The organism is Streptosporangium sp. NPDC049644, from assembly GCF_040675205.1.
In the GTDB taxonomy this organism is placed as follows: Bacteria; Actinomycetota; Actinomycetes; order Streptosporangiales; family Streptosporangiaceae; genus Streptosporangium; species Streptosporangium fukuiense.
In genome coordinates this window covers 56271-168158 of record NZ_JBFAOJ010000001.1, presented here as the reverse complement: position 1 = coordinate 168158, position 111888 = coordinate 56271, and the positions used below count along the sequence as shown (strand labels likewise).

The window sequence follows — 111888 nt, the reverse complement described above, 5'->3', positions numbered from 1 at the left end:
CCGCCCGTCGGGCAGTTTGAGCACGGTGAGCCGCAGTTCGGCGCCCGGGCAGAAGGCGGTCAGCGCCGCGTGCTCCTCGTCCTGGCGCTCGGTCCCGCCGCCGGAGAGCACCAGGGCGTCCACCCGGATGCCGGGACGCGCGGCGCAGAGGGTCAGCAGGCTGCCGCCCGCCCCGATGGCGAGGTCGTCGCAGTGCGCGGCGAGCAGCGCGATCCGGCCCGCCTGGGCCGGTCTGAAGCGGATCACGTGGTCGGCACCGCCAGGTGCTCGCGCTCCCAGAGCGCCCAGGGCCGGTCACCGCGCGAGTACGCCTCGTCGAGGGCGACCCGCTCCTTGACCGTGTCCGTCGGCCGCCAGTAGCCGCGGTGCGGGTAGGCCAGCAGCCTGCCGCGCTTGGCCAGCTCGGCACAGCCGTCCGCGACCAGGTCACCACCGGCCGGGATGTGGTCGAAGATCTCCTGGCGGAGCACGAAGTATCCGCCGTTGACCCAGAGCGGCATCTCGCTGACCGGGGTGATCCCGCCGACCGTGCCGCGCTCGCCCAGCTCGATGCAGTGGAAGGTGTCCGAGGGCGGCACCACCATCATCGACGCGCCCGCGCCCGAGAGGGTGAAGCGCTCGACGATCTCCGGCAGCGGCGCGTCGGTGAGCACGTCCGCGTAGTTGGCCAGGAACATCTCCTCGCCGTCCAGGTGGTCGCGGACCCGGCGCAGCCGCTCACCGATCGGGGAGGTGATCCCGGTCTGCACGAACGAGATCGACCAGTCGGAGATGTCGGTGGACAGCAACTCGACCCTGCCGCCGCGCAGCACGAAGTCGTTGGAGGTCGTCTCCTGGTAGTTCAGGAAGAAGTCCTTGATGTGGTGCGCGCCGTAGCCGAGGCAGAGGATGAACTCGGTGTGCCCGAAGTGCGCGTAGTAGCGCATCACATGCCAGATGAGCGGCCGAGGCCCCACGAGCTGCATGGGCTTGGGCGCGTCGCCGGGGGTGCCGGTGCGCATCCTGGTGCCGTATCCGCCGCAGAAGAGGACGACCTTCACGGGTTCACCTCGACGATCTCCAGGTTGGGGATGGGGAAGACCAGCCGGCCTCCCCAGGCGTGTACGAAGGACAGCTGCTCGACGAGTTCCTCGCGGAGGTTCCACGGCAGGACCAGCACGTAGTCGGGCCGCTCCTCGGCGAGCCGCTCGGGCGGCAGGATCGGTACGCGGGTGCCGGGGGTGAACCTGCCGTGCTTGTACGGATTGCGGTCGACGGTGAAGGGGAGCAGGTCGGGCCGGATCCCGCAGTGGTTGAGCAGGGTGTTGCCCTTGCCCGGCGCCCCGTAGCCGGCGACGGTCCGGCCCTGGCGGGCGGCGTCGAGGAGGAAGGTCAGCAGGTCCCTGCGCACCCGCGCCACCCGCTCGCCGAACTCGGTGTACCCCGACAGCTCGTGCAGGCCCGCGGCCTTCTCCGCGGCGAGCAGCGCGGCCACCCGCTCGCCCGGCTCGCCCGCGATCTCCGCCGGCCGGGCCCACAGGCGGATCGAGCCGCCGTGTGTGGGCAGCGACTCGACGTCCACCAGGCGGAGGCCGCCGCTCGCCAGGGCGCTCCGCGCGGAGGCGACCGTGTAGTACTGGAAGTGCTCGTGATAGATCGTGTCGTACTGGTTGTGCTCCATCAGGGTGAGCAGGTGCTGGACCTCGATGGAGACCCAGCCGTCGTCGGCCACCAGGGCGCGCAGTCCCCGGGTGAACCCGATGACGTCCGGGATGTGGGCGTAGACGTTGTTGGCCACCACCAGGTCGGCCGGCCCGTGCTCCGCGCGCACCGAGGCGCCGGTCCGCTCGTCGAGGAAGGCCGTGTGCGTCGGCACCCCGGCGTCCCTGGCCGCCCGGCCGACGTTCTCGGAAGGCTCGACGCCCAGGCACCGGATGCCCCGCTCGACGACGTGCCGCAGCAGGTACCCGTCGTTGCTGGCCACCTCGACCACGAACGAGTCACCTCCCAGCCCGAGCCGGTCGACCGCCCCGCTCACGAACTCCCGCGCGTGCTCCACCCACGACGTCGAGTACGAGGAGAAGTAGGCGTACTCGGTGAAGGTCTCCTCGGGCGTGATCATCGGCGGGATCTGCGCCAGCCAGCAGCCGGTGCAGACCCGCAGGTGCAGCGGGTAGGTGACCTCCGGCTCCGCCAGCTGCCGTTCGGTGAGGAATCGTTCGCAGGGCGGGGTCGCCCCGAGGTCGACGACGCTGGCGAGGCTCGTCGAGCCGCACAACCTGCAGGTTGTCATGAGCTGATCTGCACCTTGCTGTGATCGCCCAGCACGAGGCGGTGGGCTCTGGGGGTGTTGGGGGCGGGGGTGACCTCGACGTCGTGGCCGATGAGGGACGCCTCGATCCGCGAGACCCCGGCGATCGAGGACCTGGGCAGGACGATCGAGTACTCGATCTCGCTGCCGCTGATCGCGCAGCCTGTCGCGATCGAGGTGAAGGGGCCGATGTAGCTGTCGCGGATCCGGGTTCCGGAGCCGATGATCGCCGGCCCGACGATGCGGGACCTCTCGATCTCGGCGCCGGCCTCGACGACCACCCGGCCGATCAGCTGGCTGGCGCCGTCGACCAGGCCGTCCACCCGGGGCTCCAGGGACTCCAGCACCAGCCGGTTGACCTCCAGCATGTCCGTGACGTTCCCGGTGTCCTTCCAGTAGCCGGAGATGACCGTGGAGGCGACCGACCGGCCGTCGGCGATCAGCCAGTGGATGGCGTCGGTGATCTCCAGTTCGCCTCGCCCGGAGGGTTTGAGCTCGGCCACCGCCTCGTGGATCGCGGCGCTGAACAGGTAGACGCCGACCAGCGCGAGGTCGCTCTTGGGCACCGGCGGCTTCTCCTCGAGCCCGATCACCCGGCCCGCCTCGTCGAGCTCGGCGACCCCGAACTGCCTGGGGTCGCCGACCCGGGTGAGCATGATGTGGGCGGCGGGCCGCTCGCGGGCGAAACCCTCGACGACCCCGTTAATGCCGCCGACGATGAAGTTGTCGCCGAGGTACATGACGAAGTCGTCGTCACCGAGGTAGTCGCGGGCGATGAGCACCGCGTGGGCCAGGCCCAGCGGCGCCCGCTGGCGGATGTAGGTCACCTCCAGGCCGAGCTCGCGGCCGTCGCCGACGGCCGCCTCGATCTCGGCGTGCGTGTCGCCCACCACGATCCCGATCTCGCGGATGCCCGCCGCGGCGATGGCCTCAAGACCGTAGAAGAGCACGGGCTTGTTGGCGACCGGCACGAGCTGTTTGGCCGAAGTGTGGGTGATCGGCCGCAGCCGGGTGCCCGCCCCTCCGGCGAGCACGAGTGCTTTCACTAGTAGGCCCCTTCTCCGCCGACCACGGCGCTCCAGGTCTTCCAGAGGATCTGCAGGTCCAGGAAGAGCGACCAGTTCTCCACGTAGCGGAGGTCCAGCCGGACCGACTCCTCCCAGGTCAGATCCGAGCGCCCGCTGACCTGCCACAGGCCGGTCATGCCGGGGTGGACGACCAGGCGGCGGCGCACGTCGGCGCCGTACTGCCTGACCTCGTCGGGCAACGGCGGCCGTGGGCCGACGAGGGACATCTCGCCGCGCAGCACGTTGAGCAGCTGTGGCAGCTCGTCGATGGAGTACCGGCGCAGGAAGGCGCCCACCCGGGTGATCCTTGGATCGTTCCTAATTTTGAACAAGACACCGTCGAACTCGTTCTCGCACGCCAAGTCGATCTTGAGTCGCTCCGCGTCGACGACCATCGTGCGGAACTTCACCACCTGGAACTCCACACCGCCCTTGCCCACCCTGACCTGACGGAAGAGCGCCGGCCCCGGACTCGTCGCGCGGATCAGCGCGGCGATCACCAGCATGGGCACGCCCAGCGCCAGGAGGGCCAGCCCCGCCCCCAATCGGTCGAACAGGCTCTTCGCCAGCCTTCTGGCACCGCGGAAGTCGGGGTGTTCGACATGCAGGAGCGGCATGCCCGCGACCGGGCTGATGCTGATGCGCGGGCCGGCCACGTCCATCAGCGCGGGTGCCACGAACAGGTCGGTACGGGCGTCCTCCAGGCCCCAGGCGAGCCTGCGCAGCGCCGCGCCGTCCAACTCCGGGCAGGCCAGCACGGCGACGGCGTCGGCGTTGACCTCGGCCACCACCGCGGCGACGTCGGAGAAGCCGCCGAGGACCGGGATCCCGTCGACCTCGACCATGTCGGGGCCCGCGGGCAGGCACGCGGCGACGACGAGCATGCCGTGGTGCGGCTGCCCGCGCAGCTGTATCACCAGGTCGAGCACCGACTCCCGGTGGCCGACGGCGACCACCTGGCGCATGTGGTCACCGCGGGCGCGCCTGCGGTGGAGCCGCTTGCGCATCCGGTGGCGGAAGACGGCGTTGAGGATGAAGGCCAGCGGGAACATCGCCATGACGAAGCTGCGGGCGATCGGCGTCTGGGTGACGTAGGCCCCGATCGCGACGGTGGCCGTCAGCCCCGCGGCACCGTTGAAAACCGTCCGGAACTCATCCGTTCCCTCGCCGTAGGTGCGCTTGCGGTAGGCGCCCCCCGTGGCCAGGGCCAGCGGCCACACCAGGGCGAGCCCCAGTCCGAGCAGCGCCTCCGTCCCGGGGATGAAAGCACCAAACCAGATTCGGATTCCGAGAACGGCCCCGCAGGCGATTATCGAACACGCGACATCTCCGGCTAGGAGAATACGGACATAAGGGCGTGTCCAAATACTCGGAGAAGTGCGCGCTGGACTCTTAAGGAGCCCGATGACGAGCTCCTCAGTTTCCACTCTCATACCACCCCACCCAAGATGCCCCGACTCGTCCGGATAAGGTGCCACGCATCTCATTTCAATAGTTGACAGCATTCCCTAATGCATCAGGAGCGTGGATACCCATGGAAATCCTAGTGATCACCATTGGGCAGGGGAATACCGGCTACTGTCCACTATTGGCCGAAGTACAAGGAGATGACATCTTGACGGAGCGGATCAAACATGTTCCTTTGACCGCTTATATTTGTCAATAATATGAAATTAGTCGTATTCAAAATCCGGAAGAGCAGAAGGTGGTTCTGGACTGCGCCATACGACGACGTAATCGTCGCGCGCGGCCTCCACCGCCGCACCGAGCCGATCGAGATCGAAATCCGGGAGATACCGGAGACGGGCGAGGAAGGTCGCGTCGGTCGCCGAGCTGGGCACCACGCACCCCTGGCCCTCTCGATCAAGAAGGATGTACAGGATGTCCGAGTCCGTATCGCCCACTACCCGCACCTCGACGACGTCCTCCCACGCGAGGGCGTCAACGCTGCCGTCCTCGTAGTGACGGGTCACGCCTTCTTCGGTGACATATACGTAGGAGTCCGGCACTGAGTTGCCGTGCATGGGCGCGATTGTGACCACTCCGGGGCTCCGCGTGCAATAGAGCCGTGCAAGTCAGTGCCTAATGACCGCCCCAGCCATGATCGAGATGCGCGGCGACCGCCTCCCTGGCGGCCTCCGCGGGACCGCCGGCGATCGCGTCGAGCAGGTTCCGGTGCTCGGCGACCAGCACGTGCCGGTCGGAGTAGACGGCGCGCAGCCGCACCAGGCCGAGCCTGGTCTCGACGGCCAGCATGCCGTAGAGCCGCTCCAGCCGGGGGCTGCCCACCGCGACGACCAGCGCCTGGTGCAGCGCCATGTGCTCGGCCACCATGTCCGCCCAGGGGGCGTCCGCGGGCAGCGCGGCCATCCGCGCCAGTGCCGCGTCCGCCTCCCCGACCCGCCGACCGGCCAGCGCGGTGGCCGTCAGTTCCTCAAGCGGACGCCGGACGAACATCAGGTCGTCCAGGTCGGCCACGGTCACCTCGGCCACCTGGGCGCTGCGGTGCCGCTCGCGCCTGAGCAGCCCCTCGTGCACGAGCACGGCGAGCGCCTCGCGGACCGTCGGGCGGGCCACCCCGTACAGGGCCGAGAGCTCCTGTTCGGGCAGCGTGGTGCCCGGGTCGATCTCGCCGGACAGCACCCGCCGGCGCAGGGCGTCGGCGAGCGCGCCGACGGCGGAGACGGGATGGAGCGGGAGGGTCACGCCGACGACCCTATTGCCCTTCCGCTCCGGCCGGCGGGCGAGACGCGCTCGGGCAGGGAGACCGCGACCAGGCTGGCGCCGAGCAGCAGCAGGCCGGCGACCGAGGCGGGCCCGAGCCGCTCGCCGAGCACGACGACACCGAGCAGCGTCGCCACCGCGGGCTCGGCCAGCGCGAGGGTGGCGGCGGTCGCGACCGGGGTGGTGCGCAGCCCCCTTCCGTACAGCAGGTAGGCCAGCGCGGTGGTGGCACAGCCCAGGTAGAGGGCGGTGAGCAGGCCGCGCGGCTCGGTGAGCCAGCCGGTGCCGGTCCACAGCAGGACGGGCACCATGACGACCGCCGCCCCACCGAACATCAGCCCCATCACCGCGTCGGAGGGCGCCCCCGCGCCGATCGCCCGCGCGGCGGTGACCGCGTAGAAGGCGTACAGCAGGCCGCCGAGCAGCGCGAACAGGACCCCATCGGCCCGCACCTCGCCTCCCCCTCCGGTGAGTACGGCGCAACCGGCGATCGCCGCCGCGGTCGCCACCGCCCAGCGGCGGCTGGGCCGCACGCGGTCGAGCAGCCAGGACAGCAGCCCGGTGAAGACGGGGCCGCTGCCGATCGCGACCACCGTGCCGACGGCCACTCCGGTCCTGCTGACCGCGGCGAAGAAGCACAGCTGGTACGCCGCCACGGCCACCGCGGCGGCCGCGAGCGGGCCGAAGCGTGCCGGAAGGCGGCGCCCACCCGCCGGGAGCGGGCCTCGGGGGAGGCCCAGGAGCCGCACGGGGCCGGTGACGGCCGCGAGGACCAGGCCACCGATCACCAGGCGGGCGGCGGCCATGGAGACGGGATCGACCCCGGCGACGAGCAGGCCCGCGGTTCCCGCGGTCCCCCAGAGCACGGCGGCTCCGATCACGGCGAGTTTCACGGGACGATTGTAAGCATATTGTCTGACAACCATACAATGCCGCCTCGGCGGGCGGCCGGGAGGACACGCCGCCGTCCCGTTTTTCAGAGGGCGCGCGCGGGTAGTTCGGCGAGGTGAGATGTCCGATAAGCAGTACGAAACAGCAGCTCAGGGCGCGGTCGACGGTGAGTCGTCACACGCCCTCCGCCGACCACGGACGGAGATGATCGCGTTGTCCAGGGGAACGTTCCGCCAGGGGTCGGCGGAGGAGGTCGAGTCCATGCTCGGCACCGCGACGCCGCATCCGCTGAACGGCGTGAAGATCACCACTTCGGCCGAGGCGATGGACGCGATCGCCGAGGCTCTCGACCTGCCCGACCGTTTCGGGCACACCCTCGACTCGCTTTACGACGTGCTGACCGACCTGTCGTGGCTGCCGCCGGGCGAGCACCTGCTGCTCTGGTCGGAGCCGTCGACGCTGCGGAGCGAGGACCGCCAGACCTATGACGCCATCCGGACCGTCCTCACCGAGGCGGTCGCCGATGACACGCCCGGAGAGTCCTTCCTGTCCGTTCTCGTGCTGACCGACTGAGCCGTCGCCACGCAGTGCGCGCAGAAGGCACCGCCACGGCCCTCGGGACAGCTGCAGCGCCAGTCCAGCGTCTCGCCGACGATCCGGAACTCGACGCACGCGGCGCCCTCGTCGACCTCGGCCGTCACCAACCGCGGGCCGAAACGGACCAGCTGCACCGCCAGCGTGCCGCCGTGGGCCCGCGCCGACCGTCCCGCCCGCTCGGCCTCGGCTTTGACGAGCTCCGCAATCGTTTGCATCGAAGGTCCCCTCCTACCTAAAGAGACGCACCTGAGGTATGGAAGGTTCCAAACCGATACAGCACGATAAATCATCGCAACGTAACCCACATGCACGTCTAGCACCAAGTGACCCTCATTGCTATGTTTGGCGACTGTTAACCACGCATCTCAGTAGTGCGAGGTATTATGGCTGGCCGAAAACACTCAATCAGGGTGAAAATTTTTACCTTACTTTTGGTACCAATTGCATCCCTTGTAGTCATTTGGGCGTTTGCTGCCAGCCTGACGTTCCAGAGCGGCCAGGAACTCCTCAAGATCCGCGACGGCTACGCGTACGCGGTCCAGCCCGCCAGAAAAGTGACCACCGCGCTCCAGCACGAACGGCTGCTGTCGCTGTCCGTCCTGGGAGACGTCGACGTCTCGCGTGCGGAACTGGACGCGCAGCGCGTCCGCACGAACGACGCGCGAGCCGAGCTGGAGCGGCTGATCACCGCGGCCCGTTCCGACCTCGTCCCGGGCACCTGGGAGCGGCTGAACCGGCTCCTTCGCGCCATGGACCGGCTCACCGAGATCCGCAGCGGCGTCGACACCCGCACCGACACCCGGCTGCAGACGCTCGACGCCTACACCGGGATCATCGAGGCCGCCTTCGACGTCTACGAGAAGGTGCGGATATCCACCGACATCGAGTTGACCGACCAGGCACGGGCCGTCGTCATGGTCGGGCGGAGCCGTGAGATCCTCAGCCGGCAGGCCGCCCTGATAGCCGGAGCCGTGGTCGAGGGGGCCATGAGCCCCTCGGAACGTGCCAGGTTCAGCGAACTGGTCACCGGCCGCAGGCTCCTCTACTCCCTGGGCTTCGACCAGTTCGACGCCGAGTTCCAGGCCCTCTACACCGCCCTGCACGACTCCCCCGACTACTCCTCGTTCGAGAGGATCGAGAACGCCGTCGCCACGTCGGCGGTTCCGGACCCCGCCTGGGCCGAGGTCGCCACCCGGCTCTCCGACGACTTCGACAGCCGCGCCGGAAAGGTCAGCGAACGCATCAGCGAGCGGTCCATACCGCTCGCCAGGGGCATCCTGATCCAGATCGGCCTCGCCGGTGGGCTGGGCCTGGCCGCGGTCGGGCTGTCCGTCTTCATCTCGGTACGGTTCGGCCGGCGGCTGGGCGGCGAGCTCATCGACCTCCAGCGGGCGGCCCTCGACCTGGCCGACAGGCGGCTGCCCGACGTGGTCCGGCGGCTCCGCCGGGGCGAGGACGTCTGCTCGGAGGCACCCGAGATCAACGTCGGCAGCACCACCGAGGTCGCCAGGGTCGGCGAGGCGTTCTCCACCGTGCAACGGACCGCCGTCGAGGCCGCCGTCGGTCAGGCCGAGATGCGCAAGGGCGTCAACAAGGTCTTCGTGAACCTGGCCAGGCGCAGCCAGTCCCTGCTGCACCGGCAGCTGGCCATGCTGGAGACCATGGAAGGCCGGGCCCGCGACCCGGAGACCCTTGAGGATCTGTTCAGCCTGGACCACCTGACCACCCGGATGCGCCGCCACTCCGAGGGCCTGATCATCCTGTCCGGTGCTGTCCCCGGACGGGGATGGCGGACACCGGTCACGATCTACGACGTGGTCCGCGCCGCGGTCGAGGAGGTCGAGGACTATCCGCGCGTGACGATCAGCGTTCCGCACGGCCCGTCCGTGATCGGCGCGGTCGTCACCGACGTGATCCACCTGGTCGCCGAACTGGTCGAGAACGCCGCCATGTTCTCTCCCCCGCACACCTCGGTACGCGTGCACGGCGAGACGGTCGCCAGGGGCTACGCCATTGAAGTCGAGGACCGGGGGCTCGGCATCCCCGCCGAGGAGATGGCCCGGCTCAACGCGCGGCTGGCCGACCCGCCGGAGTTCGACCTGGCCGACAGCGACCGGCTCGGCCTGTTCGTCGTCGCGCAGCTCGCCATCCGGCACGGCATCCGCGTCTCCCTGCGCCCCTCCCCCTTCGGCGGCACCACGGCGATCGTGCTGCTCCCGAGCGAGCTGGTGGTCGAACCGCTCGATCCCCGGTTCACCTACTCGGTCGAGGTCGAAAGGCTTCCCTCCGGCAACGGCCTCCCCAAACGGGTGCGCCAGACCGTACCCGCCGAACGGGCCGCCTCCGGCGCCCCTGTCACGGAGACCGTCCCGGAGAGCAGGGGAGCCGTCCCGAGCGGCGTGCTCGCCGCGTTCCGCGACGAACGGCAGCGCACCGGGCCGGAGGGCGGGCCCTGATGACCGAGCGCTGGCTCGACCGGGAGGCCGGTCCGATCGTCCGTCCCTACACGATGACCCGCGGCAGGACCAGGGCCGCGGGCGCTCATTTCGACCTGATGGCCGTGGTGGTGGCGGTCCGGGCCCCACGCCGGGACCTGCCGCCCGAGCACATGTCGATCCTGAACGCCTGCCGCGCGCCGATCTCCGTCGCCGAACTGGCCGGGGAGACCGGCATGGCCGTCGGAGTGCTCCGGGTGCTCCTCGGCGACCTGCGCGACCACGACCTGATCACCGTACGGCTCCCCGCGGCGCCCTCGGCGATCCCCCGCGAGAACCTGCTCCGCGACCTCCTCGCCGGGCTCAAGGCCCTCTGAGCCCGGCGAGCGTTTCGCCCGTAGGCGAGACCGCGCCGCTCAGTCCGTGGCCAGGCGGGCGTGCCGCTCCACGTCGTGGCGGACGCCCGCGTAACTCAGCTTGGCCCGCTCGATTCCCTCGGAGCGGAATCCGGCCCTGGTGGCCACCGTGCAGGAGGCCACGTTGCTGACCCGGTGCGCCAGCTCCAGGCGGAACAGTCCCCGTTCCCTGAACGCCCACTCGGCCATCTTGCCGGCGGCGGCCACGGCCACGCCCCGTCCCCTGGCACGCGGGATCGTCCAGTAGGACACCCAGCCGGTCTCGTGCGCGTCGATGTTGCTCACGGCGACGTTCCCCACGACCTCGCCGTTGGACACCACGGCGAACGCCCGCGCGTCGTCACGGAAGCCCCAGATCCCCATCCACTCCAGCGCCGCCTGGGCTGTGTCGATGGGCCGGGCCGCCTGCTCGGCCATGTCCGGGGAGCTGAACGCGTCGAGCACGACCCACATGTCGTCGGGTCGCCATCCACGCAACTCCACTTCAATCATGCCGTGCAGGGTAGCCCCGCGACCGTCCCGCGTGACGCGCCGGCACCCGCGGAACCGGACGGCGCCACCCACCGCTCTGACGTCCGGAAATCGTCCACATCGGAGCGCGGGTCCCAGATAGATCCGAGACCTGCTGGGCACTCAGCAGCTATGAGTGACGATTTGGAGAGCCGCGACCTCACCGGGAAGGGCTTCGGCGACGGCCGGCCCAGGACAATGGGAGAGATAGCCGTGAGTCTGGCGGTCAGCGAATCACTCGCCAATCACGGCCACCACGCCCTGGTCAACGCGCACGAGTCGGCTGCCCGCGGTCACCAGCTCATGGCCGACGCGGGCGTGGGCGACGTCGAGCAGCACCTCGATCTGGCACGCTGGCACCACTGGTGCGCCATCGTGGAGTACCAACTGGCCGACGAGGCGGACCAACGGACTCCCGCCAGACGGAACCCGAACGGCTGAACACGGCGGGCGAGCCCGCACCGGTACGGTCAGGGCGGACCGCTCCGCCGGCAGGCGCGGTCACGGCGAGGATGACCGCCCCCCGGCCGATACGTGGGCTCCGGCCGGCGGGATCAGCTTTCGCGGATCTCCCTGGCCAGCGCGGCACTGCGGTGTTCCAGGTGCCGCAGCCCGAGGCGGTGGTGGGTCTCCCGCGCTCGCTCGGCGTGCGCCAGGGCCTCCTCGACGCGACCGATCCGGTGGAGCAGCTGGGCGACCACACCGTGGATCGTCCCCCAGGAGATGCATCCCGTTCCCAACGTCACCAGCTGTTCGGCGATGGGTTCCAGCTCCTCCAGCAGCCCGTACGGATCGGGGCGGCCGATCCTGGCCGCGACGAGACCCCACTGCCAGGTGACGAACTGCCACGCCCAGTCACGCTCGACGGCGACGCCCCACCGGTCGATCAGACGGTGGGCGAGCGCCTCGTCCCCCGCCTCGATCACGGCCAGTACGGCGGCGGGGCGCAGCAGGCTGTTGGAGTCGTCCTCGGCGGCCTCGAGCAGTTCCGGCACAAGCACCCCGTGTCGGCCCTGTGCCCAGGACGAGAAGAAGGCGCAGAGCAGATGGATGTACTCCGGGCCCCAGAGGCTGATACGCCGGTAACTCTCGGCGCCGGTCGCGGCAAGCCTCTCCACCTCCTCCCAGCGGCCGTCGAGCATCGCCCGCCCGGTCGCGGCGTAGGTCACCTGCGTCTCGAGCTCCGGCATCCGCACCTCGCCGGTCAGGCGCAGGCAGCGGGCCAGCTCGGCGTCGTAGTCGGCCAGCCTTCCCTCACGCAGGAAGGTCGGCATCCGGTGCAGGCGGGCGATGATCTCGGCGGCCCGGGGCAGGTCGGGGAGGGACAGGATCTCCTCCGCCGCCCGGTACCGCTCCTCCTCGTACTCCGGGGTCCAGGAGGCGATGACGAAGTTGTTGAGCGTGCGCGCGAGCAGGCGGTGGTCACCGGCCCGCCGGGCGAGCGCGACCGCCTCGGCCGCGAGCCGCGCGCCCTCCCACCGCCGTTCGCTGTAGTAGAGCTCCACTCCGAGGGTTCCCAGCAGCTCGGCCCTGACCGCCTCCCGCCCGGCCGGCAGCCGGTTCAGCTGGTCCTCCAGCACGTCGATCATGCGCTTGTCCACCACGCCGTAGGCGCGCCAGTTCCACAGCGTCACCCCGCCGAAGACCGTCGCCGCCTCGATCACCGCCGCGTCGTCGCCCTTACGGGTGGCGAGGGTCACGGCCTCGTCCAGGGCGGTGTGCGCCGTGATCACGTCGCCGGCCACCCTGCGCGCCCGTCCCAGCTCGATGAGCAGGGCACCACGGCTGAGCGCCGGATCCGCGGACTGCGGGTCGAGTGCCGCGAGCGCCTGCTCCCAGAACATGACCGCCTCGTCGTAGGCGAGGCGGGCCGCCGCCTGTACCGCCGCCCTGACGGCGTACGACGTCGCCTTGGCCGAGTGACCGATCCTGGCCGCCATGCCGAAGTGGTGGGCGAGCACGGGCAGTCGCGGCTCCCGGTTTCCCGGGTGAAGATTCTCGACCGCCTCACCCACCCGCCCGTGGAGCTGCGCCCGCTGCAGTCGGCTCAGCCCCGTGTAGAGAGCCTCGCGGACGAGCGCGTGCGAGAAGCGATAGTCCCAGCCCCCGGCCACCTCGGTGAGCAGGCCGGTCGCCACCGCGGGTTCGAGCAGCATCATCATCCGGGCGCCGCCGATCCCGGTGGCGGCTTCCAGCACGTCCGCGTCGACGTCCCTGCCGATCACCGCGGCGGCCCGCAGGAGCGTCTGGGAGTCCTCGGGCAGCCGCGAGACCCGGCGGGTGATGACGTCGCGCACCCCTTCGGGGACGGAGAGGGAGGTGACGTCCGCGGCGGCGACCTGGTCCAGCGGCGAGACGCTGTCCAGCAGGCGGAGCACCTCGCCGAGGAAGAAGGGGTTACCGCCGGTACGGTCGTGCAGCGCGCTGACCAGGGCCGGGTCGGGGCCGATGTCCGCACGACCTACCCGGCCCAGATCGTCAGGGCCCGCGTCGTCCAGGTAGTCGGCGACCTGCTCCCGCGTGAACGCGGTGACGCTCATCCGCTCGGTACCGCGCTGCCGGGTCAGATCGCCGAGCGCGTCCGTCAGCGCCGGCCACGCCTCGGCGGTCTCGGCGGCCTCGGGGCGCAGGGTCGCCAGCACGAGCAACGGCACCCGGTGCAGGTCGCCGCCGAGGAAGGTCAGCAGCTTCAGGGACGCGGCGTCCGCCCAGTGGACGTCCTCCATGAGGATGAGCACCGGTGCCACGCCCGCCCGTCGTGACAGCGCCCTGGCCACCGCGTCGTACAGCAGGAAGCGCGCGGTGTCGGGATCGTCCGCGCCCGAGGCCCCGTCCGCGCCCGTCAACCGGCGGATCACGTTCTCGACCCCCTCCGCCTCCCGGGTCACGGCCCCAAGCCCTCCGGCACCGGCCTCCGCCTCTTCTTCGAGGGCGGTCAGCACCTGGATCCACGGCCAGAACGCGGGCGCGCCACGCCCTTCGACGCACCGGCTCCACACCGGGGTGACGCCCAGTTCCCCGGCGATCTCGGCCGCGGCCTCCGCGAGACGGGTCTTGCCGACGCCGGACTCGCCGCTGACCAGCAGCACACCTCCCGCGCCGCGGGCCGTGTCCCGCACCCGCTCCCGGATCCGGCGCAGGTGAGGCTCCCTGCCCACGAGCCTGCGCCCGCGCGGGGCGGAGGCCCGCCACTCCCCTGCCGTCCGGGGAGCCACGACGTCTTCCCCGTGGGACGATCCGTCCCCGCGCGCGGGCGAGCTCTCCTCCCCTCGCGCGATCGACGGCCAGGAGCCTTCGAGAGACTCGTCCTGGTCGAGGATGGCCTGTTCGAGACGGCGCAGTTCGAGGCTGGGATCGAGCCCGAGTTCGTCACCGAGGAGGGTACGGCAGCGCTGGTAGGCGGCCAGTGCCTCGGCCTGCCTGCGGTCGCGGTACAGGGCGCGCATGAGCAGCGCCCAGGACCCCTCCCGGTAGGGGTCGAGATCGAGCAGATGCCCGGCCTCGACGGCCGCCTCACTGGACCTGCCGAGCAGCAGCCACGCCTCGGCCCGCGTGGACAGTGCCGACAGGCGCACCTCGGTGAGGCGGGCCACGACAGGCCCCACGAAGGAGCGGTCGGAGAAGTCGGCGAGCGGCTCGCCCCGCCAGGTGCCGAGTGCCGCGTCCAGGGACCGCTCGGCCTCCCACGCCCGCCCGTCGGCCAGAGCGGCCTGTGCCTCCTCGACGGCCCGGCTGAAGCGGTTGGCATCCACCTGATCGGGCGAGATGTCCAGTAGGTACCCAGGCTCCCGGGTCCGCAGGACGCGAGCGGGGGACCGAGGGCTGCGCAGCGGTTCGAGGATCCTGCGGAGCTGGGAGATGTACGCCTGGAGCGTTCCTGTCGCGCTGGACGGCGGCTCGTCGGCCCAGAGCCGGTCGATCATCTGGTCGAGGGGGGCGACATGGGGCGCGTTGAGCACCAGGAGCGTCAGCACGGCCCGCTGTTTGCGGGATCCCAGGTCGAGGAGCGCACCGGTGCCGTCGGCCACCTCCACCGGTCCGAGGATGCGGAAATCCAGACACGCCGCGGCCTGGGCGGTATCCGGTACCTCGCCACCATTCGCGAGCATCACAACTCCCGCACGAGCCACGCGACCGCCAATGCCTCGATCGCGGGTCCATCGTATCGGCAGGTCGCGATGGGGGTTCTGTCGGCGGCGACGAAACCGGAGGAGCCGAGGAGTGAGAACGTTCCCGGATCCGCCGCCGCCACCCGGTAGCGCACCAGTTGGACGCCGTCCGCGCGCATCTCCGTCAGCAGGTCACCGAGCAGCCGCCGGCCGAGACCCCGTCCCCGGTGTGGCAGGGCGACGACCAGGGCCCGCAGGCGGGCGTCACGGTCGGGCTGTCCCACCTCGACGAGGGCACCGGCCACCGGCGGATCGCCCACCGGCCGCGCCAGATCGACCAGCACGTACACCCGGCAGCGAGCGGCCGACACCTCTGACAGGGCCTCCTCCAGGGCCTCGTCGAGCAGATCGGGACCCGTCGCACCCGCGTATGCCAGGACCTCCCGCAACAGCAGGGTGCTGGAGGGCTGGGACTCCAGTGACGACGACATGCGCACAGTGTTCCGCCGCCGTCTAGGAAACGACTAGGAGACCTCTAGGTCCTCGGCCGCGCCCGGCGGCACCACTCCGGTCGCGGTGGCCGCCGGGCCCCCAGTAACAACCCAGTCGTCTCCAAGTGCCGGCTGCGACAACTGGAGGACCGGGCCGGTCGAGGCCCCGCGACCTCGCCCCACGCCGCGAGTCGTCTCACACCATCGGGAGAACCCTCATGAGCACCGCCTTTTCCACGGCCGAGCATCTCGGCGGAGAGCTGGAAGTCCTGCGAGGCCAGGTCGCCGGCCCTGTCCTCTCTCCTGGTCAGGACGGCTACGAGGAGGAGACCGCGGGTTTCAACACCGCGGTCCGGCACCACCCGGCCGTCGTGGTGGGCGCCACCCGCACCGCGGACGTCATGGCTGCGGTCCGCTTCGCTGTCCACCACTCCCTTCCCGTCGCCGTGCAGGCCACCGGGCACGGCGCCGTCCAGGCCTCCGACGGGGCGCTGCTGATCAACACCTCCAGGATGCGCGAGGTCACCGTCGACCCCTCCGGCCGCACCGCGCGGGTCAGCGCGGGCTGCCGCTGGGCGGACGTCATCGCGCAGACGACCCCGTACGGCCTGGCCCCCCTGAGCGGCTCGTCCACGGGCGTCGGGGCGGTGGGCTACACGCTGGGCGGTGGCATCGGCCCGATCTCGCGGACCTTCGGCTTCGCCGCCGACCACGTACGGGAGATCACCGTGGTGACCGCGGACGGCCTGGTCCGGGTGACGGACCCGGACACCGAGCCCGACCTGTTCTGGGGACTGCGCGGCGGCAAGGGCAGCTTCGGCGTGGTCACCTCCATGGTCATCGACCTGTTCCCGGTGTCGACCCTGTACGGGGGCGGCCTCTACTTCAGCGCCGAGGACACCCCCGCCGTCCTGCACGCCTACCGGACCTGGGTCGACACGCTGCCGGAGGCCACGACCACCTCGGTGGCGATGCTGCGCCTGCCCCCGGTGCCCGAGCTCCCCCCGCAGCTGCGTGGCCGCTTCGTGACCCACCTGCGCTTCGCCCATCTCGGCGACGCCCACAAGGCGGAGGCACTCCTCTCCCCGATGCGGGCCGTCGCCGAGCCGATCTTCGGCGAGATCGCGCAGATGCCGTTCGGCGCGATCGACTCCGTGCACCAGGACCCGGTGCATCCCATGCCGAGCTGGGAGCGCGGCGCCCTGCTGCGCGAGCTCGGCGCGGAGACCGTGGAGGCGCTCCTGGCGGCGGCCGGCCCGACGGTCGACGTGCCGCTGGCCATCGTGGAGCTGCGCCAGCTGGGCGGGGCGCTGGGCCGCGAGCCGCGCCGGCCGAACGCCGTGGGCGGGCGGGACGCCGCCTTCGGCGTGATGGTGATCGGCGCCCCCGTTCCCGAACTGCTCGACACGGTCGTCCCGGCCGTGGGCGGTGCCGTGCTCGGCTCCCTGACTCCCTGGCTGACCGGCGGGACGCAGCTCAACTTCCACGGGGCGATGCTCGCCCCCGAAGACCTGGCCCGCGCCTGGCCGGAGCCGACACTGCGCAGGCTCATCGCTCTCAAGGACCACTACGACCCGGCCCGGGTGTTCCGCTTCGGCCACGTCGTGCCCCGCGTCTGAGCCCCCAGATCCACCGGCAGGCCGGGGGGGCCTGCCGGTGTCTCGCCGCGGGGCGGAGCTCGTCCGTGGCACGGCGACCTATTGACCCCATGTTTCCGACGAATTAAATTAAGTGTAGAAATAAGGCGTTGATTTACGGGTGCCGTAGTCGCGCCTCATCTGCTGTCGGACCTTCCACCCCCCGGATCCACTGTGGAGACAAGCATGAGAGGTCTGTTCCGTCCTGCCGCCTTATGGACTGCCACGGCAGTCGTGGCGGCTCTGCTCGCAGTACCGTCGAGCCCGGCATTCGCCGACACGTTGTTGTCGCAGGGCAAGACCGCGACGGCCTCCTCGACCGAGAACGGCGGCACCCCGCCGGCCGCCGCGGTCGACGGTGACACCGGCACCCGCTGGTCCAGCGCGGCCGGCGACTCCCAGTGGCTCCAGGTCGACCTGGGCGCCTCGTTCGGCATCAGCAGGGTCGTGCTGAACTGGGAGGCCGCGTACGGCAGCGGATACAAGATCCAGTCATCCGAGAACGGGAGCACGTGGACGGACCTGAAGACCGTCACCGGCGGTGACGGCGGAATCGACACCTGGGACGTCACCGGCAGCGGCCGGTACGTCCGGATGCAGGGCGTCACACGAGCCACCGGCTACGGATACTCACTGTGGGAGTTCCAGGTCTTCGGCGGGGACTCGGGCCCCGCGGGCCAGTGCGGGACCGGCAACGCCGCGTTGAACAAGCCCTCGACCGCGTCGTCCACCGAGAACGGCGGAACCCCCGCGAGCGCCGCCTTCGACGGCGACAACGGGACCCGCTGGTCCAGCGCGGCCGGCGACCCGCAGTGGATCCAGGTGGACCTGGGCTCGACCCGGACCATCTGCAGGATCGACCTGAGGTGGGAGGCCGCGTACGCGAGCGCTTTCAAGCTCCAGGGGTCGACCAACGGCACCACCTGGACCGACCTGAAGTCCGTCACGGGTGCCACCGGCGGCGTTCAGTCGCACGAGGTGAGCGGCTCCGCCCGGTACGTCCGGATGCACGGCACCACCCGAGCCACCGGCTACGGATACTCACTGTGGGAGTTCGCCGTGCGCACCACGTCCGACGGTCCGGTGATCCCCGGCGGCGGGGACCTGGGACCGAACGTTCACGTCTTCGACCCGTCCATGTCCGGTGCCGACATCCAGAGCCGGCTCGACACCGTCTTCCAGCAGCAGGAGTCGGCCCAGTTCGGCACCGGGCGCCACGCCTTCCTGTTCAAGCCGGGCACCTACCACGTGAACGCCAAGGTCGGCTTCTACACCTCGATCATGGGTCTGGGGCAGTCCCCCGACGACGTCACCGTCAACGGCGTGACCGTCGACGCGGGCTGGTTCGGCGGCAACGCGACCCAGAACTTCTGGCGCTCGACGGAGAACCTGTCGGTCCAGCCGCCCGGCGGCACCAACCAGTGGGCCGTCTCCCAGGCCGCGCCGTTCCGTCGCATGCACATCAAGGGCGCGCTCAACCTGGCCCCCACCGGCTACGGCTGGGCCAGCGGCGGCTACATCGCCGACAGCAAGATCGACGGCGCCGTCGGCCCGTACTCGCAGCAGCAGTGGTACACCCGGGACAGTTCCGTCGGCGGCTGGGTCAACGGCGTGTGGAACATGGTCTTCTCCGGGGTGCAGGGCGCTCCCGCCACCGCCTTCACCGACAAGTCCTACACCACGCTGGACAACACCCCGATCAGCCGTGAGAAGCCGTACCTCTACCTCTCCGGCAACGAGTACCGGGTGTTCGTCCCGGCCAAGCGGACCGGCGCGCGCGGTGTGAGCTGGGCGAACGGCGCCACCCCGGGAAGCTCGATCCCGCTCGCCCAGTTCTACGTCGCCAAGCCCGGCGACACGGCCGCGACCATCAACGCCGCGCTCAGCCAGGGCCTGCACCTGCTGCTCACCCCCGGCATCTACCACATCGACCAGCCGATCAACGTGACCAGGGCGAACACCGTGGTCCTGGGTCTCGGCCTGGCCACGATCATCCCCGGCGGCGGCGCCACCGCGGTCAAGGTCGCCGACGTGGACGGCGTGCGGCTCGCCGGTTTCCTGGTCGACGCGGGCCCACAGAAGTCCGACGTGCTCATCGAGGTCGGCCCGCAGGGGTCGAGCGCCGACCACGCCGCCAACCCGACCACGCTGCAGGACGTGTTCGTCCGGATCGGCGGCGCCTTCGCCGGCAACGCCACCACCAGCGTGGTCGTCAACAGCGACGACGTGATCATCGACCACACCTGGCTGTGGCGCGGTGACCACGGCGACGGCATCGGCTGGAACGTCAACACCGCCGAGACCGGCCTGATCGTCAACGGCGACGACGTCCTGGCGACCGGCCTGTTCGTCGAGCACTACCGCAAGTACGACGTCGAGTGGTACGGCGAGCGCGGCCGGACGATCTTCTTCCAGAACGAGAAGGCGTACGACCCGCCGAACCAGGCGGCCTACATGAACGGCGGCACCAAGGGCTGGGCGGCCTACAAGGTCGGCCCCGCGGTCGACACCCACGAGGGCTGGGGGCTCGGCAGCTACGTCTACTTCAACGTCGACCCGACGATCCAGGTGGAGAACGCGTTCGAGACCCCGGTGAAGCCGGGAGTCAAGTTCCACAGCCTGCTCACCGTCTCCCTCGGCGGCAACGGGCGGATCAACCATGTGATCAACGGCACCGGCGGCCCGGCCTTCGGCACGGACACGATCCCCTCCAAGCTCGTCTCCTACCCCTGAGGCACCCCTGGGCACTCTGAGCCCGCCTGATCAGCGGTGGTCAACGCGCTCTCCTCGCTGATCAGGCGCTTCACCCCCACGCCGTGGGTCTCCGCTGTCGCGGGGAGGCCCACGGCCTCGTGTCGTACGGTCCCCGGCCGCCGATCGGGATCCGCCGTTCTCCGGGCACGGACGCACGCCCCGCATCCCCGGGCCGACGAGACCGCATCCCGCCGACCCCACGGAAAATCATGACCCTATATAAGCAAATGTCCGAATAGAGAGTATTAATCGACGAATATATTGACTCACGGTTGATTAGAATGGAAATGCGCGGTTCGAGAGTGACTGTCTGTTCTTAGCCGTAGGCGTGGTGCTACGGTGTGTGCCTGTTCGCGCTCTGCCGTGAAGCGGCACCACCCGGTTGACCGATATCGCAGGGGGAACAGCAGGTTCAACGCGGCCTTGTCACGCCTTGCCGCCACCCCCCAAGGACGCCGATGTCAGTAGATGTACCGCACCGCACCCGGAGCAGGCTTTCACCGAGGGAACTGGCGGTCATCGCCTCTCTCGGCACCATGATCATTATGGCCTGCATGTGGTTGTGGGCGGTGTCCGCCGCCCCCTACGAGGCCAGAGAGCTGATGGCGCTCGTCGGCGGGATCTCGGCCGTACTGCTGTCCGGCGCCGCCGCGGCCATCGTCCACTACGCCGGCACCGGTCGCCGGCTGCGTGAGCAGGCCGAGTGGGCCGGCGCGCGGTTCACCTGGCTGGAGCGGGAAGTGCTGCGAATGGCCGAGGAGTCGCTGCCCTCGCTGGGACGCCAGGTGCGCGGCGGCGTCTCCGCCGCCGACGCGCTCTCCCAGGTGCCGCAGCCCCCGGACGGCCCGCTGCGCCTGCTGCTCGACGCGGCCGGGCACGAGCTCGAGCTGATCGAACGCGAGCTCGCCACCGCCCGGGCGTACCGCGAGGCGACCGAGGACGAGATCTCCCGGCTGACCGACGACACGCTGCCGGATCTGGTCCGGCGGATCCAGACGAACCGGATGTCGGTGAGCGCCGCACTGGCCGAGACACAGCAGCCGGGGCACGGCCCGCTGCGCGACCTGCTGGGCGAGACGGCGCGGCAGCTCTCCGAGAGCGAGCGCAGGGGCACCGCCGTGATGGCGGCGTGCGCCGGGGCCGCGGCCCGGGTGCAGGCACAGGCCACCAGCCTGCTCGCCCGGCTGCGCGAGCTGGAGGAGCAGTACGGCGAGCACGAGGAGATCTTCGCCGACCTGCTGGACCTGGACCACCGCATCTCCCAGCTGAGCCGGCTGGCGGACAACGTCGCACTGCTGAGCGGCGGCCGTTCCGGGCGGCGATGGACCCGGCCGATCGTCATGGAGAGCGTGCTGCGCGGCGCGATGGGCCGCATCGGCGCCTACCGGCGCATCCGGCTGCACTCCAGCAGCACCGTCGCCGTCGCGGGGTACGCGGCCGAGGGCGTGATGCACGCGCTGGCCGAGGTGATGGACAATGCCGCCACGTTCTCGGCGCACGGCACCGAGGTCCACGTGTACGTGGACGAGGAGGACGCCGGTGTCGTGATCACGATCGAGGACAGCGGTCTGGGGATGCGCCCGCGCGAGCGGCAGCACGCCACCAGGCTCGTATCCGAACCGCTCGACCTGCGGACGCTGTCCGGTACCCGGCTGGGCCTGGCGGTCGTGGGGCGCCTGGTCGACAAGTACGGCCTGACGGTCAGCTTCCGGCCGTCCGCCCGTGGCGGCATGGGGGTCGTGATGCTGATCCCGCGCCTGCTGATCACGCAGCCCCTGTCGGCCACCGTGCCGCCCGTCGTCGAGTCGTCGGTCCGCCGCCCCGTGCAGGCCGCCGTACCGGCACCGGCCGTACCCGCGCAGGAGGGGCCGGCCGACGAGTCCGAGGATCTGCTGCCCAGGCGGCGCCGGGGGCAGACGCTGGCCGAGGCGACCAGGGCGCGGCAGACATCGCCGGCCAAGCCCGCGCGCGAGGGGCGTGACTCGGCGGCGAGGTTCGCCGCGTTCCGCCAGGCCGGCGTCCGTGGTCGTTCCCCCTCCCCGGCCCCGGGCGACTCCTGACACGCGTCCGCCGACCACCGGACATCTTTGGATTCACAGATGAGGAGGCAGGGGCCGTCCCTCCCGCGCCCGCGCCGAAGGGGCACCCCGTCGTTTATGAGCACAACCGACGCTTCGCACACCACCGATCGTGACTTCGACTGGCTACTGGAGAACCTCAAGGAGAAGACCCCGGGGATCAGGCATGTGCTGGTGCTGACCAGGGACGGCCTGAAGATGTGCTTCACCGCCGGCCTCGGCCGGGACGGGGCCGACCAGCTCTCCGCCCTGGCCGCCGGGATCCAGAGCCTCTCGCTGAGCGCCTCCGCCGAGTTCGGGGACGGCATCGGAGCGGGGCAGGCGATGGTGGAGTTCGCCGGCGGACTGCTGCTCATCGTGCCGGCCGGGGACGGCGCCCACCTGGCCGTGGTGGCCGAGGAGGACGGCGAGGTGGGGCTCATCGCGCACAACATGAACGAACTGGTGGAGCAGATCGGGGTCTACCTCACCGCGGCACCGCGGCAAACGGAGAACAGCGACGACCGCGGATGACACGGCGAGCCATCGACCGAGAAGACCCGGACCGGCTCTACACGGTCACCGGGGGGCGCACCAGCGCCGACGAGAAGACCTTCGACTCCGTCTCCCTCATCGTCAGCGAGTGCGCCCCCACCCCCGGTATGCAGTCCGAGCACATCAGGATCCTGCGGATGGCCCAGCGGCCGACGGCGGTGGTGGAGATCTCGGCGGAGCTGCGACTGCCGGTCAGCGTGGTGAAGATCCTGCTGCGCGACCTGCTGGACACCGGTCGTATCACCGTCCGTCATCCGTCGATCGCCGCACAGGCCGAACGACCGGATCCCGAAATCCTGAGGCAGGTGCTCGTTGCACTCCACAACCTCTGACCAGATGGCGGCCACCGTGCGAACGCCGCTGCGCACGACCGCCGCGGACGCCCTGAAAATCGTGATCGTCGGCGGATTCGGGGCGGGAAAGACCACCATGGTCGGCTCGGTGAGCGAGATCCGCCCGCTGAGCACCGAGGAGGTCATGACCCAGGCGAGCGTGGGCATCGACGACGCCAGTCAGGTACGGACCAAGTCGACCACCACGGTGGCCTTCGACTTCGGCCGGATCACGCTGAACGCGAGCAAGGTGCTCTACCTGTTCGGCGCGCCCGGTCAGCAGCGGTTCTGGTTCGTGTGGGACCAGTTGTTCGCCGGCAGTCTGGGCGCGGTCGTGCTGGTGGACGCCCGCCGCCTGGAGGACTCCTGGTACTCCATCGACCGGCTGGAGCACCACCGGACCCCGTTCGTCGTCGCGGTCAACCGCTTCACCGACGGGCCCACCCTGGATTCGGTACGCGAGGCGCTGGCACTGTCGCCCGAGGTCCCGCTCATCGACTGCGACGCGAGAGAGCGGTCCTCGTCCAAGCACGTGCTGATCACGCTCATCGAGCACCTCACCCGCACCTACGACCAGTCGCCCGCCCGAGAGAGCATGCCGTGACGAACTCCCCTCCCCTGCCCGACTCCACAGACCCGTCGGCCGCCTCGCCCACATCGCAGCATCCCGGGCGGGGACGGGAGCCGCTGGAGGGATACCCCGACCACGCCGATGCCGTACGACTGCACGCGTCACTGATCGGCGACGACCCGACCGCGCTGTTCCAGGAGATGCGCCGCGAGCACGGACCCGTCGTCCCCGTTCTCCTCGACGGCATGCCCGTCTGGTACGTGATCGGTTATCGCGAGCTGCACCATGTCACCAGCCAGCCGCAGTTGTTCAGCCGCGACCCCAGGCGCTGGAACCTGCAGGACCACCTCCCCCCTGACTGGCCGACGCGCCCGTACGTGACATGGCAGCCGTCCGTGATGTACGCCGAGGGGGCCGAGCACCAGCGGCGGATCGGCCCCATCAGCGACGCGCTGGACAGCGTCGACCGCACCGAGCTGGCCCTGATCTGCGAGCAGGTCGCCGACCGCGCGATCGACGAGTTCTCCGGGGACGGCCAGACCGACCTGATCTCCCAGTACGCCGACCGGATTCCGGCTCAGGTCATCACCCGGCTGTTCGGGCTGGCGGAGACCGACCTGCCGGAGCTGGTCGAGGACGTCAACCACGTGCTGAGCGGGAGCGAGGAGGCCCCCACGGCGCTTCCCCGGATTCTGGACAAGGTGAGCCGGCTCATCGCCGACAAGCGCGCCCTGCCGGGCCACGACCTCACCTCGCACATGCTGGCACACTCCGCGCGGCTCGCCGACGAGGAGATCGTCCTGGATCTGATCATGGTGTTGATCTCCTCCCATGACAACTGCTCCAACTGGATCGGCAGCACCCTGCGGCTGATGCTGGTGGACGACCACTTCTCGATGAGCCTGCAGGGCGGCCGCAGCAGCGTCGGCGAGGCACTGAACGATGTGCTGTGGAAGGACCCGCCCGCGCCGAACATGCCCTCCCGCTGGGCCGTGCAGGACTGCGAGCTGGCCGGGCGGCGCATCCGCCGGGGCGACATGCTGGTGCTCGGTGTCGCCGCGGCCAACGCCGATCCGCAGGTGCAACCGGCCGCCCATGCCGGCTCCGGCGCCAACCGGGCGCATCTGTCCTTCGGCCACGGCGAGTACGGTTGTCCCTTCCCCGCGCCCGAGCTCGGCGAGATCATCGCCAAGACGGCCGTGGAGGTCCTCCTCGACCGGTTGCCCGACGTCTATCTCACCGTGAAACCGGACGCGCTACGGTGGCGCCCTTCGCTGTGGGTTCGCAGCCTGGAGGCCCTGCCCGTACGGTTCAGCCCGGCCGTGCCGACCGGCCAGCGCCCGTCGAACACCTGGGACGCCCCCAGGTAGGCCCCTCCCTGCCCCGAAGACTCGATCGTCCGCGCACGGACGCCCCCGGTCAGGCCGGAGCGGAGCCCGGCGACCGGTCCGCGGCGAAGCCTGCGGCGGACAGGGAGAGCAGACGCTCGATCAGGTCGTGGCCGGTCGACTGCTCGCTCGCCCAGGCGATGCCCGCCACCAGGGCGAGGAGTTCGCCGATGACGAGGTCGGCGCGGACCGCACCGGACTCCTGGGCCCGCGCGAGAAGCCGGCCCCCGGAGGCGCGCATCGCGTGACAGGAGGCGTGCAGTTCGGAACCCTCCTCCCGCAGCGCGGCCATGACCGACGCCGGAAGACCCTGGTAGGTGGTCGAGCCGACGGCCAGCTCGCGCAGCCAGACGAGCAGCGCGTCACGGGGCGAGGACGCGGCCAGCAACTCTTCCGCCCTGCTCCGGAGGGCGTCGAAGCCACTGCTCATGAGGGCTTCGAGCAGGGCCTCCCGAGTGGGGAAGTGCCGGTAGAGGGTGCCGATGCCGACGCCCGCCCGGCGGGCGACGTCCCGTAGCGAGGCGTCGGTCCCGTGCTCGGCGAAGGCCTCCCTGGCAACGGCCAGCAACTGCTCGTAATTGCGGCGCGCGTCGGCGCGCATCACCTCGGCCATGCGATGTGCTCTCCAGGCATTGACAAAAGGAGCACCGCTCCGCTTAATATCGGAGCAGTGCTCCACATTCTAGCCATGGGAGAGACATGCCCCATTCAGAGAAGGTCGTCCTGGTCACCGGAGCCACCGGCAAGCAAGGCGGTGCCACGGCGAGACGACTGCTGGCCGACGGCTGGCAGGTCAGGGCCCTGGTCAGGGACCCGTCGGCCGAGGCCGCGCAGGCACTCGCCGGGGCGGGTGCCGAGCTCGTCAAGGGCGACATGCGCGACCGGGCATCGCTGGACGCGGCGGCCGAGGGCGTCCACGGCGTCTTCAGCGTCCAACCGGCGGCCGCGCCTCCGCACTTCGGCGACGACGAGGTGCGGTGCGGGGTGAACGTGGCCGAGGCGGCACTCGCGGCCGGGGTCGAACACCTCGTCTACACCTCGGTCGGCGGCGTGGACCAGGACACCGGCATCAGCCACTGGGACACCAAATGGGAGATCGAGCAGCACATCCGCGCGCTCGGCCTGCCGTACACGATCCTGCGTCCGGTGATGTTCATGGAGAACCACACCTCGGGACCGTTCGGGGTGTTCGGCGAGACCCCGCTGATCAGGATCATTCCGCCGCACTCCACGATCCAGCTCATCGCCGTGACCGACATCGGGGCCTTCGCCGGACTGGCCTTCGCCGACCCCGGCGGCTACCTGGGCAAGGCCATCGAGCTCGCCGGTGACGAGCTGACCCGGCCGCAGCTGGTCACCGCCATCGAGGAGGCCGTCGGGCGCCCGCTCTCCACCGAGCCCGTCTCCCCCGAGAGGCTCAGGGAAACCGGCGTGAACGTCGACGACGTGACCCGGGCCGAGTCCTTCGGCGGCTGGCGGGCCGACATCCCCGCCCTGCGCGCGCTGCATCCCGACCTCATGGACTTCGCCACCTGGCTGGAGCGGGAGGGCAGGAGCAGGTTCGAGGTCCCGGACCGCCCCTGACGTCGTTCGCTCACCCCCGGGCGGCGGCCGCCCGGGTCAGGAAGAGGGTCCGCTCGCGCTCGTTGCGGGTGAGTTCGGCGGCCCTTTCGAACTCCTCGCGCGCCTCGTCGAGGCGGCCCAGTCTCGCGAGCAGATCACCCCGTACGGCGGGCAGTTGCGGATAGCCCCTCAGCGCGCGCTCCGCCGCCAGCCCGTCCACGATCTCCAGACCCCGCGCCGGGCCGTACGCCCTGCTCACCGCGACCGCACGGTTCAACTCCACCACGGGTGAGGGGGTGAGGTGGGCGAGCACCCGGTAGAGGGCGGCCATCCGTTCCCAGTCGGTGTCGTCGGTGGACCGCGCGCGGGCGTGGCAGGCGGCGATCGCGGCCTGCAGGCCGTAGGGACCGAGCGTGCCGAGCGCCTCGGCACGTTCGAGCGCCTCCAGTCCCCGGCGGATCAGCAGCCGGTCCCACAGCCTCCGGTCCTGGTCGGGAAGCAGGACCGGCTCGCCGTCCGGCCCCGTCCTGGCCCGGAGGCGCGACGCCTGGATCTCCATCAGGGCGACCAGGCCGTGCGCCTCGGCCTCCCGCGGCATCAGACCCGCCAGGATCCGGCCCAGGCGCAGCGCCTCCTCGCAGAGTGAGGGACGCGTCCAGTCGTCACCGGCGGTCGCCGAGTAGCCCTCGTTGAAGATGAGATAGACGACCTCCAGCACCGACGCGAGGCGCTCGCCCAGCTCGGCCGGGGCCGGCATCTCGATGCGCACCCGCTTCTCGGCGAGGGTGCGCTTGGCCCGGAAGATCCGCTGCCCGACCGTCGGTTCCGGCACCAGGAAGGCCCGCGCGATCTCCTCGGTGGTCAGGCCGCCGAGCAGGCGCAGGGTGAGCGCCAGACGCCCCTCGGTGGACAGCACCGGATGGCAGGCGGTGAAGAGCAGGCGCAGCACGTCGTCACCGATGTGGTCGTCGAGGGCGTCGTCCAACTCGGCCTCGGCCGCCTCCTGACGGATCTCCACGTCCCGGCCGACCTCTTCGAGCTTGTGCTCGTAGCGGGTCCTGCGGCGGAGCAGGTCGATCGCCCGGTGCTTGGCGGTCAGCATGAGCCAGGCTCCGGGATTATCCGGTACGCCGGATTTCGGCCACTGCTCAAGCGCGAGGACCAGCGCGTCCTGCGCGAGTTCCTCGGCCAGGCCGACATCGCGCACCATCCGGGCAAGCCCCGCGATCACCCGTGTGGACTCGATCCGCCAGACCGCCTCGACCACCCGATGAGACTCACCGACCACCATGTCTCCCGATCCAACCATCTCGCCCGCACCCGCGACACCTCTCGATCCCGTCGCCCGAGACCCCGGACACGGCGCGGACACGGCGCGGACACAGCGCGGACACGGCGCGGGCGCGCACGGACCGCGAACCGGACGGGACAGCCGTCCTTACCGGGCCCGGCATGCTTGCTCGCGTTACTCGTATAACGTATTTTTTACTCATGCAAGTAAAAAAGAGCGGGGAAACATCCGCCGAGCGCTCCTTCACCGGCGCGGCCAGGCGCGCCCAGATCATCGCGGCGACCATCGAAACGATCGCCGAACTCGGCTACGGCCAGACGTCCTTCGCCCGGATCGCCGAACGGGCGGGCCTGAGCAGCACCCGCCTGATCTCGTACCACTTCGCCGGCAAGGACGAGCTGATGAGCGCGGCCGTCGCCGAGTTCCACGAGCACATCGGACGGTTCATGGCCGGGCGGATGGCCGGCGTGACCTGTGCCCGTGACGCGCTGCGCACCTACATCACCGCGCTGGTCGCCTACATCGCGGACAACCGCGCACGGATGCGGGCGATGATGGAGATCTTCCTCAACTTCCGCGACGAGGGCGGAGCGAGCCGTTCCTACGACGAGGGCGACGAGAACGAGGTCCTCGGCCACCTCCAGCGCATCCTGCGCGACGGGCAGCGCGGCGGCGAGTTCCGCGACTTCGACACCTTCGTCATGGCGGCGACCGTGCAACGCGCCCTGGACGGCCTGCCGTTCCTGCTGGAGGCCAGACCCGATCTCGACCTCGCCGCCTGCGCCGAGGAGTTGGCGACGCTGTTCGACCTGGCGACCAGGAGCGGGCCGTGAGCGTCCCGAGCAGGCGGCGCACGCTGCTGCGCCTGCTGGTCGACCTGCTCGTACCGGCCGCCCTGTACTACGTGCTGCGCTCGGCCGGGATGAGCGTCTACCTGTCCCTGCTCGTCACGAGCGTGGCGCCCGCGGCCATGGGCGTCCACACGCTGGTCAGGGAACGCCGGGTCGACGGGCTCTCCGTCTTCATGACGGCCATGATGGTGCTGGGCGTGGGGGCCTCGCTGATCAGCGGTAGCGAGCGGTTCCTGCTCGCCAGGGAAGGGTGGCTGACGGCCGTCGTCGGACTCTGGTTCCTGGCCAGCCTGCGGGTCGGGATGCCGCTCACCTTCCTGTTCAGCCGGCCGCTGCTGGAGCACAGGTTCCCCGTCCGCGGCACCGGCGAGCCATGGGACGCGCTGTGGGAACGGCTCCCCCGCTTCCGCAGGGCCTGGCGGGTCACGACCGTCCTGTGGGGCGCCGGCACCCTCCTCGACTCCGCGGCGCGCGTGGTCATGGCCTACACGTTGCCGGTCGACGCCGTCCCCGCGCTCGGCACCGCGCTGTACGCCGGCACGTCGATCACACTCATGGTGATCGCCAACGTCTACTTCGTCACGGTGGGACTCTTCGACAGGCGGAGCGCGATGTACGCGCCGCTCGACCACGAGGACGCCCCGGCACCCTCCGCCTGCCCCGCGCCGGGTCAGCGGCGCACCATCGACGGGTAGTCCTTGAGGGTTATGTCGGTCGCGAACCTGTCGGTCAGCCACAGCATCGGCTTCAGCAGGAATCCGTAGCGAAAAACCCGGTTGCGCATCCGGATCCGGCCCGGGGTGCCGGGGGCGAGGAAGGGGCCGGCGTTGCCGTTCCTGGCGATTCTGGCGTAGCCGCGGAACCCCTCCTCATAGCGCCGGAAGGCGACCCGATGGTCCCCGTCCGCCGCCGCGAGCTCTCCGGCCAGCACGTACGCGCCGACCATGGCCAGGCCGGTGCCGAAACCGCCCAGCGTGTTGCCGTAGGCGGCGTCACCGAGCAGCACGACGCGCCCCTTGGCGTAGCGCTCCATCCGGACCTGGCTGATCGAGTCGAGGTAGAAGCCGTCCGCCTGCCGTACCGCGTCGAGGATCGCGGGGGTCTGCCAGCCCATCCCGGCGTAGGCGTCGATCACGATCCGCTTCATCGCCTCGGCGTCGTAGCGGTCGTAGTCCAGCCGCGGCGAGGCGAAGGCGAAGAAAACATCGGCTCCGGGTCCCCCGACGGCGACCATCCTGCCGGGCTCGTTGTACATTTTCGCGGTCTTCCCGAAGCGCCGCGGAAGGTCGGCCAGGGCGTAGTAGTGGCCCAGGAAGCGGACATGGTCGGACTCGGGGCCGAAGGCCAGCCGGCGAACGCCCGAGTGGATGCCGTCCGCGCCCACCACCAGGTCGAAGGTCCGCGGAGCGCCGTGCTCGAACGTGACGTGGACGCCGCCCTCGGTCTCGGCGAGCGAGGTGATGGAGTCGCCGAAGACGTACCGGCACCCGGCGGCGAGCGTCCTGTCGTACAGCAGCCGGGACAACTCCCCGCGCGGGATCTCCAGTTCGCCACCGCTGAACTCGCCGGGCATCACCGCCAGCCTGCGGCCGTTCGCGTCGACGATCTCCTGGTCGGTCCCGCCGGTCTGCGACCGCCGCACGTCTTCCAGGATGCCCATCCGCTCCAGCACCGACAGGTGGGTCTCGCCCTTGAAGTCGACCGCCTGGCCTCCGAGGCGCAGGGCGGGGGCCTTCTCGACCACGGTCACGGTGTGGCCGTAGCGGTTGAGCCAGTAGGCGAGAGCGGGACCGCCGATACCGGCACCGGAGATCAGGACGTTGCTGTTTCTCATGTCTCCGAGCCTCGCCGGGAGCGCTGACAGACCGGTGACAGCCGGCTGACGGTCAGGAGATGGCCGTCAGCGCGTCGTCCCGGCTCAGCGCGGCGCCCCTGGCGAACTCCGCAGCGAAGGCCTCCGCGCCGATGAGCTCGGTGGCGCCCGCGGCGACCCGCGCGACGTCAGGGTCGCCGGTGACGGCCGCACCGCGCAACGCCACCCCCACCCCGAGCAGGAACGCGGCCCGCTCCGCCGCGCCTTCGAACAGGGCAAGCCCCGCGTATCCCTCGGTGACCTGGGCGAGATCCGTCGTCACCGCCGGTGATGTGCGCGCCAGCGCGAGCGCCTCGCCGTGCCGGCGTCCGGCCTCCGCGCGGTCGCCTTCCGCCTCGGCCAGCCGTCCCAGCGCGGTGAGCACCAGCGGCGCGACGCTCTCGGTGGCGTAGCCGCCCGGGCCGGCGGCCTTTAGCGCCGCCGTGTAGTGCTCGCGCGCCCGTGTGTGATCGTGGCACCGCCGGGCGAGTTCGCCCCAGCCCAGCTCGATCGGCGACGATCGGTGCGACGCGCCCGTCCGGCGCGCCAGCTCGGTGGCGCGCCGCAGGTCGGCGCGAGCCGCGAGCACATCGCCCTCGCGCAGCAGCCCGTCGGCCCTCCGGCAGAGCACGTCCACCATCTCGTCCACAGCGCCGAGCTGTTCGTGCAGGTCCAGGGCCTCCCCCCACAGCCGCCTGGCCCGCGCCCAGTCCCCCCGCCAGCCGGCGATCACTCCCAGCCAGTCGAGCCCCTGCGCCATCCCCCAGCGCTCGCCCACGGAACGGAAGCTCGCCAGCGTCGACTCCAGCTCTCCCTCGGCCTCGGCCACGTGGCCGTCGAGCAGGTGCACCAGGGACGCCCCGAGCATGGCCACGGCTCGGTTCCACGGGTCGGAGCCGAGCAGCCGTTCCCGCATCAGGCCGGATCCGGGAGCCGGTGGCCCCGCGACCATGCCCCACAGCACGGACGTGAAGGGGTGGCGCAGCTCCCGGTCCAGTGATCGCATGATCTCCTCGGCCCGCGCCCACTGCGCCGGCAGGACATGCGGTACGGCCTGCAACACGCACAGGACGTACTCCTCCTCCAGCCCTTCGGGCGGCTCGGTGCCGAACCGTTCGAGCAGCCGGAGCGCCGGCGAGACCGCCTGCTCCCGCCGCCCGCTCAGCCACTGGTACGCCGCCAGGGCCGCGATCAGCCGCAGCGCCGTCTCAGGATCGTCCGATACGGCACGGCCCAGCGCGGCCCGCAGGTTGCTCTGCTCCGCGGAGAGCAGGGCCAGCCATTCGAGCTGCTCGGCCCGGCGCAACCACGGGTCGGCGCGCTGTGCCAGCTCCAGGAAGTGGGCGGCGTGCTCGGCACGCACCCGCTCCCACTCCCCCGCCTCGACCAGCCGCTCCGCACAGAACAGACGGATCGTGTCGAGCATCCGGTAACGGCCGTCGTCTGCCTCGATGAGTGACTTGTCCACCAGGTCGGCCAGCACCTCGCCGGATCCGCAGACCCGTTCGACGGCCTCCAGGGACGAGCCGCCGGAGAACACCGAGAACCGCGCGGCCAATACCTGCTCCTCGGGGCTGAGCAGGCTCCAACTCCAGTCCACCACCGCGTGCAGCGTCCGGTGCCGTGCCGCCGCGGTGCGATCACCGCGTGACAGCAGCGTGAACCGGCCGTACTCCTTCAGGCGCGCGACGATCTCCTCGATGGTGAACGACCTCAGCCTCGCCGCCGCCAGCTCGATGGCCAGCGGCAGCCCGTCCAGCATGCCGCAGATCTCGGCGACCTCGGCCCTCACGACGGAGCCGGGACGTACCGCGGCGGCTCGCTCCATGAACAGCCGCACCGAGGGATAGCCGAGTGCGTCGTCCAGGTCCGTGCCGGGGGGCGGTACGGCCAGCGGCGAGAGCGGGACGAGCACCTCACCGGTGAGCCCGAGCGGCTCGCGGCTGGTGGCCAGCACGGCCAGCCCCGGGCAGGCGTCGAGCAGCCGCCGGACGAGCGCCGCGGCCGGGGCGATCACGTGTTCGCAGTTGTCCAGGACGAGCAGGAGCTCCTGGTCTGCCAGGGCCGCCACGAGCCTGCCCGCGGGGTCGAACCGGCCCGGCATCGGCGGCCGCAGACCCGCCTCGCGCAGACCGAGCGCGCCGAGCACCGCCAGGGGGATCTGACCTCCGTCGTCGAGCGGGGACAGGTCGACGAAGCACACGTCCCGCGTCCGGCGGCGGGCCGCCTCGATGGCCAGCCTCGTCTTGCCGGTGCCGCCGGTACCGGTCAGGGTGATCAGGCGGGAGTCCCGTAGCGAGTCGATCCGGTCCAGTTCGGCCTCGCGGCCCACGAAACCGGTGAGCTGCGCGGGCAGCCGGTGCCGTACCGTCTGCCCGGGCCGCTCCGCGCCGCGCAGGATCGCCAGGTGAAGCGCCGCCAGTTCCGGCGACGGGTCGGCACCGAGCTCGTCCGCCAGCAGCCGCCTGACCTCGTCGAAGACGGCCAGCGCCGCGGCCTGCTGCCCGGAGGCGTGCAGCGCCCGCATGAGCTGGCCCCACAGCCGCTCGCGCAACGGGTTCTCGGCCGCCAGCTGCCGCAACTCGGCTATCGAGGTGCCCTCCGGGAGCGCCAGCTCGGCCTCGACCAGTTCCTCCCGCGCCGCCAGCCGTAGCTCTTCCAGCCGGGCCGCCTGCGGCGTGCCGGCCGGCGCGGGCCCTCGCCACAGTGCCAGTCCTTCTTTGAGCACCTTCGCGGCATGCTCATGCCGGCCCGCTGTCAGCAGCCTGTGCCCCTCGCGCGCGAGCCGCTCGAACCGGTACGCGTCGACGTCCTCGGGGTCGATCGCGAGCCGGTATCCGGCCTGGTGAAAGGTGATCAGGCCGGGCGGCAGACCGCGGCGGAGCCGGGACACCTGGGCCTGGATCGCGTTGGCCGCACCGGCCGGAGGATCGCCACCGTACTGCCCGTCTATCAACCGGTCCACGCTGACCGGCCGGCCCGCGTCAAGCAGGAGCAGCACCAGCAGCGCACGCGACCGGGGGCCGCCGACGGAGACGGGTTCCCCCTCCTCCGTCCGCACCTCCAACGGCCCCAGGATTCCGAACTGCACGAGACCGATTGTGGTCCATGCGTCCTACTTCCCGAGGATCGGCCCGAATCCGGCTCAGCACGCGTCGCGGTACTCGGTGGCCGCGACCCTGATCCGGGCCACCTGCGCCTCCAGCTCCCGGACATCGAACGGCACGGCCGAGGACTCGAACTCCCTGCCCAGCGCGTGCAGCATGTCCAGACCGTCCCAGATCGCGGCGAACTCGTCGTCGATCGGCCGCACCAGGTCACCGAGTGCGTCCTCGACCCGGTGACGCAGGACGAGCATCCGCCACTTCCCAAGGAACCAGCGAAACTCCGTGAGCCGCTCGCCCGCCTCGGCGATCTCGGCGACGATCTCGCGCAGTGTCCGGTTCACCTGCTGTGCCCTGGCCGACATCTCCAGCACGCTCTCCTGCACGGCGTCGCAGAGCTGGGGCACCTCGCTCAGCGACGTGGGCGGCGCGAGACCGTCCGCGACCTCGGCCGCGAACGCGGCGACCATGTCGTTGTGCAGGCTCGCCAGCACGATCCGGAAGCGCAGGTCCGTGACGTACGAGCGCAGCGCGGCGAGCCTGGGCACCAGCCGCTCCAGGGTGACCGTCGCGGTGCCCGTCGGCGTGGCCATCACCCGGGCGACGTTGCTCAGCACCGGTACGGTGTCGGCGACCGTCTCGGAGGCGACCTGGGCTCTGGCGACCACCTCGTCGAGCCGGCGGGCGACGTCGAGCACCTGGTTGGACGACCGGATGAGCCGGTCGCTGAACACCCGGTAGCCCTCCAGCCGCTCCACCAGGCCGGTCAGTAGCGTCTCCAGCGTTCCGACCCCGGCCAGCACCTCCGCGATCGGTCCCTGTGCCCAGGGCCGGGCATAGGTCGCGGAGGCCAACCGGCCGCGCGCCGCCACCTCCGCGGTCAGCGCCTCGGTGAGGAAGTCGTCGTGCGAGCCGAACCCGAGTTCTCCCAGCAGCCGCTCGATCTGCTCCCTGCCGGCCAGCGCCACGTCACGCCGGTTCATCCGGTCGTGCTCGGCCGCTTCGAGTTCGACGTCGGCGACATACTTGTATATGCGCTTGACCTCCTCGAACAGTCCGGCCCGCGGTGCCATTCGAACCGACAGGAAACCCTCTGCCGAGGGCGTCATGGTGGCGAAAACCCAGTAGTGACTGCCGTCCTTGGCCAGGTTCCGCACGTAGGCCCCCGCCGGGCGCCCGGCGAGCATGCGGTCCCACAGCAACTGGAAGATTCCGGCCGGCATGTCGGGGTGGCGCACGATGCTGTGCGACGCTCCGGTGAGTTCGTCCAGGGAGAACCGGGAGGTCCGGACAAAGACGGAGTTCCCGCTGCGGATCAACCCGCGCCGGTCCGTCGTGGAGAAGAAGAGCTCCTCCGGACCGATGACCTGCTCCAGGCCGCTGGGCACGGTCAACTCACCAAAACTCATCGTCCGCCTCTCCGATCCTGGGAGACGGTATCAGCCGGATCCCACGGCCCCGAGTGGAGGTCACGGCCGCGCGCTCCTTTCCGGGGGACGCCTGACCTCGCCCGCCGCCGGTACCGGCGATCCCGCGAACGACTCCCGGTGTACGCGTCCAGCCCGTGAGTGCGTGTCCGGACGCGCGAACCCCCGGCCGGGGTTTCCGGCCGGGGGTTCGCGCACGGTGGTGAGATCAGGCGGGGGCGGCGAAGTCCTCGGGGCCGAAGACGCGCAGCACGTCGGCCTCACCCTCCCAACCCGCCCAGTGATCGCGGTGGACCTTCAGGAAGCGGGAGGTCCACTCGACGGCCTCCTCCTTCGAGCGGACCTGGTAGAGCGCGTAGCTGATCAGTTCCTTCGCCTCGGCGAACGGGCCGTCGGTGACGCTCAGCCTGTCCCCGGTGATCGCGACCCGCGCGCCCTGCGCGCTCGGGGCCAACCCGGCGGTGTCGAGCAACGCCCCGGCCGCGGTGGCCTCCCCGCCGAGCTTGGCGATGGCCTCCATCAACTCCACCGGCGGCGGGGTGGTGGGCTGGCTGGTGACCTTGAGAATGATCATGTATCGCATCGGACGTCTCCTTCGATCTTGTTTTCTTGACGGTGTGGTGCGGGGGGTTTGGTGTGTTCAGGCGTGCCGGGGGGCGGTGTGCCGGTACAGGTGCAGGGACAGGGCCGAGAGCCAGGCCCAGATGATCACGATCCCGGAGACGAAGACCAGGTTGGCCCACGGAGCACCCGCACTGGTCGCGATGGCGGCGAAGGCCGCGAGGAACAACCCGCCGGTGAGCCGGGAGTAAAGCGCCCACCCGGTACGGCCCGCGGCGGCGAACCTGCGGCCGATGACGAAACAGGTCACGATCACGCACAGGAAACCTACTGCGCCGCAGGCGAAGTGGAGCATCCCGGACAGGCTCACCTCCCCGGGCCCCTCCGGCGTCCCCACCGGGAAGCCCATCGCCGGATCCGCCCGGAAGATTCCCGCGCCGATCAGGCTCACCCCGTACGTTCCGACGAGCCGGGGAGCCCAGGTCGCGCCGCGTCCACCGGCCAGGGCCCGGCCCAGGCCGACCGCGCAGGCGATGACCATCAGCCCGGTAACGACGAAGTCGGTGATCTGGATCCAGCCGAGGTCGCCGTTGGCCAGCAGGCTCCATGCGTGGCGGGAGAGGTCGAACCCCTCCCGGGTCAGCGCCTGGGCCAGGGACACCCCGACGTACAGCGGCCCGGCGATGATCCCGTAGCCCAGCAGCGACCTGGTGACACCGGTACGCGGGTCGCAGGTCACCGGGTGCGCGGCCCTCGTCGTCTGCTGGGTCATGGCCGTTCTCCTCACGAGTCACGGGCCGGCTCTCGGGTGTTCCTCCCGGCCCTCTGACTACGCTTCGAACGGGACCGTCCCGATTCGACAGCCCGCTCAAATCTTTTTCAAGATCTTTAGCGCCGCTGTGCGGCGCGCGGTACGGCCGCGCCGCCACACGCGCTCCCACCTGTCGGGGCCACGCGACGGTGAAATGCGCCTCTTGTACTTTGGGCCGCCCCGAGCAGCGTGGACTTTCGTACCATGTTCAGGTGCTCGCCCTTCTTCGCTCCGTATGGGACGAGCCCCGACCTCCCAACCCGCCGCCGCGGGCTTGGCGGGACTGGGCGCTCGTAGGAGTACTCATGGCGGCCGCGGTGCTCGAAGGAGTCCTGCGGCCCGATCTTCCGTGGCGGGCCGTCTCGGTGACCGTCACCGTCGGGCTGACGCCCACGCTGTTGTGGCGCCGGACCAACCCGCTGCTGATGGTCGTGATCGCCTTCGCCGTCACGAGCCTGGCCCCGCTGCTGACGAACGGCGACCCCCTGGATGCGTACACGATGGTGTACGTGCTGGTCTTGCTGTACTCGTTGTTCCGGTGGGGTTCGGGACGCGAGGCCGCGATCGGTTTGGCGATCATGATAGTCGTGGTCTCCCTCTCGCTGCTCTCCGGCCGCCTCACCCTCGGCGACGCGGGCGGCGCGTTCGCCGTCACGTTCTCGGCCATCGCCCTGGGCGGGGCGCTCCGCTACCGTGCCGGGGCGAGAATGCGCGAGCTCGACCAGATCAAGCTGCTCGAACGCGAACGGCTGGCCCGCGACCTGCACGACACCGTCGCCCATCACATCTCGGCGATGGCGATCCGGGCACAGGCGGGCATCGCCACCTCGGCGTCGCGGCCGAACTCCGCGACCGAGGCGCTCCACGTGATCGAGGCCGAGGCGGCACAGGCCCTCGACGAGATGCGCGCCATGGTCCGCCTGCTGCGCCGGGACCAGCCCGCGGAGTCGGCTCCCGTCCGTCGCATCACCGACCTCGGACAGCTCGCGAGCCCGGGCCGTTCCGGCCCGTCCGTCGAGGTGGAGATCTCCGACGACATCGGTGAGCTTCCCCTGCCGATCGAGGCTGCGATCTACCGCATCGCCCAGGAGTCGGTCACCAACGCTCGGCGGCACGCCCGTCACGCCACCCGCATCGAGGTTCGCGTCGCCGCCGACGACACATCGGTGCGCCTGCGGGTGAGCGACGACGGCGACGGCGGCCTCGTACGCTCGGCCGGGTCACCGGGATACGGGCTCATCGGCATGATCGAACGCGCCGACCTGCTGGGCGGCACCTGCGAAGCCGGCCCCGCCCCGGATCGGGGCTGGACCGTGACCGCCGTACTGCCCCGAACCGGAGCGGTGACGTGAGCATCCGGGTGCTCGTCGCCGACGACCAGGAGATCGTCCGCACCGGGCTCACCATGATCCTCGACGCCCAGCCGGACATCGAGGTCGTCGGCGAAGCCGCCGACGGGTGGCGGGCCGTCCAGCTCGCGCGGCGCCTACGCCCTGACGTGTGCCTGTTCGACATCCGCATGCCCGGCCTCGACGGCATCGAAGCCACCCGCTCCCTCGCCGGGCCGGGCATCAAGGACCCCCTCGCCGTCGTCGTCATCACCACTTTCGACCTCGACGAGTACGTCTACGCCGCGCTGCGAGCCGGTGCCCGGGGTTTTCTGCTCAAGAACGCCGGAGCCGACCTGCTCTCCCAGGCCGTCCACGCCGCCGCGAACGGCGACGCGCTCATCGCCCCGAGCGTCACCGCACGACTGCTGGGAACCTTCGCCCGCACCGTGCCCGCCACGCCGCCGGTGCGCCCCATCGAGGCGCTCACGGCCCGGGAGGAACAGATCCTGGCCACCGTGGCACGCGGACGGACCAACAGCGAGATCGCCGACGAGCTGCACATCTCCCTCAGCACGGTGAAGTCCCACATCGCCAGCCTGCTGGCCAAGCTGGGCGCCCGCAACCGGGTCGAGATCGCCATGTGGGCCTACGAGACCAACCGGATCAGGAACTGATCGGCGAGATCCGGGTCTCCCGCGCCGTGACCGGCGACGGTGGCGGATCGGGGCCCGCCTGCCGTCTCCACCGAGTCCCCCGTCACCGGCCCGCGAAACCGCTCGCGGAAGTGCGGGGCGAACTGAGCGGCCGCCTGCGGATGAACCATTCGGCCACCGCGAGGTTGATCACCCACCCGGCGCCCACCAGTAGGGCCCGGGGAAGCTCTCCGGGGGTGCCGGCGATCAGGAACCACGGCAGATGGGTCAGCGCCTGCGTGCCCGCCCCCTGCCCGATCGCGTAACCGCGGATCATCCATTCGCGGTGCCGGGCGATGTCCCGCCGTCGGATCGCGGCGAGGCCGAGGAGAATGGCCATGATCATGGCCGTGCCGAACACGAGCCGGAAGCCGGCGAGGAGATCGCCGTCGCCGACGGGGCGGGGATAGAACAGGGTCATCCACAGGCCGGTGGCCGCTGCGACGAGTCCGCACGGGATCAGGAGCCGCCCGGCGGCGCGGTGCCAGCCGGGCCTCCGCCGGCGAAAACCCGGGGCGAACTGGAAGGCCCCCAGAACGCTGTACAGGCTGACGCACACGATATGCGCCACCACGGGAAGGGGGGCCGCGAAGAACCGCGCGTTCTCCGGCGTGATCGCCGCACCACCTGCCAGCTCGTCGAGGCGCACGGCGCCCGCGGCCATGGGAACGGCGCTGAGCAGGATCAGCGCGGTGGGCAGGAGCCATCCCGCCCTCGTGGCGGAGGCTGCGGGGGAGGTCCCCGCGCCGTTCCGGCCGTCTGCCGGGCGGCCGCTTCGCGGCGTCCCCGGGAGCGGGAGATGTCTCGTCGTGCGCTCGTCGGTCATGCCCCGATCATGACGACCGAGGCGACACGGCTCATCGCCAGAACGGCCCGATTCGAACCAGCCGATCTTCCCCCAAACAGGCGTACTTTCGGCCGATGAGCCCTTCCCGCAGGACTTCTACATTGCTCCTCAACGAGAGGAGAAACGATGAAGGCGTTCGTTCTGCGGGCATACGGCTCACCTGACGTCCTGGACCTCACCGACGTCGACAAGCCCGTCCCCCGCGACGACGAGGTGCTGGTCCGGGTGCGGGCCACCTCCGTCAACCCGTACGACTGGCACAACATGAGAGGCGAGCCGTACATCGCGCGTCTGATGGGCGGCCTCGGAGCGCGCAGCCCGAAGCTCGAAATCCTGGGCGCCGACATGGCCGGGCAGGTCGAGGCGGTCGGCAAGGACGTGACGGGGTTCCGCCCTGGCGACGAGGTGTTCGCGGTGCTCGAACAGGGTGGCTTCGCCGAGTACGTGTGCGTCCGGGAATCCGAGCTGGCGCCGAAGCCGAAGAACCTGTCGTTCGAGCAGGCGGCGTCGGTACCGATGGCGGCCAACACCGCCCTGCTGGGCCTGCGCGACGACGGACGAATCCAGCCGGGGCAGAAGGTCCTCGTCAACGGGGCGTCGGGAGGGGTGGGCACGTTCGCCGTGCAGATCGCGCGAGCGTTCGGCGCGGAGGTCACCGGCGTCTGCAGCACGCGTAACGTCGACCTGGTCCGGTCGATCGGCGCGAAAGAGGTCATCGACTACACCAAGGAGGACTTCACCCGGAGTGGAGAGCACCACGACCTCCTGCTGGACATCGCGGGAAGCCGCTCGGCATGGGCGTGCCGGCGGGCGTTGACCCCCCGGGGAACCCACGTCGTCGTCGGTGGGCAGGCCGGCCGATGGCTGCAACCCCTCGGTCACGTGTTCTCGGTGCTCGCGATGTCGCCGTTCGTGTCCCAGAGGATGGCCCTCACGGACGCGACCCGATGCACGGAGAACAAGCAGAACCTGATGACGCTGACCGAGCTCATCGAGGACGAGAAGATCACCCCGGTCATCGACCGGCACTACCCGTTCGAGGAGATCCCGGCGGCCATCGGATATCTGGAGGAGGGACACGCCCCGGGAAAGGTCGTCGTCACGGTTTGAGGCACCACCGGATCCGCCAGGCGCACGACGCCCGGCCGGGCCGATGTCCCGCCCGTGGACCCCTTGACCGCCCAAGGGGTCTCCGCCTTCGGTCACGCTCCGGTGATTCTGTTCGACCGGGCCGATACGGCGGATCCGAGCGCCGGCCGGCGAAGGCTCATCGGAACCGCCACAGGCCCTCGTCCACCCGGACCTCGGGCAGGCCCGGCATCGGCGCCGTGGCCGCGTGGAGCACATACCGGTCGTCTTCCTCGTCCATCGCGGCGCGAAGGCGGGTGCCGTCCGCAAGGATCACCGTCCACAGCCCCGGTGGTTCGGTGTCGCCGTACAGCACGTACGTATCGAAGTGGGCGGCGAACCGCTCGGCGAACTCCCGGCGGCCGACCCGCTCGGCCGGCCGGCCCTCGACGCCGACGTCAAAGCCCATCGCGAAGTGGCCGAAGACCTGCCGGTACGTGCAGAACACGGAGAACACCACGTCCTGCGGGATGTCCCGCGACCGCTCGGCGATCCGGTCGTCATGGCTCACGAACAACTCAGACTCGGCGATCCCGAAACAGTCCAGCAGGAATGTCCGCAGCCCGCTCTCCGGAACCAGGCAGGACGACAGACAGTCGTAGCCCGTGGCGGCTGTTTCCGTCACGACGCCACCCTAGGCGCCCACTCGACGAAGTGCCCCGAACAGCCGCGAGACCACCCGGAGGTCGTCCTGCCCCGCCGCCTGTTCCCGCACGGTCGCGAACCTCGTCCGGCGGGCTCCCGGCTTGACGCCGTCGGCTACTTCGAAGTGCTCCGAAGGGACGCCGCAGGTGCTACTCCCGGCTGGTGACAGCCTCGTGCACGCCGCTGAGAAAGCGCTCGACGGTCGCCTGGTCGGCGGCGTCGAACCGGCTCATGACGGCGACCACCTCGTTGATGAGCGGGCCGAAAAAGCTCCAGCCGAGCGCGACCGCGCTCTCGTCCACTTTCAACAGCACACGCCGACGGTCTCGGGTGTCGCGTTCCCGGCGCACGTGACCGAGTCTTTCCAGACGGTCGATCACCGCCGTGGTACCCGCGGAGTTGAGGCCGAGATGCGCCCCCAGCACTCCCGGGGTGGCGGGCGCGCCCGTGCGAACGGCATCCAGGAGACAGATGAGCGCACGCACATCGGTCGGGTGGAGGGCGTGCCGGGCCGCGAATCTCTCCCCGACCCGGTCGAGCTCCATGGTGATGGCGCGCAGCAGGTGCACCACTCGCATCCCGGCGTCCTGCTCGTTCACGTCGTCCGCCACCTTCCTCTGTTCGTCGCCGCTGCCATATTATGGCAATATCTCGCTCAGCGAGATTCTTGTTTGGCGAGTTATCTGTTGAGGTGAGGCATGTCCGATGACGGCCACGGCGCGAACGCGGCCTTCCTCGCCGCCTACGACGCGGTCCTGGAGCGTTGGCCGGTCCAGGTCGAGCCGATCGACCTATCGTCGGCATACGGAACGACGCGGGTGAACGCGTGCGGGCCCGCGGACGGCCCGCCGCTGATCCTGTTGCACGGCGGTGGCACCACCGCGGCGATGTGGTTCGCCAACGTCGCCGAGTTCGCACGCCGGCACCGGGTGTACGCCGTGGACCGCATCGGCGAACCGGGACGGAGCGTCCGGGGCGAGCGGCCTCCTCGCAGCGTCCCCGACCTGCTCGGCTGGCTGGACGGGGTGCTCGACGGGCTCGGGGTCGGAAACGCCGCCGTGTGCGGGCACTCCTACGGCGGGTGGGTCGCCCTGACCTACGGCCTGCACGCGCCCCAGCGGGTCCGGCGGCTCGTTCTCCTCGATCCGACGCAGTGCTTCGGCGGATTCCGGGTGGGATACCTGGCACGCGCGCTGCCGTCCCTCATCCGGCCGACGGCCTCGCGGGCGCGGGCCTTCCTGGCGTGGGAGACCGACGGCGCGGAAACCGACCCCGCCTGGCCGCAGCTGTACGGCCTGGCCGCGGAGTTCCCGGACACGAAGATCGTGACCGGGAAGCAGCCCGGACCCGGACTACTGCGCACACTCACCACGCCGACCCTTGTGCTCCTCGCCGGGCGCGGCAAGGCCCATCCCCCTCACCGCATCGCGTCCGCCGCCACACGCCTCCTGCCGAACGCGGAGACCGCGGTGCTGCCGGACCTCTCCCACCACGCGATGCCGTGGCACCGGGCCTCCGACCTCAACACCCGCGTCGTCGGCTTTCTCGACAGGACGGCGACCTGAGACCGAAGGTCCGTGCGCGAGGAGCACTCCCCCTGCCGCCCGAGGCGGCGTCCACCGATCCGCCTTCCACCCGGTGACAGGCGTCAGACCATTGCCGACTCCCCACCGGGATAGGCGAACGACGACCGGGGCGAGTAGAAACCCCACACGATCTGCAGCGGCTCGGCGGGGCGGAGAGCATAGACGGAGTGGCCCGGCTCCAGAAACTCCAGTGACACGATCTCGAACGGGTCGACCGGTTCCGCCACGAACGGATAGATCCCGCTGAGCCTCTGTCCGCCGACCTCCGTGATGTAGCGCAACTGGCCACGGTTGACCGCCGTACCGGTGTCACCGACCCGCGCGGTCGTGCGGATCACCGGCACACCGTCCGACTCGGTCGTCGCGACCAGTTCCCCGCCGCTGACCTCGATCGTGGTACGGCCCGCGGTGGCGGGCACACCTCGGGCGGTCGCGTACTCGCGCACCACCACGCTGGAGTTGAAGTAATGCGTCCACCACCGGCCGGGGGTCACACCGTCGGGGGCGTAGGCGTCCTCCAGGTCCGGCCCGATGTAGGTGAGCGAGTACGCACCGAAGCCCGAAGTCTGCTCAGGCCGGTCGACGACGTACTGATTCATGAAGACCTGGCGGTTGGCCATGGGCTCCAGACCATCGGGCACCAGGGCCGCGACGGCCTCGGGGTCGGCCGGCACCCAGCCAAAGTAGATCATCCGGCTGTTGACGACGAGCTGGGGAGCCACAAGTTCGGACACGACTTCTCCCTGACCATCGACGGCATACAGCCGGAACATACGTTACGTACCCGCGGAGAACAATGACGGACATCAACTCCGGACACCTGACAACGGCGCCGGCCCGGTCGTGAGCAAGGTCCTCACGCCGTCCTCCCGCTTCATCCGGCGTGGATCGGGTGTACCGGTCAGGCATCGCCAGACGTGAGCCCGACAGGGCGGGAGACCCCGGTGCCGGCGAGCGTGTGTCCATGACCCGCCGGTCCGCCGGAAGGTCAGGGACGACTCAGCGTTCGTAGAGGTACCACCCGCTGGGGGTCTGCTCGCAGTAGTACCAGTCCCCGGAGTGCCCTTCCGCCTCGGCTTTCCCCGCCTCGAAGTAACCTTCCACGCCCTGGCAGAAGAGCCTGCCGTACTCGCTGGGCGGGAAGCTGCTGATCAGCGTGGCCGCCTGTGCGGGGGCGGCGAACAGGCCGGCGCTGGAGGCGGCGACGGCCGCGACGACGGCGATGCGCGTCCTGAGTCTCACGGTTCGGCTCCCATCGATCGAATGTCAGGCGCGGGTCCGGAGCCCACGACGAGTTGATCTCGTACCGCCGACGGTAGGGCCGGCGACGGAGCGCTCCCTGGACCTTCTGAACCTGGGTTTGGCATGCCCACCAAGAGGCTGTGGTTCTGCGCTATGGCGGCAGCCCGGGGTCGTCGGGGAGACGGCGATAATGCAAAATTCAATCATGGGCAACGAGCGGGCAGCAGCCCGGGAGCTCGGGATGTTCCTACGCTCTCGGCGCGAAAGAACGACCCCGCAGGACCTCGGACTGGAGCCCGGCCCCAGGCGGAAGGTCGAGGGACTGCGACGCGAAGAGGTCGCGACTCTGGCCGGGTTGAGCACCGACTACTACCAACGCCTGGAACAGGGCAGGAACGTGCGCCCCTCCGACGCGATGCTGAACTCCATCGCCGACGCGCTCGACCTGGACGAGGTGGAACGACGTCATCTGATGAGACTGGCGCAACTGACACGCAGGCCACGTCCGCCGGCCCTCCGTGCGGCGGACCGGGTGCCGAGGAACGCCAGGCTGCTGCTGGAGGCGATAGACCTGCCGGCGTTCGTGGCCACCCGGCACCTCGACATGCTCGCGTGGAACAGTCTGGCCGCGGCGCTGCTGGGCGATCCCCGCGAGCTTCCACCGGACCGGCGCAACGTCCTCCTCACCCTGTTCCACGAGGAGTTCCAGCCGCGATGCCCGGGCTGGGAAACCGCGGCGCTGGACTACATCGGCATACTGCGCGCCGCCGTCTCCACCGATCCCGATCATCCACGGGCGGTCGCGCTCGTGGGCGAACTGAGCATCGGCAACCCCGAGTTCCGTCGGCTGTGGGCACGACACGACGTCCGGGAAGGCGTCCACGGCACCAAGACCATCCAGCATCCGCGCGTCGGTGACATCGCCGTCGAATGGGACGCCTATCCACTGCAACCCCCGCCCGGACCACTGATGATCGTGTTCACCCCCAAGGCCGGGCACGAGGAGCGATTACGCCTCCTGAAAGTCATCACGGACGCCGGCGAGGACCGTGAACCGGAGCCTCACACCGCCCTCTCACCTGCCACGCACCCCGCCGACCGGGGCAGGCGACCGAGGCCGCGGTAGCCGCCGGACGAGACGTCGCGGACGGTCCCCTCGGCGATGGCTTGGAGTTTGTCCGGGTTGGCAATGTTGTGGATGGTGGTGATGCGACCGTCGGCATCGAAGTCGAAGGTGACAGTGGCGATGACGCGTCCCTGACCGCTGAACACCATGCCCGGCCCGCCATTGATCTCGACCAGTTCGGCGCTCATGTCGGCGGGCTCGACGCCCTGGTACGTGACCTTGCCGACGGCCGCGAACCAGGCGGCCACCGTCTGGGCGCCCACGACCGGACGCAGAGCCTGACGGACCTTGCCTCCCCCGTCGGTCCACAGCGTGATGTCCGGGGACAGCAGTTCCATGAGGGCGTTGATGTCGCCCCCGGTCGCGGCGGCGAGGAACCGCTCCGTGACGTCGCGCTGCCGCGACCGGTCGGCGGTGAAGCGCGGCCGCCGGGCCCGTACGTGCTCGCGAGCACGGTGCGCGGCCTGGCGCACCGCCGCCTCGGAACGCTCCACCGCCTGCGCGATCTCGGCATGACTGAAGTCGAAGACCTCCTTCAGCACGAACACCGCGCGCTCAAGCGGGCTCAGGGTTTCCAGCACCACCAACATCGCCGTCGACACCGACTCGGCGTTCGTGATGTCGTCGGCGGTGTCGCCGCTGGTGAGAATGGGCTCCGGCAGCCACGGCCCCACATAGGTCTCACGCTGGTACCGGGCCGAGCGCAGCCGCCGCAGAGCCAGATTCGACACGATACGCGCCAGATAGGCCTTGGGGTCGGCCACCCGCGAACGGTCGTCGGCCGACCATTTGATCCAGGCGTCCTGAACCGCGTCCTCGGCGTCGGCCACGGTGCCGAGGACGCGATAGGCCACCGAGAACAGCAGGTTGCGATGCCGGTCGAACACCTGCTGGTCGTGATCCGGGGGCGTGTGGGTCACCGCACACCCCGGACGCGGGTGAACCGGCCGCCACGAGGCCAGAACGCGCCTGAGGCCGGCAGCCTCTTCATGCGGCCGTAGGTCGGCCAGGGCGAAGCGGTCACCGTCTCCTTGTACCGTGCCGCTATGCGACCGGTCAGATACACCCGTCGGGGGCTGTCGTCGGGGTGGGTGAACTGGACGACCGCATCGTGCCGTCCCAGGCTCACCGGCGTGTGGTAGTAGCCGAAGCGGAACGGCTTGGGCCGCTTGCCGCCCAGCGCGCGGACGATCGACACCGCGGCGTGCACACCGGTCGGCATGCCGCCCTGGCAGGTGCCGTGCATGACGCCGTAGCCCTGGCGGATCGCGGCCGCGTCGCCCACGGCGTAGACGTCCGGGTGCGACACCGACCGTAGCGCCGCGTCGGTGACGATGCGGCCGCGCTCGTCGACGGTCAGGCCGGCGGCGGCCGCCAGCGGCGACACCCGCGTACCGCTCGTCCACAGGACGACATCGGCGGCGACGCTCTCCCCGCCCGCCAGTTCGATCGAGTCGGGCCGTACCCCCACCACCTCGATCCCGCTGCGCACCTGGACACCCAGGCGCGTGAGCGTGGCCCGCAGATACGCCTTCGGCCTGGGGCCCATGGCCGCGCCGGGCTCCTGCCGGCCCAGCAGCACGACGTTCAGCCCGGGGTGCCGCTCAGCGATCTCCGCGGCCGACTCGACGCCGGTCAACCCGCTGCCGCCGACCACGACCGTACCGCGGCCGAGCCGAGCCAGCCGCTCGGCCAGCACCTCGGCGTCCTGGGCACTGTCGAGGGTGTACGCGTGCTCCCCCACGCCCCGCACCGTCGTCGTGTCGGCCACGCCGCCCAGCCCGTACACCAGCGTGTCGTAGTGCAGCACCCGGTCGTCGTCGATCCGCACGATCCTCGCGTTCGCATCCATCGCCGTCACCCAGCCGCGCACGAACCGCGCCCCCGTGCCCTCCAGCAGCCTTGGGATGTTCATCTCGGCGACCCGCTGCCCGGTCGCCACGGTGTGCAGCCGCAACCGCTCGGTGAACCGCTCCTGCGGATTCACCAGGGTCACCCGCACGTCCTCGCGCCCCTTGGTCCGAGCCGCGAGCTGGATCGCCGCGGCCATGCCCGCGTACCCCGCCCCCAGGATCAGGACGCGGTGCGGGGCCGCCATGCCGGTCTCACGCCGTGTGGTCATCGTTGCGCCTTTCGCTTGGTGCGGACAACCACGGGATACGAGCCACCCACCGATCCGTGACATGCGATCGATGTGACACGCGACACAGTCACCTGGTCGGTGACACCGTGGGATCGAACACCTCCTTCAGCTTGACGTTGGTCCCGCAGTGGCCGCCGGGGTTCCCGTAGAGGTCTGCCGGTGACACCGCTTCGCGTGGAAGTGGTCGCCGACGGGGGCGATCTCGGTGGTGACGGCGCCGTAGCCCGAGCCGGTGAGGACCTTCTGGTGGTGTCAAGCGAGGTCGGAGCGGCCTTCCCCTGCCCGGACGAGTGGAAGTGGATCGCCGGGCGACACCGCGTGCCGATGTCGTCGCCCTGGGCAGGGTCGCGCGCCTCCCGGAAGACAGGTAAGGCGGGTATCGCCCAATGCGTAACCAACAGGTTACGCTTTACCGGTGGACGAGGTGGCGGGCGCGATCGCGGATCCCGTGCGGCGGGAGATCCTGCTGATGCTGCGGAACGAACGCCTCACCGCAGGAGAGATCGCCGGACGCTTCACGATCAGCAGACCCGCGGTGAGCCGGCATCTTCGTGTCCTCCGAGAGAGCGGGCTGATTCACGACGAACTTGTCGGTCGACAGCGGTTCTACGTGCTCGACGCCGAGCGGTTGAGCGAACTCGCCGAATGGCTCGCCCTGTTCACCCGCCCCTCCGGTTGGGAACGTCGCCTCGACGCACTCGAGACAGAGGTCTATCGAACCCGCCGTGAGCGCCGGGAGCGCGACACGGCAGACCCGGGAAAGAGGAACACCGCATGAGTCCCACACCTACCGGTCGACTGTTTCGCACCGGCACCGGAAGCGACCTGGTCCTCAGTCGCACGTTCCGCGCACCCGCCGAGGATGTGTGGGCCAGCATCACCGAATCCGACCGGACGGCCCTCTGGTTCGGGCCGTGGGAGGGCGAGGCGGCCCCCGGCCGGACAATCAAGGTGCAGATGGCGTTCGAAGAGCAGGCGCCGTGGTGCGAAATGCGGATCGACGCATGCGACCCACCGCGACGACTGGCCCTGTCGACGACTGATGAGTCCGGGACCTGGCGGTTGGAGCTGTCGCTGTTGGAAACGGATGGTTCGACGGAATTACGGCTCGTGCACCATCTCGTCAGCGAAGAGGGTATCGGAGAGATCGGTCCCGGCTGGGAGTACTACCTGGACATGCTCGTGGCTGCACGCGAAGGATCCCCCAGGCCCGACTTCACCGACTACCACCCTCCGATGAAAGGCTACTTCGACGAGTTGTCCACAAGCTGACATTCGACGGTGCCCGAGCATGCCGTCGAGGGCCTGGACCCGCGTGCCTCCCCACACCGAGGCGATGCGAACGGGCGGGGTTGCGATTTTCAGTCCTCACCGGGACGGATGAGTCCGCTCTGGTACGCGAAGGCGATGGCCTGTGAGCGGTCGCGCAGCCCGAGCTTGTCCAGCACCCTGCCCAGATGCGTCTTCACGGTGGTCTCCCCGAGGTAGAGCCGGGCGGCGATCTCCGAGTTCGACAACCCCCGGCCGACGAGGGCGAACACCTCGGCCTCCCGGCCGGTGAGCCGGTCCAGCGCCGGGTGCCGGGGCTGTGGCGCCGGTGCCCGCGTGTACCTGCCGATCACCGACGGGACCACCGCCGGATCGAGCAGACCGCGCCCCGCGGCCACCTCGCGCAGCGCCTCCAGCAACTGCTCGGGGGGTGACACCTTGAGCAGGAAGCCCGCGACCCCGGCGCGGAGCGCCCCGTCCACGATGGCCTCCTCGTCGAACGTGGTCAGCACCAGCACCTTGATCCCGGGATGCGCCCCGGCGATCGCGCGGGCGGCCGCGATGCCGTCGAGGCCCGGCATGCGGGCGTCCATGAGCACCACGTCGGGCCCGAGCGCGGCGGCCATCCGCACCGCCTCGTTGCCGTCGGCCGCCTCCCCGACGACGTCCATGTCCGGCTCGTCGGAGATCAGCATGCGCAGTCCGGCCCGCATGATCGCCTCATCGTCGGCCAGCAGCACCCGTATCATCGTGTCCCCTCTGCGAGCGGGAAGCGCGCGTACACCTCGAAGCCGCCCTCGGCACGCGGCCCGGCCCGCAACTCCCCACCGAACATGCCCACCCGTTCGCGCATCCCCACCAGGCCGTGCCCGCCGCCCGGCCCCGGTCCGGGCGCGGTGGTGCCCCGCCCGTCGTCCACCACCCGGACGCTGACTCCGGCCGGCTCGTACGTCACGGTCACCGTCGCGGCCGCCGCCTCCGCATGGCGCAACACGTTCGTCAACGCCTCCTGGACGATCCGGTACGCGGACATGTCGACACCCAGCGGCAACGAGATCGGCGTACCGGACACCGTGGACGTGGCCTGGAGCCCGGCCGAACGCACCTCCTTCACCAGGTCGTCGATCCTCCGCAGAGACGGAGGCGGAGCCAGCCGGTCGGCCTCGTCGGGACGCAGGAGGTCGACCACCTGGCGCAACTCGGTGACGGAACGCCGGCCGAGCTCCTCCACCTGCGACAACGCCTCATGCTCGACCGGCCGGTCGGCCAACCGGCGCCGTACCACCCCGGCCTGCATGGTCATCACGCTGACCGTGTGCGCCACCGCGTCGTGCAGCTCGCGGGAGATGCGGGCACGCTCCTCGGCCACCGCCGCCCGCGCCCGTGCCTCCCGCTCGGTGGCCAGCTCCGCGGCGAGCGCGGCCAGCTGGCGAGAGCGCGACTGCTCCCGCCGCAGCAACGTACCGAGACCCCAGGCGGCCCCCACCAGCGCGCCGAAGAAGACGAACTCCCAAACCCCCTCACCACCCCAGACGAGCGCGACCGCCGGAACCACGGCGGCGCACACCGATGCGGCGAGGGAACGACGAGGTTCGGCCCGGTAAGCCGCATGAACCACGAGCACCAGTTCGGCGATGAGCTGGGCCCCGCCCACTCCTTCCGCGCCGGTCAGCACCGCGTACGGGAACGACAGCATCGCCACGGACATCGCGGTGATCGGATAACGCGCCGCGAGCGGAAAGCAGAGCGCCAGCGCCAGGCCGAGCCCGACGACGGCGAGCCGGTCATCGGCGCCGCGCGGGTCGCCGTACACCTCGACCAACGCGAGGACGGCGAACAACACACCCGCCGCAGCGCCCGCGAGCAGCCATCTCCGGCGACTCCACGGTGTGCCCACGCCCACTCCTCTCGTCGTCGGCACACCGACGGTAACGAAAGGGACCGACCCGCGGATCAGACCTGAGAAGGACGGCAGAGGGTCGCGGGTCGTCTCCGGAGAGGACCCGGCGGCCGATGGGGTGACCCGGAATCGCATCTTGGACGGCCCGCTAGGCCGATCCGGCCGGCTGGCGCGCGCTCATAGCGTTACGGCAGCTCAAGAGACATCCGAAAGGACAAACCATGGACGCCACGTCCGCCGCCTCCGCTCCGCTGCGCCGCCTCGCCGGCGTCGCGCTCGTACTCGCCCCCGTCCTGATGTTCGGCGGCATGCTCACCTCGCCGCCGCAGGCGGACGACTCATCCGCAGGGTATCTGGCCTCGTTGGCCGCCGACCACGGGCTGTCGCTACTGTCGGCGAACCTGCTCCACTACGCCTGGGTGCTCATCGCGCTCGGCGTACCGGCGACCCTGACGCTGCTCCGCGGCCGGCGGGGCCGGAATCTGACGGCGACCGGCGTGGCACTGTCCATGTTCGGCGCCATCCAGATGTCCGGCATGCTGTTGTCCGACTGGTTCACCACCGTCATGCCGAACACGGTGCCGCTCGCCGACGCGGTGAAGGTGTTCGACACCGTCACGGCCGACCCGACCCTCGCCGTGTGGCGACTCACCGGAATCCTGTGCGGCGTCGCCATGCTCCCGCTGCTTTTGGCCGGGCTCGCCCGAGCGGGAGTGGTCGGTTGGTGGACAGTGCCGGTGATCCTGCTGCCGTTCGTGGCGGCCGCGATGCTGCCCGCGGTCGTGGGCGCTGTGGTGGCCTTGGCCTGCTACGCGCCGCTGGTGCTTGTGGGGGTGCGGCTCCTGCGCCGCTCAGCCGCGGACGTGGTCCGGGCGGAGGCGCTGGCCGCATCGGCCCCGGCCACTTGAGCGAAACGAGGAGCCGGCGCCGCTGAGACGTCGGTTTCCTCGTGTATCGCTTGCCGCAACTCGGGGCCCACAGTGTTGTTCGCGGCCATCGCCTTCCTCTCCTTCGATCTTGTACTTCGCACTCGAAGGAGCACGCGACGGCCGTCCTCGTTTCACGACACCACACCCGATACCTGGGGAAACTCGTACACCACCTCCGTGGACGCGACCCCTCGCTCAGAGCCGCCCAGGCAGAAGGACGTACAGGTTCACGGGCGCCGGTCACCGGTCGCGCAGGTACCGCCAGCCCAGTGCCCCGTACCAGATCATGATCGGCAGGTGGAGGGCGTACCCGAGCTGTTCCAGCGCCACCGTCGGCCCATCGGTCCCGGTCGTCCACGGAAGCGCGACCGCGGCCAAACCCGAGATCGCGGCGACCGCACCGGCGATGCGGAGCCCGGTCGGCATCGGGACGCCGACCGCTGCGGCGGCGGTGGCGGCGACCCACAGCAGCCCGGCCAGGTTGACCGCCCACTTGGCGGTGAGCAGCACCGCCCAGGCCACGGTGGCGACCGCCGGGGCGGCGGGGTCAGCGGCCAGCTGGGTCAGCGCCAGGTTCCCGGCGTCATGAAGCAGGCCTGCCAGCCCGGCGGCGGCCAGCAGTCCGCCGGCCAGCGTCACCAGGTGCGGTCCGGGCGCCTGGGCGGAGCGAGCGGACATCACGAGCCCGGCCGCGGTCAGTGCCAGCCAGCCCAGCACGTCGAAGGCCAGCTCGGTCAGATGCAGCCCGAACCGCTCACCCACCGCGGCCAGCACAGCATCGGGCTCGGCTGAATTCAGGGTCAACCCCGATGGCACCACGATGGCCGCACCGGCGATCATGGCCACTAACGAGGTCAACAGCAGGACACCAACAAGCCGGGTCCGAGGGTTCGAATCGGTCATGGACGGTGACGGTAGGACCTTGCCGCAGGGACAAAGTCAACATGCCGTAGAGAGGAGCCAGGGTGTGGCGGATCGGGCAACTGGCACACATGGTTGGCGTATCCGAACGGACCCTGCGCCATTACGACAGGATCGGACTGCTGCCTCCTGCCGCGGTAGACGGCTCCACCGGCTATCGCCGGTACGGCGTGGCCGAGCTGTCACGGCTGGAACGCATCCGCGGCCTGCAACGCCTCGGCCTGCCGCTGCGCCAGATCGCCGATCTGCTGGACGCTCCCGAGGCACAGCTGCGACAGGCCCTGACCGAGATCGTGGCGGGCATCAAGCGTGACATCGCCGCTTTGGCCGCCACTGCGGCTCATGCCGAGGACCACCTCACCACGCCGATGTCGATCCTGCCTCAGCAGACCGCGATGAGATCGCGCCGCCTACGCGTACGCCGACTGCGTCTCGATCATCCATCCGAGCTCGCCGCCGTGTGCCCGGCACCGCCGGCGACCCTGCTGACCTGGCTGCGCGGGCAGCCGACCGGCGGGTTCACGGCGGCGGTGACCACCGATCGCGACGGCGAGCGACTCACCCTGCCCGCTCGCGCCGTCGTGCGAGCCGTCGTTCCGCCTTCCACAGACGTGGTCCACGCCGGGCAGGACCTGTTCGGCTGGTTGCACCGCCACCACCTGGCCATCACCGGCCCTACCGTGGAAGAACACCTCCTCGACGCCGACGGTGTCCACGCCGTCGTCCTTGAAGTGTCCGTACACCCCCGACGACACCCCCCCTCGGCCTGACCGCTCCTCACACGCCTCCCGCTCGCCGAATCGGGGCCGGACACGCCCAGTCGACGGGGCACCTGACCTGACGTTGGTGTCACCGATGCCGCGGTAGTCGGTGGCCGCCCGCAGGGGTTCACTGTCGATTCACCGGAGAAGGAGGAGCGTGCCGGGCCCGGTGCCGCCGCACCGCGTCCCGGTTGGCGCAGCGCGGCGAGCAGTAGCGTTGCCGGCCGCTCCGCGAGACGTCCGCGTAAACCAGCCCGCAGCCGTCGCGCGCGCAGCGCGCCAGCCGCGACATGCCGCGCCCCGTCAGATGCAGGGCGGTGCCCACCGCGACCAGCGCGCGCAGCACGCCGCCGAGCGACAGGCCCGCGTCGCGATAGTGCAGGTGCCAGCCGGTTCCGGCGTGGTCGGTGACGCGGGGATACGCCGCCGAGGTGGCCAGCAGGTCGTTGAGCAGCGCGACCCGTGCGCGCTCGTCGCGGGTGTCGACGATCTCGCACCACTGCTCGGCCAGGTCGAGCGCGGCGGCCAGGTCCGCCTCCCCCGGGGGGCGGTCGATGACGAGGCCGGCATCCGCGCACCGTTTCACCAGGTCGTCGAGGGACGCGGGCGGGAAGTTGGTCAGGTCCGCCATCAGAAGGACCGCGTCCGCTCCGTAAGGGTTGAGATGCACAATGCCATTACAGCACGCTGGACCCATGAACGACCACGACGGACATGACTGGCACACCCGCTCCCACCACCACACCAGCGAAGGGCCGGTGCGCTACCAGACCTGCCGCTGCGGCACCTGGCGGGTGCTGTGCGGGGCCCTTGACCCGCCCGCCGCGGCGGTGGTGGCGTGGAGCGCCCGGCGGAACGCACCGTCCGGCCGGGCGCGCCGCTGACCGGCGCATTCTTTTCGACCTGGCCACGGACCCACAGCAGCAGGAGCAATGCGTGGCGGGTGCGGGCCACTTCCGGCGCTGCCGGTGTGACTCCTGACAGATGTGTCCGCGCGGGGTCTTCTTGGTGGCTTCTGTCGGCCCCACGGGGCGCGTGGGCCGTGCGTGCTCGGGCCGGCCGGAGAGCCGCGGCCGGGTACGCAGAGATGGCCCGGTCGCTGACGCGACCGCGGGCAGGAGAGGACCGTCATGAGCCCGCAGGCGCCGAGATGCGTCGCCGCAGGCCCCGGGAACTGCGGCGACGCTCCATGATCAGCCGGTGTAGGCCGGCTTGACGACGACGGCCTCCTTCGGGCCCGGCACCGGCTCCTCGACCATGGGCCGCTGCTCGGCCGGGACCGGGGAGGGCGAGGCGGACGGCTGCCTGGGATCGGCCGCGGCCGTACCCGAAAAGCCTGTGAGGCCCGCGGCCAGAGCCAGCGCCGCGCTGAAGCCGATGAGCGTGGCTTTGATCTTCATATGGACTCCCCTGTTCATTCGAGTCGGGCCTCAGCCCTTGATGACGACCGGAGTACCGGTCGCCAGGTTCTTCGCCATCCACCTGATGTCGTCGTCGCCGACCCGGACGCAGCCGTGGCTGGCCCGTGTGCCGATGGCGGACGGCTTGTTCGTCCCGTGGACCGCCAGCTGGCCCGGGCCTCCGGCGAAGCTCTTCAGCACGGGCGAGAAACCGCTCAGCCCGAAGGCGTAGGCGCCGTAGGCCCCACCGTCATCGACGGGTTTCACCAGCTCGGTGAAGAAGTAGCGGCCTGGCGGCGTCGGCGTCCCCGCTTCGCCCGTCGCGACCTTGCCCGTCCTGACGGCCCGGTCGCCGTCGTAGACCGTGAACCTGAACGCCCCGCGATCGATCTCCACCCGGTAGGAGGTCTCCGCGAGCGTCACGTCGGTGGCCTTGATCCAGCCCTTGCTGCCGTTCGGCCGGACCGGCAGCAGCACCTGGAGCCACTCACCCTCGTCACGGTCCACCAGGAAGACCCGCGTCGCGCCGTAGTCGTTGGGGCTCGTGATCGTCCGCTGGGCCACCCCCTCCCTGTTCCGGTAGACCGTGATCCGAGACCCCTTGACGCTCGCGATCTTCGATCCGACGCTGCTCGCCGGCCCCGACCGCGCGCCACCGCTCGGAGGCTCATGCCGTACGGCACTGCGCGCGCCGGCCGCACAGCCGGTCAGCAGGAAGACGAGCGTCGCCGCGGCAGCCGTACGGAGCAGGTTGGTTCTCACCCGCCGCAGCCTGGCGACAGAATGTGTGAAACCTGTTTGGTTGTCATGCAGATCCCATATGCGCCCCTGGCATGCGCATAGCCTCAGGTCATGTGCGCGTACGTACTGGTCGCCGAGGACGATCCCAAGCAGGCCGAACTGCTCAGGCGGTACCTGGAGCGGGAGGGTCACGAGGTCCTCGTCGTGCACGACGGGCGTTCCGCGATCGACGAGGCCCGGCGGGCGGATCCCGGTCTCGTGGTGCTCGACGTGATGATGCCGAAGGTCGACGGGCTGGACGTCTGCCGGGTGCTGCGTGCCGAGTCCGACCTGCCGATCCTGATGCTGACCGCCAGGTCCACCGAGGATGACCTGCTGCTGGGGCTCGACCTCGGCGCCGACGACTACGTGGCCAAGCCGTACAGCCCCCGTGAGCTGATGGCCCGCGTGCGGACGCTGCTGCGCCGTACCGGCAAGTCCCAGGACGCCGATCGGCGGCTGTTCCAGGCGGGCGATCTCGTCGTGGACTCGGTCAGGCACACCGTCACCGCAGCGGGCACGCCGGTGGAGTGTACACTCGCGGAGTTCCGGATCATCGAGACGCTGGCCGCCGAGCCGGAGCGGGTGTTCACCAGGAAGCAGCTGCTGGAGCGCGTCCACGGCTTCGACAGGTTCATCACCGAACGCACGGTCGACGTGCACGTGATGAATCTGCGCAAGAAGATCGAGCCTGATCCGCGCCGCCCGGTCCGGCTGTTGACCGTGTACGGCGTCGGCTACAAACTGACCCACGCATGAGGTCGCTGTTCGTCAGGCTGCTCACGAGTTCGGCCGTCGTGGCGGTCTGCTCGATCACCGCGACGGCGTGGCTGGCCGCCAGCAGCACCTCCGGCGCCATCCAGCGCGAGCAGGGTCAGACGCTGGCCAGCGACGCCCAGATCAACAACAACCTGCTCGGCTACGCCTCCCGCCATCCGGACTGGTCGGGCGTCGCCGTCACCGTGCGCGATCTCGCCGCCCGTCACAGCCGTCGCATCGCGCTGACCACCGAGAAGGGCACCCTCATCGCGGACTCGGCGACCGCCGGGACCCCACTGCCCTCCAGGGTGTCGGCCGTCGTCGACCCGCTGGCCGTGGACGTGACCCTGGTGCCCGGGGCGGCCAGGGACCGGATCGATCCACGCGCGGTGGGTCCTTTCCTGTTGTCCGCCTCCGATCGCGCCCGGCTGGTCAAGGCCGCCGGCACCTATGCCACCTGCGTCGGCCGTACCGGGCAGGCCGTACAGATGAGCGTCTCGAACACCGGCCGGCCCATCGTGACGACGACCGGCAAGGAAGCCGACCAGGAGCCGCGCCCGGTGCCGCGCGAGGCCCCCATGGTGATGGACACCTGCGACGCCACCATCTTCAGCACGCCGACGCGCACCGAGAAGGCCGCGTTGAAACAGCTCAACCTCCTGGTCGGCAGGTGCCTCAAGGGCAGGAGCACGGAACGGGGCTCGGTCGGCCTCGACTTCGCCTGGGTTTCCAAGAAGAAGCAGCCTCCTGGCGCGGAACCCGATCAGACGATCTCGTCCTGCATCGTCACCGCCCGCAAGGAGCAACTCGATCCCTACGTCGCCCCCGCGGCCTACCTGTACATCGGCTCCCCCGCCGAGGCCACCAGCCAGCGCATCCCGCTCCCCTCGATCGCCGGCGCCGCCCTCCTCGTGCTCGTGCTGACCGTGGGCGTGAGCGTCATGGCGGCCCGGCGCCTGGTCAGGCCTGTCAACGCGCTCACCCACGCCGCGCGACGGATGCGTGACGGGGACAGCTCCGCCCGCGTCACGGTCAGGACGACCGGCGAGATCAGCGAGCTCGCCACGGCGTTCAACGAGATGTCGGAGCACCTTCAGCGCATGGAGGAGCAGCGCAAGGCCATGGTCAGCGACGTCTCCCACGAGTTGCGGACCCCGCTGAGCAACCTCAGAGGGTGGCTGGAGGCAGCCCAGGACGGCGTCGCCGAGCTGGACCCGGCGCTGATCGCCTCGCTGGTCGAGGAGATCCTGCTGCTGCAGCACATCGTCGACGACCTTCAGGAGCTCGCCCTCGCCGACGCGGGCAAACTCCGTCTGCACGTCGAACCCGTTCACCTCGGCGACCTTCTCGACCAGGTGGCCACCGCTCACCGAGGCCGGGCCGAAGCCGCGGGGCTCACACTGACCACCGCCGTCATCGATGACCCCTCGCTGACCGCGGATCCGGTACGGCTCCGCCAGGCCGTCGGCAACCTGGTCACCAACTCCCTGCGCTACACGCCACGCGGCGGGCACATCACGCTGGACGCCCGTCAGGATGGCGACCGGGTCGTCATCGAGGTGACCGACACGGGGGTCGGGATCCGCGCCGAGCACCTCCCCCACGTCTTCGACAGGTTCTGGCGGGCCGAGAAGTCCCGCAACCGGCGGACCGGGGGCAGCGGGCTCGGGCTCGCCATCGTGCGCAACCTGGCCGAGGCGCACGGCGGCACAGCCACGGCCACCAGCGTGCCAGGCGTCCGCACGACGTTCACCCTGCGCCTTCCGTCGTAGCGAGACCCGAACCAGGCGGGTGACCACTCCTGGCCCGACTCAGCCTTACCAAAGTGGACGAGACGCAGGGTATGTGTACGCATGTCCCGCCCGTCGTCCGAAGGCGGGACCGCGACCCGGTCACCGCGCTTCGGGCTCACGCTGAGACCTCTACCGGCCCGTAGTCGCCGCTTGTGGCCTTGCGAGCCTGGGCGTAATGGGCGGGGTCGGCCTTGATCCGAGCGGTCGCCCGCCAGCCCACGATGACTTCCTGTGCGGTGACATCGACATCGAGTTCCGCGGCGTCGGAGAGCGCCTCCACCAGTTCGAGCCCAATGACGCGCCGCCGCGGTCATCCGCACCGTCGCCACCGCCCACCCGCGCTGCCTCCACGATGAGGGCAGCAGCCGCTCCCGGTCTTGTAATTTTCACACATACATGATCACAAACGGCACTCTCATTGCACCATATTCCCGTCACGAGATCGATCAGAGTGGGGCACATTGTCCCAGCTCACCCCGCAAATGGCGGCTGCAGTGTTAGCCATTTCCTTCATCATGAGGACAAGGCCGCCAGATTCTTGTGGCCAATCGGTAAATACCGCGCTATATCGATCTGCGTTAAATCGATATTGGTCGATCACACGCCCGTCCCCCACAAGGAGAAGCATGCAAAAAGTCACTTGGCTCCGCCGGCTCGGCCTCGTCTCAGCGGTGGTGGCGGTCGGCCTGGCCACCGCGCCCGTGGCCGCGCACGCCGACGGCTATGACACTCCCCGCAGCGCCGTTGCCGTGGGGGCGGGTAACACCTACGCGGCCGGGGCGGCGGCGGCCCAAGAACGGGCCCGGCAGGCCGTCCTCGCGGTCGGCCACGACTGCACCCCTGGGGTCTATCACCTCTTGCTGACCTATGCTTCTCCGGGGGGCGGAACATGGGTCTTCCAGGCCACCCACGAGGCGATGTGCGTCGACTGATCAAGGTTCAGCAGATCGGCCCCCGCCGGGGTCGCCCGCCATCGGGGAACCCAGCGCCCGCAGGCTCATGCAGAGCCGGCACGACAGGCGATCATGGCCAAACAGCAGGACGGCCCACGCCTAGGAGTCGAGCGCGAGCCGTACACCGAGATCTGCCGAAACCACTCCTCGGTCGGAACCAGGCTCGCCTGGCAGGCGGGCCACTCGGACGGGTCACCCAGCTTGACGTTGGTGCCGCCGAGCCCGCAGTAACCCAGCACCGGATAGCTCTCGCCGGGCACAGTTCCAACCCGTGAACGGCGACTACGGGCTAACGCAGCCCCGAGCGGAACTCCGCCCAGAGATCAACGGCTTCCTCCAGGCCGAGTGCCGCCACATCCTCGCGGGCCATGCCGACTGCGTAGATCAACCGATTGGCGAGCCAGTCAGGAACCGGCTCCCGTGCAGGCGCCTCGCCGATGTGAATGTGATCGGTCAGAGTTCCGAGGCGATCGATGACCTCGCCGAGGCGGACGACATCGGGACGCGAACCGCCGGCCGCCCGGACTCGCGCCTTGGCCTCGGCGTAGACCTCCGCGTCGGCCCTCTCGCCGACTGCCCAGATCTCACAGATCTCGACCGCCTTGTCATCGGTGATCCGGTAGACGACCCGCCAGGTGTTCCGGCCGACGACAAGCTTGCGGAATCCGGTGAGCTCCCCACCTAGCGGGTAACCGGCCTCGGGATTCTCCAGCAGCAGAAGGATCTTTTTCAGGACCTTGGGCACCGCGTCCGGACCGATTCTGCGGAGATCGTCAACGGCCGGATCGGTGAATACGACGTCGGACACCGCTACTCGTCGTCATCTGGAAGCGCGGCCAGCGACTCGCGGGTATGCCCGAAGGCGGAGAGGACATCGTCGATCGACGTCCGCCGACCGCTGTCGGTCGCCGCCCGCACGAGAACCAGCGCCAGATCCCGCAGATCGGCCGCGGCCTCTTCCAACTCGTTGAGACGTCGTATGCTCACGACCGCCGCGACCGGCTGATGCCGACGGGTCACCACCAGATCCGCCCCCTGCTCCGCATCGGCCACCAGACGGGCCACCCCTCGTTGCGCGGCCTCGGTGACCGTGAGCTCGGTCGCATCATGGAGAACAGTCATGCAAAAACTATATAGGAAACTATACAGATCAACAATCGCCAAGCCACGCTCCAGGCCGTCGTAGCGAAACGGCCCCGCGCCTGCACGATCGGTGAAGCCCGTGGGCAGCACGCGAAGAGCTACTCCTCAGTGGGGAGCAGGCCGGTCTGGCAGGCACCCCACTCGGACGGGTCACCTAGCTTGACGTTGGTGCCGCCGATCCTGCAGTAGCCACCAGGGGTCGGAAGGCTGCCGCGGTCCGGACAAGGGATCACCTGATCGGCTCCCCGCCTCCGGCTTCAGCCGTCGGTGTCCTTCGGATGACGGGGGGAGGCGTAAACGATCCAGACAGTGCGAGTGGCGTCATCGATGACATAGCGGACGCGTCCGCCACTGGTGACCTCGAACTCCCACTGCTCCAGGTCCCTGCCGTTGTGACGATGAGTCGCGAGGTCGCCGCGTAGGCGATGTTGACGCTCGTGATCCGCCCGTGAGCGCGGGTCAGCGCGCAGCGCCTCGAAACATCGGCGTGTGTTGCCCAGGGCGTGACGGCACAGTTCCTCCCCCCCTCTGACCGCGTCGCCGGCACCGAACCGGATGTCCCATTCGTCATCCGGAGGCGGGACCGTGACTCGGTCACCGCGCTTCGGGCTCACGCTGAAACCTCTACCGGCCCATAGTCGCCGCTTGTGGCCTTGCGAGCCTGGGTGTAACGGACAGGGTCGGCCTTGATCCGAGCGGTCGCCCGCCAGCCCGCGATGACTTCCTGTGTGGTGACATCGACATCGAGTTCCGCGGCGTCAGAGAGCGCCTCCACCAGTTCGAGGGTGAAGGCGCGCAGTTCGTCGGAGGTGAGGTGGCGTACCCAGGGGAAGACCTCGGGCATGGCGATGACCAGCGTGCGGGCGGTCGGATCGTGCTTGATGAGCGCGAGGAACAGGCGGGATGCCGTAGCCAGCGTCTGCTCGCGCTGATCCTCACGATCAGCGGCGGTCAGATAGAAGTCCGGGGCGTCGCGGTGAGTGACGCGTACTCGTCCGAGGCGCACGGCGCGTTCGGCGACGGCTCTGGGGTTTCTCGACAGGTCCGAGAAGGTGACGGCGTCGGCGTTGCTGCTGCTCACCCTGCCATCGTAAGTCAGAATACGTTCTGAAGTTGGTGAACCGGGGAAGGGGCGTCACGCGATCGCCTGTCAGTAAGCAGGCCGAACCGAGCCGCCAAACGACTCTCAGCGCGAAGAACAGCCACGAATCGTGTAGCAGCCCTTGGAAGGTCGCTCTGAATCAGTTCCCAGCTCGATGAAGGAGCAACGGCGGAGCCTCACAGACGAACACGGCTCACAACCAGGAGATCAGAGGCGAGCCACACAAGCGGGTACGGCTCACCCCCAGAAACCGGGCGCGAGCCGTACCGGTGGAGCCGGCGCTACTCCTCGGTCGGGACCAGGCCCGTCTGGCAGGCGCCCCACCCCGACGGGTCACCCAGCTTGACGTTGGTGCCGCCGATGCCGCAGTAGCCGCCGGGGTTCTTGTAGAGGTACTGCTGGCGGTAGACCTGTCGCTCAGGCGATAATTCCTGGCGGAGGTCCCCCATGACACAGGTCGGTCCGACTGTTCCCGTCGTCTCCTACGCTCGCATCTCGGCGGACATCAGGAGGGACGAACACGGAGTTCAGGACCAGCACAAGCTCAACCGCGAGACGGCTGAACGGCACGGCTGGACCGTCGTCCACGAGTTCACCGACAACGACAAGTCAGCGGCCAAGGCCGACGTGGTCCGCGACGACTTCGAGGCGATGCTCAAGGCCCTGCGTACGGGTGAGCTTCCCGGCGGTACGGCGGTGCAAGGTGTCGTGGTCGTTGCAGAGGATCGGCTCGCCCGTCGTCCCGGCGACTACGAGCGGTTCGTCGAGGCGATCACCTATCGAGACGGCCGCGTGTTCGCCGATGCTCGCGGGGCGAAGGACCTCTACAGCGAGGACGTCGAGAGCATGGGTCTCTTCGGCGCGGTCGTCTCGAAGATGGAAGTCCGGAAGATGCAGCGCCGGATGCGACGCTCCCATCGGACGCGAGCGGAGCTGGGGGTACCCGTCGGCGGGACGCGCCCCTTCGGCTGGCTGCCCGACCGCCTGACGCTCGATCCTCGGGAAGCCCCCCTCGTACGGCAGGCCATCATGGACCTGATCGCCGGGCGCTCGCTCCACTCCATCGCCACCCAGTGGCAGAAGGACGGCGTCAAGACCTCCCTCGGCAATCTCTGGACGCCGTCCTCCCTCAAGATCACGGTTACCAACCCCAGGGTCTGCGGCTGGCGCCAGATCAACGGGGAGCTGGTCAGGGACACGGATGGAAACCCTGTCGTCGGACAGTGGGAGCCGATCGTCTCCCCCGAGCAGTGGATGGCGGTCAAGAACCTGTTCGACGCCCGTAAGGGCCACTACATCCATCGAGACGGACGGATCGGCCACATCCTGGCGCGCGACTTCCGAGAGCCCAACTACTTGCTCACCGGCTTCCTCCGCTGCGGGAGGACCAAGCCCGACGGCTCACGATGCAATGCCTCCCTGCGAGTCACCCACAACAAGGACTGCGTCCAGCACATCTACATCTGCCCCACCAAGACGGTCGGCGGTTGCGGCAGCCTCGGCAGGCGAGGTGACATGGTCGATCTCTACATCTCAGAGGCGGTCCTCGCCAAGCTCGAAGAGGTTCAGATCGCCGCTTCCGCCGATCCCGCCGAGTGGACAGGACAGCTGGAGTACGAGGACGCGAAATCCCGGCTCGAAGAACTGCGAAACCAGTGGACAGCTGGAAACATCAGCAACGAACTGTTCTTCTCCATGGCCCCTGACTTGGAAAAGCGCATTGGTCGACTGCGTGCGGAGGCACAGAAGTTCATGGCTTCCGTAGAACGCCGTCTAACCCGATCCAGCACGGACGTGACCGAGATCCGGCGACGCTGGTACCTCCCCGAGGAGGAGGGCGGCCTACCGCTGTCCATCAAGCGGTCGTACATCCGTGAGGCCCTGCACGCCGTGATCATCTACCCGAGCGGCAAAGGACGCAGGGCCTTCAACCCTGACCTTCTGGAACCGATATGGCGTGAGGACTGAGCGCGGGACGTCCTGGACGTCTTCGGCCTCTTCCGAGGGCTGTCGGCCTTACCGAAAGGCGACAGCCCTCTTTCTTCTGCCGTCGATTTCCCGGTGACGGACGGACGTCTACGGACGCTGACGGACACCCACGGACGCCAACGGACGTCTACACACAACGCTCACGAAGGAACTCGAAGCTGGTCGAACTCGTCTACCCCGATGTAGAACTGATCGCGTAAGAAGCCACCGACCTCCCCACGGCACGACACAGCGAACATCTCGGCGAATCACCTCAGGCGCATATTTCATCCGGGCACAACACATCTCATGATCACCGATGATCGTCGGAGGGCCCCGGCCCGGCGGTAGGTGTCCACACAGAGCGCGCCATTCACTTCCTCGCCGCACTCCATTTCTGATCTCTCGCTGCTGCGCACCACGCGCCGACGGCTGTCTTCGGGCTGCCCCGGCGGCGGTGTGCGACGTCCTGTCCGTCAGGCGCGGCGGTGGCTCCACCCACGAGGTGAGGAGTCCACCTGAACCCTGAACCCCTGTCTGCCCGGGAGTGGGGCAGACGACAAGCCGCACGGTCCCCCCGCTGGCCCGACGAGAAGTGGCGACGCGTCGCCACCGTGTTCGGCGTCAGCGTCGCCGAGACGCAGGACGCCGGTTCCCGGCCCGATGAGGTGCGCGGGAGGGACGCCGCGTGAGCCAAACGCCCTCCCTTGCCCCTGACATGCTGGCCGCGCTGCACCGTGCGGCCATGCCCGACTTCGCCCGGTGGCAGCGCATGGTCTACGCCACGGGCGGCTGTGCCCAACCCGTCCGGCTCCACGGCGAACGGCTGACCGTGGACGTCCGGACGGGGGAGGTCCTGGACGTCTACCGGACCGCCGACGAACCCACAGGCTTCCTGCTCACCGCCTGCGGCAACCGGCGCGCCTCCCGGTGTCCGGCCTGCTCGGAGACCTACCGGGACGACACCTATCACCTGATCATCTCCGGCCTGCGGGGCGGCAAGGGCGTTCCCGAGGACGTCAGCGGCCATCCCCGCATGTTCGCCACCTTCACCGCCCCATCCTTCGGCGCGGTCCATGCTCACCGCTCGGGCAAAGATGGCAAGGCACTGCCATGTCGTCCCCGGCGCGATTTCCCGATATGCCAGCACGGGCGGCCTGAGAGCTGCGGGATACGCCACGGACAAGATGACTCCCGGATCGGGCAACCGCTCTGCCTGAGCTGCTACGACTACCGGGGCGCGGTGCTGTGGAACGCCCACGCTGGGGAGCTGTGGCGGCGCTTCACCCAGACGCTTCCGTCCGTCCTCGCCCGGCTGCTCGGCGTCCGCCGGGCCACGCTGCGCCGTACGCTGCGCCTGTCATATGCCAAGGTCGCCGAGTACCAGGCGCGCGGCCTGGTCCACTTCCACGCCGTGATCCGTCTCGACGGACCCGAGGGGCCGGCTGACCGCCCGCCGGACTGGGCGACCGTCGCACTCCTGGATCAGGCGATCCGGGAAGCGGCCGGACAGGTCGTCGTCCCGGCGTCGGACGGCCCGTCCCCGGTCCTGCTGCGGTGGGGCGATCAGCTCGACGTCCGGCCGGTCTACGTCTCCACCGAGTTGGACGGGGTCAGTGATCAGCGGGTGGCGGCCTACGTCGCCAAGTACGCGACCAAGGGGGCGGAGTCTGCGGGGACGGTGGACCGACCGATCCGCCGGGCCGAAGACATCGCCGGACTGGCCGTGACCGAGCACGCCCGGCGCATGATCCTCACCTGCTTCGCCCTGGGCCGCCTGCCGGAGTACCGGGACCTTCCCCTGCGGCAGTGGGCGCACATGCTCGGCTACCGGGGCCACTTCTCGACCAAGAGCCGCCACTACTCCATCACCCTGGGCGACCTACGGCAGGCACGCGCCGACTACCGGGCCGAACAAGCCCGCTCGATCCTCGGCCTTCCCGCCCCGGACGGGCAGGAGACGGTCACCCTGTCCCAGTGGCGCTACGCCGGAAACGGCCTGCGGCACGGGGAAGCCCTGTGGGCCGAACTCGCCCGGCAACGCATCGCCACCGCCCGCCGGATCGCCCGTGAACGCGATCCGGAGATTCCTACTGAGGGCCGATGAGTTCTCGATACGCCTCGCGTAGCTCTACGGCCCCGGGTACGCGGTGCGCTTCGACGGCGCTGATCACCTCGCGCGCCCTCCAATAGCTGGACGGCACGAGGGAGCCGCTCGTCACGGCGGTGAGAGTGACCTGTCCGGCCTCGTCGGGCTTATCGGCTGCGATAAGAGCCAGGGCCAGATCCAGGCGCGCGGATACCGCCCGTCTCGGGCGGGGCGGTCCACCGGCGGCCGTCTCCAGGCGGCCGAGCACCTGCCGGGCGTATGACTCGGCGGCCGGGTCTCCAAGCCATGACAGGGTGGTCGCGACGTAGGCGTCCCGCTTGGTGGGGTCGTAGCGGTAATGGTGCTCGGGGCTGTCGGGCATCGGCAGGGGGGAGACGAGCCGGTCGACCCGGGAGAGCGCATCCCGGGTCTCCGGCCCGGCGCCGAGACGCGCCCATACCCGGCCCTCCTGCGCGGTCGCCTGAATGTAGGCGGAGCTTCCGCGCGGTGCGAGGGCCTGCGCGCCCTGGGACAGCGTCAAAGCACGGCGATAGTCGCCGGTGGTAACCGCTTGCCATGCCTCCGTCTCCAGGCACCACGCTGCGATCTCGGGATACTGGGCGTGCTCTGCCAACTGGGAGGCCGTCTGAAGCCACGTCGTGGCGGCCCGGAACTGGCGAAGGTCGATATGGCAGGTGGAGGCGAGCAATGACAGCCAGCCTCCGGCCGTGAGCAGGCGACGATGCTCGTTGATCGTCTTCTTCGCGTCGAAAAGATGTGAGACGTAGGACAGGTGCTCGCGTACCCGGTTCAGCAGTTCGGCCGGTGGCGTCCCCGGATAGGCCATCGCGAGATCATCGACGGCTGATTCCAGCCGGTCGAGCGTCTCGCCTCCCACGTCGCTGGCGGCGACGCGACGGGCCAGTTCCAAGGCGTCGATCTCGTCCCCACCGAGGTAGGTGCTGCCGGGAAGCGCGCTGTCGGGGTCGTCGCCGAACAGCTCGGACTCGTCCATGCCGAACACCCGGCAGTAGAGCACCCGGTAGGGATCTTTGGGCTGATGCCTGCCCGCTTCCCAGTCCTTGATCATGCGGATCAGAGATTCACGCTCGGGGAACCGGGCTCGGGTGCGGCCGTCAGCGGCGTCGGCGAGTTGCTTCGCCATCTCTCGCTGCGTCCACAGCTTGCCCCGTCGCTCGGCGCGTAGCCGTACGGCCCAGGCTGGAACGTCGTCCATCGCATGCACCTCGGGGGACTCGGAGGGTCCGCCTGTCCCCCCCAGTCTCCCCTACTCACACTGCCGACGGGAGGGGACTCGGGGATGTCATGGGAGGACTGCAAAAAGCGGGACCCGCAGGCGCGGACACGCCGTACGGGTCCCTTGACCGCACGCTGGAGGTGCGATCCATGGAGCACTCTAAAGCCATGTCGCCAGAGGAGGCGACACCGGCTGACCAGGCGCAACCGGCCCCCCTTCGTAAGGCGACAGCGCGGTGAGCCGGGAGGCCGTCTACGAGGCGTTCGAAGCGATGCTCAAGCGCTGGAACGGGCTCCGGTTCCTCGACCATCGGGACTTCTACGGGGTGCCGCAGTCGGCGTCGGACGCACGTCACTGGGTTCGGAAGGTGCTGGACGCGCACGTCACGGCGTCGGCGGAGGTCTTGGAGACGGTGGAGCTGCTGGTGAGCGAGGTCGTCACCAACTCGATTCTTCACAGCGACTCGGGACACCCTGACGAGATCATTACGGTCGGCGTCGGCCTGGGTGACGGCCTGGTCCATGTCGAGGTGATCGACAAGGGTTCGGCGGTCAACGTCCCCGCGATGCGGCCCGCCGACAGTGACAGCCTCGGCGGGCGGGGCCTGGCGTGGGTGGACTTCCTGTCCAGCGCATGGGGCACCGACTACGACCCCGAGATAGGCCGCGCGGTCTGGGTGCAACTCACCTACCGCTGACCTCCCAAAGCCGGTGCGGCGGTACGGCCTTCCCCCGTAGTCGTGCCGCCGCACCCGACCGGCGATGACCGTGACCACCTGGACCCGTGTCATTCGATGGCAACCCGACCCGGAGCGCAGTGCCGCCAGGCACGAGCACCGGAAGCGGGGCGGCAGCCTTGCCCTTTCCCCGCGAATCTCGTGTACCTGCTCAATGTGCAGAGCGGAGACGGCCGGCGCAATGCCGAAGGCACCCCGAAGGGGCCGCGGAGCGGTTGGGCCGGCGGTCGCAGCGGCGGCAGCGCGTACCAGGGGCGGCGGGTGCGGTTGGGTACGGCGGGCGCTCGGTACGGCGGGCGGCGGGGTCTGCCCGCTCCCGCCGGGCGGGCGCGGGCCGGGACCGGCCCCCAAGGCCGCATGCCCGGTCCCGATGTCCGCGCGGCGGGAGCGGGCACGCCCCGCCGTGCGGCGGCGCGAAGCGCTGCCGCCTTGACCCTGTAATGAAAGTTGTCGCCGCTGTCACTCTTCGTGACGGGCGTCCTGGGCCGCATCGCTTATGATCAGGTCGGCGATCCGGAGCAGGCGCGCCACGTAGGTCCGGTCCTCGCGTCGGCGTAGACGCGGAAGGAGCGCCCGCAGATCACGAGCGCACTTCCCTACGATTCGGACTTGGTCAACCGGTAACACGCCGCGCCGACTCCCGACGTAGCTGGTCAAGCATCCTGCCATGTAGAGATCGAGCAGCATGACAGGCTGTCCATTGATCTCGAAATCACGGAGATCGTCCGGACAGAACTGTCCTGTGTGCTCGGCCCACAGGACCGAAACCTCGTCGAAGACCGCCTTGTTCACTCGCCAGCGGGCGCGATGCCCACGGGGCAGGAGACGCCCGTCCCCCCAATCCCGCAGTAGCCGTTTTTGTTGCGCCAAAGGTACTGCTGGTGGTACGGCTCGGCGTAGAAGTAGTCGCCGGCGGTGGCGATCTCGGTGGTGATGGCACCGTAGCCGGAGTCGGTGAGGACCTTCTGGTAGGCGTCACGCGAGGCCAGGGCGGCCTTCTCCTGCTCGGGCGAGTGGAAGTGGATCGCCGAGCGGTACTGCGTGCCGACATCGTTGCCCTGCCGCATGCCCTGGGTGGGGTTGTGCGACTCCCAGAAGACGCGCAGCAGTTCCTCGTAGGACACCCGGGCCGGGTCGAAGACGACGCGGACGAGCTCGGTGTGACCGGTCTGGCCGGTGCAGACCTCCTCGTAGGTCGGGTTCGGGGTGTAGCCGCCCCCGTAGCCGACCGAGGTGGAGACCACACCCGGGGTCTGCCAGAAAATGCGCTCGGCCCCCCAGAAGCAACCGAGGCCGAAGTCCGCGATCTCACTCCCCTCGGGGTACGGCGGGGCCAGCGGGGCGTCGAGAACCTCATGACGCCCTGGCACCGCCATCCCGGTGGCGCGGCCCGGGAGCGCGTTCTCCGGGGACACCATGGAAGTCTTGTCCTTGCCGAACAGCCAGCCCATTGCGAACCTCCTCCTGACACGTTCTCACCAGGAAGCAACCGAGGGCGACTCCCCCGTGTTCCCGAAAGAGTTTCTTAACTGATCGAAAAGTACAGCTAAATTGTGTTAAATCCAGTAAGGAGCAAAGATAGGGGTCATGCCTGAAACGCGCCGCGGAGTTCTCTACGGCATCGCCGCCTACGCCATGTGGGGCCTGTTCCCGCTCTACTGGCCGCTCCTGAAGCCCTCCGGCGCCCTGGAGATCCTCGCCCACCGCATCGCCTGGTCCCTGGTCGCCGTCGTCGCCATCCTGGCGGTACGGCGCCACTGGTCCTGGTTCCGCGAGCTCCTGCGCACCCCGAGAAAGATCGGCCTTCTCGTCCTGGCCGCGGTGCTCGTCACGCTCAACTGGGGCGTCTACATCTACGCCGTCAACACCGGGCACGTGGTCGAGAGCTCGTTCGGCTACTTCATCACCCCCCTGATCAGCGTGCTCTTCGGCGTCCTGCTGCTGAAGGAGCGGCTGCGGCCGTGGCAGTGGGCCGCGGTGGGGCTGGGGGCGGTGGCCGTGGTCATCCTGGCCATCGACTACGGGCGGCCGCCATGGATCGCGCTGGCGCTGGCCGCCAGTTTCGGCACCTACGGGCTGGTCAAGAAGACCGCCGGGGTGGGCGCGGCGGAGAGCATGACGGTCGAGACACTGGTGCTGCTGCTGCCCGCGCTGGGCTACCTGACCTACCTGGGGCAGCAGGGGACGAGCACGTTCGGCAACTGGGGCACGGGCCACACGCTCCTGCTGGCCGGAGCGGGTGTGGTCACCGCCGTCCCGATGCTCTGCTTCACCGCCGCCGCGATCAGGGTGCCGCTCACCACGATCGGCCTGCTGCAGTACATCGCCCCGATCCTGCAGTTCCTGTGCGGGGTGTTCATCGTGCACGAGGTCATGCCGCCCAGCCGCTGGGTGGGGTTCGTCATCATCTGGCTGGCGCTGTCGGTCTTCACCTGGGACAGCCTCAGGACGGCCACCCAGGCCCGTCGTGCGGTGTCCGAGCGGGTAGCCGTACAGAACGCCTCATAAAGCCTCAGGAGCCGCGTACGGCGAGGACCAGAGGGGTGAAGAGCGGGTCGACGCCCGCCTGCTCCAGCGCGGAGGCCAGGGAGCGCTCGTAGGTGGGCGTGGCATCGGCCAGGCGGACGCGCCCCTCTTCGGTGATCACCGAGTAGACGCCGCGACGGTCGTCCGAGCAGAGGTCGCGCCGGGTCATCCCGGCCTCTTCGAGGCGGGCGACGAGGCGGGTCACCGAGCTCTGGTTGAGCCCCACCGCCTCGGCCAGCTCCTGCATACGCATGCAGCCGCCGGAGACGGCGGCGAGCTGGATCAGTGCGCGGTACTCCGACAGCCCAAGGCCGTGACCGCGCTGGAGTGCCTTGGTCAACTCCGCCTCCACGCGTGCGTGCAAGAGGGCGAAATGGTCCCACGACATGGTGATTCCTCCTGGAGTGTGCTGTCCGGCAGGAGTCTACATGCACATACATTATTTGCTTTGCCCTGCAAATAACATCGTGGAAGAAACACGAAAAACCCGGCTCGGCGCTGTCGCCGAGCCGGGCTGGGTCCGATCCTGGACCGGCGGTCAGCCGGAGCGCTCGACGACGTAGTCGCAGAGGGCCAGGTAGGCGGCGCGGGCCGGGATGTCGGGAAGGCCCGCGAGGTCCTCGCGGGCACGGTCGGCCCAGTCGAGCAGCTCGGCGCGGGCATGTCCCATGGCGGGGTCGGCGCGGAGCAGACGCAGGGCCTCCTCGATGTCCTCCTCGGCCACCGGACCGGCCAGCAACTCGCGCAGCCGGGCGCTCTCGGGGTTGTCCGACGCCAGGACGTAGAGCACGGGCAAGGTCCGGATGCCCTCGCGCAGGTCGGTGCCCGGCGTCTTGCCCGACTCGGCCGTCTCCGAGGCGACGTCCAGCAGGTCGTCGCCGAGCTGCCAGGCGACCCCGATCGCCTCGCAGGCCCGGGTCAGCCGCTCGACCACCTCGGGTGTGGCGCCGCTGAGCATGGCGCCGAACCGGCCGGAGGTGGCGATCAGCGAACCGGTCTTGTCGGCCAGCACCCCGATGTAGTGGGCCACCGGGTCCTCGCCGGAGCGGGGGCCGATGGTCTCGCGGATCTGGCCGCGGACCAGCCGGGAGAACGTCTGCGCCTGGATCCTGATGACGTCGGAGCCGAGGTCGGCGAGGATCTCCGAGGCCTGGGCGAACAGGTAGTCGCCGGTCAGGATGGCCACGGTGTTGTCCCAGCGGGCGTTGGCCGACGGAGAGCCCCGGCGGACCGGGGCCTCGTCCATCACGTCGTCGTGGTAGAGCGTCGCCAGGTGGGTCAGCTCGATCACCACGGCCCCGGGCACCACTCCCGCCGCCGCGGGTGAGCCGAACTGGGCGGCGAGCAGGACCAGCATGGCCCGGAACCTCTTGCCGCCCGCCTCGATGAGGTGCTTGGACGCCTCCGTGACGAAGGCGTCCTCACTCTCCACCGAGGAACGGAGCAGTTTCTCGACCTCGGCCAGGCCGGTAGCGAGGTCCTGCGCCAACCGTTCGTCGACGAACGGAAGATCAACAACCGGTGGCGCAGCCATGAACCGTTACTCCTCTAGCGAATGAACAGCGCGGACGCAGCCTGATCCGCGAGATCGAGCACCGGCTGCGGGAAAACCCCCAGCACTACCGTAGCCGCTGCCGCGAGGGCGACCACAGCCGAGGTGCCCACCGTGGGCGTCGCGATGGACGGCCCGTCGACGGCGGGCTCGTTGAAGAACATCAGCACGATCACCCGGACGTAGAAGAACGCGGCGATCGCCGAGCTGACCACACCCACGATGACCAGCGGCAGAGCGTCGCCGGCGACCGCGGCCGAGAAAACGGCGTACTTGCCGAAGAAGCCGCTCGTGAGCGGGATGCCGGCGAAGGCCAGCAGGAAGAAAGCGAAAATACCCGCGAGAGCGGGGGAACGCTTGCCCAGACCTGCCCAGCGGGACAGATGCCCGGCCTCGCCTCCCGCGTCGCGGACCATGGTGACGACCGCGAAGGCGCCGACCGTGGTGAAGCCGTACGCGGCCAGGTAGAACAGGATGGCCGACAGGGCCTGCTTGTTCTGCTCGGCGGCGCCGATCGCGACGACGCCGGTGAGCAGGAAGCCCGCGTGCGCGATCGAGGAGTAGGCGAGCATCCGCTTGATCTCGGTCTGGGTGATGGCCAGGATCGCACCGACGATCATCGTCAGGATCGCGATGCCCCACATGACCGGCTTCCAGTCCCACTCCAGGCCGCCCAGGGCGACCCAGAAGACCCTCAGCACCGCGCCGAAGGCCGCCACGAGCACCGTGGAGGCCATCAGCGCGGTGACCGCGGTGGGCGCGCCCTGGTAGACGTCGGGCTTCCACGCCTGGAACGGCGCGGCTCCGACCTTGAAGAGCAGACCGACGCCGAGCAGCGCGAAGCCGAGCAGCAGCAGCGTCTCCTGGCCGCCCGCCTCGGTGAGCGCGGCACTGATGGCCTTCAGGTCCACCGATCCGGCGTAGCCGTAGACCAGGGCCGTGCCGTACAGGAAGAAGGCCGAGGAGAACGCGCCGAGCAGGAAGTACTTGACCGAGGCCTCCTGCGAGAGCAGGCGGCGGTGGCGGGCCAGGCCACAGAGCAGGTACAGCGGCAGGGACATGACTTCAAGGCCGACGAACATGGCCAGCAGGTCGTTGGCGGAGGCGAAGAGCAGCATGCCGCCGACCGAGAACAGCAGCAGCGGGTAGACCTCGGTCTGGGCGTATCCGCTGAGGATCGCCTCCTCCTCGTCCGGGCTGCCCGGTACCGCCGCCGCCTGCGCGACGAACTGGTCCTCGTCGTTGATCAGAAGCGTGCTGACCAGCGCCAGGACGAGGATGATGCCCCAGATGAACAGGGCGGGCCCGTCCACCGCGACCGCGCCCATGGCCGCCGGGGCGTCCGGCAGGCCGTTGATGCCGGACAGGACGGTCATGACGAACCCGCCGAGCAGGGCGAGCAGCGTGAGCGGCATCTGGATCGACTTGCGCAGGTAGCGGGGCGCGAACGCCTCGACCAGCACCCCGATGACCGCCGCGCCGAACACCAGCAGCATCGGCGAGAGTAGCGCGTACTCGATTGTCGGGGCTTGGATGGTGCCGTTCACTGGCCGGCCCCCTTCTTCTCTGCCACGGCGGGCGTGAACGGTTCGATGTGGACGCTGGAGATCGTCTTGTCGACCGCGGGATTGATCACGTCAAGCACCGGCTTGGGGAAGAAGCCCATGGCGATGATCACCGCGATCAGCGGGCCCATCACCCAGATCTCACGCCAGTTGAGGTCGGGCATGACGTGGGCCGACTCCTTCGAGGGGCCGGTCATCGTGCGCTGGTACATCCACAGGATGTAGACGGCCGCCAGGACGACGCCGCTCGTCGCGATGATCGCCGCGACCGGGTAGCGCTCGAAGGTGCCGATCAGGACCATGAACTCGCTGACGAAGGTGGACAGTCCCGGCAGGGAGAGCCCGGACAGGCCGGCGATCAGGAAGGTGCCGGCCAGCAGCGGGGCGACCTTCTGCACGCCTCCGTAGTCGGCGATCTGGCTGGAACCCCGGCGGTAGATCAGGAAGCCGGCGACCAGGAAGAGCGCGCCGGTCGAGAAGCCGTGGTTGACCATGTAGAGGGTGGCGCCCGCGCCCGCGTCCCTGGTCATCGCGAAGACGCCCAGCGCGATGAAGCCGAAGTGCGAGATCGAGGTGTAGGCGATCAGGCGCTTCATGTCGGTCTGGCCGATGGCCACGATCGCGCCGTAGACGATGCCCACCACCGCCAGCACGATCACCAGCGGGGTGAAGAACTTCGACGCGTCCGGGAAGAGCTCCAGGCAGAAGCGGAGCATGCCGTACGTGCCGACCTTGTCCAGCACGCCCACCAGCAGCACCGCGGCGCCGGCCGGGGCCTGCGCGGCGGCGTCGGGCAGCCAGGTGTGGAACGGCCAGAGCGGCGCCTTGACCGCGAACGCGATGAAGAAGCCCGCGAAGAGCCACTTCTGCGTGGTCGGGTCCTGGATGACGCCGATCAGCTCGGGGAACATGAAGGTGCCCTTGTCGGCGATCACGTAGAGCGCGATCACCGCGACCAGCATGAGCAGGCCGCCGAAGAGCGAGTAGAGCAGGAACTTCACGGCCGCGTAGGACCGCTGGGCCCCGCCGTACGACCCGATCATGAAGTACATCGGGATGAGCATGGCTTCGAAGAAGACGTAGAAGAGGAAGACGTCGGTCGCCGCGAAGACGCCGATCATCATCGCTTCCAGCACCAGCAGCAGCGCGAAGTAGGTCTTCACCGAGCGCTTGGGCGGGGCCGCGGCCCCGGTCCCGTCGGCGTCGTGCCAGGAGGCGAGGATCACGATCGGCACGAGCACCGCCGACAGCGCGATCAGCACCAGGGCGATGCCGTCCACGCCGACGCCGTAGTGGACGCCGAAACTCGGGATCCACTCATATTTCTCGGCGAACTGGAAGCGCGCCTCGGAGGCCGGTTCGAACAGGTACGCGAGGGCACCGGTGAGCGCCAGCACGACCAGTGAGACCGCCAGCGCCAGCTGCTTCGCGAGCTTGTCACTCTTGACAAGGGAGACACCCACCGCGCCCAGGACGGGCACGGCAATCAGGGTCGAGAGCCAGGGCATCACATGTTCCCTACGTAGAGCAGCGCGCCAACGACCACGGCGGCACCGAAGAGGATGGACAACGCGTAGGACCGCACGTAGCCGGTCTGGACGCGGCGCAGCCGCCCGGAGGTTCCGCCGATCCCCGCCGCCAGGCCGTTGACCAGGCCGTCGATGCCGCGGTTGTCGAAGAACACCGCGAACCGGGCCAGCCACTGGCCGGGGCGCATGAACAGCGCCTCGTTCAGCGCGTCGCCGTACAGGTCACGGCGGGCGAAGGTGGTGAGGAACGAGCCGCGCGGGGCGACCCGGGGCACCTCGGCGGCACCGTAGCGGAACCAGGCGTAGACGACGCCGACGGCGACCAGCGCGAGCGTGGTCAGGCCGGGGACGCTGAAGGGGTGGAATCCGGGCAGGTGCTCGGGCAGGCCGACAGCCGGGGCGAGGAACCTCATGAGCCGGTTGTCCAGGATCAGGAAGGCGCCCAGGAAGACCGAACCGATCGACAGCAGGATCAGCGGCACGGTCATCACGGAGGGCGACTCGTGCGGGTGCGCGTCGTCGGCCCAGCGCCGCTTGCCGAAGAAGGTCATGAAGACCATCCGCGACATGTAGAAACCGGTGATGCCGGCGCCGACGACCGCGAGCCAGCCGAGGATCTGGTTGTGCTCCATGGCCGTCTCGATGATGCCGTCCTTGGTGAAGTAACCGGACAGCAGCGGGAACCCGATGATCGCGAGGTAGCCGATCATGAAGGTGGCCGCGGTGACCTTCATCACCGAGAACAGGCCGCCGTACTTGCGCATGTCGACCTCGTCGTTCATGGCGTGCATGACCGAGCCCGCGCCGAGGAACATGTTGGCCTTGAAGAAGCCGTGCGCGATCAGGTGCGCGATGGCGAAGGCGTAACCCACCGGGCCGAGGCCCGCACCGAGCATCATGTAGCCGATCTGCGACATGGTCGAGCCGGCCAGGCCCTTCTTGATGTCGTCCTTGGCGCAACCGATGATCGCACCGGCGAGCAGGGTGGCCACACCGACGATCGTCACGACGAGCTGCGCGGTCGGGGCGGCCTCGAAGAACGCGCCGGAGCGGACGACCAGGTAGACGCCCGCGGTGACCATGGTCGCGGCGTGGATGAGTGCCGAGACCGGGGTCGGGCCCTCCATCGCGTCCAGCAGCCACGACTGCAGCGGCAGCTGGGCCGACTTGCCACAGGCGCCGAGGAGCAGCAGCAGGCCGACCGCGGTGATCGTGCCCTGGGAGGCGGCGCCGGAGGAGATCGCCCCACTGACGGCGCCCCCGGTGAGCTCGTTGAAGGCGACCGAGCCGAACGTCGTCCAGATCGTGAAGATCGCGATCAGCAGGCCGAAGTCGCCGACCCGGTTGACGATGAACGCCTTCTTGGCCGCGGCCGCCGCCGTGGGCTTGAACTGCCAGAAGCCGATCAGCAGGTACGAGGCGAGGCCCACACCCTCCCAGCCGACGAACAGCACGACGTAGTTGTCGGCCAGCACCAGCAGCAGCATCGCGGCGACGAACAGGTTCAGGTACGCGAAGAACCTGCGCCGGCCCGGGTCGTGCGACATGTAGCCGATCGAGTAGATGTGGATCAGCGATCCCACACCGGTGATCAGCAGGGCGAAGCTGATCGACAGCGGGTCGATCAGCAGCCCCATGTCGGCGAGGCCGGGGATGAACTCGTAGAGCCTGACCCCCTGGCGGCGCTGGGCCTCGGGCAGACCGAGCAGCTGGACGAAGGCGGCGACCGCCACCGCGAACGCGCCCAGGGACATCACGACACCGAGGAGGTGACCCCAGCGGTCGGCGCGGCGCCCGAACAGCAGCAGGATCGCGGCACCGAGCAGCGGGAGCGCGACCATGAGCCAGGAGACTCCGATCACACCCCCGGAATGCTGGATGATCTCAGCGGGTTCCACGGCCACCTCTTAGTACTTCAGCAGGTTCGCGTCGTCCACCGACGCGGACCTGCGGGTTCGGAAGATCATCACGATGATGGCGAGGCCGATGACGACCTCGGCCGCGGCCACCACCATCACGAAGAACGCGATGATCTGGCCGTCCAGGTTGCCCTGCTGCCTGGCGAAGGTGACGAACGCGAGGTTGCAGGCGTTGAGCATGAGCTCCACGCACATGAACACCACGATCGCGTTGCGCCGTACCAGCACGCCGATGGCGCCGATCGCGAACAGCAGCGCGGAGAGCACCAGGTAGTGAGTGGTCACTTGCCGTCCTCCTGCCGGGGCGCCGCGTCCTCCGCCTGGACGGGCTCGTCGCCTGAGTCGGAATCGCGGTCCTGTGCCGCGTCCCTCTCCAGGACCTGCTTGATGAGCGCCGCCTTCACCGGGTCGGTCGGCGCGAAACCGCCCTCCATCTCGTGCCTGGCGAGCACCCGGTTGATGGACTTGTCGGCGACCGTGCCGTCGGGCAGCAGGGCCGGCATGTCGATCGCGTTGTGCAGCGCGTAGGTGCCGGGTCCCGGCAGCGGCGAGGGCTGCGGGCCGCCGAACCGGGCGCGGGCCAGGTCCCGCTGGGTGGCCTTGGGCCGGATGCGCTCGCGGTGCGCCAGCACCATCGCGCCGAGCGCGGCGGTGATCAGCAGCGCCGAGGTGACCTCGAAGGCGAAGACGTACCGCGTGAAGATCAGCTGTGCCAGGGAGGGCACGTTGCCGCCCGCGGCCTTGGTGGCTTCGGTGAGGCCGGTGGGCGCGGCGAAGGTGGCGTTGCCGACCCCCAGGGCGAGCAGGAAGGCGAAGCCCAGGCCCGCGATCGCCGCCCAGACGCGCTGCCCCTTGATCGTCTCGACCAGCGAGTCGGCGGAGTCGACGCCGACCAGCATCAGGACGAACAGGAAGAGCATCATGACCGCGCCGGTGTAGACGATGATCTGCACCGCGGCGAGGAAGGGGGCGTCCTGTACCGCGTAGAGCACGGCCAGGGAGAGCATGACGACGCCCAGCATCAGAGCCGAGTAGACGGCCTTGCGGCTGAAGACGAGCCCGAGGGCGGCCGACACCGAGACGACCGCCAGGATCCAGAACGTGATGGTCTCACCCATTGTTGCGTCCCAGCCGGTAGTAGTCCTCTTCGGTCTCGCCGAGACGCATGGGGTGCGGCGGGACCTCCATGCCGGGGCCGAGCGGCGCGAGCAGCATTTCCTTGGTGTAGATCAGGCTCTCACGGCTGCTGTCGGCGAGCTCGTACTCGTTGGTCATCGTCAGCGCCCGTGTCGGGCAGGCTTCGATGCACAGGCCGCACAGGATGCACCGCAGATAGTTGATCTGGTAGGTGCGCCCGTAGCGCTCACCGGGTGAGAACCGCGCCTCGTCGGTGTTGTCGGCCCCCTCGACGAAGATCGCGTCGGCCGGGCAGGCCCAGGCGCACAGCTCACAGCCGACGCACTTCTCCAGGCCGTCGGGCCAGCGGTTGAGCTGGTGCCGGCCGTGGAAGCGCGGCGCCGTGGGCCGCTTCTCCTCGGGGTAGTTGACCGTCTCGACCTTCTTGAACATCGTGTGGAAGGTCACGCCGAATCCCTTGATGGGATTCAGCCAATCAGTTGCTCCCACTGGGAACCTCCTTGCGCTCTACCCCGTGGTAGTGCGGCAGGTCGAGCGGCGGCACAGGGAAGCCACCCGCGGTCGGCTCGGCTTGGAGTTGCTCGAACTCGGCCTCGACCAGTGCGGCCTTGGCCTCCTTGCGCTTCTGCAGCACGCTGTCGAAGCGCCACCAGATCCCGAGGCAGCCGATCATCACGACCGCGGCCAGGATGAGCACGAGCGACCGGTTGACGTTGTCGATCTGCAGGGCCCTGACGGTGGCCACGAGCAGGATCCAGGCCAGGTTGATCGGGATGAGGATCTTCCAGCCGAGGGCCATGAGCTGGTCGTACCTGACGCGCGGCAGCGAGGCGCGGCACCAGACGAAGAAGGCGAAGACCAGCACCATCTTGGCGAAGAACCAGAGCAGCGGCCACCAGCCGGTGTTCGCGCCGTCCCACATGGAGATCGGCCACGGGGCACGCCAGCCGCCCATGAACAGGGTGATGGACACCGCGGAGACCACGAAGACGTTGACGTACTCGGCGAGCATGATGACCGCGAACTTCAGCGAGTTGGAGTACTCGGTCTGGAAGCCGCCGACCAGCTCGCCCTCGCCCTCGGGCAGGTCGAAGGGGACCCGGTTGGTCTCGCCCAGCATCGTGACGATGTAGATCAGGAAGGACGGGATCAGCAGGATCATGTACCAGGACGGCATCGGGATCTCCAGGCCGCCCAGCGTGAACACCCCGCCGCCGGCCTGCGCCGCGACGATCTCCGAGGTGGAGAGCGTCCCCGCGAACAGGAACACACCCACGAACGACAGGCCCATCGCGATCTCGTACGAGACCACCTGGGCGCTGGCCCGCAGGCCGCCGAGGATCGAGTACGGGGAGCGCGAGCCCCAGCCCGCCAGCACGATGCCGTACACGCCGATCGAGGCCATCGCCAGCACCAGCAGCACCGCGACCGGGAGGTCGGTGAGCTGCAGCGGCGTCTGGACGCCGAACATCGAGACCATCGGGCCCATCGGGATGACGGAGAAGGCCAGGAAGGCCGGTACCGCCAGGACGACGGGGGCGATGAAGTAGATCACCTTGTCGACGGTCCGGGGCATCAGGTCTTCCTTGAGCCCCATCTTCAGCCCGTCGGCCACCGACTGGAGCAGCCCGAACTTGCCCGCCCGGTTGGGGCCGTACCGGTTCTGCATGCGGGAGATGAGCTTGCGCTCGAACCACACACCGAACAGCACGCCCAGCATCAGGACGATGAAGATGACGACGGCCTTGATGATGCTGATCCAGAGCGGGTCCTTGCCGAAGTCGGCAAGGGTCGGATCGACCGCTAGAAGAGTCCGGGCATTCATTACCGCTCCTCGTTGGCTTCGCCGGCGGTGCTTACCTCGCCGGCCGTGGTGCTCTCGGCGCCGTCCACCGCGCCGACCCTGACCACATCACCGGCGACGGCGTGCAGGTCACGGGTGACCGAGCGACCTTCGGAGTTGGCCGGCAGCCACACCACCCGGTCGGGCAGGTCGGCGATCCGCACCGGCAGGCTCAACGAACCGTGGCCGGTGCCGACGACCACCTCGCCGCCGTCGACCAGGCCGCATTCGGCGGCGGTGGCCTCGGACACCAGTGCCACCCCGGGGCGGGCGGTACCCGCCAGGTACGGCTCACCCGCCTGCAGGCGACCGTCGTCGAGCAGCAGGTGCCAGCTGGCCAGGACCGCCTCCCCGGCCCGCGGCCTGGCGGCGAGCGAGCCGCTCACCCGGGGGGCCGCGGCCCTGGGGCCGCGCCACGCGCCGATCGAGCCGATCTCGCGGCGGGCGGCGGCGGGGTCGGGCAGGCCGAGGTGCACGTCCATGGCGTCGGCGATCGCGGAGACGACCCGCAGGTCACTCATGACCCCCGGAACCCCGAGCGCCTCCTCGAAGGAGCGTCCGCGCCCCTCCCAGTCGACGAAGGTGCCCGACTTCTCGGCCACCGCGGCGACGGGGAGCACCACGTCGGCGCGGTCGGTGACCGCGCTGGCACGCTGCTCCAGGCTCACGATGAACGGGGTGTTCTCCAGGGCCACCAGGGCCGCCTGCGGCGCGGCCAGGTCGTAGGGGTCGACACCCGCGACGACGAGGGCGTCGAGTTGTCCGTCGAGCGCCGCCGCCAGCATGGCGGTGGTGTCGCGGCCCTCGCCCTCGGGCAGCGAGGTGACGTCCCAGGCCCTGGCCACCTCGGCGCGGGCGGTCTCGTCGGTGACCGGGCGGCCGACGGGCAGCAGGTTCGGCAGCGCCCCGGCCTCGACGGCCCCGCGCTCACCGGCGCGGCGCGGGATCCAGGCCAGGCGGGCGCCGCTCGCGTCGGCGAGCCGCAGCAGCGCCGACAGCGCACCGGGCACGGTGGCGAGGCGCTCACCGGCCAGGATGATCGCTCCCGGCTGCCTGATCGCCTCGGCGGCCGTCACGTCGACGGCGGCCAGGTCGTCCAGGACGTCGGTCTCGGTGCCCGGCACCGCCGGGATCAGGGTGCCGCCCATCTTGGCCAGCCCGGGACCGGCGAACGGCGCGACGGAGAAGACCTTCAGCCCCTTCTTGCGCCATGCCTTGCGCAGGCGCAGGAAGACGATCGGCGACTCCTCGTCGGGCTCGAAGCCCGCCAGCAGCACCGCCGGAGCCTTCTCCAGGTCGGCGTAGCGGACCTCGATGCCCTTGCCGGCGACGGCGTGCGCCAGGAAGCGCGCCTCCTCCTCGGAGTGCGGCCTGGCGCGGAAGTCGATGTCGTTCGTGCCGAGCGCGATCCGGGCGAACTTCGAGTAGGCGTACGCCTCCTCGACGGTGACGCGACCGCCGACGAGCACACCCGCGCGCCCGCGCGCCGCGGACAGGCCCTTGGCGGCGGCGGCGAGCGCCTCCGGCCAGGAGGCCGGCACCAGGCGACCCTCCTCGTCACGGACCAGGGGGGTCTTCAGCCGGTCGGGCTGGGTCGCGTAGGTGAAGGCCCAGCGACCCTTGTCGCAGTTCCACTCCTCGTTGACCTCGGGGTCGTCCCCGGCCAGGCGGCGGGTGATCCTGCCGCGCCGGTGGTCGGCGCGCAGCGAGCAGCCGCTGGCGCAGTGCTCACAGGCGCTGGGCGTGGAGACCAGGTCGAACGGGCGGGCCTGGAAGCGGTAGGCGGCACCGGTCAGCGCGCCCACCGGGCAGATCTGCACCGTGTTGCCGGAGAAGTAGGACTCGAACGGGCGGCCGTCCGCGGCTCCGACCTGCTCCTTGGCCCCGCGCTCGAAGAAGTCGATGAGCGGGTCGCCGGCGATCTCGTCGGAGAAGCGGATGCAGCGCGCGCACTGGACGCAGCGCTCGCGGTCGAGCAGCACCTCCGAGGAGAGCGCGACCGGCTTCTCGAAGGTCCGCTTCTTCTCCACGAAGCGGCTCTCGCCCTGGCCGTTGGACATGGCCTGGTTCTGCAGCGGGCACTCGCCGCCCTTGTCGCAGACCGGGCAGTCCAGCGGGTGGTTCAGGAGCAGCAGCTCCATGACGCCGCGCTGCGCCTTCTCCGCGACCGGCGAGGTGAGCTGGGTCTGGACGACCATGCCCTCGGCGACCTCGATCGCGCAGGAGGGCTGCGGCTTGGGGAACCCCCGGCCGTTGCCCGCGTCGGGAATGTCCACCAGGCACTGGCGGCAGTTGGCGGCCGGGTCCAGCAGCGGGTGGTCGCAGAACCGGGGGATCTGGATGCCGAGCAGCTCGGCCGCCCGGATGATCAGCGTGCCCTTCGGGACACTCACCTGGAAGCCGTCGATGGTGACGGTGACCAGGTTCACCGGCGCCTGCGCCGGGGTGGTGGCTTCGACGGTCATGGCGTCTCCTCCGTCGGCCTGGCGGCCGAGACGGTGCTGTGCTTGCCGGTGGCCTGCCCGCGCGCGCTCACTTCGCCCCCCACACCGTGGACGGGGCGTGATCGAACGGGCAGCCGCCGATCTCGAAGTGCTTGAGGTATTCGTCGCGGAAGTGCTTCACCGACGAGTGGATGGGGCTGGTGGCACCGTCACCCAGGGCGCAGAAGGAGCGGCCCAGGATGTTGTCGGCGATGTCGGTGATCGTGGTCAGGTCCTCTTCGGTGCCCTGGCCCTTCTCCAGCCGCTTGAGCACCTGCTTGAGCCAGTAGGTGCCCTCCCGGCAGGGAGTGCACTTGCCGCAGGACTCGTGCGCGTAGAACTCGGTCCAGCGGAGCACGGCGCGCACCACGCAGGTGGTCTCGTCGAAGATCTGCAGGGCCCGGGTGCCGAGCATCGAGCCCTTGGCGCCCACGGACTCGAAGTCCAGCGGGACGTCCAGGTGCTCGTCCGTGAAGATCGGGGTGCTCGACCCGCCCGGGGTCCAGAACTTGAGCCGGTGGCCCTCCCTGATGCCGCCGGACATCTCCAGCAGCTCGCGCAGCGTGATGCCGAGCGGGGCCTCGTACTGGCCGGGCCGGGTCACGTGGCCGCTCAGCGAGAAGATGCCGAAGCCCTTGGACTTCTCGGTGCCCATCCCGGCGAACCACTCGGCGCCGTTGGCGATGATCGAGGGAACACTCGCGACCGACTCGACGTTGTTGACCACGGTGGGCGAGGCGTAGAGACCCGCCACGGCGGGGAAGGGGGGCTTGAGCCGAGGTTGGCCGCGATGACCCTCCAGCGAGTCGAGCAGCGCCGTCTCCTCGCCACAGATGTAGGCGCCCGCCCCGCTGTGCACGACGAGCTCCAGGTCGAAGCCGGTGCCGAACAGGTCGGTGCCGAGGTAGCCCTTGGCGTACGCCTCGGCCACCGCCGCCTGCAGGCGGCGGATGACGTGCAGCACCTCGCCGCGCACGTAGATGAAGGCGTGGTTGGCCCGGATCGCGTACGCGGTGATGATGACGCCCTCGACCAGCGCGTGCGGGTTGGCCATCATCGTCGGGATGTCCTTGCACGTGCCGGGCTCGGACTCGTCGGCGTTGACCACCAGGTAGTGCGGCTTGCCGTCCCCCTGGGGGATGAAGCCCCACTTCATGCCGGTGGGGAAGCCCGCGCCGCCTCGGCCGCGCAGCCCGGAGTCCTTGACGACCTGGATGACCGCGTCGGGGTCCATGCCCAGCGCCTTCTTGGCCGCCGAGTAGTCGCCGTAGCCCTCCAGCGTGAAGGAGTTCGGCTGGTCCCAGTTCGCGGTGAGAACCGGGGTGAGAGTGGTCACTTCGTCTCCTCGCCTGGCAGCCCGTCGCTCCGTGACGAGGCCGCGTCGTACCTGCCTGCTTGCCCGTTCACGCCTCGGGAGCCTTCCATCCGTTGGCCTTAGCGATCTTCAGGCCCTCCAGGGAGGGACCCGCCGCCGAGGGGCCGTCACCGGCCAGGCCGTCGGGCAGGCCCGAGAGCACCCGCGAGGCCTCCTTGAACGTGCAGAGCTTCTTCGGGCCGCGGGTCGGCGAGGGCTCCTTGCCGTCCCTGAGGTCGTCGACGAGCTGCTTGGCCGAGTCCGGGGTCTGGTTGTCGAAGAACTCCCAGTTGACCATCATCACCGGGGCGAAGTCGCAGGCGGCGTTGCACTCCAGCCGCTCCAGCGAGATCTTCCCGTCCGGGGTCGCCTCGTCGTGACCGACGCCGACGTGCTCGGAGAGCTCGTCCCAGATCTGGTCGCCGCCCATGACCGCGCAGAGCGTGTTGATGCACACGCCCACGTGGTACTGGCCCATCGGCCTGCGCTTGTACATCGTGTAGAAGGTGGAGACGCCCACGACCTCGGCCTTGCTCAGCCCGAGCATCTCGGCGCAGAACTCGTGGCCGTCGTCGGAGACGTAGCCGTCCTCGGACTGCACCAGGTGCAGCAGGGGAAGCAGCGCCGACCGCGGCCTGGGGTAGCGGCCGATGATCTCCTTGGCGTCGCGCTCCAGGCGCTCGCGCACTTCCGGCGCGTACCCCTTGGTCATGGCCGCGCTCACCTCCTCGTTGCTCGACGGGGTGCTCTGCCCAGCCACCGGCTCACCGCCGGCAACCGCTCTCTCCACGGGCGCGCTCATCGGTCGACACCCCCCATCACCGGGTCGATCGAGGCCACCGCCGAGATGACGTCGGCGACCATGCCGCCCTCGCACGTCGCGGGCATGGCCTGCAGGTTCGTGAAGGACGGATCGCGGAAGTGTACGCGGTACGGGCGGGTGCCACCGTCGCTGACCACGTGGGCGCCGAGCTCGCCGCGGGGCGACTCGACCGAGGCGTACGCCTGCCCCGCCGGGACCCTGAAGCCCTCGGTCACCAGCTTGAAGTGGTGGATCAGCGCCTCCATGGAGCCGCTCATGATGTGCGCGATGTGGTCGGGCGAGTTGCCCAGGCCGTCGGGGCCGAGCGCGAGCTGCGCGGGCCAGCCGATCTTCTTGTCGTCGACCATCACCCGGCCGCCCTTGAGCGGCCCGGAGAGGCGGTCCAGAGCCTGCTCAATGATCTTGAGCGACTCCTCCATCTCGGCCACCCGTACCAGGTAGCGGCCGTAGACGTCGGCGCTCTTCTCGGTCGGGACGTCGAACTCGTAGGTCTCGTAGCCGCAGTAGGGCTGCGACTTGCGCAGGTCCCACGGCAGGCCCGCGGCCCGCAGCATCGGGCCGGTGACGCCCAGCGCCATGCAGCCGGTGAGGTCGAGGTAGGCGATGTCCTTGGTGCGGGCCAGGTAGACCGGGTTCGCGTCGAGCATCTTGCGCATGTCCTTGATGCGCCCCGGCATGACCTTGAGCAGCTCGCCGACCTTGTCGACGGCGCCGGCCGGCAGGTCGACGGAGACACCGCCGGGCCGGACGTAGGCCATGTTCATCCGCAGGCCGGTGATGTACTCCATCACGTCGAGCACCATCTCGCGCTCGCGGGACCCGAAGAGGAACGGCGTGGTCGCGCCCAGCTCCATGCCGAAGGTGCCGATGGCCACCATGTGCGAGGAGATCCGGGTGAGCTCCATCATCATCACGCGGATGGCCTGGGCCCGCTCGGGGACCTGGTCGGTGATGCCGAGCAGCTTCTCGACGCCCATGCAGTAGGCGGTCTCGTTGAAGATCGGCGCCAGGTAGTCCATCCGGGTGACGAACGTCGTCCCCTGGGTCCAGGTCCGGAATTCGAGGTTCTTCTCGATGCCGGTGTGCAGGTAGCCGATGACCGTGCGGGCCTCGGTGACCGTCTCGCCGTCCAGGTTCAGCACCAGGCGGAGCACGCCGTGCGTGGACGGGTGCTGGGGACCCATGTTGATGACGAGCTGCTCGTCCTGCTGGCCGGTGAGGGTCTCGAGCAGTTCCGACCAGTCGTTGCCGGAGACGGTGTAGACCGTGCCCTCGGTGGCCTCGTCGTCAAAGGTGCTCACGTGTAAGACCTCCTCTGGTCCGGCGCGGGAATCTCGGCGCCGCGGTACTCGACCGGGATGCCGCCGAGCGGGTAGTCCTTGCGCTGGGGGTGGCCGTCCCAGTCGTCGGGCATCATGATGCGGGTCAGCGCCGGGTGTCCGTCGAAGACGATGCCGAAGAAGTCCCAGGTCTCGCGCTCGTGCCAGTCGTGCGTCGGGTAGACAGAGACCGTGGAGGGAATGTGGCGGTCGTCGTCGGGGCAGGAGACCTCGACGCGCAGGCGGCGGTTGTGCGTGATCGAGCACAGGTGGATCACCGCGTGCAGTTCCTGGCCCGCCAGGTGCGGGTAGTGCACGCCGGAGACGCCGAGCGAGAGCTCGAAGCGCAGCGCGGCGTCGTCGCGCAGGGCCCTGACGACGTCGAGCAGCCGCTCGCGCCTGACGTGGAAGGTCAGCTCGCCACGGTCGACGACCACGCGCTCGACGGCGTCGGCGAAGTCGCCGCCGAGGGCGCGCTCCAGCTCGTCGGCGACGGTGTCGAAGTAACCGCCGTACGGGCGGGGGGTGGAGAGCTCGGGCTTGCGCCGCACCACGAGGCGGCCGTAGCCCGAGGTGTCTCCGGTACCCGAGGTGCCGAACATGCCCAGGTGGGCGATGGGCTCCTCCGGGACCTCCGGGAGGTTTTCAGTGCTCATGTCGGTCGCCTACCGCTCCTCGTTCGCCGCGCGGGCCGCTGTGAATCCGCTTTCACCGCTGCTCATTTGGCGGTTCCCTGGTCGATCAGCGGCAACGTCCGCAGTGCCTGCAGTTCGAGTTCGTCGATCTGCTTGGCGCGGTGCGCGCCGAACTTCGTGTTCTGGATCTTGTCGTGTAGCTTGACGATCGCGTCGATGAGCATCTCGGGCCTCGGCGGGCAACCGGGCAGGTAGATGTCGACGGGGACGACGTGGTCGACGCCCTGCACGATCGCGTAGTTGTTGAACATGCCGCCGCTGGAGGCGCAGACCCCCATGGCGATGACCCACTTGGGCTCGGCCATCTGGTCGTAGATCTGGCGCAGCACCGGGGCCATCTTCTGCGACAGCCGGCCCGCCACGATCATCAGGTCGGCCTGGCGCGGAGACGCCGAAGCGCGCTCCATGCCGAAGCGCGCCAGGTCGTGCTTGGGACCACCGGTGGACATCAGCTCGATGGCGCAACAGGCAAGACCGAAGGTGGCCGGCCAGACGGAGTTCTTACGCGCCCAGCCGGCGACCTGCTCGACCGTGCTGAGCATGAACCCGCTTGGAAGTTTCTCTTCAAGTCCCATATCTAGTCCCAGTCCAGACCCTTGCGGCGCCACACGTACGTGTAGGCCACGAGCACGGTGACGATGAACAGCACCATCTCGACCAGTCCGAACATCCCGAGCTGGTCGAACGCGACAGCCCACGGATAGAGGAAGATGATCTCGATGTCGAACACGATGAACAGCATCGCGGTGACCATGTACTTCAGCGGGAAGCGACCCCCGCCCACGGGCTGGGGCGTCGGCTCGATACCGCATTCGTAGGCGTCGAGTTTCGCGCGGTTCCAGCGCTTGGGACCGGTGAAGGGGGCGATCGTCACCGAGAAGACCGCAAATCCCGCCGCGAGAACGGCGAGCACCAGGATGGGTGCGTACAGCTCCATCGCTACGCCTCCTCTCCCATCTCCACGCGCGCCGGCGCGTAGCTCTGCATGTTGGTGTATTTCGAAAGTCTAGGCAGGGCGATCATCGCCCCGGGTTCCAGCTGTTCGGCGTTCGTTGAGCTCATGCCGGTGGCGCCACCTTCGACAGGGCGTTGATGATGCGATCCGACGCGTCACCCCGCCGGTCGGTGAGATTAGCAAGGAGCTTGAGCGCGAACCTCATCAGGCGGGGGTGCGGCAGCGCGTGACGCGTGGCGAAGTTCATCACACCGCGGTGCCCGATGAGCTCGACGAAGCCCCGGCCAAGGGTGAAGTAGCCACCATAGGCGTCCTTCAGCGTCTGAGGGTAGGCCCGCAGCACACGTTCCCGCTGGGCGGGGGTGACCCTGCCCAGCGCCTGGACGATCATCTCGGCCGCGACGTGGCCGCTCTCCATCGCGTACGCGATGCCCTCGCCGTTGAACGGGTTGATCATCCCTCCGGCGTCGCCCACCAGCACCAGACCCCGGGTGTAGTGCGGCTGGCGGTTGAAGGCCATCGGCAGCGCGGCGCCCCTGATCGGGCCCGTCATGTTCTCCTCGACGTAGCCCCACTCGGCGGGCATGCCCTTCACCCAGCGCTTGAGCAGGTCGCGGTAGTCCATGCCCTTGAAGGACTCGCTGGTGTTCAGCAGCCCGAGGCCCACGTTGGACGTGCCGTCGCCGACGCCGAAGATCCAGCCGTAACCGGGCAGCAGGGTGTCGCCGTCCCACAGCTCCAGCCAGGTCTCCAGATAGTCGTCGTCGTGGCGGGGGCTCTCGAAGTACGTCCGCACCGCGACGCCCATCGGGCGGTCCTCGCGCTTGTGCAGCCCCATGGCCAGGGAGATCCGGGTGGAGTTCCCGTCGGCGGCGACCACCAGCCGGGAACGGTAGGTGACCTCCTCGCCGTTCTGCCTGGCGAGGACGCCGACGATGTGCCCGCTGCGCTCGTCCAGGATCGGGGCCGTGACGTTGACCCCCTGCAGCAGGCGGGCGCCCGCCCTGACCGCGTTGCCGGCCAGGATCTCGTCGAAGTCCTGGCGGGTCCGGACCAGCCCGAAGTCGGGGTAACTCGCCAGCTCAGGCCAGTCGAGCTCGAAGCGCATTCCGCCGCCGACCACGCGCAGACCCTTGTTGCGGACCCAGCCTGGGGCGTCGATGTCGATCCCCATGGCGATGAGCTGCTTGACCGCTCGGGGCGTCAGCCCGTCGCCGCAGACTTTCTCGCGGGGGAAGGTGGTCTTCTCAAGCAGCAGGACGTCAAGTCCGGCCTGCGCGAGATGAAAAGCGGTTGTCGAACCGGCGGGCCCGGCGCCGACGACGATGACGTCGGCGTCAGCCTCAGCGACATTCCGCTGTATGGCGGCTGGCACGGTCACGGGACCTGTCCTGTCCTACAAGGTCTTAGGGGGCCTCGGGGTAAGGGGCCTTTCGTCCTTTGTGAAGGTCTTCACAAACTTGTCGGCCCGAAGTCTAACGCCTTTGCGGGGAAAAGTGTCAGGTGGGTACTGCTATCGCCTGCCAATCTTCTATGCGGGCTTATATCCGCGGTGGAGGGCCACGATGCCCAGCGTGAGATTGCGCCAGGCGACCCGTTCCCAGCCCGCTTCCTGAATGATCCTCGCCAGCCCCGCCTGGTCCGGCCAGGCCCTGATCGACTCCGCCAGGTACTCGTAGGAGTCGTCGTTGGAACCGAAGAGCCTGGCTGCCTGCGGCATCAGCTTCATCAGGTACTGCGAGTATACGAGGTCGAAGGACCTCGGCGTCGGGTGCGAGAACTCCAGGATCACCAGGCGCCCGCCCGGCTTGGCCACCCGGTACATCTCGCGCAGCGCCTGGCCGGTGTCCTGCACGTTGCGCAACGCCGTGGAGATCGTCACCGCGTCGAACACGCCGTCGGCGAAGGGCAGCCGCAGCGCGTCGCCCGCGATGAAGCTGACACCCCGCACTCCCCCTCCGGAGACGCCCGAGCCGCCCCTGCGCCTGACCCCGGTGCTCAGCATCCCGAGCGAGAAGTCGGAGGCGATCGCGCGGGCACCCAGCGAGGTGAACGTGTCGGTGGACGTGCCGGTGCCCGCGCCGAGGTCGAGGACCAGTTCGCCGGGGCCCGCGTCGACGGCCGCGGCGGCCGCCTTACGCCACAGCCGGACCTGGCCCAGAGAGATAACGTCGTTGACAAGGTCGTACCGCCGGGCCGTGCGATCGAACATCGCGGCGACCTCATGCGGCTGCTTGTCCAGAGAAGCGCGCGTCATGCCACCAAGCCTAGGCCCGGCCCGACAATCCACGGAAAGTAGTTAGTCGATTACCCAGAGCATGCTAAAAATTGTCGAATGTTTGCCAGAACCGCTTACCTGCCGGCCGCGGCCCTGATCCTGACGCTCCCCGGGACCGCCGCCGCCGGCACCACGGAGCACAGCAGGGTCGTCCTGACCGATCCGGTGAACACCACTCCCCATGTGCTCGACGGGATCGTCAACGCCATCGCGCTGGTGGGCGGCACGGTGGTGGTCGGAGGCTCGTTCAGCGAGGTACGCGAGGCCCGGAGCACGAGGGTGCTGTCGCGCGACAACCTCTTCGCCTACGACCTGGCCACCGGGCGGGTGCTGCCCGGCTTCGCACCACGCCTCGACCGCCCGGTCCAGGCCCTGGCGGCGGGGGTGCGCGGCACCGTCTACGCGGGCGGCCGGTTCACCACGACCGGCGGGACGCGGACGCGGGGCCTGGCCCTGCTCCGGCTGTCCGACGGATCCCCGGTCGCCCACTTCGGCGCCCAGGTCCGCGGCGGAACGGTCACCAGCCTGGCCAGGCTGGGCCGCCACCTCTACGTCGGCGGCGACTTCACCCGTCTCGGACCCGTCGCCCGCACCGCACTGGCCAGGCTGGACGCCGTCACCGGCTCGGTCGACCCGACCTTCGCGATCAGGCCGGACGAGCCCAGGGGTGGCAGGACCAGGGTCCACGCGCTCTCCCTGAGCCATGGCAGGCTGGCGGTCGGCGGCGACTTCGCCACCCTCGACGGCCTGTCGCGCCCGCAACTCGGCCTGATCGACGTCGCCACGTCACCGGCCGAGGTCGCGCCCTGGCGGACCGGCGCCTACCGGGGCAGGTGCATGGCCGATTTTCCCAGCTACGTGCGGGGCCTGGACTTCGCCCCCGACGGGAGCCATCTCGCCGTCGTCACGACCGGCGGCCCCGGGGGGCCGGACAGGATGTGCGACACCGCCGCGCGCTTCGAGACCCGCGCCCGCGGCGAGGTGCGACCGACCTGGGTGAACCACACCGGGGGCGACTCGTTGTACGCGGTGGCTGCGACGGGGGCGGCGGTCTACGTCGGCGGGCACCAGCGTTGGCTGGACAACCCGTCCGGCCACGACTCGGCGGGACCCGGAGCGGTGGCGCGTCCGGGAATCGGGGCGATCCATCCCCGCACCGGCAAGGCCCTGACATGGAACCCCACCCGCGAGCGCGGAATCGGAGTCAAGGCATTCCTGGCACACCCCGGCGGATTACTCGTTGGTAGTGACACAACCCGGCTTGGTCACGAGTACCATGCCCGAGTCGGTATGTTCCCCTCGCCGATCACTCCTGATTCTTAGTGATTCGCTCGCTTACCGCGTCCCGCTGCTTTGAGAGCAGGACGTAACTGGCCACACCACTGACCAGGAACGCGGTGACGAGCAGGATCAGGGGCTGACGCAGGCCGAGGATATAGAGCACTCCCAGGCTCACGGCGAGCAGACCGACCCGGGACGCGGTGTAAACGATGACGGGATGCACAACGTCGAGGCTACGTCACTCCGCTCATCGTCCAAGCATGACCGTGGTGGTCACGGGAGCACTCTTCGCATTGACTGCGAGCGCTGCTAGTGTTCACAACAGACCAGTTTCGTAAAGAAACACCCACGAGAGTCCCAAAGAGGCTCTATCATATAACAATCGGGCAGGCAGTAGATAACAACCCGTGATCTTTGTTGAAAACCACGGATAAATCAGGCTTCGCTCGGCACACTGGTTACCTGTCCGCCCGCTGGCAGGAAGCGGGATGCGAGGGGGAGAGATTGTGGAGAGTAGCAGCGAGCGTCTGCTGACGCCTGGAGAGGTTGCCGCCCTCTTCCGGGTCGACCCAAAGACGGTTACACGCTGGGCCGCGGCAGGCCGCATCAGCAGCATCCGTACCCCCGGAGGGCACCGGCGTTTCCGCGAGTCGGAAGTGCACGCCCTTCTGCGTGGAGAGGACGTCTTGACGGCCGAACGGCCTGCAGGCGAGTCCCCGCGCGTCTGACGACTTAGGACGTCACACCATCGGTGATCCTGCGCGCCTTACCCGGAAGCCGCAGGGTCACCGTGGAGTCGTGTGAAGTGTCACACGACCCGGACGGTGACCACACCCGTACCCGAATCGGCCTAGGTCTCCTGCTCGGCTTTGAAAGCCAGGAACTCCCGCTCCAGGTCGTCGTTCTCCGCCAACCAGCGCCGCCGCCGCTCGGCCCACTCCTCCTCGGTCAACGACTCGGCCAGCCAGCGGTCGTAGTCGGGATCCCCGGGGGACACCTCGACATAGGCGTTGCCGATCAGACGCCCGTCATCGCCGGCCAGGGTCTGCGGAACGCGCAGAGTACCGTCAGCGAGCCTGACGACGTACATCCCAGATCACCTAGATTCCGTAGCGCCGGTTGAAGAACAACATGACGTTGAGCGCCATTCGCGTGTCGCCGCCCAGCATGTCGACCAGCGCGGGGCGCTGCCGGGAGACGATCGCGGCGAAGGCGTCGGCGAAGAACTCCTTGCGGCCCAGGTCGCCCGGCTGGAGATGGAACCCCGAGGCCAGCATGGGAACGCACTGGGCGTAGAGGGCGGCGAACTCCGGGCAGTCGGAGACCCAGTCGCCGTTGGGGGCGTCCACATCGTCCAGGGCGTGCCCGACCTCGTGCATCATCACGTCGGGGGTGGGCGAGGGGCGATCTCCCACCACGATCTTGCGGTCGCCGTACGCTCCCGCGCAGACGTCCCAGGTCGCCCGGCCCGAGGGCAGCGGCGCACCGCGCAGGTACCCCATGTCGTCCAGGTCGGGCACCCCGCCCGCGCCGACGTAGATGCCGTCGAGACCGTCGGCCAGCTTGTCCTTCAGCAGGTCGGGCAGCCTGGCCAGGCTCTCCACCGCCCGCACGACCTCCGGGGGCGGGATCTCCCACCGCGAATCCCACTGACGGTGCAGAATGCGCTCCAGGCGCCCGCAGTGGCGCAGGCCGTCGCCCAGATCCGGGGTGTCCGGGGAGTTGGGCTGTGCCCTGGGACGCTCGTCGTCGAGCTCGAAGTCCTTCCAGGTGTACTGCGGGCGGTCGACCACCGGGGCCGTGACCGCCCCGACCCGGCGCTCCGCTTCGCGGGGCACCTCGCGGGAGACATCACGTGGAGCTTCTCTGACAGCACTCTCCGTACGCGCGGCCGGACCCCGCTGCCACCACCGCCGTCGATGACGGCCCTTGTCGCCCGACTGTGCCATCGCACCCCCTGGGGAAGTGTCAACGGGTTCCACGTTAACCGGGTGAGCCCTTGCCAGTCATCCGTAACGGAGGGCTGACAGCAACGGGTCTCACAATGGCTTACAGTTCGGGCATGCCCCTGCTTGTCGGTCTGGCGATATCCGCCTTCTGGCTCTACTGCCTGTTCGACGTCATCACCACGCCGGACGAGGAGTCCAGAAATCTGCCCAAGCTCCTCTGGGTGCTCATCGTGGTGCTGCTGCTGCCCGTCGGAGGGCTCTTCTGGCTGCTGCTCGGCCGGCCGTACGGCCCCAGGGCGCCCCGCTCGCTCCTGGCGGAGGACATGCCACAGCGCCCCGAGGCCCCGAAGGGTCCCGACGACGACCCCGACTTCCTCAAGGACCTCGACCGCCGCCTGCGCGACGAGGACTGACCGGACGGGCGACGACCGACCGGCCGATGCGGCCGGTCGGCGTGGGCTCGGCGCCGGACTCAGGGAACCTCGGCGTAGGAGTGCAGGCCCCCGAGGAAGATGTTCACCCCGACCAGGTTGAACAGCAGGCAGGCGCAGGCGACGAGCTGCACGATCATGGCGGCCTTGCCCTTCCAGCCCGCGGTGGCCCTGGCGTGCAGGTAGGCGGCGTAGACGATCCAGGTGATGAACGCCCAGACCTCCTTGGGGTCCCAGCCCCAGTAGCGGCCCCAGGCCTTGTCCGCCCAGAGCGCCCCGGCGATGACGGCGAAGGTCCAGATCGGGAAGCCGATCACGATGGCCCGGTGCGCGACCCGCTCCAGGTCCTGCCGGGACGGCAGGCGGACCGCCGTGTCCTTCCTGACCAGGTAGAGGATGCCCGAGACGGCGGCCACGAAGAACAGCCCGCTGGCGACGATCGCCGCCGACACGTGGATCACGAGCCAGTACGAGTTCAGCGCCGGCACCACGGGACCGGCCTGGACGTGCAGGTACCGCACGGCGAAACCGAGTCCCAGCGCGGCGGCCAGCGTGACGAACGCGCCCAGGAAACGGACCCGGTAGCGGAGCTGCATGAACAGGAACGTGCCCACCACCGCCAGGCACATCGCGACCACGAACTCGTACATGTTGCCCCACGGCCACCGGTTCACCGCCAGGCCGCGGGTGACCAGGGAGGCGAGGTTGGTGAGCCAGCCGAGCCAGCCCAGTCCGACGGCCACCCGCCCCACCCACGTCACCCAGGTCGGGAGCGCTTCGGCCGGAGCCTCATCCTTCGCGGGGGCGGATTCCGGTGTGTCCTGTGACGCGCCGGTGCCGGCCCCGACGGTGGCGAGGACGGGCTGCGCCTCGGTACGCGCCTTCACCTCCGCCGACCGGCTGAAGGCCAGGTCACAGGCATAGGCGATCATTGCGAAGACGTAGAGCAGCACCGTCGCCAAGATGAGCTGATCGCTCAGGGTGGCGAGGCCGGCATCGACCTCAACGGGCATCCTTAACTCCTGGGTTGGGGATTCCTGGGTTCAAAGCGGAGACGATCTCGGTGAACTCCTCGCCGAAATCTCCACCCTCGGTACGTGTGAGGCCGCCCACCTCGACCCGCCGGCTCTCGCCCTCGGGCTGACCGGCCTCGCCGTGGACCCGTACCCACACCCTGCGGCGGCGGACGGTCAGGGTCAGCACGAGGCCGGCCACTGCGAGGACCGAGGCGACGAACGCCGGCATCCGGCCGGGATCGTGGGTGATCTGCAGGGCGATCCACTCCCTGACTCCGGTGAACTCGATGGAGCCCATACCGTCCGGGAGCGCGAGCTTCTCGTTGACCGCCAGCGGGTCCGCCTTCATGACCAGCGGCTTCATCTTCTTCAGGCTGTCGGGGTCGAGCTCGTAGACCGACTGCGGCCGGCCGTCCTTCAGGCCCAGGTCACCGGCGAAGGCACCGTAGACCTGGGCCGTGGGGTTGGCGGCGCCTGGGAAGACCGACACCCACTCCGAGCCCACCGGGACCGTCGTCGGCAGGAAACCGATCAGGATGCCGAGCTGCTCCGGCTGCGCGTCCGGGACCTTGATCACACACTCGGAGGTGAAGTTGGCGGGCTGGACGACCAGGCAGGGCACCGGCCCGTCGAAGGCGACCTGGCCCTTGCCGTCGACGATCCTGAAGGTCGGCGCGTACCCGTGGTCGATCAGGTAGCTCTGCGTGCCGTTGACGTTCAGCGGCTCGTTGACCTTGAGGACGTAGTCGCGCACGGGGGCGCCGGGAGCGTCCTCGACCTTGAGCCTGGCCTCGAAGTCGAGGGGCTGCCCGGTCTTCTCGCCCTTCGCGATGTAGCTCGCCTGGAAGTCCTCGACCGTGAAGGAGAACGGCTCCAGCGACTCGGCGTTCACCTGCTGCCCCGGCATGTAGCGGTCGTAGGCCGCGACCGTGTTGGCGAACCCCTCGCCCTCCACGACCAGCACGTTGCCCCGGTAGCCGTAGAGCGTGCCGATCCCGACCGCGAGCAGCAGGCCGAGCAGCGCCACGTGGAACAGCAGGTTGCCGGTCTCACGCAGGTAGCCCTTCTCCGCGGCGACCCAGCCGGGTCCCGTGGTCACCCGGAACCGCTTGGCGCGCAGCCTGGCGGCGGCCTCCTCGACGGTCAGCGGAGCCTCGAAGGAGGCGTGCTGCGGCAGCCTGCCCAGGTTGCGCGGCGCCGCGGGCGGCTTCCTGCGCGCCTCGCGCAGGTGGGTCATGGTACGGGGAAGCACGCAGCCGATCAGGGACAGGAAGAGCAGAAGGTAGATCGCGGCGAACCAGGGCGCCCTGAACACGTCGAACAGCCAGAACCTGTCCAGCCACTCGGCGAGCCGGGGGCTGTCCTCGAAGTACTGGAAGACCTTGGCGTCCGAGACGCCGCGCTGCGGCCAGATCGAGCCGGGAATGGAAGCCAGGGCGAACAGGAACAACAGGATCAGCGCGGTCCGCATCGAGGTGAGCGTCCGCCAGAACCAGCGCGCCCAGCCCACGAACCCGATTCCCAGGGGCCGCCGTTCCTTGTTCTTCCCGCCTGCCTCGGGACCGCTCGCGGCCACCGTCTCCGTCTGCGCCTCCGTCTGCGTCTCCGTCTGCGTCTCCGTCTGCGTCCTCGTCTGCGGCTCGGCCACCGCTCGCTCTCCCGCCCCAGGGTCGATGTGCCCCATCAGATCACCGGCTCGAATCCGCCGACCCAGCCCTGGATCGTCGCGACGAGCTGCTCCCAGAGCCCGGTGACGAGCAGGACGCCGACGACGACCAGCATGACGCCGCCCGCCCGCGTGATCAGCTGTGAGTGGCGGCGTACCGCCTTGAAGGTCTTCAGTGCCCTGCTGTACGCCAGCCCGGCCACCACGAACGGCAGGCCGAGGCCGAGTGCGTACGCGAAGGCGAGTATCGCACCGCGACCGGCGCTGCCCTCGTTCAGGCCGAGGGTGAGCACGACCCCGAGGGTGGGGCCGATGCAGGGGGTCCAGCCCAGGCCGAACACCAGGCCGAGCAGGGGCGCCCCCGCCAGGCCCGCGGCCGGGAGCCGGTGGATGCGGAAGTCACGCTGCAGGCCGGGGATGACTCCCATGAAGGCCAGGCCGAGCACGATCGTGAGGGCGCCCAGCACCCGCGTGATGATCCCCGCGTTGCCGAACAGCATCGCGCCGAGCCCGCCGAAGAGCGCCCCTCCGGCCACGAACACGACGGCGAACCCGAGGACGAACAGCACGATGCCCGCGACCATGCGCCCCCGCCTGGGATCGGCGCTCATGCCGGTCACGTACGACAGGTAGCCGGGCACGAGCGGCAGCACGCACGGCGACAGGAACGACACCAGTCCGGCCGCGACCGCTATCGGCAGCGCCAGCGCCAGCGAACCGCTCGCGACGGTGCTCGCGAGGTCAGCGCTCATCGCGGGCCCAGCCATCGTCCGGGGCCGTCATCTCTCATTACCGATCTTGGTCACGGCGTCGAGAAGGTCGTTGTACTTGACCGCACCGAGTGCCCTGGCGGCGATCCTGCCCTGGCGGTCGATGATCAGCGTGGAGGGGATGGCCGCGGGCGGGACCGTGCCCTGGAAGGAGAGCGCGACCTTGCCCGGCTGGTCGAAGATGCTCGGGTAGCCGGACTTGTGGCTCCGCTCGAAGGCGAGCGCGTCGGCCTTACGGTCCTTGAAGTCGATGCCGAGGAACTCCACGCCGTCCGCCTTCGTCTTGGCGGAGATGTCCTTGAGCACCGGTGCCTCGGCCCGGCAGGGCGCGCACCAGGAGGCCCAGAAGTTGAGCACCACGACCTTGCCCTTGTGCGCGGCGAGCGTCGCGGTGCCCCCGTCGAGGGTCTCCCCCTCGACCGGCGGCGCGACCTTGCGGTCGGCGGCCTGGAACAGGGTGATCTTGCCATCGCCCGCGATGAAGCGGGTGTCGCCGGTCTGCGGCTGCGCCCCCTGGTTTCCGGCGCATCCGGCCACGGCGACGAGCAGCGCGACGGCGGCGAAGGATTGTGCGCGCATGGGTGACGGAGGCTCCCTGTACTACAACCGGTAGAGCAATCACTGTACCGGCGGTGTCAGGCGCCCGGCACAGTGGGGCGTTTGACGAGCGCCGCCGCGGGCTCGCTGTACCCCACGCTGATCAGCCGGTCCCCCTCGAAGGCGAAGCTGGTGAGGCTGGCCAGAGCGCACTGCCTGCGGCGCGGGTCGTGCGGCAGGCGCCTGCCCTCGGCGGCGAGCCGGATGATCCAGATCGGGAGCTGGTGGCTCACCATGATCGCCTCATGGCCGCGCGCCGCCCTGCGAGCGGCGTTGATCGCGCCGCTCATCCGGTTGACCAGGTGGCTGTAGCGCTCTCCCCAGGAGGGGCGGAGCGGGTTCCACAGGTAGCGGTAGAAACGCGGGTTGCGGAAGACGCCGTCGCCTCCGCCGACGGAGAGGCCCTCGAAGATGTTCTCGGCCTCGATCAGCCGCTCGTCGAGCGTGACGTCCAGGTGGAAGGTCGCGGCGAGCGGGGCGGCGGTCTCCTGGGCGCGCTCCAGCGGGGAGGAGAACAGCGCGACGACGTCGCGGCCGGCGACCGCCTTGGCCACCGTCTCGGCCATCTGGACGCCGTTCTCGGAGAGGTGGTAGTCGGGAAGTCTGCCGTACAGGACGTTAGCGGGATTGTGCACCTCACCGTGGCGCAGGAGGTGAACGACGGTGGTCTCAGCCATGGTTCCGCCAGCCTACCCACAGCTACGGGCCCGTAGCCGATCAGGTGGACCACTGGGAGCGCGTGGCGAAGGCGAGTAGGGTCTGGGGCGTTTGTGGCCAAGGTTCCGCGGTCCGGCGGTCCGGAAAGGTCCCCCGTGAGCCTGTTCGCCCTCGCCCTCATCCTCACCTCGGCCGTCGCCCACGCCTGCTGGAACCTGCTGAGCAAGCAGGCGGCCGACACCGACGGCGTCGTCTTCGTCTGGATGGTGGCCGCCGCGTCCGCGGCGGTCTGGACCCCGGGCGCGCTCGGCTACCTCCTCCTCGGCGGCACCGGCCTCTCCTGGGCCGACCTCGGGGTGATCACCGCGAGCACCACGCTGCACCTGGGCTATTTCATGTTCCTCCAGCGTGGCTACCGGCACGGCGACCTGTCGATGGTCTACCCGATCGCCCGAGGCACCGGACCGCTGCTGGCCAGCCTGGTCGCCGTCCTGTTCCTGGGCGAGCGACCCGGCCTGGCGGGCATCGCGGGGATCGGCCTGATCGGGGTGGGCGTCTTCCTGCTCAGCATGGCTCGCAGGCCCAGCCGCCAGGATCTGAGCGGCATCGGGTTCGGGCTGGTCACCGGAGTGTTCATCGCGGCGTACACCGTCTGGGACAAGCAGGTGGTGAGCGCCTTCGCGGTCGCGCCGATCCTGCTCAACTACTTCGGCGACCTCGGCCGCACCCTCGTACTGACCGCACCGGTGCTCGGCGGCCACCGCCGAGGCCTGGTCCTGCCCGTCTGGCGCGAGCACCGGGCACGGGTGCTGGGCGCGGCGGTGCTGATGCCGCTCTCCTACCTGCTGGCGCTGACCGCGTTCGCCTTCTCGCCGATCAGCGCGGTGGCCCCGGTACGGGAGGTCAGCGTGCTCGTCGCGGTGCTGCTCGGCGGCAGGCTGCTGGCCGAGGGCGACCTGACCAGGCGGCTGCTGGCCGCAGGCGTCATCGTCGGCGGTGTGGTGACGATCGCTCTCAGCTGAGCCCCGCGCTCCGGACGTCCATCGGATCCGCTGCCCGCCGCGGTCGCCCGGACGGCACGTCGCCGTCCTCACGAGGCGGCGGCCGTCGGCCGCGCCTCCTCACTCGACCGGGCGAACGCTCCCGGCCAGGACGGTGGACGGCGCCGATCCGGCGGACTCGGAGATGGGGATGTGGAAATCGGCGGAGACGGCCTTCAGCGCCTCGACCGCGGCGCGGATCGCCGGGCGGCGGGCGGCGTCACTGCGCCAGAGCGCGTAGAGCCTGCGGGTCGGCCGCGACCTGATCGGGACGACCCGCACCCCGGAGGGGACGAAGTCGCGGCCCAGCCGGGGAATGATCGCGCATCCCTGCCCGGCCGAGACGAGGGCCATCTGGGTGGGGTACTCATCCGCCATGCAGGTGATGTCCGGCTCCAGCTCGGCCGAGCGCAGCGTGTAGACCAGCCAGTCGTGGCAGACGGTGCCCGGCGAGGAGCTGATCCACTGCTCCCCGGACAGCTCGGCCAGCTCGATCTCGGCACGGTCCGCCAGGGGGTGGGCCGCGGGCAGGATCGCGTCGGCGATGTCGTCGAAGAGCGTCGCCCGGGACAGCCCCTCGGAGATGGCCAGTGGGCGGTTCATCCAGTCCTGGATCACCGCGAGGTCGAGTTCGCCCCTGGCCACCTCGCGGATCTGCCGCGAGGGCTCGCGTTCCATGAGCTGGAGCCGCAGGTCGGGGTGGCGGGTGCGCAGCAGGGCCAGCGCGGCCGGCATCAGTCCCCTGGCCGCCGTGGGGAAGGCGCCGATGCCCAGCCGCCCCACGACCTGCCCGCGCAGTGCCTCGAAGTCGGCCTCCGCCGTCTCGACCAGCGCGAGGATGCGTCCGGCGTGGTCGGCGAGCAGCCCGGCCGCGTCGGTCAGCCGAACCCCGCGCCCGTTGCGCTCCAGCAGGGTCGCGCCGGTCTCCCGCTCCAGCTTGGCCAGCTGCTGGGAGACCGCGGAGGGGGTGACCATGAGCGCCTCGGCCGCCGCGCCCACCGATCCGTAGACGGAGACCGCGTGCAGTGCCTTGAGCCGGTTGAGATCCAACATGTAAGCAACTCTAAATGACATAAGCCAGAAATTCTCGCTTGTGCTGAAATATCGTTGAAAACGACGATGGATGGATGCGTACCCGGCACCTCCTCCTCGCCATCGGCCTCACCGCTCTCTGGGGCTTCAACTTCGTCGTCATGGAGGTCGGGCTCCGGCACTTTCCACCGCTGTTCTACGTGGCGCTGCGCTTCATCCTGGCCGCCTTCCCCGCGCTGCTGTTCGTCGGCGGCCCCGGGGTGCCCTGGCGGAAGGTGCTCCTCGCCGGCGCCACCCTCGGCATCGGCCAGTACACCCTGCTGCTGATCGGCATGCGGGCGGGCATGCCCGCCGGGCTGACCTCGCTCGTCGTCCAGGTTCAGGCGGTCTTCACCGCCGTCCTGGCCGTCGTCCTGCTGGGGGAGCGGCTCACCGCGCGGCGGATCACCGGCATGGCCGTCGCGCTCGCCGGGCTGGTACTGATCGCCGCCGACCTGGGCACCGGCGGTCCCGTCGGCGCGTTCCTGCTGGTCGTCGGCTCGGCGTTCTTCTGGAGCGTGGGCAACATCGCGGTCAGGAGCGCCGCCCCGCCCAACTCGTTCCGCTTCATGGTCTGGATCAGCGCGGTCGCGGCCCTGCCCATGCTGGCCCTGTCCCTGCTGGTGGAGGGGGTTCCCCGGCTGGAGTTCTCGGTGGAGGGGAGCCTGTCCGTGCTCTACGTGGCGCTGATCTCCACCCTCGGCGGTTTCGGCATCTGGGGCTTCCTGCTCCAGCGCTACGACGCCTCGGTGGTCGCGCCCTCCGCCCTGCTCGTCCCGGTCTTCGGCATGTCCTCGGCCGCCCTGTTCACCGGCGAGCCCATCTCCGCCGTCAAACTCGCCGCCGCCACCCTGATCATCTCCGGCGTCCTCTACGCGAGCACCCGAACCCGTATGACCGCCGCGCGAGTCCGCCCCCGCCCTCACGACCAGAAGATGACCCCGAAGCCGACCGCGAAGACCAGGGAGAGCACCAGGATGACTGCCCCGACGGTCATGAACAGCACGCCGAGGAGCACGCCGCCGCTCACCCCGTCCAGGCGGGCGCGCTGGGGGCGCTCGGGGTCGTAGACCACCATGACCTGCTGGCCCGGACGGACCTGCGGCGGGTTGGAGCCCAGATCCGACGCGGCCTCCACCACGTAGCCCTGCACCGTCTGGAACCGCAGCGTGGGATAGTACAGGCGGTTGCCGCCTCTGGACCTGCGCAGTCCCACGACGACGCCCGGCACCCGCACCCCGTGCCGCCGCAGCCGGTGATCGACAATCATCACCCGGATGCCGGCCCCGACGGACACCGCTCCGAGCACGATTCCGAACAATGGCGCGATTCCAAACAATGGCACGATGCTCATGTCCACCGCCTCCTTCTCACCTCGTTCAAGGGCCGCTGTCGCAGTCCCGTTCGAGGGCCTGCACCGCGCCGAGTCGCTCCGGCTCAGCAGGACCGCGGATGAGGCTAGAGGCCGACAGTGGAGAACGACTTGTAGATCATTGGGACGCCGCGCCTGGACGAGGGAATGGGCAGGTCCTTGAGAACGGCGGTTCTCGGGTTCGCCACGTGGGGAACTCCCGCGATCTTCGTGATCTCCAGACTCAGGGGGCCGACCGCCTGCCGACGGAAGCCGTCCGGTGTTGCCGTACCGGCGACGCGTCGGTCGCGGGAACGGGGAACATCACCTCCACCGTGGTGCCCTCCCCAGGCTCGCCGTTGATGAGGCAGAGTCCGCCCAGCTCCGCGGTGCGCTCGCGCATGGAGGCCAGGCCGACGCCCGAGCGGCGCTCCGGCGACAGGCCCACGCCGTCGTCGGCGATCAGCAGGCGCAGCGCCTCGGGCTCGCGACGCAGCTCGACACGGGCGCGAGTGGCACGCGCGTGCCGCCGGACGTTGGTCAGCGCCTCCTGCGCGATCCGGTAGACGGCCACCTCGACGGCGGCGGGCAGGCCGGCCAGGTCACCCTCGGCGCTCACCTCCGTGGCGGGGCCTTCGGGGTCGGCCGGCCCGGCCAGTGCCTGTACGGCGGCGGCCAGCCCCAGATCGTCCAAGGCGGGCGGGCGCAGGCCGTAGACGATCTGCCGGATGTCGCCCGTGACCGCGTCCATGCCGGAGCGCAACTCGCGCAGCAGCTCGTCCGCCGCCTCCGGCGAGGTCTTCAGGCTGAGGCGGGCCATGTTGATGGTCATGGCCATCCTGCTGAGCGTCTGACCCAGACCGTCGTGCAGGTCGCGGCGCAGCCGCCGACGCTCCTCCTCCCGGGCGGTCAGGATGCGCTCCCGGGAACCCTGCAGGTCGGCCGCCATCCGCAGCGCGTGCGCCACGTCGGCCGCGTACGGGACCAACGTTTCCAGCACCCGCTCGTCGTGTGCGGCGGGGAAGCGGCGCGGGGTGGGCGGGCCGACCAGCAGCCGCCCCACCTGCTCGCCGTGCCAGACCAGTGGTACCTCGCGCGGGGAGTCGCCGACCTGCCCGCTGACCATGCTTGCCACGCTGACCTGGTCCCCCGGCTCGCCGCCGGTCACCTCCACCGCGACCCCCTGTACCGCCAGGCCCTCGCGCAGCACCCCGATCACCGACGCCAGCGCTTGCGCCGGATCTCCCCGGCGCATCTCCTGGACCAGCCGCTCGGCGAGCACGCGTGGATCGCCGACCGGACCGTAGAGCAGGCGGTCGACGGCACGTTGCAGCATCCGGCGCAACGGCTGGAAGAACGCGCCCGTGAACAGGGCGGCGGCGAGCCCGGCGATCTGGTCGTACCCGGACACCATCAGACTCGACAGCGCGGCCACACCGAAGTAGACCCCGCCGACCACGGCCAGTAGCCCCGCGGCGACGAAGGTCCGGCTGATGACGGTGTCGATGCCGTACAGCCGGTAGCGCATCACCGAGAACACCATCGCGACGGGGACGAGCATCGCCCACAGGGTCGACAGCCAGTACAGCTCCGGCACGACGATGCCCACGAGCATGAACACGATGTACCCGGCGAACGCCAACAGCGGCCAGCCGATCTGCCGCCTGCCCACCGGGTCCGCCCGGCGAAGACGCAGCAGCAGGGACAGCGCCGCCAACGGCAGCGTCACCAGGATCCCCGTCCAGGTCAGCACCCCTATCGCCGAGTGGTACGGCGCCAGAGCGGGGATCTGCAGTGGGTTGTGGATGACGACGGGGAACAGGTAGCCCTCAAGCGGCGGATCCGGCCGCACGAACTGGCGCGCGGTCTCGGCACCGATGGACGCCACCCCCAGCAGCACCACCGCTCGCCAGCGCGGCGAGGGCAACCTGCCGTCCGGGGAGTACAGCGGCAGCAGCATCTCCAGCACGAGCCCGCACACTGCCCAGCCCACCTGCGCCGGGAACCTCAGGAGCCCCGCCAGCGCGAGATCCCCGCGTGCCGCGGACGCCAGCATCATCGCCTGGCAGAAGTCGTAGACGGCACCGCCGAGCCCGCCCGCGCACATCAGCCACGCCAGCTTGAGCCGGGGCCGATGCGCGATGAGGAACGCGCTGACCACGGGAAAGGTCACCCCCGCCGCGGTCAGCGGCGTGACCGTCACCGGCGGCAGCCACTCCTCCGGGAGTCCCGCGAAGATCAGCATGGCCGCGACCACGAGCACCGGAGACAGCACAGCCAGGACGACGGCGACCGCCCGGGCTGCCCACGCCATCCCGCCCCTGCTTTCCGGCTCCCGTTCCTGCTTGACCTTAGCGTGCCTGCGAAACCGCACAAAAGATGTGATTCACCGCCATCGTGGCGAAAGGGTTACCAACTGGGAACCCGGTTGCGGGACGTCCGGGTAATGGCCATGAATCCAACGATGTCGCCCCCGACCTGCGAAGGTTCCTTGGGAAACACGATCACGAAACGGCGGGCCAAGCTCTGTCCATGCAGGTCAGACCTGTATCCGTGGGATTTTCCGCGATTGCTGCCGGAACCCCCTCCAGGCAACCCTCTCCACCCCACACATGATCAGGGACGCGTGTCGAAGTCTCCAGTCTTGACGCAGCCCAGGAAGGTGGTCCAGTCACCTAGCGAGAAGACGAGTGTGGCGCCGTTGGGATCCTTGGAGTCACGGACAAAATACTGGTTGGCTACATGAGCCACCTCGACGCAGTTGTTGCCGCTGCCGCTCAGGCTGCTCTTGCGCCACACGGTATTTGTCGGATCAGTCATGAGGTAGCTGCTCCTTCGCCTCGGCGATCAGCCCCATGGATGCATCCGGGGGCAGAGCTGCACCACAGATGCGCTCAAATGCCATTTTATAGCGATCTATCTGATCTGAGCTCTCGATATATACGTCACCGGCGGTGCCCTCCACATAGGCGACGTCGGGATCGACCTCTTCTGCGAAAGACAGGACAGTGAACGCACCCTCCAGCCCAGCGTGTGCTCCAGCACGGTAGGGAAGGACGCGGATCGTCACATTGGGACGGCGCGCCGCGATCAGCAGTGCCTGCAACTGATCACGCATTAGTTCAGGACTACCGATTGGACGGCGGATAACGCCTTCGTCTACTACCGCGTAGAGTTCCGGCGCGTCGGGCCTACTGAGCAGTGTGCGCCGCGCCATGCGAGCCATGACCCGTCGATGGATGTCCTCTGCGTCGTACGGCTCAGGTCTCCCCGCACTGATCACCGCGCGAGCGTAGTCCTCGGTTTGCAACAGGCCCGGGACGAGTTGCACCTCCCATTGGTGGATCAGGGCAGCTTCGTCCTCCAACCCGATATAGGAGCCGGTGAACACATCAGCGTAGGCGGTCCACCAGCCGCGTTGACGGACCTCCTTGGCGAGTTGAATCAAACCAGCACGAACCGACGAACCCGCACCGTAAAGGTCGCAGACACTGGCAACGTCGGAGACACTCGCGCGAGTACGCCCTGTTTCAATCCGACTCACCTTGCTTCGGCTCCATCCGAGACGGATTGCGGCACTCTCAGGGCTTAGTCCGTTTTCTTCTCGCATCTTGCGTAGTTCACGAGCCAGACGTCGGAGCCGAACAGTAGGGCTGCATGTGGGCGACATGCGCCCAGTGTGATGGAGCGACTACTCAGCCGTCTTCGATACTCAGATTAATTTCAATCTGCATTGTGCATTGACAGGCAGCACCATGCTAACGCAACATGACCGCGCAATCACTTTCCGTTGCCCTGGATTGCCAGGAGAGAGCTCCGGGGCGTCGCAAGGCAGGGTGTTCTGCGCATCACTCAAATATGAACATTCCCACCAAAAGCCATCATTACGCGAAACAAATCCGTAGATAGGAGGTCAGTGCCATGAGTGCACGTGATCCGCAAGAACAGTTCATTCATCTGGTGCGACTGAGCTGGGACCTGCGAGGGCTGGGTGTCTGTACCTCGCTGGTCCTGCCTCCGGCGGGGCAGCCGGTGCTGGAGGTCATGTCCGGAGGCGAGACCCGGGTCCGGATCGCCGTCATCCGTCGCGCCTGCGGCTGGACGTTCGTCTGGCGGCCCTGGTGGGCCAGGTTGTGGCGGCCGGGCGAAGGGGTCTGGACCGGAGCCGACAACGCCGCCGACGTCATCGTCTCGGCGGCGATCGCATGAACACGTACCGGCAGGCCGCCTGCCGCTACGAACGCCGGCGAGCGAGCACGGGACGCTGGGCCGTACTGCACCCGCTGGGCCACGCCGAGTTCGCGGGCCTGGCCTGCTCGGTCGCGACGGTCCGCGCCTGGGCACGAGACCTGCTCACCGGCAGCGTCGACGACTCCGCCCTCGACGCCGTGGTGCTGCTGCTCAGCGAGGTCGTGACAAACTCTGTCGTGCACTCCGACTCCGGACGCACCGCCGGAGGGTCGATCACGGTCTGCCTGGGCCTGGGAGGCGGCATGGTGCACGCCGAGGTCATCGATGACGGCTCGGCGACCACCCTGCCCTTCGTACGCGCGACCGGCCCAGACAGCGACGGCGGACGCGGCCTGCTCCTGGTCGAGGCCATGGCCACCGCCTGGGGCACCCACCACGACCCCGAAGCGGGCACCGCCGTCTGGTTCCACCTGCCAACCACCGAAACCACCAGAACCGACCGAGCCAACGGAGCCAACAGAACCGACAGACCTGACGAACCCGGCCCCCTCTCCAACTGACCCACCTGACCACCTGACCCACCTGACCGAAGCCCCTCGCCTGAGGCGTACCCCTCCCTCCGGTCACAGTGGTGACCCCTCCGCTCGCGGTAGCGGCCCGAGCCACGGTGTGCCCTATCAGCGGTGTGGCCCTACAGACGATCACACTCGCCCCTGAGCCAAACCGTCACCGGCAACGACAAGCCGCAGAGGCTGCGGCAAGCCGACCAATGACGACAGGCAGGTCACGATGGGCCCGATGAACTACGGTGAGCCCCCTGCGCTCCTTCCCGCACCGCTGCTTCAGCTACGGCGACGGACCCAGAACGACCCCCGTACGGATCGCTTCAGCGTCGAAGAGCCCAATGGGCGGCCCGCAAGGAAGCGACTACGGCCCGCAGACCGTACGGCGGGACAAGGAGTGCGCGGAGGTGGGTGGGTGCTCCGGGCGGCTTATAAGAATCCGCGACCAGCGCGCCCGCCGGGCCGGAGGCCCGAATCCCCGGACCCGCCACCAACGACGGCCGCCCGGAGCACCCACCCACCGGAGCGCGAACACGTCCGAACCCGCGTCGGCCTACGCACTAAACCAGCCGTTCGTACCGCTGTCGGGCAGCATGGGGCCCGCCGAACAACATCTTTGCCGAGAAAACACGCCCGCCTCGACAGGGGTGAGGTACACCCCCCTGCCTTTGACGACAGAAGCGAGAGAGAATGAATTGAGGGTAACGGAGATGATCTGAATGAACACACCACGTGATGGAGACGATGTTACGGTGACCGACGTGAGTAGCGCACTTGACTACTGGCCGTCTCCACCCCCATGGGGATGGACCGCCGACGATCTCGATCACCTCCCGGCAGAGGGGCCGAACGGCGAACCCGACTTCTTCAAGCACGTCGAACTGATCGATGGAGCTCTCGTCTTCATGTCCCCCCAGAAGCGCTTTCACCAGCGTATGATCCGCCGCCTCAGCGAAGCGCTCGACAGCCAAGCCCCGGAAAACCTGTCAGCGGTCGATCAGATGGACGTCAAGCTCGGACACCGGATGCGCCCCTGTCCTGATATCTCGATCGTCGAGACGACAGCCGCCGATGACGACGAACGTACGTTCTACACTCCCGCCGAGGTCCACCTCATCGTCGAGGTGGTTTCGCCTGAATCCGAGGACCGCGACCGCAAGACCAAGCCGTTCCGCTACGCCGAAGCCGGGATCGCACACTTCTGGCGGGTCGAGAACAACAACGGCAGTCCCGTCGTCTACGTCTACGAGCTCGACCCCGCCACCGGCGCCTACAGCCTCACCGGCATCCACCACGGCAGGTTGACGGTCCCGGTCCCCTTCTCCATCGATATCGACCTGAACAGGCTGCCTCGCTAACCGGAAACGGAAGCGGCGGCCTTGGCGGCGGCGGGAAGCGCCTCGGCGATCCGGGAGAGCGCCTCGTCGTCGTGGGCCGCGGACAGGAACCACGCCTCGTACGCCGACGGCGGCAAGTAGACACCCTGATCAAGCATCGAATGGAAGAACGCCCGATAAGCGGCGGTATTCTGCCTCTGGGCGGTGTCGAAGTCGACCACCCGCTCGTCGGTGAAGAAGACGGAGAACAGGCTCCCGGCACGCTGCAGGCGGTGCGGCACCCCGGCGGCGGCCAGCGCGTCGGCGGCGGCACGGCCGATGACCAGGGCCGCGGCGTCCACCCGGTCGTAGACGCCCTCGTCGCAGGCGCGCAGGGTGGCCAGGCCGGCGGCGCAGGCCAGCGGGTTTCCGGACAGGGTGCCCGCCTGGTAGACCGGCCCCTCGGGAGCGAGGTGGGCCATCACGTCGGCGCGACCGCCGAACGCGGCGGCGGGCAGGCCACCGCCCATGACCTTGCCGAAGGTCATCAGGTCGGCGTCGACCGGGTCGAGCCCGTACCAGCCCGCCTCCGAGACCCGGAAGCCGGTGAGCACCTCGTCGATGATCAGCAGGGCGCCGTGCGCGGTGCACAGCTCCCGCAGCCTGGCGTTGAACCCGTCCAGCGGCGGGACGACGCCCATGTTGGCCGGGCACGCCTCGGTGATCACACACGCGATCTCGGCGCCGAACGCCTGGAACGCCTCGGTGACCGCCTCGATCGAGTTGTAGGGCAGCACCACGGTGTCGGCGGCCGAGGCGCCGGTCACGCCGGGGGTGTCGGGCAGGCCGAAGGTCACCAGGCCGGAACCGGCCGAGGCGAGCAGGGCGTCGACATGGCCGTGGTAGCAACCGGCGAACTTAATGATCTTGGATCGGCCGGTGAAACCGCGCGCCAGCCGTACCGCGGACATGGTGGCCTCGGTGCCGGAGCTGACCAGACGGATCTTCTCCACCGGGTCGACCCGGGCGACGATCTCCTCGGCGAGCTCGACCTCGCCGGCCGTCGCCGTACCGAACGAGGTGCCGTCGTGCAGCGCCTCCTGGAGGGCCTCGATCACGGCGGGATGCCGGTGACCGAGGATCATCGGCCCCCACGAACAGACCAGGTCGACGTAACGGTTGCCGTCCACGTCGGTGATGTAGGGCCCCTGTCCCGAAGCCATGAAGCGCGGCGTGCCGCCGACGGCTCCGAAGGCGCGGACCGGGGAGTTGACACCTCCCGGGACGATCTCACGTGCGCGGGCGAACAGGTCCTCGGAGTTCTCAGTACGGCTCACGCCCACCAGGGTAGTCAGCGCCCGCGGCGCTCCCCGCAGAAAGGCCGCCCGCACGTCCGCCTCTCCCCTGGAGACAGGACCCATGAGACCCAGAAAATTCATTCCAGAACGGGACATCCGCCCCGGGACAACGGGACATCATGTGGGAGATCCTGCCCACATGGCAGTCACGACGCCCCCCGCACAGCCTCCCGCTGCCCGGCCATCCGGCGTCCACGCCGTGCTCAACGGCGTCCTGGTCTACGGCGCGCTGGCGCTGGTCGCCGGCGGGATCTACTCCGGCCTGACCTGGCTGACCGGCACGCTGTCCGGCGGCGAGGACCCGGTGGCCGGGCTCGTCGCGGCGCTGGCCGTGGGCGCGATCTTCCGCCCGGTACGGCTGCGCCTGCAGCGTGCCGTGGACCGGCTGCTCCGCGTCGAGCACGACCCCTACCGGGTGGCCGACCGGCTGAGCCGCACCCTGCAGGAGGCCGTCGACCCAGCCGAGGGGCTGGCCACCGCCGTGGTGCTGGTCCGCCAGGCGCTGCGCGCCGACGGCGTGGCCGTCGAGGTCCACGGGAGCACCGTCACCGACGGCGAGCTGGGAGAACGGCCGGTCGAGACCCCGCTGGTCTGGCACGGGGAACCGGTCGGACGACTGCTCAGCAGCGGTCCCGCCCCCTCCCCGGACCTGCTGAACGCGCTGACCCAGCAGCTGGCCGAGCTGGCACACGCGGTACGGCTCACCGCGGACCTCCGGCGGTCCAGGGAGCACATCCTCACCACCCGGGAGGAGGAACGGCGCAGGCTCCGCCGCGACCTGCACGACGGGCTGGGGCCGACGCTGGCCAGCCTGGCGATGACCGTGGACGAGGCCAGGATCCGGCTGGAACGGGACCCCGAGGCCGTGGAGGGGCTGCTGATCCGCGTGCGCGACCAGATGGGCACCGCGATCATCGACGTCAGGGACCTGGTGTACGGTCTGCGCCCGCCCGCGCTGAAGGACCTCGGCCTGGCCGGCTCGCTACGCTCGCTGGCCGACGCGCCGGGACCGCGGGTGGACATCGCACTGGCCGGTCCGCTGAACAACGTACCCCCGGCGGTGGAGGTGGCGGCCTACCGGATCGCCCAGGAGGCGCTCACCAACGTCCGCCGACACGCCCAGGCCACCACCACCCTGGTACGGGCCGAAGTGGTACGGGCGGACGCCGCGGCGGCGGGCGGCGAGTTGCGGCTCTCGATCGCCGACGACGGGATCGGCCTGCCGGAAAAGGTCCGCGGTGGCGTGGGCCTGCTCTCCATGCGCGAGCGGGCGGCGGAGACGGGCGGCTCGTGCACGATCGGGCCGCGTCCGGGCGGCGGCACCGAGGTCGTCGCCCGGCTACCCCTCGGAACGGAAGCACCGTGATCTCCTTCACCGGCGAAGACCGCACGACCTCATTCACGGACAACGGAGTCGGCATGACCTCCCCCGCGACCGCAGACCCCGTAACCGCAGCCCCCGTGACCGCCCCCGGGAACGGAGCCAGAACGGTCTTCCCCAGGGACGAGGACTCCATGACCTCACAGGCGGACGAAGACGCCACGGGGAACCGGCGGCGGGCGGCGTTGGCCGTTCTCGTCTGGACCGGCGCGGTGCTGGCACCGGTCTGCAACCTCCTGGCGGTCCGGCTGGTCGAGCTGAGCGCCTCGACCTGGCGCGAGGACTTCATCACCCTGGATCCGACGGTCTTCCTGTTCCCGGCCGCCGGCGCGTTCCTCATCACGCGCCGGCCCCGGCTGCTCGTCCCCTGGCTGCTCTGGACCAGCGGGGTGGTCGGCGGCGTCTACTACCTGGTCTACAGCGCCACCCACTGGTTCTACCTCACCGACCCCGGAGGGATCACCCCCTACCTCGGGTGGCTGGCGCTGTGGCTGTGGCTGTGGCACGTTCCGGTGTTCATCTCGCTGCTGCCGCTGCTCTTTCCCGACGGCCGGCTGCCCTCCCGGCGCTGGCGGCCGGTCCTGTACGCCAACCTGGTCCTCATGGTCGGGCACTCGCTGTTCCTGGGACTGGCCCCGGATCCGGAATTCGAGCTCCAGGTCCCGATCGCGAACCCCTTCGGCGTCGAGGCGCTGCGTGAGATCTCTCCGATCGTGGAGTCGTACATCGGCGCCCCGATGATGGCGCTCACCGCGCTCGGCGTGCTCTCGCTGATCTTCCGCTACCGGGCGGGCGACACCGAGCTCCGGCGCCAGATCGCCTGGTACGTCGTCGCGCTGGCGGTGCTCCTGCTCTTCTGGATCCTCCGGGTGGCGACCGGCTCCTGGTTGCTGATGGCCATGGAGACCCTCTTCATGGCCGGAGTGCCCCTGTCGATCATCGCGTCGGTGCTGCGCTACCGCCTCTACGGCATCGACGTCGTGCTCAACCGGGCGCTGGTCTACGGCTCCCTCGTCGCGGTCACCGGAGGCGTCTACTTCGGGCTGATCTGGCTGGCCGGCGCCCTGGCCAGCGACCTGGGCCAGGGCATCGGGCTGATCTCCGCGCTGGCCGTGGGCGCTCTCTTCCACCCTGCGCGGATACACCTGCAGCGGTTGGTGGACCGGGTCTTCGCCGTCGAGCGCGACCCCTACCGGGTCGTCGGCCTGCTCGGCCGTACCGGGCAGGGAGCGCAGGACCCGGCGGCGGCCCTCGGCGAGGCCGTGGCCCTGATCCGCGGGGCGGTGGGAGCCGGCGGGGTCGGCGTCGAGGTCCGCACGGGGCGGGGTGCGACGCGCGTGTTCACCGACGGTGAGCTTCGGCCGGGAGCGACGGAGACGCCGCTTTTCTGGCACGCGGACTGGGTCGGAACCCTGATGGTGTCGGGGGCCCGGCCGGGCCGTGAGCCGATGGAGGTGCTCGCCAGGCACCTCGCCGAGCTGGCGCACGCCGTACGGCTCACCGCCGACCTGCACCGCTCCCGGGAACGCATCCGGTCCACCCGCGACGAGGAGCGCCGCAGGCTGGGCAGGGAGCTGCACGACGGGCTCGGCCCGGCGCTGACCAGCGTCACGTTCGCCCTCGACGAGGCACGGAGAAGGCTCGACACCGACCCCCGGGCCGTCGAGAAGCTGCTGGTCCGGGTCCGCGAGGAGATGATCGCGACGATCGCGTCGGTCCGCGAGCTGGTGTACGGCCTGCGCCCGCCCGCGCTGGACGACCTGGGTCTGGAGGGCGCGCTGCGGGCAGCGGCCGGAGAGACCGCGGTGACCGTGGACGGCCCGCTGGACGACCTGCCCGCCGCCGTCGAGGTCGCCGCCTACCGCATCGCCCAGGAGGCGCTCACCAACGCCCGCCGCCACGCCGGCGCGACCACCGTCCTCATCCGGCTGCGCCGCCTGCCGGGCGAGCTGCGCGTGGAGATCGCCGACGACGGGATCGGCCTGCCCGAGAACCCGGTCGCGGGCGTGGGGTTGACCTCGATGCGCGAGCGGGCGGCGGAGGTGGGAGGCTCATGTGTGATCGGTCGCAGGCCGGGCGGCGGCACGGAGGTGATCGCCAGATTGCCGGTGGAGGAGGCCAAGTGATCACAGTACTGATCGTGGACGACCACCCGGTCTTCCGGCAGGGTCTTCGCGGCCTGCTGGGGGTCATGGACATCGAGGTCGTCGGGGAGGCCGCCGACGGCCAGGAGGCCGTGGCGCTGGCCGCCGAGCTCCAGCCCGACGTGGTCGTGATGGACCTGCAGATGCCCGGCGGCAACGGCATCGAGGCGACCAGGACGATCATCAGGACCAGCCCGCGGATCGGGGTGCTGGTGCTGACCATGTTCCGCGACGACGACTCGGTGTTCGCCGCGATGCGCGCCGGGGCACGCGGCTACCTGCTCAAGGAGGCCGGCGCCGAGGAGATCGCCCGCGCCGTACACGCCGTCGCCGCCGGCGAGGC

At 69.6% G+C, this 111888-nt stretch carries 112 protein-coding genes and 1 pseudogene (2 of these 113 running past the window's edge); 42 read left to right on the top strand and 71 right to left on the bottom strand.

Annotated elements, in window-relative coordinates:
- From AB0J58_RS00840 to AB0J58_RS00805, 8 genes are all read right to left on the bottom strand, one after another.
- Positions 1-246 carry the 5' portion of a PIG-L deacetylase family protein gene (locus tag AB0J58_RS00840; protein WP_364208390.1) on the bottom strand. Its footprint begins 405 nt before the window's first position, so the window shows 246 of its 651 coding nt (coding positions 1-246); its start codon is at positions 244-246; its stop codon lies off the left edge, out of view.
- Positions 243-1040, bottom strand: coding sequence for a sugar phosphate nucleotidyltransferase (locus AB0J58_RS00835; RefSeq protein ID WP_364208387.1), 798 nt, complete (start codon positions 1038-1040; stop codon positions 243-245). Before AB0J58_RS00835 ends, AB0J58_RS00840 begins: the two co-directional genes overlap by 4 nt.
- Positions 1037-2272, bottom strand: coding sequence for a class I SAM-dependent methyltransferase (locus AB0J58_RS00830; protein ID WP_343978613.1), 1236 nt, complete (start codon positions 2270-2272; stop codon positions 1037-1039). Before AB0J58_RS00830 ends, AB0J58_RS00835 begins: the two co-directional genes overlap by 4 nt.
- Complete coding sequence (locus AB0J58_RS00825) at positions 2269-3336, bottom strand: glucose-1-phosphate thymidylyltransferase (protein WP_364208384.1); 1068 nt, start codon at positions 3334-3336, stop codon at positions 2269-2271. The genes AB0J58_RS00830 and AB0J58_RS00825 overlap by 4 nt, the downstream gene beginning before the upstream one ends.
- Complete coding sequence (locus AB0J58_RS00820) at positions 3336-4790, bottom strand: sugar transferase (RefSeq protein WP_364208381.1); 1455 nt, start codon at positions 4788-4790, stop codon at positions 3336-3338. The genes AB0J58_RS00825 and AB0J58_RS00820 overlap by 1 nt, the downstream gene beginning before the upstream one ends.
- A 240-nt stretch (positions 4791-5030) precedes the next feature.
- Positions 5031-5381: a hypothetical protein gene (locus tag AB0J58_RS00815; RefSeq protein ID WP_364208378.1), complete on the bottom strand. Its 351-nt coding sequence runs from the start codon at positions 5379-5381 to the stop codon at positions 5031-5033.
- Positions 5382-5439: 58 nt separating this feature from the next.
- Positions 5440-6063: a GntR family transcriptional regulator gene (locus AB0J58_RS00810; RefSeq protein WP_343978625.1), complete on the bottom strand. Its 624-nt coding sequence runs from the start codon at positions 6061-6063 to the stop codon at positions 5440-5442.
- Entirely contained in the window at positions 6060-6974 is a 915-nt protein-coding gene (locus AB0J58_RS00805; RefSeq protein ID WP_364208375.1) for an EamA family transporter, read from the bottom strand. Before AB0J58_RS00805 ends, AB0J58_RS00810 begins: the two co-directional genes overlap by 4 nt.
- Before the next feature lie 118 nt (positions 6975-7092).
- Here AB0J58_RS00805 and AB0J58_RS00800 point away from each other — a divergent pair, with 118 nt between their 5' ends.
- The 3 genes from AB0J58_RS00800 (at position 7093) to AB0J58_RS00790 (ending at position 10381) form a co-directional block, all read left to right on the top strand.
- Positions 7093-7545 (top strand): barstar family protein, encoded by a 453-nt coding sequence (locus AB0J58_RS00800; RefSeq protein ID WP_364208372.1) that lies wholly within the window; start codon positions 7093-7095, stop codon positions 7543-7545.
- Between the two features lie 578 nt (positions 7546-8123).
- The gene (locus AB0J58_RS00795) at positions 8124-10025 is read left to right on the top strand and encodes a nitrate- and nitrite sensing domain-containing protein (RefSeq protein ID WP_364208368.1); all 1902 of its coding nucleotides are present in this window, start codon (positions 8124-8126) and stop codon (positions 10023-10025) included.
- The gene (locus AB0J58_RS00790; protein ID WP_343978637.1) at positions 10025-10381 is read left to right on the top strand and encodes a DUF742 domain-containing protein; all 357 of its coding nucleotides are present in this window, start codon (positions 10025-10027) and stop codon (positions 10379-10381) included. Before AB0J58_RS00795 ends, AB0J58_RS00790 begins: the two co-directional genes overlap by 1 nt.
- Before the next feature lie 39 nt (positions 10382-10420).
- Here AB0J58_RS00790 and AB0J58_RS00785 read toward each other — a convergent pair whose 3' ends face one another.
- Positions 10421-10912, bottom strand: coding sequence for a GNAT family protein (locus tag AB0J58_RS00785; protein WP_364208365.1), 492 nt, complete (start codon positions 10910-10912; stop codon positions 10421-10423).
- 150 nt (positions 10913-11062) lie between these two features.
- Here AB0J58_RS00785 and AB0J58_RS00780 point away from each other — a divergent pair, with 150 nt between their 5' ends.
- On the top strand, positions 11063-11371 hold the full coding sequence (locus AB0J58_RS00780) for a hypothetical protein (RefSeq protein WP_364208362.1): 309 nt from the start codon (positions 11063-11065) through the stop codon (positions 11369-11371).
- Positions 11372-11484: 113 nt separating this feature from the next.
- Here the strand turns inward: AB0J58_RS00780 and AB0J58_RS00775 are convergent, their stop codons facing one another.
- Both AB0J58_RS00775 and AB0J58_RS00770 read right to left on the bottom strand, forming a co-directional pair.
- Positions 11485-15039, bottom strand: a complete 3555-nt coding sequence (locus AB0J58_RS00775; RefSeq protein ID WP_364208359.1) for a BTAD domain-containing putative transcriptional regulator — start codon at positions 15037-15039, stop codon at positions 11485-11487.
- Positions 15039-15530, bottom strand: coding sequence for a GNAT family N-acetyltransferase (locus AB0J58_RS00770; protein WP_364208356.1), 492 nt, complete (start codon positions 15528-15530; stop codon positions 15039-15041). The genes AB0J58_RS00775 and AB0J58_RS00770 overlap by 1 nt, the downstream gene beginning before the upstream one ends.
- A 218-nt stretch (positions 15531-15748) precedes the next feature.
- On the opposite strand from AB0J58_RS00770, the gene AB0J58_RS00765 reads away from it, so the two are divergent.
- From AB0J58_RS00765 to AB0J58_RS00735, 7 genes are all read left to right on the top strand, one after another.
- Complete coding sequence (locus tag AB0J58_RS00765; protein WP_364208353.1) at positions 15749-17149, top strand: FAD-binding oxidoreductase; 1401 nt, start codon at positions 15749-15751, stop codon at positions 17147-17149.
- Positions 17150-17401: 252 nt separating this feature from the next.
- Positions 17402-19900, top strand: a complete 2499-nt coding sequence (locus AB0J58_RS00760) for a discoidin domain-containing protein (RefSeq protein ID WP_364208350.1) — start codon at positions 17402-17404, stop codon at positions 19898-19900.
- A 479-nt stretch (positions 19901-20379) separates the two neighbouring features.
- Positions 20380-21981 carry an ATP-binding protein gene (locus AB0J58_RS00755; protein ID WP_364208347.1) on the top strand — a complete coding sequence of 534 codons (1602 nt, stop codon included), beginning with the start codon at positions 20380-20382 and terminating at the stop codon, positions 21979-21981.
- A gap of 96 nt (positions 21982-22077) precedes the next feature.
- Positions 22078-22512, top strand: a complete 435-nt coding sequence (locus AB0J58_RS00750) for a roadblock/LC7 domain-containing protein (protein WP_355550082.1) — start codon at positions 22078-22080, stop codon at positions 22510-22512.
- Positions 22509-22865, top strand: coding sequence for a DUF742 domain-containing protein (locus AB0J58_RS00745; protein ID WP_343978665.1), 357 nt, complete (start codon positions 22509-22511; stop codon positions 22863-22865). Before AB0J58_RS00750 ends, AB0J58_RS00745 begins: the two co-directional genes overlap by 4 nt.
- Before the next feature lie 4 nt (positions 22866-22869).
- The gene (locus AB0J58_RS00740) at positions 22870-23469 is read left to right on the top strand and encodes an ATP/GTP-binding protein (RefSeq protein ID WP_364208343.1); all 600 of its coding nucleotides are present in this window, start codon (positions 22870-22872) and stop codon (positions 23467-23469) included.
- Positions 23466-24806, top strand: coding sequence for a cytochrome P450 (locus AB0J58_RS00735; protein ID WP_364208340.1), 1341 nt, complete (start codon positions 23466-23468; stop codon positions 24804-24806). The genes AB0J58_RS00740 and AB0J58_RS00735 overlap by 4 nt, the downstream gene beginning before the upstream one ends.
- A 49-nt stretch (positions 24807-24855) precedes the next feature.
- Here the strand turns inward: AB0J58_RS00735 and AB0J58_RS00730 are convergent, their stop codons facing one another.
- Complete coding sequence (locus AB0J58_RS00730; protein ID WP_364208337.1) at positions 24856-25437, bottom strand: helix-turn-helix domain-containing protein; 582 nt, start codon at positions 25435-25437, stop codon at positions 24856-24858.
- An 86-nt stretch (positions 25438-25523) separates the two neighbouring features.
- Here AB0J58_RS00730 and AB0J58_RS00725 point away from each other — a divergent pair, with 86 nt between their 5' ends.
- Positions 25524-26408, top strand: coding sequence for an NmrA/HSCARG family protein (locus AB0J58_RS00725; RefSeq protein WP_364208333.1), 885 nt, complete (start codon positions 25524-25526; stop codon positions 26406-26408).
- A 10-nt stretch (positions 26409-26418) separates the two neighbouring features.
- Here the strand turns inward: AB0J58_RS00725 and AB0J58_RS00720 are convergent, their stop codons facing one another.
- A complete protein-coding gene (locus AB0J58_RS00720; protein ID WP_364208543.1) occupies positions 26419-27678 on the bottom strand; it encodes an RNA polymerase sigma factor in 1260 nt (419 codons plus the stop codon).
- Positions 27679-27878: 200 nt separating this feature from the next.
- On the opposite strand from AB0J58_RS00720, the gene AB0J58_RS00715 reads away from it, so the two are divergent.
- Both AB0J58_RS00715 and AB0J58_RS00710 read left to right on the top strand, forming a co-directional pair.
- Positions 27879-28511, top strand: coding sequence for a TetR/AcrR family transcriptional regulator (locus AB0J58_RS00715; RefSeq protein WP_364208330.1), 633 nt, complete (start codon positions 27879-27881; stop codon positions 28509-28511).
- Positions 28508-29224 carry a VC0807 family protein gene (locus tag AB0J58_RS00710; protein WP_364208327.1) on the top strand — a complete coding sequence of 239 codons (717 nt, stop codon included), beginning with the start codon at positions 28508-28510 and terminating at the stop codon, positions 29222-29224. The genes AB0J58_RS00715 and AB0J58_RS00710 overlap by 4 nt, the downstream gene beginning before the upstream one ends.
- Here AB0J58_RS00710 and AB0J58_RS00705 read toward each other — a convergent pair.
- The 5 genes from AB0J58_RS00705 to AB0J58_RS00685 form a co-directional block, all read right to left on the bottom strand.
- Complete coding sequence (locus AB0J58_RS00705) at positions 29200-30363, bottom strand: FAD-dependent monooxygenase (protein WP_364208324.1); 1164 nt, start codon at positions 30361-30363, stop codon at positions 29200-29202. The two genes, AB0J58_RS00710 and AB0J58_RS00705, sit on opposite strands and share 25 nt — an antisense overlap.
- Before the next feature lie 52 nt (positions 30364-30415).
- The gene (locus tag AB0J58_RS00700) at positions 30416-33472 is read right to left on the bottom strand and encodes a BTAD domain-containing putative transcriptional regulator (protein ID WP_364208321.1); all 3057 of its coding nucleotides are present in this window, start codon (positions 33470-33472) and stop codon (positions 30416-30418) included.
- Between the two features lie 54 nt (positions 33473-33526).
- Entirely contained in the window at positions 33527-34894 is a 1368-nt protein-coding gene (locus AB0J58_RS00695) for a PAS domain-containing protein (RefSeq protein ID WP_364208318.1), read from the bottom strand.
- 226 nt (positions 34895-35120) lie between these two features.
- On the bottom strand, positions 35121-35495 hold the full coding sequence (locus AB0J58_RS00690) for a YciI family protein (RefSeq protein WP_364208315.1): 375 nt from the start codon (positions 35493-35495) through the stop codon (positions 35121-35123).
- 57 nt (positions 35496-35552) lie between these two features.
- Entirely contained in the window at positions 35553-36245 is a 693-nt protein-coding gene (locus AB0J58_RS00685; RefSeq protein WP_364208312.1) for a DUF998 domain-containing protein, read from the bottom strand.
- A 344-nt stretch (positions 36246-36589) separates the two neighbouring features.
- Between AB0J58_RS00685 and AB0J58_RS00680 the strand changes: the two genes are divergently transcribed.
- Together AB0J58_RS00680 and AB0J58_RS00675 are read left to right on the top strand one after the other, a co-directional pair.
- On the top strand, positions 36590-37636 hold the full coding sequence (locus AB0J58_RS00680) for a histidine kinase (RefSeq protein ID WP_364208309.1): 1047 nt from the start codon (positions 36590-36592) through the stop codon (positions 37634-37636).
- A complete protein-coding gene (locus AB0J58_RS00675) occupies positions 37633-38289 on the top strand; it encodes a response regulator transcription factor (protein WP_343982388.1) in 657 nt (218 codons plus the stop codon). Before AB0J58_RS00680 ends, AB0J58_RS00675 begins: the two co-directional genes overlap by 4 nt.
- 82 nt (positions 38290-38371) lie before the next feature.
- On the opposite strand, the gene AB0J58_RS00670 is transcribed toward AB0J58_RS00675, so the two are convergent.
- Positions 38372-39133, bottom strand: a complete 762-nt coding sequence (locus AB0J58_RS00670; protein ID WP_364208306.1) for a DUF2306 domain-containing protein — start codon at positions 39131-39133, stop codon at positions 38372-38374.
- 147 nt (positions 39134-39280) lie between these two features.
- On the opposite strand from AB0J58_RS00670, the gene AB0J58_RS00665 reads away from it, so the two are divergent.
- A complete protein-coding gene (locus AB0J58_RS00665) occupies positions 39281-40264 on the top strand; it encodes an NAD(P)-dependent alcohol dehydrogenase (protein ID WP_364208304.1) in 984 nt (327 codons plus the stop codon).
- A gap of 157 nt (positions 40265-40421) precedes the next feature.
- On the opposite strand, the gene AB0J58_RS00660 is transcribed toward AB0J58_RS00665, so the two are convergent.
- Positions 40422-40907, bottom strand: coding sequence for a hypothetical protein (locus tag AB0J58_RS00660; protein ID WP_364208301.1), 486 nt, complete (start codon positions 40905-40907; stop codon positions 40422-40424).
- A 169-nt stretch (positions 40908-41076) separates the two neighbouring features.
- Positions 41077-41526: a MarR family transcriptional regulator gene (locus tag AB0J58_RS00655; protein WP_364208298.1), complete on the bottom strand. Its 450-nt coding sequence runs from the start codon at positions 41524-41526 to the stop codon at positions 41077-41079.
- 99 nt (positions 41527-41625) lie between these two features.
- Here AB0J58_RS00655 and AB0J58_RS00650 point away from each other — a divergent pair, with 99 nt between their 5' ends.
- Positions 41626-42492 (top strand): alpha/beta hydrolase, encoded by an 867-nt coding sequence (locus AB0J58_RS00650; protein ID WP_364208296.1) that lies wholly within the window; start codon positions 41626-41628, stop codon positions 42490-42492.
- An 83-nt stretch (positions 42493-42575) separates the two neighbouring features.
- On the opposite strand, the gene AB0J58_RS00645 is transcribed toward AB0J58_RS00650, so the two are convergent.
- A complete protein-coding gene (locus AB0J58_RS00645) occupies positions 42576-43247 on the bottom strand; it encodes a hypothetical protein (protein ID WP_364208293.1) in 672 nt (223 codons plus the stop codon).
- A gap of 265 nt (positions 43248-43512) precedes the next feature.
- Positions 43513-43755 (bottom strand): hypothetical protein, encoded by a 243-nt coding sequence (locus AB0J58_RS00640; protein WP_364208290.1) that lies wholly within the window; start codon positions 43753-43755, stop codon positions 43513-43515.
- A 241-nt stretch (positions 43756-43996) separates the two neighbouring features.
- Between AB0J58_RS00640 and AB0J58_RS00635 the strand changes: the two genes are divergently transcribed.
- A complete protein-coding gene (locus AB0J58_RS00635) occupies positions 43997-44881 on the top strand; it encodes a helix-turn-helix transcriptional regulator (RefSeq protein ID WP_364208287.1) in 885 nt (294 codons plus the stop codon).
- Here AB0J58_RS00635 and AB0J58_RS00630 read toward each other — a convergent pair.
- Positions 44818-45801, bottom strand: coding sequence for an RNA polymerase sigma-70 factor (locus AB0J58_RS00630; protein WP_364208284.1), 984 nt, complete (start codon positions 45799-45801; stop codon positions 44818-44820). The genes AB0J58_RS00635 and AB0J58_RS00630 overlap by 64 nt on opposite strands.
- A complete protein-coding gene (locus AB0J58_RS00625; RefSeq protein ID WP_364208281.1) occupies positions 45798-47003 on the bottom strand; it encodes an FAD-dependent oxidoreductase in 1206 nt (401 codons plus the stop codon). Before AB0J58_RS00625 ends, AB0J58_RS00630 begins: the two co-directional genes overlap by 4 nt.
- Positions 47004-47439: 436 nt before the next feature.
- Here AB0J58_RS00625 and AB0J58_RS00620 point away from each other — a divergent pair, with 436 nt between their 5' ends.
- Complete coding sequence (locus tag AB0J58_RS00620) at positions 47440-47802, top strand: metalloregulator ArsR/SmtB family transcription factor (protein ID WP_364208278.1); 363 nt, start codon at positions 47440-47442, stop codon at positions 47800-47802.
- The gene (locus AB0J58_RS00615) at positions 47799-48296 is read left to right on the top strand and encodes an SRPBCC family protein (RefSeq protein WP_364208275.1); all 498 of its coding nucleotides are present in this window, start codon (positions 47799-47801) and stop codon (positions 48294-48296) included. The genes AB0J58_RS00620 and AB0J58_RS00615 overlap by 4 nt, the downstream gene beginning before the upstream one ends.
- A gap of 89 nt (positions 48297-48385) precedes the next feature.
- Here AB0J58_RS00615 and AB0J58_RS00610 read toward each other — a convergent pair whose 3' ends face one another.
- Together AB0J58_RS00610 and AB0J58_RS00605 are read right to left on the bottom strand one after the other, a co-directional pair.
- Positions 48386-49042: a response regulator transcription factor gene (locus AB0J58_RS00610; protein ID WP_364208272.1), complete on the bottom strand. Its 657-nt coding sequence runs from the start codon at positions 49040-49042 to the stop codon at positions 48386-48388.
- On the bottom strand, positions 49039-50190 hold the full coding sequence (locus AB0J58_RS00605; RefSeq protein WP_364208269.1) for a histidine kinase: 1152 nt from the start codon (positions 50188-50190) through the stop codon (positions 49039-49041). Before AB0J58_RS00605 ends, AB0J58_RS00610 begins: the two co-directional genes overlap by 4 nt.
- Before the next feature lie 224 nt (positions 50191-50414).
- On the opposite strand from AB0J58_RS00605, the gene AB0J58_RS00600 reads away from it, so the two are divergent.
- Complete coding sequence (locus AB0J58_RS00600) at positions 50415-51101, top strand: hypothetical protein (protein ID WP_364208266.1); 687 nt, start codon at positions 50415-50417, stop codon at positions 51099-51101.
- A 261-nt stretch (positions 51102-51362) separates the two neighbouring features.
- On the opposite strand, the gene AB0J58_RS00595 is transcribed toward AB0J58_RS00600, so the two are convergent.
- Entirely contained in the window at positions 51363-51980 is a 618-nt protein-coding gene (locus tag AB0J58_RS00595; protein ID WP_364208263.1) for a hypothetical protein, read from the bottom strand.
- Between the two features lie 107 nt (positions 51981-52087).
- On the opposite strand from AB0J58_RS00595, the gene AB0J58_RS00590 reads away from it, so the two are divergent.
- The gene (locus AB0J58_RS00590; RefSeq protein ID WP_364208260.1) at positions 52088-52813 is read left to right on the top strand and encodes a MerR family transcriptional regulator; all 726 of its coding nucleotides are present in this window, start codon (positions 52088-52090) and stop codon (positions 52811-52813) included.
- Positions 52814-52931: 118 nt separating this feature from the next.
- Here the strand turns inward: AB0J58_RS00590 and AB0J58_RS00585 are convergent, their stop codons facing one another.
- Positions 52932-53474, bottom strand: a complete 543-nt coding sequence (locus AB0J58_RS00585) for a CGNR zinc finger domain-containing protein (protein WP_364208257.1) — start codon at positions 53472-53474, stop codon at positions 52932-52934.
- Between the two features lie 25 nt (positions 53475-53499).
- Between AB0J58_RS00585 and AB0J58_RS00580 the strand changes: the two genes are divergently transcribed.
- On the top strand, positions 53500-53688 hold the full coding sequence (locus tag AB0J58_RS00580; protein WP_364208255.1) for a hypothetical protein: 189 nt from the start codon (positions 53500-53502) through the stop codon (positions 53686-53688).
- A 309-nt stretch (positions 53689-53997) separates the two neighbouring features.
- Here the strand turns inward: AB0J58_RS00580 and AB0J58_RS00575 are convergent, their stop codons facing one another.
- Together AB0J58_RS00575 and AB0J58_RS00570 are read right to left on the bottom strand one after the other, a co-directional pair.
- A complete protein-coding gene (locus AB0J58_RS00575; RefSeq protein WP_364208252.1) occupies positions 53998-54204 on the bottom strand; it encodes a hypothetical protein in 207 nt (68 codons plus the stop codon).
- A gap of 30 nt (positions 54205-54234) precedes the next feature.
- Positions 54235-54966: a L,D-transpeptidase family protein gene (locus tag AB0J58_RS00570; RefSeq protein WP_364208249.1), complete on the bottom strand. Its 732-nt coding sequence runs from the start codon at positions 54964-54966 to the stop codon at positions 54235-54237.
- Between the two features lie 90 nt (positions 54967-55056).
- Here AB0J58_RS00570 and AB0J58_RS00565 point away from each other — a divergent pair, with 90 nt between their 5' ends.
- Together AB0J58_RS00565 and AB0J58_RS00560 are read left to right on the top strand one after the other, a co-directional pair.
- The gene (locus AB0J58_RS00565) at positions 55057-55743 is read left to right on the top strand and encodes a response regulator transcription factor (RefSeq protein ID WP_364208247.1); all 687 of its coding nucleotides are present in this window, start codon (positions 55057-55059) and stop codon (positions 55741-55743) included.
- On the top strand, positions 55740-57515 hold the full coding sequence (locus AB0J58_RS00560; protein WP_364208244.1) for an ATP-binding protein: 1776 nt from the start codon (positions 55740-55742) through the stop codon (positions 57513-57515). The genes AB0J58_RS00565 and AB0J58_RS00560 overlap by 4 nt, the downstream gene beginning before the upstream one ends.
- 136 nt (positions 57516-57651) lie before the next feature.
- Here the strand turns inward: AB0J58_RS00560 and AB0J58_RS00555 are convergent, their stop codons facing one another.
- Positions 57652-57816, bottom strand: a complete 165-nt coding sequence (locus tag AB0J58_RS00555) for a hypothetical protein (protein WP_364208241.1) — start codon at positions 57814-57816, stop codon at positions 57652-57654.
- Positions 57817-58162: 346 nt separating this feature from the next.
- Here AB0J58_RS00555 and AB0J58_RS00550 point away from each other — a divergent pair, with 346 nt between their 5' ends.
- The gene (locus tag AB0J58_RS00550; protein WP_364208238.1) at positions 58163-58468 is read left to right on the top strand and encodes a hypothetical protein; all 306 of its coding nucleotides are present in this window, start codon (positions 58163-58165) and stop codon (positions 58466-58468) included.
- A 310-nt stretch (positions 58469-58778) separates the two neighbouring features.
- On the opposite strand, the gene AB0J58_RS00545 is transcribed toward AB0J58_RS00550, so the two are convergent.
- The 4 genes from AB0J58_RS00545 to AB0J58_RS00530 all read right to left on the bottom strand — a co-directional run bounded on the left by AB0J58_RS00545 (position 58779) and on the right by AB0J58_RS00530 (position 61183).
- Positions 58779-59297 (bottom strand): type II toxin-antitoxin system mRNA interferase toxin, RelE/StbE family, encoded by a 519-nt coding sequence (locus AB0J58_RS00545; RefSeq protein WP_364208235.1) that lies wholly within the window; start codon positions 59295-59297, stop codon positions 58779-58781.
- 2 nt (positions 59298-59299) lie between these two features.
- Entirely contained in the window at positions 59300-59722 is a 423-nt protein-coding gene (locus AB0J58_RS00540) for a hypothetical protein (protein ID WP_364208232.1), read from the bottom strand.
- A 520-nt stretch (positions 59723-60242) separates the two neighbouring features.
- Complete coding sequence (locus tag AB0J58_RS00535) at positions 60243-60713, bottom strand: hypothetical protein (protein ID WP_364208229.1); 471 nt, start codon at positions 60711-60713, stop codon at positions 60243-60245.
- Positions 60714-61015: 302 nt separating this feature from the next.
- Positions 61016-61183, bottom strand: coding sequence for a hypothetical protein (locus tag AB0J58_RS00530; RefSeq protein WP_364208226.1), 168 nt, complete (start codon positions 61181-61183; stop codon positions 61016-61018).
- Here AB0J58_RS00530 and AB0J58_RS00525 point away from each other — a divergent pair.
- Together AB0J58_RS00525 and AB0J58_RS00520 are read left to right on the top strand one after the other, a co-directional pair.
- Positions 61182-62702 (top strand): recombinase family protein, encoded by a 1521-nt coding sequence (locus AB0J58_RS00525; RefSeq protein ID WP_364208223.1) that lies wholly within the window; start codon positions 61182-61184, stop codon positions 62700-62702. The genes AB0J58_RS00530 and AB0J58_RS00525 overlap by 2 nt on opposite strands.
- A gap of 688 nt (positions 62703-63390) precedes the next feature.
- A complete protein-coding gene (locus tag AB0J58_RS00520) occupies positions 63391-64809 on the top strand; it encodes a replication initiator (protein ID WP_364208220.1) in 1419 nt (472 codons plus the stop codon).
- Here the strand turns inward: AB0J58_RS00520 and AB0J58_RS00515 are convergent.
- On the bottom strand, positions 64793-66028 hold the full coding sequence (locus AB0J58_RS00515; protein WP_364208217.1) for a helix-turn-helix transcriptional regulator: 1236 nt from the start codon (positions 66026-66028) through the stop codon (positions 64793-64795). The genes AB0J58_RS00520 and AB0J58_RS00515 overlap by 17 nt on opposite strands.
- Before the next feature lie 256 nt (positions 66029-66284).
- On the opposite strand from AB0J58_RS00515, the gene AB0J58_RS00510 reads away from it, so the two are divergent.
- Positions 66285-66746 carry an ATP-binding protein gene (locus tag AB0J58_RS00510; protein WP_364208214.1) on the top strand — a complete coding sequence of 154 codons (462 nt, stop codon included), beginning with the start codon at positions 66285-66287 and terminating at the stop codon, positions 66744-66746.
- 498 nt (positions 66747-67244) lie between these two features.
- Here the strand turns inward: AB0J58_RS00510 and AB0J58_RS00505 are convergent, their stop codons facing one another.
- Together AB0J58_RS00505 and msrA are read right to left on the bottom strand one after the other, a co-directional pair.
- Entirely contained in the window at positions 67245-67577 is a 333-nt protein-coding gene (locus AB0J58_RS00505) for a hypothetical protein (RefSeq protein WP_364208211.1), read from the bottom strand.
- Entirely contained in the window at positions 67574-68236 is a 663-nt protein-coding gene (gene msrA / locus AB0J58_RS00500; RefSeq protein ID WP_364208208.1) for a peptide-methionine (S)-S-oxide reductase MsrA, read from the bottom strand. The genes AB0J58_RS00505 and msrA overlap by 4 nt, the downstream gene beginning before the upstream one ends.
- Before the next feature lie 136 nt (positions 68237-68372).
- Between msrA and rarD the strand changes: the two genes are divergently transcribed.
- Positions 68373-69293, top strand: coding sequence for an EamA family transporter RarD (rarD, locus tag AB0J58_RS00495; protein ID WP_364208205.1), 921 nt, complete (start codon positions 68373-68375; stop codon positions 69291-69293).
- Between the two features lie 4 nt (positions 69294-69297).
- Here the strand turns inward: rarD and AB0J58_RS00490 are convergent, their stop codons facing one another.
- The 18 genes from AB0J58_RS00490 to AB0J58_RS00405 form a co-directional block, all read right to left on the bottom strand.
- Positions 69298-69699, bottom strand: a complete 402-nt coding sequence (locus AB0J58_RS00490; RefSeq protein ID WP_343981125.1) for a MarR family transcriptional regulator — start codon at positions 69697-69699, stop codon at positions 69298-69300.
- A 150-nt stretch (positions 69700-69849) separates the two neighbouring features.
- Entirely contained in the window at positions 69850-70845 is a 996-nt protein-coding gene (locus AB0J58_RS00485; protein WP_343981122.1) for a polyprenyl synthetase family protein, read from the bottom strand.
- Between the two features lie 14 nt (positions 70846-70859).
- Positions 70860-72359: an NADH-quinone oxidoreductase subunit NuoN gene (gene nuoN, locus AB0J58_RS00480; protein WP_364208540.1), complete on the bottom strand. Its 1500-nt coding sequence runs from the start codon at positions 72357-72359 to the stop codon at positions 70860-70862.
- A 47-nt stretch (positions 72360-72406) separates the two neighbouring features.
- Entirely contained in the window at positions 72407-73936 is a 1530-nt protein-coding gene (locus AB0J58_RS00475) for an NADH-quinone oxidoreductase subunit M (RefSeq protein WP_364208202.1), read from the bottom strand.
- Entirely contained in the window at positions 73936-75798 is a 1863-nt protein-coding gene (nuoL, locus tag AB0J58_RS00470; RefSeq protein ID WP_364208537.1) for an NADH-quinone oxidoreductase subunit L, read from the bottom strand. The genes AB0J58_RS00475 and nuoL overlap by 1 nt, the downstream gene beginning before the upstream one ends.
- Positions 75799-75864: 66 nt before the next feature.
- Positions 75865-76161 carry an NADH-quinone oxidoreductase subunit NuoK gene (gene nuoK, locus AB0J58_RS00465; protein ID WP_030916671.1) on the bottom strand — a complete coding sequence of 99 codons (297 nt, stop codon included), beginning with the start codon at positions 76159-76161 and terminating at the stop codon, positions 75865-75867.
- Complete coding sequence (locus tag AB0J58_RS00460; protein ID WP_364208199.1) at positions 76158-76994, bottom strand: NADH-quinone oxidoreductase subunit J; 837 nt, start codon at positions 76992-76994, stop codon at positions 76158-76160. The genes nuoK and AB0J58_RS00460 overlap by 4 nt, the downstream gene beginning before the upstream one ends.
- On the bottom strand, positions 76987-77502 hold the full coding sequence (nuoI, locus tag AB0J58_RS00455; protein WP_343981107.1) for an NADH-quinone oxidoreductase subunit NuoI: 516 nt from the start codon (positions 77500-77502) through the stop codon (positions 76987-76989). The genes AB0J58_RS00460 and nuoI overlap by 8 nt, the downstream gene beginning before the upstream one ends.
- Positions 77489-78838: an NADH-quinone oxidoreductase subunit NuoH gene (nuoH, locus tag AB0J58_RS00450; RefSeq protein ID WP_364208196.1), complete on the bottom strand. Its 1350-nt coding sequence runs from the start codon at positions 78836-78838 to the stop codon at positions 77489-77491. The genes nuoI and nuoH overlap by 14 nt, the downstream gene beginning before the upstream one ends.
- A complete protein-coding gene (locus AB0J58_RS00445) occupies positions 78838-81321 on the bottom strand; it encodes an NADH-quinone oxidoreductase subunit G (RefSeq protein WP_364208193.1) in 2484 nt (827 codons plus the stop codon). The genes nuoH and AB0J58_RS00445 overlap by 1 nt, the downstream gene beginning before the upstream one ends.
- Positions 81322-81388: 67 nt before the next feature.
- A complete protein-coding gene (gene nuoF, locus AB0J58_RS00440) occupies positions 81389-82675 on the bottom strand; it encodes an NADH-quinone oxidoreductase subunit NuoF (RefSeq protein WP_343981099.1) in 1287 nt (428 codons plus the stop codon).
- Between the two features lie 67 nt (positions 82676-82742).
- Positions 82743-83405 carry an NADH-quinone oxidoreductase subunit NuoE gene (nuoE, locus tag AB0J58_RS00435; protein ID WP_030916686.1) on the bottom strand — a complete coding sequence of 221 codons (663 nt, stop codon included), beginning with the start codon at positions 83403-83405 and terminating at the stop codon, positions 82743-82745.
- A gap of 86 nt (positions 83406-83491) precedes the next feature.
- Complete coding sequence (locus tag AB0J58_RS00430) at positions 83492-84748, bottom strand: NADH-quinone oxidoreductase subunit D (protein ID WP_364208533.1); 1257 nt, start codon at positions 84746-84748, stop codon at positions 83492-83494.
- Between the two features lie 65 nt (positions 84749-84813).
- Positions 84814-85491, bottom strand: a complete 678-nt coding sequence (locus AB0J58_RS00425; protein WP_364208190.1) for an NADH-quinone oxidoreductase subunit C — start codon at positions 85489-85491, stop codon at positions 84814-84816.
- A gap of 62 nt (positions 85492-85553) precedes the next feature.
- Entirely contained in the window at positions 85554-86105 is a 552-nt protein-coding gene (locus tag AB0J58_RS00420; RefSeq protein ID WP_030916695.1) for an NADH-quinone oxidoreductase subunit B, read from the bottom strand.
- Positions 86106-86107: 2 nt separating this feature from the next.
- Complete coding sequence (locus tag AB0J58_RS00415) at positions 86108-86467, bottom strand: NADH-quinone oxidoreductase subunit A (protein WP_343981091.1); 360 nt, start codon at positions 86465-86467, stop codon at positions 86108-86110.
- A gap of 121 nt (positions 86468-86588) precedes the next feature.
- Complete coding sequence (locus AB0J58_RS00410) at positions 86589-87866, bottom strand: geranylgeranyl reductase family protein (RefSeq protein ID WP_364208187.1); 1278 nt, start codon at positions 87864-87866, stop codon at positions 86589-86591.
- 150 nt (positions 87867-88016) lie between these two features.
- Positions 88017-88742 carry a demethylmenaquinone methyltransferase gene (locus AB0J58_RS00405; RefSeq protein ID WP_364150440.1) on the bottom strand — a complete coding sequence of 242 codons (726 nt, stop codon included), beginning with the start codon at positions 88740-88742 and terminating at the stop codon, positions 88017-88019.
- A 78-nt stretch (positions 88743-88820) separates the two neighbouring features.
- Between AB0J58_RS00405 and AB0J58_RS00400 the strand changes: the two genes are divergently transcribed.
- Positions 88821-90086, top strand: a complete 1266-nt coding sequence (locus tag AB0J58_RS00400) for a delta-60 repeat domain-containing protein (protein ID WP_364208184.1) — start codon at positions 88821-88823, stop codon at positions 90084-90086.
- On the opposite strand, the gene AB0J58_RS00395 is transcribed toward AB0J58_RS00400, so the two are convergent.
- Positions 90070-90267: a DUF4229 domain-containing protein gene (locus AB0J58_RS00395; protein ID WP_343981075.1), complete on the bottom strand. Its 198-nt coding sequence runs from the start codon at positions 90265-90267 to the stop codon at positions 90070-90072. The two genes, AB0J58_RS00400 and AB0J58_RS00395, sit on opposite strands and share 17 nt — an antisense overlap.
- 265 nt (positions 90268-90532) lie before the next feature.
- Between AB0J58_RS00395 and AB0J58_RS00390 the strand changes: the two genes are divergently transcribed.
- The gene (locus AB0J58_RS00390; RefSeq protein WP_012887349.1) at positions 90533-90772 is read left to right on the top strand and encodes a BldC family transcriptional regulator; all 240 of its coding nucleotides are present in this window, start codon (positions 90533-90535) and stop codon (positions 90770-90772) included.
- 122 nt (positions 90773-90894) lie between these two features.
- On the opposite strand, the gene AB0J58_RS00385 is transcribed toward AB0J58_RS00390, so the two are convergent.
- The gene (locus tag AB0J58_RS00385; RefSeq protein ID WP_355549988.1) at positions 90895-91134 is read right to left on the bottom strand and encodes a hypothetical protein; all 240 of its coding nucleotides are present in this window, start codon (positions 91132-91134) and stop codon (positions 90895-90897) included.
- 10 nt (positions 91135-91144) lie between these two features.
- Positions 91145-91882 carry a hypothetical protein gene (locus AB0J58_RS00380; RefSeq protein ID WP_364208180.1) on the bottom strand — a complete coding sequence of 246 codons (738 nt, stop codon included), beginning with the start codon at positions 91880-91882 and terminating at the stop codon, positions 91145-91147.
- Between the two features lie 224 nt (positions 91883-92106).
- On the opposite strand from AB0J58_RS00380, the gene AB0J58_RS00375 reads away from it, so the two are divergent.
- Complete coding sequence (locus AB0J58_RS00375; protein WP_343981059.1) at positions 92107-92406, top strand: PLDc N-terminal domain-containing protein; 300 nt, start codon at positions 92107-92109, stop codon at positions 92404-92406.
- 59 nt (positions 92407-92465) lie between these two features.
- On the opposite strand, the gene ccsA is transcribed toward AB0J58_RS00375, so the two are convergent.
- Genes ccsA through AB0J58_RS00350 form a run of 5 tightly spaced genes read right to left on the bottom strand, consistent with a single transcriptional unit; the run spans position 92466 to position 97150 of the window.
- The gene (gene ccsA / locus AB0J58_RS00370) at positions 92466-93437 is read right to left on the bottom strand and encodes a cytochrome c biogenesis protein CcsA (RefSeq protein WP_364208178.1); all 972 of its coding nucleotides are present in this window, start codon (positions 93435-93437) and stop codon (positions 92466-92468) included.
- On the bottom strand, positions 93427-95124 hold the full coding sequence (locus AB0J58_RS00365; protein ID WP_364208175.1) for a cytochrome c biogenesis protein ResB: 1698 nt from the start codon (positions 95122-95124) through the stop codon (positions 93427-93429). Before AB0J58_RS00365 ends, ccsA begins: the two co-directional genes overlap by 11 nt.
- A complete protein-coding gene (locus tag AB0J58_RS00360) occupies positions 95124-95858 on the bottom strand; it encodes a cytochrome c biogenesis protein CcdA (protein WP_364150426.1) in 735 nt (244 codons plus the stop codon). The genes AB0J58_RS00365 and AB0J58_RS00360 overlap by 1 nt, the downstream gene beginning before the upstream one ends.
- 27 nt (positions 95859-95885) lie before the next feature.
- Positions 95886-96455, bottom strand: coding sequence for a TlpA disulfide reductase family protein (locus AB0J58_RS00355; protein ID WP_343981044.1), 570 nt, complete (start codon positions 96453-96455; stop codon positions 95886-95888).
- Between the two features lie 56 nt (positions 96456-96511).
- A complete protein-coding gene (locus AB0J58_RS00350) occupies positions 96512-97150 on the bottom strand; it encodes a histidine phosphatase family protein (RefSeq protein WP_343981041.1) in 639 nt (212 codons plus the stop codon).
- A 135-nt stretch (positions 97151-97285) separates the two neighbouring features.
- On the opposite strand from AB0J58_RS00350, the gene AB0J58_RS00345 reads away from it, so the two are divergent.
- Positions 97286-98152: a DMT family transporter gene (locus AB0J58_RS00345; protein ID WP_364208171.1), complete on the top strand. Its 867-nt coding sequence runs from the start codon at positions 97286-97288 to the stop codon at positions 98150-98152.
- Positions 98153-98251: 99 nt separating this feature from the next.
- On the opposite strand, the gene AB0J58_RS00340 is transcribed toward AB0J58_RS00345, so the two are convergent.
- Positions 98252-99223 carry a LysR family transcriptional regulator gene (locus AB0J58_RS00340; protein WP_364208168.1) on the bottom strand — a complete coding sequence of 324 codons (972 nt, stop codon included), beginning with the start codon at positions 99221-99223 and terminating at the stop codon, positions 98252-98254.
- 74 nt (positions 99224-99297) lie between these two features.
- Here AB0J58_RS00340 and AB0J58_RS00335 point away from each other — a divergent pair, with 74 nt between their 5' ends.
- Positions 99298-100311, top strand: coding sequence for an EamA family transporter (locus tag AB0J58_RS00335; protein WP_364208165.1), 1014 nt, complete (start codon positions 99298-99300; stop codon positions 100309-100311).
- On the opposite strand, the pseudogene AB0J58_RS00330 reads toward AB0J58_RS00335, so the two are convergent.
- The 4 genes and pseudogenes from AB0J58_RS00330 to AB0J58_RS00315 all read right to left on the bottom strand — a co-directional run.
- Positions 100263-100511: pseudogene (locus AB0J58_RS00330) on the bottom strand (DUF3592 domain-containing protein); the annotation flags it as partial. The gene AB0J58_RS00335 and the pseudogene AB0J58_RS00330 overlap by 49 nt on opposite strands.
- 325 nt (positions 100512-100836) lie before the next feature.
- Complete coding sequence (locus AB0J58_RS00325; RefSeq protein WP_364208162.1) at positions 100837-102906, bottom strand: histidine kinase; 2070 nt, start codon at positions 102904-102906, stop codon at positions 100837-100839.
- A gap of 302 nt (positions 102907-103208) precedes the next feature.
- Positions 103209-103412 carry a DUF397 domain-containing protein gene (locus AB0J58_RS00320; protein WP_364208159.1) on the bottom strand — a complete coding sequence of 68 codons (204 nt, stop codon included), beginning with the start codon at positions 103410-103412 and terminating at the stop codon, positions 103209-103211.
- Entirely contained in the window at positions 103405-104262 is an 858-nt protein-coding gene (locus AB0J58_RS00315) for a helix-turn-helix transcriptional regulator (protein WP_364208157.1), read from the bottom strand. The genes AB0J58_RS00320 and AB0J58_RS00315 overlap by 8 nt, the downstream gene beginning before the upstream one ends.
- A gap of 251 nt (positions 104263-104513) precedes the next feature.
- Here AB0J58_RS00315 and AB0J58_RS00310 point away from each other — a divergent pair, with 251 nt between their 5' ends.
- The 3 genes from AB0J58_RS00310 (at position 104514) to AB0J58_RS00300 (ending at position 106704) form a co-directional block, all read left to right on the top strand.
- Positions 104514-104801, top strand: a complete 288-nt coding sequence (locus tag AB0J58_RS00310) for a hypothetical protein (RefSeq protein ID WP_364208154.1) — start codon at positions 104514-104516, stop codon at positions 104799-104801.
- Positions 104798-105343, top strand: a complete 546-nt coding sequence (locus AB0J58_RS00305) for an ATP-binding protein (protein WP_364208151.1) — start codon at positions 104798-104800, stop codon at positions 105341-105343. The genes AB0J58_RS00310 and AB0J58_RS00305 overlap by 4 nt, the downstream gene beginning before the upstream one ends.
- Before the next feature lie 755 nt (positions 105344-106098).
- The gene (locus AB0J58_RS00300) at positions 106099-106704 is read left to right on the top strand and encodes a Uma2 family endonuclease (protein WP_364208148.1); all 606 of its coding nucleotides are present in this window, start codon (positions 106099-106101) and stop codon (positions 106702-106704) included.
- Here AB0J58_RS00300 and hemL read toward each other — a convergent pair.
- Positions 106701-107999, bottom strand: coding sequence for a glutamate-1-semialdehyde 2,1-aminomutase (gene hemL, locus AB0J58_RS00295; RefSeq protein WP_364208145.1), 1299 nt, complete (start codon positions 107997-107999; stop codon positions 106701-106703). The two genes, AB0J58_RS00300 and hemL, sit on opposite strands and share 4 nt — an antisense overlap.
- Positions 108000-108159: 160 nt before the next feature.
- Here hemL and AB0J58_RS00290 point away from each other — a divergent pair, with 160 nt between their 5' ends.
- The 3 genes in view from AB0J58_RS00290 to AB0J58_RS00280 are tightly spaced (at most 53 nt apart) and all read left to right on the top strand, a layout consistent with a single transcriptional unit that may run on beyond the window.
- On the top strand, positions 108160-109386 hold the full coding sequence (locus AB0J58_RS00290; protein WP_364208142.1) for a sensor histidine kinase: 1227 nt from the start codon (positions 108160-108162) through the stop codon (positions 109384-109386).
- Positions 109387-109439: 53 nt separating this feature from the next.
- Positions 109440-111527: a sensor histidine kinase gene (locus tag AB0J58_RS00285; protein WP_364208139.1), complete on the top strand. Its 2088-nt coding sequence runs from the start codon at positions 109440-109442 to the stop codon at positions 111525-111527.
- A protein-coding gene (locus tag AB0J58_RS00280; protein WP_364208136.1) for a response regulator transcription factor crosses the window boundary here: on the top strand, positions 111524-111888 show its 5' portion. Its footprint extends 277 nt past the window's final position; 365 of the gene's 642 nt are visible here — the first part of the coding sequence; its start codon is at positions 111524-111526; its stop codon lies beyond the right edge, outside the window. Before AB0J58_RS00285 ends, AB0J58_RS00280 begins: the two co-directional genes overlap by 4 nt.

Coding starts and splice junctions, on each gene's coding strand:
- AB0J58_RS00830 (WP_343978613.1), bottom strand. CDS start 2,272: ATGACAACCTGCAGGTTGTGCGGCTCGACGAGCCTCGCCAGCGTCGTC.
- AB0J58_RS00820 (WP_364208381.1), bottom strand. CDS start 4,790: ATGAGAGTGGAAACTGAGGAGCTCGTCATCGGGCTCCTTAAGAGTCCA.
- AB0J58_RS00815 (WP_364208378.1), bottom strand. CDS start 5,381: ATGCACGGCAACTCAGTGCCGGACTCCTACGTATATGTCACCGAAGAA.
- AB0J58_RS00800 (WP_364208372.1), top strand. CDS start 7,093: ATGTCCGATAAGCAGTACGAAACAGCAGCTCAGGGCGCGGTCGACGGT.
- AB0J58_RS00790 (WP_343978637.1), top strand. CDS start 10,025: ATGACCGAGCGCTGGCTCGACCGGGAGGCCGGTCCGATCGTCCGTCCC.
- AB0J58_RS00785 (WP_364208365.1), bottom strand. CDS start 10,912: ATGATTGAAGTGGAGTTGCGTGGATGGCGACCCGACGACATGTGGGTC.
- AB0J58_RS00780 (WP_364208362.1), top strand. CDS start 11,063: ATGAGTGACGATTTGGAGAGCCGCGACCTCACCGGGAAGGGCTTCGGC.
- AB0J58_RS00775 (WP_364208359.1), bottom strand. CDS start 15,039: ATGCTCGCGAATGGTGGCGAGGTACCGGATACCGCCCAGGCCGCGGCG.
- AB0J58_RS00770 (WP_364208356.1), bottom strand. CDS start 15,530: ATGTCGTCGTCACTGGAGTCCCAGCCCTCCAGCACCCTGCTGTTGCGG.
- AB0J58_RS00765 (WP_364208353.1), top strand. CDS start 15,749: ATGAGCACCGCCTTTTCCACGGCCGAGCATCTCGGCGGAGAGCTGGAA.
- AB0J58_RS00755 (WP_364208347.1), top strand. CDS start 20,380: ATGTCAGTAGATGTACCGCACCGCACCCGGAGCAGGCTTTCACCGAGG.
- AB0J58_RS00750 (WP_355550082.1), top strand. CDS start 22,078: ATGAGCACAACCGACGCTTCGCACACCACCGATCGTGACTTCGACTGG.
- AB0J58_RS00745 (WP_343978665.1), top strand. CDS start 22,509: ATGACACGGCGAGCCATCGACCGAGAAGACCCGGACCGGCTCTACACG.
- AB0J58_RS00740 (WP_364208343.1), top strand. CDS start 22,870: ATGGCGGCCACCGTGCGAACGCCGCTGCGCACGACCGCCGCGGACGCC.
- AB0J58_RS00730 (WP_364208337.1), bottom strand. CDS start 25,437: ATGGCCGAGGTGATGCGCGCCGACGCGCGCCGCAATTACGAGCAGTTG.
- AB0J58_RS00725 (WP_364208333.1), top strand. CDS start 25,524: ATGCCCCATTCAGAGAAGGTCGTCCTGGTCACCGGAGCCACCGGCAAG.
- AB0J58_RS00720 (WP_364208543.1), bottom strand. CDS start 27,678: ATGGTGGTCGGTGAGTCTCATCGGGTGGTCGAGGCGGTCTGGCGGATC.
- AB0J58_RS00715 (WP_364208330.1), top strand. CDS start 27,879: ATGCAAGTAAAAAAGAGCGGGGAAACATCCGCCGAGCGCTCCTTCACC.
- AB0J58_RS00705 (WP_364208324.1), bottom strand. CDS start 30,363: ATGAGAAACAGCAACGTCCTGATCTCCGGTGCCGGTATCGGCGGTCCC.
- AB0J58_RS00695 (WP_364208318.1), bottom strand. CDS start 34,894: ATGAGTTTTGGTGAGTTGACCGTGCCCAGCGGCCTGGAGCAGGTCATC.
- AB0J58_RS00690 (WP_364208315.1), bottom strand. CDS start 35,495: ATGCGATACATGATCATTCTCAAGGTCACCAGCCAGCCCACCACCCCG.
- AB0J58_RS00685 (WP_364208312.1), bottom strand. CDS start 36,245: ATGACCCAGCAGACGACGAGGGCCGCGCACCCGGTGACCTGCGACCCG.
- AB0J58_RS00680 (WP_364208309.1), top strand. CDS start 36,590: ATGGCGGCCGCGGTGCTCGAAGGAGTCCTGCGGCCCGATCTTCCGTGG.
- AB0J58_RS00670 (WP_364208306.1), bottom strand. CDS start 39,133: ATGACCGACGAGCGCACGACGAGACATCTCCCGCTCCCGGGGACGCCG.
- AB0J58_RS00665 (WP_364208304.1), top strand. CDS start 39,281: ATGAAGGCGTTCGTTCTGCGGGCATACGGCTCACCTGACGTCCTGGAC.
- AB0J58_RS00650 (WP_364208296.1), top strand. CDS start 41,626: ATGTCCGATGACGGCCACGGCGCGAACGCGGCCTTCCTCGCCGCCTAC.
- AB0J58_RS00635 (WP_364208287.1), top strand. CDS start 43,997: ATGTTCCTACGCTCTCGGCGCGAAAGAACGACCCCGCAGGACCTCGGA.
- AB0J58_RS00625 (WP_364208281.1), bottom strand. CDS start 47,003: ATGACCACACGGCGTGAGACCGGCATGGCGGCCCCGCACCGCGTCCTG.
- AB0J58_RS00615 (WP_364208275.1), top strand. CDS start 47,799: ATGAGTCCCACACCTACCGGTCGACTGTTTCGCACCGGCACCGGAAGC.
- AB0J58_RS00610 (WP_364208272.1), bottom strand. CDS start 49,042: ATGATACGGGTGCTGCTGGCCGACGATGAGGCGATCATGCGGGCCGGA.
- AB0J58_RS00600 (WP_364208266.1), top strand. CDS start 50,415: ATGGACGCCACGTCCGCCGCCTCCGCTCCGCTGCGCCGCCTCGCCGGC.
- AB0J58_RS00580 (WP_364208255.1), top strand. CDS start 53,500: ATGAACGACCACGACGGACATGACTGGCACACCCGCTCCCACCACCAC.
- AB0J58_RS00575 (WP_364208252.1), bottom strand. CDS start 54,204: ATGAAGATCAAAGCCACGCTCATCGGCTTCAGCGCGGCGCTGGCTCTG.
- AB0J58_RS00565 (WP_364208247.1), top strand. CDS start 55,057: ATGTGCGCGTACGTACTGGTCGCCGAGGACGATCCCAAGCAGGCCGAA.
- AB0J58_RS00560 (WP_364208244.1), top strand. CDS start 55,740: ATGAGGTCGCTGTTCGTCAGGCTGCTCACGAGTTCGGCCGTCGTGGCG.
- AB0J58_RS00550 (WP_364208238.1), top strand. CDS start 58,163: ATGCAAAAAGTCACTTGGCTCCGCCGGCTCGGCCTCGTCTCAGCGGTG.
- AB0J58_RS00525 (WP_364208223.1), top strand. CDS start 61,182: ATGACACAGGTCGGTCCGACTGTTCCCGTCGTCTCCTACGCTCGCATC.
- AB0J58_RS00530 (WP_364208226.1), bottom strand. CDS start 61,183: ATGGGGGACCTCCGCCAGGAATTATCGCCTGAGCGACAGGTCTACCGC.
- AB0J58_RS00515 (WP_364208217.1), bottom strand. CDS start 66,028: ATGGACGACGTTCCAGCCTGGGCCGTACGGCTACGCGCCGAGCGACGG.
- msrA (WP_364208208.1), bottom strand. CDS start 68,236: ATGGGCTGGCTGTTCGGCAAGGACAAGACTTCCATGGTGTCCCCGGAG.
- rarD (WP_364208205.1), top strand. CDS start 68,373: ATGCCTGAAACGCGCCGCGGAGTTCTCTACGGCATCGCCGCCTACGCC.
- AB0J58_RS00490 (WP_343981125.1), bottom strand. CDS start 69,699: ATGTCGTGGGACCATTTCGCCCTCTTGCACGCACGCGTGGAGGCGGAG.
- AB0J58_RS00485 (WP_343981122.1), bottom strand. CDS start 70,845: ATGGCTGCGCCACCGGTTGTTGATCTTCCGTTCGTCGACGAACGGTTG.
- nuoN (WP_364208540.1), bottom strand. CDS start 72,359: ATGCTGCTGGTGTTCGGCGCGGCGGTCATCGGGGTGCTGGTCGAGGCG.
- AB0J58_RS00475 (WP_364208202.1), bottom strand. CDS start 73,936: ATGCCCTGGCTCTCGACCCTGATTGCCGTGCCCGTCCTGGGCGCGGTG.
- nuoL (WP_364208537.1), bottom strand. CDS start 75,798: ATGGTCGCGCTCCCGCTGCTCGGTGCCGCGATCCTGCTGCTGTTCGGG.
- AB0J58_RS00460 (WP_364208199.1), bottom strand. CDS start 76,994: ATGGGTGAGACCATCACGTTCTGGATCCTGGCGGTCGTCTCGGTGTCG.
- nuoH (WP_364208196.1), bottom strand. CDS start 78,838: ATGAATGCCCGGACTCTTCTAGCGGTCGATCCGACCCTTGCCGACTTC.
- AB0J58_RS00445 (WP_364208193.1), bottom strand. CDS start 81,321: ATGACCGTCGAAGCCACCACCCCGGCGCAGGCGCCGGTGAACCTGGTC.
- nuoE (WP_030916686.1), bottom strand. CDS start 83,405: ATGACCAAGGGGTACGCGCCGGAAGTGCGCGAGCGCCTGGAGCGCGAC.
- AB0J58_RS00425 (WP_364208190.1), bottom strand. CDS start 85,491: ATGAGCACTGAAAACCTCCCGGAGGTCCCGGAGGAGCCCATCGCCCAC.
- AB0J58_RS00420 (WP_030916695.1), bottom strand. CDS start 86,105: ATGGGACTTGAAGAGAAACTTCCAAGCGGGTTCATGCTCAGCACGGTC.
- AB0J58_RS00415 (WP_343981091.1), bottom strand. CDS start 86,467: ATGGAGCTGTACGCACCCATCCTGGTGCTCGCCGTTCTCGCGGCGGGA.
- AB0J58_RS00405 (WP_364150440.1), bottom strand. CDS start 88,742: ATGACGCGCGCTTCTCTGGACAAGCAGCCGCATGAGGTCGCCGCGATG.
- AB0J58_RS00400 (WP_364208184.1), top strand. CDS start 88,821: ATGTTTGCCAGAACCGCTTACCTGCCGGCCGCGGCCCTGATCCTGACG.
- AB0J58_RS00390 (WP_012887349.1), top strand. CDS start 90,533: ATGCGAGGGGGAGAGATTGTGGAGAGTAGCAGCGAGCGTCTGCTGACG.
- AB0J58_RS00385 (WP_355549988.1), bottom strand. CDS start 91,134: ATGTACGTCGTCAGGCTCGCTGACGGTACTCTGCGCGTTCCGCAGACC.
- AB0J58_RS00375 (WP_343981059.1), top strand. CDS start 92,107: ATGCCCCTGCTTGTCGGTCTGGCGATATCCGCCTTCTGGCTCTACTGC.
- ccsA (WP_364208178.1), bottom strand. CDS start 93,437: ATGCCCGTTGAGGTCGATGCCGGCCTCGCCACCCTGAGCGATCAGCTC.
- AB0J58_RS00365 (WP_364208175.1), bottom strand. CDS start 95,124: ATGGGGCACATCGACCCTGGGGCGGGAGAGCGAGCGGTGGCCGAGCCG.
- AB0J58_RS00360 (WP_364150426.1), bottom strand. CDS start 95,858: ATGAGCGCTGACCTCGCGAGCACCGTCGCGAGCGGTTCGCTGGCGCTG.
- AB0J58_RS00355 (WP_343981044.1), bottom strand. CDS start 96,455: ATGCGCGCACAATCCTTCGCCGCCGTCGCGCTGCTCGTCGCCGTGGCC.
- AB0J58_RS00350 (WP_343981041.1), bottom strand. CDS start 97,150: ATGGCTGAGACCACCGTCGTTCACCTCCTGCGCCACGGTGAGGTGCAC.
- AB0J58_RS00340 (WP_364208168.1), bottom strand. CDS start 99,223: ATGTTGGATCTCAACCGGCTCAAGGCACTGCACGCGGTCTCCGTCTAC.
- AB0J58_RS00335 (WP_364208165.1), top strand. CDS start 99,298: ATGCGTACCCGGCACCTCCTCCTCGCCATCGGCCTCACCGCTCTCTGG.
- AB0J58_RS00325 (WP_364208162.1), bottom strand. CDS start 102,906: ATGGCGTGGGCAGCCCGGGCGGTCGCCGTCGTCCTGGCTGTGCTGTCT.
- AB0J58_RS00320 (WP_364208159.1), bottom strand. CDS start 103,412: ATGACTGATCCGACAAATACCGTGTGGCGCAAGAGCAGCCTGAGCGGC.
- AB0J58_RS00315 (WP_364208157.1), bottom strand. CDS start 104,262: ATGTCGCCCACATGCAGCCCTACTGTTCGGCTCCGACGTCTGGCTCGT.
- AB0J58_RS00310 (WP_364208154.1), top strand. CDS start 104,514: ATGAGTGCACGTGATCCGCAAGAACAGTTCATTCATCTGGTGCGACTG.
- AB0J58_RS00305 (WP_364208151.1), top strand. CDS start 104,798: ATGAACACGTACCGGCAGGCCGCCTGCCGCTACGAACGCCGGCGAGCG.
- AB0J58_RS00290 (WP_364208142.1), top strand. CDS start 108,160: ATGGCAGTCACGACGCCCCCCGCACAGCCTCCCGCTGCCCGGCCATCC.
- AB0J58_RS00285 (WP_364208139.1), top strand. CDS start 109,440: ATGACCTCCCCCGCGACCGCAGACCCCGTAACCGCAGCCCCCGTGACC.